Origin of the sequence: Pseudomonas sp. GV085, assembly GCF_003050925.1 — a bacterium.
Taxonomy (GTDB): Bacteria; Pseudomonadota; Gammaproteobacteria; order Pseudomonadales; family Pseudomonadaceae; genus Aquipseudomonas.
Map to the genome: position 1 here is coordinate 113,250 of NZ_QAOV01000008.1, position 111,755 is coordinate 225,004.

A 111,755-nucleotide genomic window follows, 5' to 3' on the forward strand; every position below is an offset into this window, starting at 1 on the left:
TTCGCGAGCAAGCCCGCTCCCACAGGGAAATGCAGTGGATTCACTGGCCGTTTTTGACCTTGCTCCAGATCCGCGTGCGCATGCGCTCGGTGGCTGGCGGCAGGGGCTGGAGGGTGAACAAAGTGGCCATGGCTTCGGCTGGCGGGTAGACGGCCGGATTGCTACGGGTCGCTTCGGCCACCAACGTGGTTGCGCGGCGGTTGCCGTTGGGGTAGTTGAGGTGGTCGCTGACCGAGGCAATCACTTCAGGGCGCATCAGGTAGTCGATGAAGGCCATCCCTTGTTCCGGGTGCGGTGCGTCCTTGAGCAGTACCAGCGTATCGAACCACACCGGCGCGCCTTCCTTCGGCAGGCTGTAGGCGATCTTCACGCCGTTGCCGGCCTGCTCGGCGGTGTTCTTGGCTACGAGCATCGCGCCGGACCAGCCGACCGCCACGCAGATGTTGCCGTTGGACAGGTCGCTGATGAACTTCGACGAATTGAAGTAGGCGATGTGCGGGCGCAGCTTGAGCAGCAGCGCTTCGGCCTTCTTGTAGTCCTCGGGGTTGGTGCTGTTGGGTGGCAGGCCGAGGTAGTGCAGGGCGACCGGCAGCATCTCCGACGGCGAGTCGAGCATGGCCACGCCGCATTCGCCGAGTTTGGCCAGGTTCTCCTCCTTGAACACCAGGTCCCAGGAATCCACCGGCGCCTTGTCACCCAACGCAGCGCGCACTTTGTCGACGTTGTAGCCGATGCCGTTGGTGCCCCACAGGTAGGGCACGGCGTACTGGTTGCCCGGATCGTTGTTGGCCAGTTTCGCTAGCAGTTCGGTGTCCATGTTCTTGAAGTCCGGCATCTGCGCCCGGGGCAATGGCGCCAGGGCACCGGCCTTGATCAGCGTGGGCAAGCTGAAGTTGCTGGCAACCACCACGTCATAGCCGCTGCGGCTGGTGAGCAGTTTGCCTTCGAGCACTTCGGCGCTGTCGAAGGTGTCGTAGACCGGCGCAATCCCGGTGTCACGCTTGAAATCCTGCAGGGTAGTGGGGCCGATATAGTCGTACCAGTTGTACACGTGCACGGTCGGGGCTTCGACGGCAAAGGCCGGCAGCGACACCGCCAGGCAGGCACCAAACCCCAGATTGAAATACAAGCGGTGACGACTCATGATGCGGCACTCCTGGCCTGTTGCGGCCGGTGGTAATCAGGAGTTTGCAGCGTATCGACCGGGGTGGCCTTCACCCATTCCCATCATGGGTTACTCGAAAGGGGTAGTGCGTGGACGCGTTGTTGAAAGAGTTGCCGGTGCACCAGGGGCTGGCACGGGTTTTCACGGCAGTGGGGCAGGACGGCTTCTGGCGTGCGCTGGTCGATACCCTGCGCTTGCTGGTGCCGCTGGACAACGCGCTGGTAGCGCTGATGCGCCCGGGGCATGTGCCGCGCCTGCTGATTGACTTCGATGCCAAGGGCAGTACCGACGAGCATGAAGAACTGGCGGACTACAGCGCTGGCATGTACCTGCTCGATCCATTCTATCAAGCTGCCTGCGCCGGCATCGCCGACGGCTTGCACAGCCTCGAATCGGTGGCCCCCGACCAGTTCCAGCACAGCGAGTACTACCTGAGTTACTTCAGCACCGTGGTCGGTGGGGACGAGTTGCAGTTCATGGTCAACGTCGACGGCGCCGTGCTTGGCCTGTCCCTTGGGCGTTCGACGCGCTTCAGCCTCGAGGAGCAGGGCCGCTTGCTGTGCGTGCGTGACTGGGTGCTGGCAGCAATGCGCCGACACCTGGATTTGCAGCCGCCGCAAGGGCCGGTCGCCGAACCACCGGCCGGCGATTTGGCGACCTTGCTCGATCGCTTCGACGCGCGCCTGACAGTGCGCGAGATCGAAACCGCGCGCCTGATTCTCCAGGGCTTCTCCAGCAAGGCCATCGCCCAGCAAATGGGCATCTCTCCAGAGACGGTGAAAGTGCACCGGCGCAACCTTTATCACAAGCTCAACGTGAACGGGCATGGCGAGTTGTTTGCGCTGGTGTTGCAGCCGCGTTGAGCCGTCAGCCGCGGCCCTAGCTATCGCGAGCAGGCTCGCGATGGCGATAACACTGATAACCGATTGCTCAGCCCTGCTTCATTCCCAGACATTCAATAGACCGATCCACCATCGCCTTGGCAATCTCCAGCAAATGCCAGATCGAGTACACCATCGCCCGGTCGGCGCCCTCGAGTTGATCGCCACACTGATACGCCGTGACCGAAGCACAGCGCAGCAGGTCGGCGACATAGAGCTGGGTGTCTTCAAAGCTCACGTCTTTGCTGACGTTGTAGAAGCGCATTTCATCGGTTGGTGCGGGTTGTTTGCCGGTGAGGTGGAAATCGATGGCGCGGTAGAGCGCAGAACGATCCCTGAGCAAATCGTCGGTGACGGTTTCGTTGGTAGGGTTTTCGGGAGGTGGATCGGGTACGGATTTTTTCATGAGTGTTACTCCTATTTCTGCATGGGAGCCATCACTTATCGCCTACTAAACGATTGGGTGGCGGCTGTACGCAGGTTAGTAGGCCGGTCAATAGGAAAAACCGGTGCACCCGAAGGTGCCCCACGCACAGCCACCATATTCTGCATGCGGCAAAAATTACCGGACATGAGCATGGAATCGCTATGCGCCTATTGTTCCGGGCTACTAAACCCGATCACTGATGAGCAGTGACGGACCGAGACTAGCCACTAGAATTCACAGGCGCAAGCGAGCGAAATGATCTAGGAAATGTCCTGCAAAAGAAAGGGAACGGGCCTGCAAAACCGCTGATTTTCCTGTAAGAAATATCATCAAAATCGCCACTTGTGTAGGAGCGAGCTTGCTCGCGAAAAACCTGAGGGCGCCACGGGGAATCTGGTTTCCCGCGTTATCGTTGACCTCCATCGCGAGCAGGCTCGCTCCTACAGGGCTAGCGCTTGTTCAACCCCCGCGCCAACCGGTCCCCGCCCAACTGAATCACCGCCACCAGCAACATGGCCACCGTCAACATGATCTGACTGACAAACCACTGATATCCATTCGGCACGATTCATTGTGGGAGCTTGCTCCGGGCGGCGTTTCGATGATGGCGAATTCACAGGCGTCGATCTGTAACTTCTTACAGTATCGGCCCAGCCAAAAAGGGCTCAGTCTGTCCTCCATCAAAGCAAAGGACCGCCAATGCAATGAACCCCCACGCCGCGACCCCGACGCTGTCGGTCATCGATCCGCGCGCCTTGACGGTTCGCAGCGTCGACTATTGCCGCCATCCCGACAGCCCGGAGATTGACCCACGCATCACTCGACAACGCTTCGACGCGGAGCGGCGGTTGATCGAGTCGTGGGACCCGCGTTTGTGGGACTCGGTGCTGAAGCCGAACTTGACCACGCTCTATGGTTTGAGCGGCCAACCGTTGCTGACGGACAGCGTCGATGCCGGATGGCAGTTGAACTTGCTGGATCGGGCGGGTTTGTCCTGTTCATACTGGGATGCACGAGGCAATAAGCGTCACATCGACTATGACGCCCTGCTGCGTCCGGTCGCTGTGACGGAGCACGCCACTAGAGAGGCGCCACGTGTAGTGGAGCGACTGAACTACGGAGATCCCGGTCCTGCGTTCGCCGAGCACAACCAGTGTGGACAGTTGATCCGCCATGACCATCCGGCAGGCACTCAATGGGTGGCCGACTACGGGCTCGCCGGTTCAGCGCTGGTTGAAGAACAACGCTTGCTCCTCGACCTTGAAACACCCGACTGGCCGCCCGCATTCGATGCCAGAGATGAGTATCTGGAAGCTCAATCATTCATCACCCGCCACCGTTTCAATCCCACTGGCGAGCTTCAGCGACAAACCGATGCCATGGGCAACGTCAGGACATTTGCCTACGACGTGGCCGGCAAGTTGAGTGAGGCCTGGCTGCAATTGGCCGGCGAGGGCAAGCGAGCGCAACGCCTGGTCAGCGACATCCATTACAACGCGCTGGATCAGGTCGAACGGGAAACCGCCGGCAATGGCGTGCTGACCCGCGCCGAGTACGCTGCCGATGACGGACGGCTGATCCGGCTGGCGGCGGCAGTCGGCAACCAGAAACCCTTGCAGGACCTGCACTACGTCTACGACGCGGGGGGCAACATCGTCGAGCTGCACGACCTGTCCCAGCCCGCGACCCATTTCAACAACCAGCGCATCGAGCCGATCAATCGCTACCGCTACGACAGCCTGTATCAACTGGTCGAAGCCCAGGGTTGGGAGGTCAGCCAGCCGAGCCATGGCCCGGCCCTGCCAACACTGTTGCCCACGCCGCTGGACCCCAACCAACGGCGCAATTACACCCAGCGCTTCGAATACGACCGGGCCGGGAATTTGATCAGCCGCCAGCACAGCGGTGCGCCGGGCTTCTCGATGTTCACCTCGGCACGAAGCAACCGCAGCCTGGCGCAACGGGACGACGGCTCGCTGCCGGGCGAGCCCGATATCGACTCGGGGTTTGATGCCGGTGGCAATCAACAGGAACTGCAACGCGGGCAGGCCATGCTCTGGGACAGTCGCAATCAATTGAGTTGCGTGACGTTGGTCAAACGCGAAACCGAGCCCGACGACTACGAGTGCTACCGCTACGACCGCCCCGGCCATCGCGTGCGCAAAACGGGATTCGCCCACAGCAGCGGCCGCACCCTGCGCACGGAAGTCCGCTACCTCCCGGGTCTGGAAATCCACCGCCAGGCCGATGGCGAAGAACACCACGTCATCAGCGTCGAGGCCGGGCGCAGCACCGTGCGGGCGCTGCATTGGCCTCAAGGTGCGCACAGCGACCAGCTGCGCTATAGCCTCAGTGATCACCTCGACTCCAGTACCCTGGAACTGGACGACGAGGCGGGCGTGCTGACCCAGGAACACTATTACCCGTTTGGCGGTACGGCGTGCTGGGCGGGGAAAAGTGCGTTGGTGGCGCAGTACAAAACCATCCGCTATTCGGGTAAAGAGCGAGATGCGACCGGGCTTTATTACTATGGCTACCGGTATTACGCGCCGTGGTTACAGCGCTGGATTTGTCCGGATCCCGCCGGGGAAATGGAGGGCCCCAATCGTTATGCGATGGTGGGCAACAACCCGATCAACTTTGTTGATCGATTTGGACTGAACGGGGAACAGGTTTCGGGCACCCAGATTTTGGGAGGGGTCATTCTCGTGTTCTTGCTGACCTTGATCGGGGCCGGGTTGGGTTGGTTGGCGGGCAATGCCATGACAGGTGCTTCAGTTGGCGCCCTGTTGGGTGGGACGCTGTTCGGGATTGTGCGAACGCACGAGTATCTACAGTTACGACCAGAGGCTGTGGCCGCCAATACCGACAGAGTGGAACGGCAGTTTGGTCAGGACATTAGAAATCTGGCTAGCAGTCTTGCAGAACACGAAAAGCTGACGCGGGAGGAAGCAGCGAGGTTTTCGAACTTTGCTTTTGACCATCGTAATATTTCAGGGAGCGATGGGGTAATGCTTAGACTTTTCCGTGCGCAAACAGGAAGAATCTCTGGGTATACGGGCCCCGAAAGCAACGCTGATAAAGCATGGCGTGTCCTTAGTACGGAAAAAAATCCAGTTCAAGGGCTCAAACGGCTGGGCTACAACATGCTGTTAATTCGAGAGACGCCAAGTGAGCAATCATCTACTGAGCAGTCTCCCTACGTTGAATCATTTGATGTAGCAGGTGCCAACTCTGTCGCGAGCGTGCGCAAGACCGGAAAAAAATCACACTCCAGTTTGGGCTCGGCCACATCGTCAGCGGCGCCAGCATCCATCCAGCACTGGGAAATTGATACCCGAGCGGTGGATTCGATCCTGGATGATCCGACTGACCCTGACCACAAAAGCGTTTCCTCAACGATTAACAGTCTGCGTGAAGGTCGTACTGGAGCAATCAATTGGCATCGCCATCGGGACGGTTTGTGGTCTGCGGATCTGCGGGGTTTTCCTGGAAGTACCAAACGGGGAGCCCACCGACTTATGTTGAGTCACCAGGGTGGTGTCCACTACAGGGTCGAAGGGATACGGAATCCGCATTAGTAGTGTCCGGGTTGCGATCTTTAGCCTTCCAGCCTGAACACCAACGCCTTCAACCCACACTCCATATCCGCATCCGGAAACTCCGGCGGATTCTCCAGCCGTTGCTCAAACTTCAGGCTTGGCGCCTCGCGGGTCACGCCGTCGATCAGGAAGTCGGCACCAAACGCCGGGTCGTTCATGCAGGCCAGTACGGTGCCTTGAGGGCTGAGCAATTCCGGCAACCGGCGCAGCACACGCTGGTAATCCTTGGTCAGCAGGAAGCTGCCTTTCTGGAACGACGGCGGGTCGATGATCACCAGGTCGTACGGCCCCTTGCCGATCACCTTGCCCCAGGATTTGAACAGGTCGTGACCCAGGAAGCTCACCTTGCTCATGTCGTGGCCATTGAGCCGGTGGTTGTCGCGGCCACGGTTCAAGGCGGGGCTCGACATGTCGAGGTTGACCACGTGGCTCGCGCCGCCTTCGATGGCCGCCACCGAGAAACCGCAGGTGTAGGCGAACAGGTTCAATACCCGTTTGCCCTCGGCATTGGCGCGGACCCACTCGCGGCCGTAGCGCATGTCGAGGAACAGCCCGGTGTTTTGCTTGCGGCCCAGGTCGACCCGGTACTTCAGCCCGCCCTCAGTGATCGTCAGTTCGTCGATTTCTTCCCCCAGCAACCATTCTGTGGTGCTTTGCAGCAGGTAGCGATGTTGCAGCAACAGCGTGTGGGCGCCGGATTTTGCCCATTGCTCAGACCGGGTGACTGTCATCAGCACCTGCTTCACGTCTTCCAGTTGCGCCGCATCCGGCTCCTTGAACAGCGCCACCAGCACCACGCCCTGCAACCAGTCCACGGTGACTTGCTCCAGCCCCGGCCAGCAGCGGCCACGGCCGTGGAACAGGCGGCGGGTTTCGGCGGGGGCGGCCGCCAGGGCGGTCAGCAGGTGCTGCTTGAGGGTGGCGAGGGCTTCAGGGTTCATCGGGTCGGGTCGGTCATTTGTGGGGGGCGGCATTTAACCATAATTGCGCAACCGGCGGACCACCACAGAACCCTGTAGGAGTGAGCCTGCTCGCGATAGCGGTCTGTCATTCAACATTGATGTCGACTGATGAACCGTCATCGCGAGCAGGCTCACTCCTACAGGGTTTTGGTCGGTAGTGAATGAGCAGTTATCACGATTAATTTAACTTTACGTGAGGATTTGGCGATCTTCCGGCTCCCATACTCGGCTCCAACGAACAACAACAATCCGGAGCCGGACATGTCGCAGTCAACTGCTTCACCCAAGTCCACTCATCCACGCTGGCTACGCCTGACCCATTGGCTCAACGCCCTGGCGGTGCTGGTGATGGTCACCAGCGGCTGGCGCATCTACAACGCCTCGCCGATCTACGAATTCAGTTTTCCCAAGTCGATCACCCTCGGCGGCTGGCTCGGTGGTGCGCTGCAATGGCATTTCGCGGCGATGTGGTTTCTGGCGATCAACGGCCTGGTCTACCTGGCCTTCAACCTGTTCAGCGGACGCCTGAAGCGGCGTTTTTTCCCGGTCTCGCCCAAAGGCGTGCTGCATGACCTGTGGGCCGCCGTGCGCGGAAAACTCGGGCATGCCGACCTCAGTCATTACAACCAGGTGCAACGGCTGGCTTACCTGTTCGTGATGGTCGACATCACGCTGCTGGTGCTCTCCGGGCTGGTGTTGTGGAAGTCGGTGCAGTTCCCGCTGTTGCGTGAATTGCTGTTTGGTTATGAAGGCGCGCGCCGTGTGCACTTTTTCGCCATGGCGCTGTTGGTGGCCTTCGTCGCAGTGCATCTGCTGATGGTCGCGCTGGTGCCGAAAACGCTGTTGGCCATGATTGTCGGCCGCAAGGAGCAGGTATGAAAAAGCGTATTCAGGTGCCCGGGCTGGACGAGGCTTCGATCCTCACCGATGCCCGCAAGATCCTCGCCCCGCAAATCGAAGACCGCTCGCGCCGCTCGTTCCTGTTGCGTGGTCTGACCCTCGGCGGCGTGGCCATGCTGTCCGGCTGCAACATCACCGACAACGAAAGCATCGAGACTGCGTTGTCGTCCATGTCGCGCTTCAACGATCGGGTACAGGGCTGGCTGTTCAACCCCAATGCGATGGCGCCAACCTATCCGGCGTCGATGATTACCCGGCCGTTTCCCTTCAATGCCTTTTACGGCATCGACGAGGCGCCGACAGTGGAGGAGGAGGGCTATCGCCTGGAAGTCACCGGCCTGGTCGCCGACAAACGCAGCTGGCGCCTCGAAGGGCTGCGCGCCATGGCCCAGACCGAGCAGATCACCCGGCACATTTGCGTCGAAGGCTGGAGCGCCATCGGGCGTTGGGGCGGCGTGCGCTTCAGTGACTTCCTCAAGCGCATCGGCGCCGACACCGATGCCAAATACGTCGGTTTCAAATGCGCCGACGACTACTACACCAGCATCGACATGGCCACCGCACTGCACGCGCAAACCCTGCTGACGCTGACGTATGACGGCGCGGTGCTACCGCGCGAATACGGCTTCCCGATGAAGCTGCGCATGCCCACCAAGCTTGGCTACAAGAACCCCAAACACATTCAGGCGATTTTCGTCAGCAACACCTACAGCGGCGGCTACTGGGAAGACCAGGGCTACAACTGGTTCGGTGGCAGCTGATGGATGCCTGGCCATTTCGCACGTCCACAACCCACGCTCCAAGGAGTTTCACCATGAAAAAGTTGACCACTGTAGTTCTGTCCATGTGCCTGGCCGTTGGCGCTGCCTCTGTGTTCGCAGCTGACACGATGAGCAACGACAGCATGAGCAAGGATTCGATGACCAAGGACGCCATGTCCAAGGATGCGATGAAAAAAGACGCGATGAAGAAGACCGATTCGATGTCCAAGGACGCCATGTCCAAAGACAGCATGTCCAAGGATGCAATGTCCAAGGACGCTATGAAAAAAGATGCCATGTCCAAGGATGCGATGAAGAAAGGCGAAATGTCGCAATAAGTCCAAGCACCACAGACCCTGTGGGAGCGAGCTTGCTCGCGATGGACTCAAGAACGCCGCGTTTAGCCAGTAAGTACGCGTTATCGTTAACGACCATCGCGAGCAAGCTCGCTCCTACACGGATTTTGCAAACGCCACAGATCTCCGTAGGAGCTGGCTTGCCAGCGAAAGCGCCCTCAAGGTCACTACAAAACCCGGATCGGTCACCTGGTTGCATCAAAAATGAATTTCCGCCGAGTCCGCTGCTCATACCTTTTAGGTAGCGGGTCAGAGCCCGCGAAATCATTGAGGCTATCAGGGGGCGGCACAGTCATGAGTCGAGTACCGACGGCGGGTGGTGATCTTCCTGGCGGGTTGATTCTGGTGGTTGAAGACGACCCGCTGATCCTGGATTTTCTCTGTGAGATTCTTCAGGAGGAAGGTTTTGTCGTCGAGCCGAAAACCAGTGCGGACGCGGCAGTGATGTATCTGGAGCAGCATGCGCCGGAGGTAGGCATGCTGCTGACGGACATCACCATGCCCGGCACGCTCAATGGCGCGGACCTGGCGAACCAGTTCGGCGATCGCTGGCCGGACAAGCCGATCATGATCATGTCCGGTTTCGAAACCCCTGAAAGCGCAGGCGTGCGACACGAGGTGTCCTTCATCAAGAAACCCTGGATGATTGGCGGGCTGCTCGATTGTGTGGGCCAGACCTTCAAGTCCAAACGACTCAACTGACCTGCGCGCAGGTGTTACATTGCCGGGCAAATCCGTCCGGCACCTGCGAGGTTCTTTTTCTTGTCCGATCACTCTGTATTCAACTCGACTTACCGTGCCTTTCTGTTCGACATGGATGGCACCGTGCTGACGTCCATTGCCGCCGCCGAGCGGGTCTGGACAACCTGGGCGGTGCGCCATGGCGTCGATGTCGACACCTTCCTGCCCTCCATTCACGGCGCCCGCGCCGTCGACACCATCAGGCGCCTGGGCTTGCCCGGGGTGGATGCCGAGGCCGAAGCCGCGTGGATTACCGAAGCGGAAATCGACGATGTCGGCGGGGTATTCGAAGTGGCTGGCGCGGCGAAGTTCTTGCGGTCGCTGCCTGCCAGCCAATGGGCCATCGTCACTTCCGCCCCGCGGGAACTGGCGCTGCGGCGGATAGCGGCGGCGGGGATTCCCGAGCCTGCCGTCATGATCACCGCCGAGGATGTGACTGCCGGCAAGCCGGACCCCGCCGGTTACCGCCTCGCGGCCCGGCGCCTGGGGGTCGAGCCCGGGCAGTGCCTGGTTTTTGAAGACGCCACGGTGGGGATTCTGGCGGCCGAGGCGGCGGGGGCGGATTTGATGATCGTGACGGCGACTCATGAACAGCCGGTCGAGACGCCGCATGCGACGTTGGCAAGTTATGAATCGGTTCGGGTTCAGGTGGATGTCGATGGTTCGGTTCGATTGAAGTCTGTATAAACAACAGCAATCCCTGTAGGAAGGGCCGGGCGACGTTCGCTTGCCCGCGAAGGCGTCGACACATCCAGTATCGATGTGACTGAAGAATCGCTTTCGCGGGCAAGCCCGCTCCTACAGGGGATGTATGTCAGTAGAGCCCGGGGATCAGCCGCCAGGAGCGGGCGCAATAGGCCTCGTATTCGCTGCCGAACTGCGCCCGGAGCAAGGCTTCTTCCGAGTGAATGCGCGCGATCAGCGGGATCAGCGTCAGCGCCACCAGTATCAGCCCGACACCAGAACGAAAGGCCAATGCCCAACCTATGCCGATGACCATCATCCCCAGGTAACTGGGGTTGCGCAGGTTGCGGTAAATCCCGTCGGTGACCAGCCGATGCCCCGGCTGAATGGCCACCAGCCCGCTGAAGCGCTTGCCCAGCACAAACACCGGCCACAACCGCAGCGCGCCGCCGACGACGAACAAGAGTGCGCCGAGCCAGCGCATGCCTTCACCGCCAAAAGTCCAGAAATCGATGCGGTCGGTATAAGCCGGCAGAAAGCCGCTCAGTAAACCGATCACGCCGAAGGCCGGAATGACCCAGCGGTTGGCCCGGTCTTCGCGTTCCCCCGAACTCAGGTTGACCTCGGTGAACAGAGAAACGACAGCCATGATCAGAGTGGCCAGGGCAACGACGACCAGTGAACCGTGGCTGAAATAGGCTGCGAAACCACCCAGTCCCCAGATCGCCAGGGCGAGGTAGGCGAGGGTGCTGACGACGGCGAAAAATGCCAGTTTGGCCGAAATTTTCATGGTGCCTCCGCGAACAGGCTTACGCAGGAGCTGCCGTAGGCTGCGATCTTTTGATCGTTCTTTGGCCTTCGAGTTTCCATGGGTAAAAGATCGCAACCTGCGCCGGACCGCCGGGACGGTCGCCCCGAGGGCGGGTGAACTAAGCTTGGGAGAGTGGACCGTTCACCGCCGGCTCGCACGAGTTCGACGAGCCGGTGGCGTGAAACAGGAGCCTGTATGCTTCACATCCGCACGCCTTTGATCCTGCACCCTGGCCTGTCGACTCCGACCCGCCGTATCTGGCTGAAACTGGAAAACCTGCAACCTGGCGGCTCGTTCAAAATACGCGGCATTGGCTTGCTGTGCAGCCGGGCGGCGCAGCAGGGCAAGCGCAAGGTGGTCTGCCCCTCCGGCGGTAACGCGGGACTGGCCACGGCCATGGCCGCTGCATGCCTGGGGCTCAAGGCATGCATCGTGGTGCCGCACACCACCCCGCAAAGCACCCGGGCGCGGATCAGCAATACCGGCGCCGAGGTGATCGTGCACGGCAAGGTCTGGGACGAAGCCAATCAACGGGCACGGGAACTCGCCCAGGACCCACGCAGTGAATTCGTGCCGGCCTTCGACCACCCGGTGTTGTGGGAAGGGCACAGCACCATGGTCGATGAAATTCTTGAAGACTGCCCGCCAGTGGATGTGCTGGTGACATCGGTGGGCGGTGGTGGCTTGCTGGCGGGGCTGCTCACCGGCCTGATTCGTCATCGGCACACCGATTGCCGCATCGTAGCCTGTGAAACCGAAGGCGCGGCGTCGTTCGCCGCGGCGGTGGCGGCCGGGCACCCGGTCAAACTGCCGAAAATCGACACCGTCGCCACGTCTCTGGGCGCCGCGCAAGTGGCCGCCTGGCCGGTCAGGCACATCGGCGATTTCTCCCATGAGTGCGTGGTGCTCAGTGATGATGAGGCGATCATGGGCGTGGTGCGTTACGCCAATGATTTGCGTCAGCTGGTCGAACCGGCATGCGGGGTTTCATTGGCGATTGCCTACCTGGATCACCCGGCGATTGCCGACGCCAATGACGTGGTGATCGTGGTGTGCGGCGGGGTGAGTATCAACGCGCAACTCGTGGCCGGATGGGCACGCATGTCCACTGGCACGCACGCAAGGTAGGGCCGCAAACGCTATCCCGGTGTCACAAGCCCCACCGCTGGCGATGACGATCTTCAGTGACCGGTGACAACGCCTTCCTGGACGAGAATGGCGCGCGCCAGGTCTTCGTCGCTTGCGTTGTTGAGGGCGGGATTGTCCTGACGGACTTTTTTCAACAGTGCCTCCAGATAAGCACCACGAATCGCACCGCCACTGGCGACGAAGCTGGACGCGTCATCCCGGGCGGGAATCATGAGTTTGTCGTCTTTGAACGTCGAATAAAGCGAGGCGGAAACCCCGGCCGAGGTGGCGACATCTTCGGCATCCACTTTAGCCAGAGCGGAACCGACGGGCAAACAAAGCAGCAGGGAAGAAAGGATAAACATGCGGCGCATGATGGTGTCCTCCAACAGCATGGAGCATAAGGGAAATACCACATAGTTTAGGATGCATGGCAATCGCCGAGAGTTCCCCGGCACTGCCGACTGTGTATATGGACGGGGGACTTCATGGCCTTGTCACTGGCGATTTTCTCAAGCCTGATCGACTATCGACAGCCAGAACGGGTGTGAGAGGGCAGGATCGTTGAACGTCGATATTCAAAGCGTGGTGATCGGGGCTGGCGTCGTCGGATTGGCAGTGGCCAGGGCCTTGGCCATGAGCGGGCGCGACGTGTTGGTGGTCGAGGCCGGTGAGGGCATCGGCATGGGCATCAGCTCGCGTAACTCGCAAGTGATTCACGCCGGTATCTATTACCCGGGCGGCAGCCTCAAGGCGCGGTTGTGCGTGGAGGGTAAGCAGCGTCTCTATGCTTATTGCGATGAGCACGGTGTTGATTACCGGCGCGTCGGCAAGCTGATCGTGGCCACCGATGAGCCGCAGCGCACGGCTTTGCAGCGTCTGTTGGCGCAGGGGCGTCTTAACGGCGTCGATGACCTGCAATGGCTGGATGGCGCACAGGCCCGGGCGCTTGAACCGGCGTTGTCCTGCGTCGCGGCGCTGTGGTCGCCGTCTACCGGCATCGTCGACTCCCACGCCCTGATGCTGGCGCTTCAGGGCGATGCCGAGCGGTTCGCCGCGACGCTGGCCTTGCGCACACCGCTGCTGTCGGCCCGTTGCATGGAGCAGGGCTTCGAGCTGCGCATGGGCGGCAGTGAGCCCATGACCCTGTGCTGCCGCGAATTGATCAACTGCGCGGGGCTGTCCGCACCCGAGGTGGCGCGCGCTATTGTCGGTCTGCCTGGGCAATTCATTCCCCGGGCGCATTTGTGCAAGGGCAGTTATTTCAGTTTCAGCGGCCGGGCGCCGTTTCGCCACTTGGTGTATCCGGCCCCGGAGAGCGCGGGACTGGGTGTGCACATGACGCTCGACCTGGGCGGGCAGGCGCGCTTCGGGCCGGATGTCGAATGGGTCGAGCACATCGATTACCGCGTCGAACCCCGCCGGGCCGAAGGGTTCTATCAGGCGATCCGCCGTTATTGGCCGGGTTTGCCGGACAACAGCCTGCAACCGGCCTACAGCGGCATTCGCCCGAAAATCAGCGGGCCGACCGAGCCGGCCGCCGATTTTCTCATCAGCGGATGCGCCGTACATGGCGTGCCGGGGCTGGTGAATCTGTTCGGCATCGAATCACCGGGGCTGACCAGTTGCCTGGCGCTGGCCGAACAGGTAGTAAAACGCCTGGACGACCGATGATCAGGGCTGGTACTGCCTTGCGGGCATTGGGTCTATGCTAGGGAGTGCGCTTACTGCCATCGGAGAACTCTGATGATCACCGTACGCACTGCCTGTCTGCTGGCTGATTACAAACGCTGGGCCAATCAGCGCCTCTTTGACAGCCTCGCAGCGCTCCCTCCGGGGGAAGTCAAAAAAGAACGGGTGTCGGTGTTCAAAAACATGATCGGCACCCTCAATCACGTCTACGTGGTCGATTGCATCTGGCAGGCGCACCTCGAAGGCCGGGGGCATGGCTTCAAGACCTCACACGACCTGCTGCATGCCGATCTGTCCGAACTGCGCATGGCGCAAAAAGAGATCGATCGCTGGTATTGCGACTGGAGCGCCCGGCAAACCGATGCCTCCCTGGACAAGCCCCTGGAATTCACTTTTGTCTCTGGCGAAAGCGGCACCATGAGCGCCGGCGCGATGCTGATGCACGTGGTCAACCACGCCAGCTATCACCGTGGCTGGGTGGTGCAGATGTACTTCGAGATTCCGGCCATGCCACCGGTGACCGACATGCCGGTGTATTTGCGCGAGTCCGAGCCGTTAGTCCTGCAGTCGATCAATGCCCCGATAGTGGCGCCGCCATGTGCTGTGCAATTTTCGAGCGCAACCAGCGTTCTGCCGGATCGTTATCGTTGACCCCGTTCCAGACCATCGACAGTTCGGACAGCTTGATATCGAACGGCGCGTCGTCTGCCCGCAGCTGACTGCTGCCTTCGATCAACGCACTGGCCGCGTAATCCGGCACGGTGGCGAGCATGTCTGTACCCGCCAGCAAGGCCCGCAACCCCGCGAACTGTGGCACCGCCAGCACCACCCGGCGCGAACGGCCGATCCGTGCCAGGTCGTTGTCGATGGCACCGCTCAAGTCCCCGGAGAACGACACCAGCGCGTGAGGGCGTTCGCAGAACTCGTCCAGGGTCAACGGACCCGGACGATCATCGCCGCGCAGGATCTTCACACTCAAGTCGCGCAACTTCTTGCGCTTGGCATTGGCCGGCAATTCGGTGGTGTAGCTGATGCCGACGGAAATCTCGCCGCTGGCCAGCATCGATGGCATCAGCAGGAAATTCACCCGGCGCACCACCACCACAACGTTCTGCGCCTCTTCACGAATCTGCTTGAGCAGCGGTGGAAACAGCCCGAACTCGGCGTCGTCGGACAGACCGATGCGAAACACATCGCGGCTGGTGGAGGGCTCGAAATCCTTGGCCCGGCTGACTGCCCCGGAAATGGTGTCCATCGCCGGCTGCAATTCCTTGAGAATCTGCAACGCCCGCAGGGTCGGCTCCAGGGTGCGTCCGTTGCGCACCAGCAACGGGTCGTCGAATAGATCGCGCAACCTTGCCAGCGCCGCGCTGACAGCGGGCTGGCCGAGGAACAGTTTTTCCCCGGCCCGGGTCAGGTTCTTTTCGAACATCAGGGTTTCGAAAATCACCAGCAGGTTCATGTCCACGCGGCGCAGGTCGTTGCGGTTCATGGTGGTGGCTCGCTGGGGGTTGGGGTCTTTTCAGTAAAGCAGCAAACCCTGCGGAATCTGGAATTCGCTGATGACCTGTAGGAGCGAGCCTGCTCCGGGCGGCGTTCCGACGATAGCGGTGGGTCAGCCACATGGATGCTGGATGTGCCGCCGCCATCGCGAGCAGGCTCGCTCCCACACGGGATCTCCAGCGAGCACAAATGCTGCGTACGACACCAATCAACTGGGGCGGGCTTGCTCGCGAAAGCGGTGGGTCAGCCACATGGATGCTGGATGTGCCGCCGCCATCGCGAGCAGGCTCGCTTGTATGGTAGGACTTGAAGGGGGGGCGTGAACAAGGTTGAGCCATGTGAGCTGACCCTTGATCTGAGCGAAGCGCAGCCGGACGGTTTTCTGCTGGCGGGTCGCTACACTCTTCTCGATCATGATCGCGCCTTGCAGCGCTTGATGGACGCCGCCCTGGCGCAGAACGTCGAGATCGTGGTCGGCGGCCCGTACAGCTCGGGCATTCTGGCCGGTGGCGCACACATCGAATACCAGAAGGCCAGCCCGGCGATTATCAGCAAGGTCGAGCAGATCAAACGCATCGCGGCGGCCCATGGTGTTGATATCAAGGCTGCGGTGTTGCAATTTTCGTTGGCGAACCCGGCAATGGCGGCGGTGATTCCCGCTGCGTTCTGGCAGGCGATGCGTGAGGCGAAGCTGGTTTCCGAGCGCGCACCCTTGCCCCCTCATTGGAGCTTGAGCATGAAAATTGATTTGAGCGAAAAACTCGCGATCGTCAGCGGCAGTACCGCCGGCATTGGCCTGGGCATCAGCCAGGCACTGGCCGAGGCCGGCGCCACGGTGGTGGTGATCGGCCGCGACACGGCCAAGGTCGAACAGGCGTTGGCGAGCATTCGCCAACGCGTACCCGGCGCGCAATTGCGCGGCGTGACCGCCGACCTCGGTACCGCCGAAGGCGCCGAAAGATTGTTCGACGCCGAACCTCGGGCGGACATCCTGGTGAACAACCTCGGGATCTTCAACACAGTGGATTTCTTCGACGCCCCGGACAGTGAGTGGACACGCTTCTACGAGGTCAACGTGATCTCCGGCGTGCGTCTGTCGCGGCATTACACGCCGCAAATGGTCAAGCAGGGCTGGGGCCGGGTGATCTTCCTGTCTTCGGAGTCCGGCGTGGCGACCCCGGCGGACATGATCAACTACGGCGTGACCAAAAGCGCCAACCTGGCGGTGTCCCATGGCCTGGCCAAACGCCTGGCCGGCACCGGCGTGACGGTCAACGCGATCCTGCCCGGCCCGACCTTTACCGATGGCCTGGAAGACATGCTCAAGGACGCCACCGCCGAATCCGGGCGCAGCGCCCGGGACGAAGCCGATGCGTTCGTGCGCAAGGCCCGGCCGACGTCGATCATCCAGCGCGTGGCGGATGTCGAGGAAGTCGCCAATCTGGTGGCCTACATCGCCTCGCCGTTATCCTCGGCCACCACAGGCGCGGCCAGGCTGTCGACGGCGGTGTCGTCGACAGCCTGGCCATCTGAACCTTATTGATTGGAGAAAGTATTTCATGGCAACTGCATCAGCCTTCATCGACATCCCGGCTTCGGCCGAACAGGACTGGCAATTGATTGGCGGTTTCAACTCGCTGCCGGACTGGCTGCCGTTCATTCCCAGGAGCGAACTCAGCGAAGGCGGGCGCGTGCGCAGTCTGCAAACGGCGGACGGTGCGGTGGTAATCGAACGCCTGCAAGCCTTCGACAATGCAGGTCAGACCTACAGCTACTCGATTTTGCAGGCACCCTTTCCAGCGACTGATTATCTGGCGACGATCAAGGTTCAAGCCCAAGGCGAGGGCGCGCGGGTGACCTGGTCCGGGCGGTTTGAACCGGTGGGGGTGAGCAACGAGGAAGTGGAGGCGTTGTTTAACGGTATCTATCAGGGTGGGCTTGAGGCGTTGCGGGCCAATTACCCGGCTTGATAAACACCAGCAATCCCTTGTAGGAGCGAGCCTGCTCGCGATGGACGCAAGGTCGACGTGTCGAATCAGACTGCACGCGTTATCGTTGACGTCCATCGCGAGCAGGCTCGCTCCTACAGGGGATCAATTTCAGGCTTGAGGAATCAGACTCTCCCGACAATCGAGCACCAGCCGTGCGCCGCCCAGTTCGCTGGTGCCCACCTCCAGGGTAAACCCGTGCAGGCTGACAATCGCCGCGACGATGGACAGCCCCAGCCCGAAGCCGCTCTTTTGATTGCCCGCCTCGGCACGGTAGAAACGCTGGAACACCGCTTCACGTTCCGCCTCGGGAATGCCCGGGCCGGAGTCGAGCACTTCGATCCGCGTGTGCCCGCCAGCATTGATCCCGCGCAAGATCACCGCGCCACCGGGCGGAGTGAATTTGATCGAGTTGCTGAGCAGGTTCGCCACGGCTTCGAACAGCAGTGCGCGGTCGCCATTGAGGGGGGGCAATGACGCGGGCAGGTGCAGTTGGAACACCAGGCCGTCGTCTTCCGCCAGGGGCAGATAGAACTCATGCAGCTCTTGCAACAGCGACACCGGGTCCAGTTGCACGAAACCGGAACGACGCTGGCGATCTTCCAGTTCGGAAATCCGCAACAAGCCACGGAAACGCGCCATCAACGTGTCGGCCTCGGCCAGCACCAGGTCCAGTTGCATGGCCTGCGGCGAGCCTTCGCCGGCTTGCTGCTGCATGCGGTAAAGCTGCGCGCGCAGACGGGTCAGGGGCGTGCGCAGGTCATGGGCGATGTTGTCGCACACACCCTTGACCTCGTTCATCAAGCGCTCTATGCGTTCGAGCATGGCGTTGACGATGGCGGCGAGCATGTCCAGTTCGTCACGCCGGTTGGACAGTGGCAAACGCCGGCTCAGGTCGCCAGCGACGATGGCTTCGGCACTGGCCTGGATCCCGCGAATGCGTCGTAACGGCCGGCGCCGCAGCAGATACCAGCCGACGATGCCCGGCACGATGGTCAGGGTCACACCCCAGAACAGGGCGTGAAGGATGATCCGGGTGACGGCGAACAGCGAGCCGTTGTCGCGAACCAGAATCAGCCACCAACCATCGCGGGTCTGGGTCGCCACGGCGTCGCAGCTGTCGTTGGGCAGGGTCGGGTCGTCGGACTCGGCGCAGTCGCTGAGCGTGTGGATCTTGCCATCGAGCGGCAAGCCGTCCGGAATGTAGCGCAGGGCGCCGCTGAGGTAACGCTGCCGGGCATCGAACAGGCCGTAGGCGTCGATGCCGCGGATATCGAAGGTCATGCTGACGGCGAGGGCGTCCACCAGTTGCTCGCCCGAGAAGCGCGAAAACAGGTGCTGGCGTTGCATCAACGAATGCTTGGCCAGGTTGTCCAGGTAAGCGGAAACCTCGTAGTACATGACCCCCATGAGAATCCCGCTCCAGATCACGAACAGCGAACTGTAGAGCGCCAGCAGACGGCTGCTGGAAGAGCGCCAGCCTTTAGACGGGTTCGGCAATGACATAACCCGAGCCTCGCACAGTCCGAATCAGTGGGACATTGCCAGGCGGGTCGATCTTCTTGCGCAGACGGCCGATGTGGACGTCGATCAGATTGGTGCCGGGGTCGAAGTGGTAACCCCAGACTTCTTCGAAAATCATCATCCGCGAGAGGATTTGCCCGGTATTGCGCATCAGGAATTCCAGCAGTTTGTATTCGGTGGGCAACAGCGTCAGCAGTTGACCGTCGCGGCTGGCTTCGTGGCTGATCAGGTTCAGCTCCAGATCCGCCACCCGCAGCGTGGTGGCCTGGGCGGTCACGGTGTTCTGCCGACGCAACAGGACTTCGACCCGGGCGGCCATTTCATCGGTGGCGAAGGGTTTGGTCAGGTAGTCGTCGCCGCCGGCGCGCAAGCCGCGCACGCGCTCATCGACGTCGGACAGTGCGCTGATCATCAGGATCGGCGTGGCCACGCCCATGGTCCGCAGCGTGGTGACGATCGCCAGGCCATCGAGCTCGGGCAACATGCGGTCGAGGGTGATCAGGTCATAGTTGCCGCTGACCGCACGCTCGAGCCCTTCGCGACCATTGTCGACCCAGTCGACGTCGAGGCCGTGGCTACTCAGTTCGGCGACAATTTCCCGGGCGGTCACGGCGTCGTCTTCGATGGTCAAGATGCGGGTCATAGGGCTGGCCTGATAAGCAGTTCAATACGAAGTAGCAAGCATTTTGCCAAGAATTGTCCGCGACTTAATAAATTAACTTTCATCTGACTGGGGTCGCAGTTCGCAACATTGATATCATTGGGCCACAACTTCAGTAGGGGGCTGCATTGTGCGCAACTCGATCCGCTATCGCTGGATGCCGATTTGTCTGTTGTTGTTCAGTGTTTTCATTTCATCGGCCTGGGCTGGCAATACACCCTGCTCCGGCAAGAAGGGTGGAATCGATCGATGCGACGGCGATTTGTTCCTGTGTAATGACGGCTCCATCAGCGGGTCGAAAAAAAGTTGCTCGACAATGTTCGGCGGTCAGACCCAGGCGCGTCCACAAGCGTTTATCCAGGACACACAGGGCTGCTCCTGTGGCACCGGCTCGTTTTGTACCGGGCCCAGAGGTGGCGTTTACTGCCTGACCCCCAGTGGCAATAAAAGCTATAAGCGCAAATAACCCATGCATAAAATCCGTCGGAGCAACCTCCCACAATGGCATGAGGTCGAGCATAAATTCCACGTACGACGCAGACTACTGTGGGAGCGAGCCTGCTCCGGGCGGCGTTCCGACGATAGCGGCAGATCAGGCAAAACGAATCGGTCAGTCAATCGGTGTACTGATAAACACTTCAAGCCCTTCGGCATACGCAGTGAACGCAGCAACCCGCGGAAACTGCGCCGCACTCACCTGATCCGGCACTACCAGATTGGTAAAGCTCCAGGCTACGGCGAGGGTAATGCCATCCTGCTCAAGCGAACCGTCAGTCTTCAGCGACTGTTTTTCCAGCTCCCGCTCCAGCGCCGTATAGGCCGCCGTCAGCTGTCCTTCGACCCGCTGCACCCAGGGTTCGAATTGAATCTCCGCCGGCCGCAAGTTGCGCTCGTAGTAAAGCTGCACGGATTTTTCGCTGGCGGCCAGCGCCAGGCCGATCAGGCGCAACGCGCGCAGACGCCGGCCCGGTTCGACGGGCATCAGGCTGTTATCGGTCAGGGTTTCCAGGTAGTCGATGATCAGCGTCGAATCCATCAACACCTCACCGTCATCCAGCACCAGCGTGGGCGCCTTGACCACCGGGTTGATCTGCTGGAATTGTTCGAAGTGGCGGAACACCGAGACCGATTGATGTTCCAGGGTGATTCCCAGGCATTTGGCAGAAATGGCGGCGCGCCTTACATAGGGCGAATCCAGCATACCGATCAGCTTCATGGTCCTTTCCTTTATATGGCCATTTCGGGAGGGACAACCTTAGCTGAGGTTCGCAGCCCTGCAAATGACTGTGAATAATGCCCGGTGCAGGCCGTTTGTCATCTATATACAGCCGCTCGGTTGAATTTCTTGCTATAAACGCACTCCGATTACCACCTCAAAGCCTGCGGTAGAGCATTTTCCGGGCTTTGTCGGACAAATTCGCTGTCTTTTCAGTTGCTGAGGCCTCAAGTCGGCCGTAGACTGCCGCCCCTCGTAAATTGAGTGCCGGGTGGCGCTTGGAACAAACGGCGCCTTTCCGATGACCTGCCCAGGTCTGCCGGAACGCTCCCTATTTCGCCTTAATGCACGTTTTTTTATAGAGATATCAATGACAAAGGACAAGTTGCTGGCCATGCCGGCGGATGACTACATGAATGCCGAGCAACATGCTTTTTTCTCCGAGCTGTTGCAGAACATGAAAGTCGAAACCCATGAGCGCATCGAACAGAACCGCATCGCCATCGAAAGCCTGGACACCCCGGCCGATCCGGCAGACGCGGCTTCGGTCGAAGAAGAGCGCACCTGGCTGGTGAACGCGATCGATCGCGACCAGCGCATGCTGCCTCAGTTGGAACAAGCCCTTGAGCGCATCAAGGAAGACAGCTTTGGCTGGTGCGACGACAGCGGCGAGGCGATTGGCCTCAAGCGCCTGCTGATCAGCCCGACCACCAAGTACTGCATCGAAGCTCAGGAACGTCACGAGCAAATCGACAAGCACCAGCGTCAGGCCTGATTCTGCAAGGCAGTCCATCAAGATGGACTGCCTTTGAAAAGATCGCAGCCTGCGGCAGCTCCTACGCAATTGAAGTAGGGCGCTGTTGCAGGCTGCGATCTTCGTTTTCTGCCGTCTTCGATTTCCCGGTTGTTCTCTTGATCTGCTGCAACGCTCACGACTAAAGGCTCATGGATAATGGCTTTATAGTGGCGTTTAATGCGAAGACAACAATTAGAAGCTTTCCGGGGTAACGATGATGACGAGAGACGGGTCTCTGGTTGCGGCAGTGCCTGCACCAGTGCTGTTGCCGAAAAACCGCTGGCTGACACCGACGCTGCAAAGCATCGCCCTGATGCTGTTGTTAAGTGGCATGACGCTGGGCGGATGGTCGCTCTACCTTGGGCTGCCCCTGGCCGTATTGATTGTCTGGCTGCCTCGCCTGCGTTCGCGCGCGACCCCGGTGGCTGCTTCCTCCGACAACCCCGATGCCATCAGCGAGTTGACTCGCGATCTTTCCTACACCACCAGCCATAACGCGCTGTCAGCCGCCGGTGTGGCGTTCTCGGTTCGGCAACTGGCGGACAAACTGCAATCGCAGCTCGCGGCGGCGGCACAGATCGTCAGCAACGCCGAGGTCATGATCACCACCGAACAGGCCACCTCGACGCTCAGTCGCCAGGCGCTCAGTGCTGCCAGCGAGGCTCATCAAAGTGGCGCGGTGGGGCGTACGCAACTGATCGAGTCCATTGCGCGCATGCATCAGCTCAGCCAGCGCGCCAGCAACAGCCGTGAACTGATCGAAGCCTTGAGCCTGCGCAGCGATGATATCCAGCGCGTGACCCTGGTGATTCAGTCCATCGCCAGCCAGACCAACCTGTTGGCGTTGAACGCAGCGATAGAAGCGGCGCGGGCGGGGGAGCACGGTCGCGGGTTTGCAGTGGTGGCCGACGAGGTGCGTGGGCTCGCCGCACGCACGGCGACTGCCACGGGCGAAGTGGGCGAAATGGTGGCCGACATCCAGCAACGCACCGCGCAGGTGGTGGAGCAGATCCGCCAACTGTCCAGCGACCTCGATACCGGCGTCGAGCAGGTCGAACAGACGGGGCAGCACCTGGAGAACATTGCCCTTCTGGCGGCGAGTGTCGAGTCCCAGGTCGGGGAAATCGCCCAGGGGGCAGACACCAACCGTGAACAACTCGACAGCCTGTTCCACGCCATTGAACAGATGCGCAGCGACCTGGCGGTCAGCGACCAGCAGACTCAACGCCTGGCCCATGCGGCAGTGCAAATGGAAGGGCAGGCCGAAACCATCAGCGAGCGTCTTGCCGAGGTGGGGCTGGATGACTATCACCAGCGGATCTATGACCTGGCGCGGGAAGGCGCTACGCAGATTGCCGCGCGATTCGAGGCGGATATCGATGCCGGTCGAATCAGTCTCGACGATCTGTTCGACCGCAATTACCAGACTATTCCCAATACCAGCCCGGCCAAGTACCAGACGCGTTTCGACCGCTACACCGATCAGGTGCTGCCAACGATCCAGGAACCGTTGTTAGCGCGTCACGAAGGATTGGTGTTCGCCATCGCCTGCACCCAGCAGGGTTATGTGCCGACCCATAACAAGGCGTTCAGCCAGCCGTTGACGGGGGACGCGCAGGTCGATGCCTTGCAGAACCGGACCAAACGCAAGTTCGCTGACCGCACCGGGATCCGCTGTGGCAGCCATCAGAAGGCCGTGTTGCTGCAAACCTATACGCGCGACACCGGCGAGTTGATGCACGATCTCTCGGTGCCGATCATGCTCAAGGGCCGGCATTGGGGTGGTTTGCGCCTGGGCTACAAACCGGAAAAACCGCGTTAGAAAACCCGGGCTGTCGGGCGACTGTTGCAATTTCTGCAATTAACCTGTGCAGGGTTTTACTGTTTCCTCGCCGGAAAATTAATTAGCATGCCTATTAATTAGGTTGCTAATTAAGTTGGGAGGGTCAGCATGCAAGGCAAAGTTGATGTCGCGGTCATGATTGGCAGCGGAGTACCTGCCAATCTGCGTCGTCGCGCACCGCCAACCCGACAATCAGGCTTTCAGCGCGCCTGCGTCGACCGCCGCCTTCAACTCCCTGGCCGATTCCTGGGCCGCAATGGCGGCGACATCCGGGGTTTTGAACCAGCGATCTTTTTCGACCTGGTAATACGTCACGGTCTTTAGCGGTGGTTTGGCTCGCATGACAATCACGGCCTGGAATTCACCGTCGATTTCTCTGGCTTCCCCCCGGATAAAAAACTCGCCGATATCAAATTCCGTCACGTTGCAGACTTCCCCTGGAAATACAATGTTGTTGTCAACGCAACCCGATTTTTTGCGGATCCGTTTTATTGGGCTGGCAGTATGGCAGTAGTTGCCCGTCGACGGCTGAGATAAGTCGGCGGGCAGACGAAACGTCGATAGCGATGAGTGCGGCGGGCATGTCAACAATGTGATTCAAGAAACCGGGCGAGGGCACAGGCTTCATTATGATCCGCTCGGAAACCTCTTACGCAGCCTGTCGAAATATCCTTGATATGAAAGAAGGCAATGCCTGCCATCACCACCTGAAATCGCGGGCGGGCCGGGACATCGTGAAGCGGTTCGTGGTGGCGAAACCGTATGGGGTGCGGGATCGGCGCTGTTTCTGAGTCAGGCGCCAAGGGATAAGCAAAGTGAGTCAGCGTGCACATATGAAGTCCTTTTCATGGTTTTATCGACGTATGTACGTCGTTTTGGCTAGTCTCCAAGAGCATCGCTGCTCTAGAATCACCCTCACTGGCGGGGAATCGATGTTTATCTAAAGCAATTTTTTGCGGACGATATGTAGGAAAAGATTTTTTCTTGATGAGATTTTTCCCCGAAGTTGATAGTCCATAATTTTCTGGCAGCAGGAAGGGTGTTTTCCTTCAGCCTGTGACGAACGCCGGGCAGGACGACACGAGTGACGTTCCAGTAGTCTTCTCAAGCTTCGTGATGAGTGAGCGCACTGCTCATTCAGGATTTCAATCCGGGTTCTTTGGCGACACCTTCGGCATTGCCGCTTTTTTGGCTGTGCGTTTATTTCTCGCGTACGGCACCATTTTTCAGATGTGGGGATGTTTCCTTGGCAGTAAGTAATCTCGATATGCATGCTTTGTTCGTACTGGGTGATTTGCGCGCAAAGCTGGTCAAGCTGTTTCAGTCACGTTTCGTTTACATCACCGAACAGAACGCTGAAGGCATCTACATTGCCGAAATCGACACCGAATCAGCCCTGGTGGTGGATGACAAGCCGGGACTCAAACTCAAGGTCGGCGATCATTTCAGCGCGTCCGTGCTGCCCAGTCGTGAAGGCGGCAAGCTGGACATCAAGTTCCGCGACATCAAACTGACGGTTTACGGAATTGGCGATTACGCTTTCGTGACCACGGCCGACGGTCAGGGGATAGTGTTCAAGGAAGGTCACAGCGTGGTGATGGTGTTTGCCGCCCATCAACAGCTGCAGGAAGGCCTGACCAAGACCCTCAAAGCCGTGACCGCCAAAGCGGCCAAGTGGCGCAAGGGCGAGCTGGTGACCTTCAAGGCCAGCGAGTGATGACCCTGACCCGCGCCGATTTCCACGAACAGAACCTGGCCAGCGCTCAAGACGAAGCGCGGCGGCTGTTCGGGCAGAAGATCATTCTGCAAGGAGCCTGGCTGAATTGGGTGGCGTCACAGCTTTACCAACTGCAACCGGCGGCATACGCCAGCATGGTCAGGCGCGAGCTGATGCGTTTGCAGCAAACCTGCGAAAACTGATCCACGCACCTCGAAAGCAGGAACCTCTACTACAGTCATTGGACTGAGTATTCAGAGGCTTTGCGGTCTACTGCCAGGCCATCCTGCTATTGCTGTGAACAGCACGAGGTGCAAAAGCATGAACGGATTTCGACGGTTGCTGGCTGCTGTCCTGGCCGCTTTCGGTTTACTGGCGACACCCGCCCCGGTGTTTGCCGCCCAGGCGCCGATCCACTTCGCCGACCTGAACTGGGAAAGCGGCAGCCTGATTACCGATGTCCTGCGCATCATTGTCGAGAAGGGCTACGGGCTGCCGACCGACACCTTGCCGGGCACCACCATCACCCTGGAAACCGCGCTGGCCAACAATGACATCCAGGTCATTGGCGAAGAGTGGGCCGGTCGCAGCCCGGTCTGGGTCAAAGCGGAAGCCGAAGGCAAAGTCGTCAGCCTCGGCGACACGGTCAAGGGCGCTACCGAAGGCTGGTGGGTGCCGGAATATGTGATCAAGGGCGACCCGGCCAAGGGCATCAAGCCGCTGGCGCCGGACCTGCGCAGCGTCAGCGACCTGCCGCGTTACAAAGACGTGTTCAAGGACCCGGAAGCCCCGACCAAGGGGCGTTTCCTCAACAGCCCCATCGGTTGGACCTCGGAAGTGGTCAACAAGCAGAAGCTCAAGGCGTATGGGCTGGACGACAGCTACGTGAACTTCCGTAGCGGTTCGGGTGCGGCACTGGATGCCGAGATCAGTTCGTCCATTCATCGTGGCAAGCCGGTACTGTTTTACTACTGGTCGCCCACGCCGTTGCTCGGCCGCTTCAAGCTGATTCAACTCGAAGAGCCACCGTTCGACGCGCAAGCCTGGAAGACCTTGACCGACGCCGATAACCCCAACCCACAGCCGACCCGTTCCCTGGCCTCCAAACTGTCCATCGGTGTGTCCACACCCTTCCAGAAGCAGTATCCGCAGATTGCCGAGTTCTTCGCCAAGGTCGACTTCCCGATAGACCCGCTGAACAAAGCGCTGGCCGAGATGAGCGAGAAACATACACCGCCGCGTCAGGCGGCGCAGGCGTTCATGAAGGCTCATCCGGACGTCTGGCGGGCCTGGCTGCCCAAGGAGGTGGCGGATAAAGTCTCCGCCGCCCTGTAGGCGCTGCCGCAGGCTGCGATCTTTTGATCTTGTCTAAAAAAAGCAAAATCAAAAGATCGCAGCCTGCGGCAGCTCCTACAATGTTCTGTTCATATCCCTTTCAAGGACCTTTGAACCATGACCTTGCTGTTGGCTCAATGGCTGGTGACGATCTTTGCAATGATCAGTCTGGTACATGTGTATTGGGCGTTGGGTGGTGAGTGGGCGGCGGTGGCGGCGATCCCGCAAGTGCCGCAGGTGGGCAGCGCGCAACTGCGACCGGCGTTCAAGCCACGAGGCTGGATCACGCTGGTGGTGGCCGCGCTGTTGCTGTTGATTGCCGCGCTGGTGTGCTTGCGGGTGGGTTGGTGGCTGCCACCCTTGCATCACTGGTCGTTGCAGTGGGTGATCAGCGCGATTGCGATTTTGCTGTTTGCCCGGGCGATTGGCGATTCGGAGCTGGTGGGTTTTTTCAAAGAGGTCAAAGGCTCGAAATTTGCCCGGCTGGATACCTGGGTTTACTCGCCGTTGTGCGTGGTGCTGGGGGCGGGGTTGTTGGCGGTGGCTTGGGTCTAACTACCGCTCTCAGTCCGACGACTGCTCACTTCAGCCGGCACATCATCCCCGGCCATACGCTTGCGAAACAGTGCCGCCCGGGCCAGCAGCAAGGTGGTCACCGGCACGGTAATCGCCAGCAGGATCGGAATCAGCCAGGCGTGCAATACCGGCGCGGACTTGAGCGCCGAAAAGTAGATGATCGAAGCCAGCGCCACGCACCAGGCCCCGAGCGTCGAGGCCAGGGCCGGTGGGTGCATGCGCTGGAAGTAATCCTTCATGCACAACAGGCCCGTGGCGCTGATCAATGCAAACAGACTGCCGAGCACCAGCAGGATCGCCACCGGGATTTCCACCCATAACGACAATGGCGTATTCATTCGATCACCTCACCACGCAGCAGGAATTTCGCCAGGGCGAACGAGCCGACGAAACCGAACAGTGCTATCAGCAGCGCCGCCTCGAAGTACGTGTCACTGGCATAGCGAATACCCAGCGCCAGCATCATCAGCATCGCGACGATGTACAGGTAGTCCAGCGCCAGGACCCGGTCCTGGGCCGACGGCCCCTTGAACAGGCGGATCAGGGTCAGGATCATCGCTAATGAAAAGAAGAACAGGCTCAGCAGGATCGCGCTCGACAGCAACGGGCTCATTCGAAGATCTCCATCAACGGACGTTCGTAGGTCGCCTTGAAGTGCTGGATGAACAGCGCCTCATCGTCCAGGTCGAAGACGTGCAACAGCAGAATGCTGCGGTCCAGCGCCAGCTCCGACCAGACCGTACCGGGCACCACCGTGGTGATCATCGACAGCGCGGCCAGGCCGTTGGCATCGCGCAAATCCAGCGGCACCTTGATGAATCGCGAGCGGGGCGGGCGGCGACCGGCATTGAGTACGCTCCAGGCCACCGCGAGGTTGGACACCAGCACATCACGCCCGACCAGCAGGACCAGGCGCAGGATCACCCCGGGACGACGGATGCGTACCGGCAGCGGACGCAGCCTGCGCATCATCAATGGCGCACAGAACCCCAGCACCGCACCCAGCAGCAGATTGCCGGGGCTGGTCGACAGGTTCAGCAGCAACCACAGCAACCACAAGGCCAGCGACAACAGCGGTGCCGGAAACAGGCGCTTCATGGCTGCACCTCCAGCGTGGTCGCATGAGCCGGCGGGTTCGGTACGACGCGCGTGCCGAGCACCGCCATCACGTATTGCTGGGGGTTGTACAAGGCATCGGCGGCGGCCTGGGTGTAGCGCAGCAGCGGATCGGCCTTGAAGGTCAGCGCAATGCTCAAGCCCAGCAGGGCGAAGATCGGCACGCATTCCAGGCGTCGCAGCAGGGGCGATGGTCGTTCCGCAGGCGTCCAGAAGCGCTGGATACCCAAACGCGAGAACGCGATCAGCGACGCCAGCCCGGACAAAATCAACAACACCAACAGGCCCCACGCGGCGTTGGAAACCGGTGTGTCGCCGCTGTTCCCCAGGCCCAGCGGATTGAGTAGGGCACCGATCAACCCGAGTTTGCCGATAAAGCCGGAGAGTGGCGGCATGCCGATGATCAGCAAGGCGCAGGCGATGAAACTCAGGCCAAGAAACGCCATGGTCCATGGAATCACCTGGCCGACCACGGCTTTTTGCTCGTCGTCGAGGTTGATGCCTTTGGGTGGATGCAGGGATTCCAGAGGACGGGGCAGCAGTTCGGCTTCATCGTCGAGCGACACTTCGTTGGCCGAGCGCGAGCGCTCGATCAGTTCGGCCAGCAGGAACAGTGCGCTCAACGCCAGGGTCGAGCTGAACAGGTAGAACAGCGCCGCGCCGACCAGGTTCGGCTGGGCGAAACCGATGGTCGACAACAGAATGCCCGCCGACACCAGAATGCTCAGGCTGGCCATGCGCTCCAGGCGTTGCGCGGCGAGGATCGCCATGGCGGCGCAGACGATGGTCGCCATGCCGCCGTAGATCAGCCACTCACCGCCATAGAACGCCGATGCCCCGGCCTGGGCGGAGAACAGCAGCGTCCACAGGCGCAGCAAGGTGTAGACGCCGACCTTGGTCATGATCGCGAACATCGCCGCCACCGGCGCGCTGGCCGACGAATAGGCCGGCACCAGCCAGAAGTTCAGTGGCCACATGCCGGCCTTGGCCAGAAACGCGATGGCCAGAATCCCCGCGCCGGCGTGCAGCAAGCCGCGATCAGCTGCGGACACCAGCGGGATTTTTACCGCCAGGTCAGCCATGTTCAACGTGCCGGTGACGCCATAGATCAGCGCCGCGCCAATCAGGAACAGCGAGGAGGCCAGCAGGTTGATCGAGATGTAGTGCAGCCCCGACGACACCCGCGCCCGGCCCGAACCGTGGAGCATCAACCCGTAGGACGCTGCCAGCAACACTTCGAAGAATACGAACAGGTTGAACAGGTCAGCGGTGAGGAACGCGCCGTAAAGGCCCATCATCTGGATCTGGAACAGCGCGTGAAAACTCGAACCGGCGCCGTCCCAGCGGGCCATGGCAAACAGCAGCGCACAGACGCCGATGATGCCGGTCAGCACCAGCATCAGCGCCGACAGGCGATCGACCACCAGCACCAGGCCGAACGGTACTTGCCAGTTGCTCGGCAGGTACACGCCGATGGAGCCGGGCACGCCGGTGGTCTGTGTCCATTGCCATAACGCCACGGCAATGCCCAGCCCGAGCAGGCTGGAGAGCAGATTGATCCTGGCCTTGAGCGGCCGGTGCTTCTCGCCGAGCATCAGCATGATCGCGGCAGTCAGCAACGGCAGCAGGATGGGCGCGACGATCAGGTGAGTCATTGCCATCATTCCCTGGGCTCCCGGCCATCCACATGGTCAGTGCCGGTCAGGCCCCGGGAGGCCAGCAGCACCACCAGGAACAACGCGGTCATGGCGAAGCTGATGACGATCGCCGTCAGCACCAGTGCTTGCGGCAACGGGTCGGTGTAATGCAACAGGTCCTGAGGGATGCCGTCCTTGATGATCGGTTCCTTGCCGATGAACAGGCTGCCCATGCTGAAAATGAACAGATTGACGCCGTAGGACAGCAGGCACAGGCCCATGACCACCTGGAACGTCCGTGGGCGCAGGATCAGCCAGACGCCGGACGCGGCCAGTACGCCGATGGCGATTGCGATGACTTCTTCCATCAGACGACCTCCTTCATGGCAACGGGTTTAGGCTGGGCAGCGGTTTTGTGACCCCGCACCGATTGGTGGGCGAGGGCGGTGAGGATCAGCAGGGTCGAGCCGACCACCACGCCGTACACGCCGATGTCGAAGAACAGCGCGCTGGCCAGGTGAATGTCACCCAGCAGTGGCAACGAGAAATGCCAGGTGTGGGTGGTCAGGAACGGATAGCCGACCAGCATCGCTCCCAGCCCGGTGGCCGTGGCAATCATCAGTCCGGTGCCCATCCAGCGCAGCGGTCGCAGGCTCATTTGCGCCTCGACCCACTGCGTGCCGGCGACCATGTATTGCAGGATGAACGCCACCGACATCACCAGCCCCGCAACAAAGCCGCCGCCCGGTTGATTGTGCCCACGCATGAACAGGTAGAACGACACCACCAGCGCCACCGGCAACAGCAGACGCACCAGCACCGCCGGCACCATCATGAAGCCGAGTGCGGTGTCGCTGGCGTGACGCGGGTTGACCAGGTCGGTGACCACGTCCGGTGCGAGCAAGCGTTGCTGGGCCGGCAGTTGCAGGCTTTCTTTCGGTGGGCGGAAGCGGCGCAGCAGGGCGAACACAGTCAGGGCCACCGCCACCAGCACGGTGATTTCACCGAGGGTGTCGAAACCACGGAAGTCCACCAGCATCACGTTGACCACGTTGCTGCCGCCGCCCTCGGGCAAGGCGCGACTGAGGTAGAACGAGGAAATATCGTTGGGGGTCTGGCGCGTCAGCATGGCATAGGCCAGCAATGCCATGCCGATACCGACGGAGGTCGACAGCAGCAAGTCGCGGATCCGCCGTACCCGCGCCCGGCGCAGACTGCCGGGCAACGGCGAAACTTCCTCGATCCGGCGTGGCAACCAGCGCAGGCCCAGCAGGATCAGCACCGTGGTCACCACTTCGACCGCCAGTTGGGTCAGGGCCAGGTCCGGCGCCGAAAACCAGACGAAGGTGATGCAGGTCATCAGGCCGCAGACGCTGACCATGGTCAGGGCCGCGAGCCGGTGATACTTGGCTTGATAGGCCGCGCCAAGGGCGCAGGCGATGGCCAGCAACCACAAGGTGACGAACACGATCGACCCGGGGATTTTCGGCCGGTCGCCCCAGTGCAGGCTGCTGTGCAGCATAGGGATCAACCCGGCCAGCACGGCGGCGAACACCACCAGGAACAACTGCATTTGCAGGCGCCGGGTGCCAATCCGCGGCTCCATCCGACGGGCCAGGCGCAGGATGGCGACCAGTGCGTATTCGAACAGGTGCTTGCCGTCCAGGCGACCTATGACAGGCGGACGGTCGAAGCGCCCGCGCTTGAATTGATTGCGCAGCAGCAGATAGAGCACGGTGCCGCAGGACAAGGCGATCAGGCTCATGATCATTGGCGCGTTCAGGCCATGCCAGATCGCCAGGCTGTACCCGGGCAGCGGTCCGCCGACCACCGGTTGCGCCGCCGCCGCGAGCAGCGGGCCGACTATCTGGGCCGGGAAAATCCCCACCAGCAGGCAAGTGAATACCAGCAATTCCACCGGCGCGCGCATCCAGCGCGGTGGCTCGTGGGGCGTGTGGGGCAAGTCGGTCGCGGTCGGGCCGAAGAACACATCCACGGTGAAACGCAGGGAGTAGGCCACGCTGAAGGTACCGGCAATGGTTGCCACGATCGGCAAGCTCAGTTCGACCCAGCGCGTGGCATTGATGAACACGGTTTCGGCGAAGAACATTTCCTTGGACAGGAAGCCGTTGAGCAGCGGTACGCCGGCCATTGAGGCGCTGGCGACCATGGCCAGGGTGGCGGTAAACGGCATCAGCTTGTACAGGCCACTGAGTTTGCGGATGTCGCGGGTGCCGCTTTCGTGGTCGATGATGCCCGCGGCCATGAACAACGAGGCCTTGAACGTCGCATGGTTGAGGATGTGGAACACCGCGGCGACAGCGGCCAGCGGGCTGTTCAAACCGAGCAGCAGGGTGATCAGGCCGAGGTGGCTGATGGTCGAATAGGCCAGCAAGCCCTTGAGGTCGTTCTGGAACATTGCGCAGTACGCCCCGAGCAACAGGGTGCAGGCGCCGGCGCCGCTGACGATGTAGAACCATTCTTCACTGCCCGAGAGCGATGGCCATAGCCGCGCGAGCAGAAACACCCCGGCCTTGACCATGGTCGCCGAATGCAGGTACGCCGAAACAGGGGTCGGCGCGGCCATGGCGTGGGGCAGCCAGAAATGGAAGGGAAATTGCGCACTTTTGCTCAGGGCGCCGATCAGGATCAGGGGCAATAGAATCGGGTAGAGGGCATGGGCGCGAATCAGGTCGCCGGCGGCCAGGACCTTGTCCAGGTCATAGCTGCCGACCACATGGCCGAGCAGCATGACCCCCGCCAGCAGGCACAAGCCGCCCGCACCGGTCACCATCAGCGCCATGTAGGCCCCGCGCCGGGCATCGGCGCGATGGTGCCAGTAGCCGATCAACAGGAACGAGAAGAGGCTGGTCAGCTCCCAGAAAAACACGATCTGGATCAGGTTGCCGGAAATCACCAGCCCGAGCATGGCGCCCATGAAGGCCAGGAAAAACGCGAAGAATCGCGGCACCGGATCGTTCGGCGACATGTAGTAGCGGGCGTACAGAGAAACCAGGGTGCCGATGCCCAGCACCAGCATGGAGAACAGCCAGGCGAAACCGTCCATGCGCAGGACGAAGTTCAGGCCCAGGCTGGGCAACCAGAGAAACTCTTCGCGAATGACGCCGCCATGGGCGATTTGCGGGTACATGAACGCGACCTGAAGGGTGCCGATCAGGGCGATCAGGCCAGCCAGCAGGGATTCGGCGTTACGGGCATTGTGCGGCAACACGGCCGCCAAACAGCTGCCTATGAAAGGCAGAAGCAGTAGAACTATCAGGGACATAGGCTTCTAATCTGCGGAAGTTTGTGAAGCATCATACGTGCCAGCTCCCGGATCACCAAACGCCAAGCTGTCGCAGAATCCTACACGGTAGACGGAAAAGCCCTGATTCACATTGTTTCCGGAAGAGGGGTTTCGCCTGTGCCGGCGCCTTCGCGAGCAGGCTCGCTCCCACAGGGTATGAAGGTGTACACAATCTTGTGTTCAACTCAAAACACTGTGGGAGCGAGCCTGCTCGCGAAGGCGGTCTAACCGGCGGCACAGAATCCGCAGTTTATCGCTGTGTTTCCTGCTCCAGCTCCTGCTCAGCCGCAGCCTTGCCCTTGGTCTTCAACTCACTGACTATCACCGCCGCCACAATCAATCCGGCCCCGAGCAGGGCAATCGCCGGCAGGCGTTCCCCGGCGATGCGCCCGACAATCCCGGCCCATACCGGCTCGCCGGCATAGATCAGCGTGGCGCGGGTCGGTGACACGCTTTTCTGTGCCCAATTCATCGCCACCTGAATCGCCGCGCTTGCCGCCCCAAGGCCCAGCGCGCTGCACAGCAACAGCCATGAGAAATCCGGAATCGCCTCGTTGGTCGGCACCACCATCAGGAACGACAGCACGGAAGTGACCGCCAGTTGCACCACTGTCACCCGGCGTACATCGACCTGGCCGGCATAGGTGCTGATCAGGATGATCTCGGCCGCAATGGCCACGGCGCTGATCAAGGTGGCGATTTCACCGGGGCTGAAGTTGAACGCCGCACCGGACGGCCCGGACAACAGCATCAACCCGGTAAAGGCCAGCATGATGCCGATGCTGGGCATCAATCCCGGTCGCCGCCCCATCACCAGCCATTGCAGCAACGGCACGAAAGGGACGTACAGCGCGGTAATGAATGCCGACTGGCTGCTGGGAATGCTTTGCAGCCCGACCGTCTGCAAGCCGTAGCCGAGCATGATCGCCACGCCGATGAACGACCCGGCCTTGAGTTCGAACAAGGTCAGGTCGCGCAGTTGACGCCAGGAAAACAGGGCGACGATGCCCGCGGCGGCGGCAAAGCGCAGGCCGACGAAAAGCATCGGGCCGCTGACGGTCATCGCGTGCTGTACCAACAGGAAGGTACCGCCCCAGACCATCGTGATCAGCACCAGCACGCATTCGGCCTTGCTGAACCGTGTGAAACGGGAGGAAGTCTTTGGGGAATTCACCGACGTCATGACCTTGCACGCTACTGGAGGGAGACGCACAATGCGCCGAATGTTGCGCAGTATACTGCCCAACCCCACCCAGTGAGCAATATAGTGCACAAAGATTCTACCCAACGGGCTTCGGTCCTCCAGCACGTCAGTCAAAATGTCCGTCGTTTGCGTCATGCCGCCGGCCTGAGCCAGAGTGCGCTGGCGGATAAGTCCGGTGTCAGCCGTCGAATGCTGGTGGCAATCGAGGCGGGGGAAAAGAACGTCAGCCTGACCACCCTCGACCGAGTGGCCGAAGCCCTCGACGTTGCCTTCAGTGATTTGATCCAGGCCCCCGACGCCCGGGATCCAAGCCGTATCAATGAACTGGCCTGGACCGGCACGATCCCCGGCAGCAAAGCGGTGTTGCTCTCCAAGGCCCAGGCCAGCCGCGAAGTCGAGCAGTGGGAGTGGTGCCTGCAACCGGGCGAGGTGTATCCGTCGGAGCCGGATGCCGATGGCTGGAGCGAGCAGATTTATGTCTTCGAAGGCTGCCTGACCGTTATGCTCGGCGACCAGGCGCAGAATATCGCCGCAGGTGAGTTCTTCATGTTCGCCAGCAACCAGCCGCACTGTTATCGCAACGACGGGGCGGTGGCGGCGCGGTTTGTGCGTAATGTGGTGATCTGAACAGGGAGAGCACGATGGACCAGACCTTGACCCATGACGCCGACGTCCTGATTGTCGGCGGCGGCCTCAGTGGCGCGATGCTGGCGGCGCAACTGATGCGTTTGCCGGGCCGGCGCCGGGTGCTGGTGATCGAGCCCCGGGCCGAGTTGGGGCGGGGCGAAGCCTACAGCGCGGTGGAGTTGGGCCATACACTCAACGGCAATGCGGCGCGGATGAGTGTCGACCCGGACAACGCCGATGACCTGACCCAATGGCTGACCGGGTACATCGAGGCGGGCGGCTGGCCGGAATCGGATCAGCAGGATGTGCCGATCAGCGAACTGTTTCCACCACGGGGCGTATTCGGCCTGTACGCCCGACAGCGCCTGGCGCAAGCACAGGCGGTGGGTGCACTGAACGGTTCGACGGTCGAGCATGTGCAGGCCGAGGCGGTCGATTTGCAAACCGATGCCGACGCCGTGCGGTTGACCTTGAGCGATGGCCGATGCGTGCAGGGCGCGTTTGCGGTGCTGGCCACCGGAATGTTTCCCGCCGCGCGCACGCCACAAACCGAATCCAGCGGCTTGAATGCGGCCGCCCTCGATCCGTGGGACGTGGCGGCCATGCAGCGGCTCGATCCGCAATCGACGGTCATGATCATCGGCTCGGGCCTGACCATGGTCGACGCCGTGGTGTCCCTGGATCAGGCCGGGCATCGCGGGCCGATCGAAGTGTTTTCCCGCCATGGCCTGCTGCCCCATGTGCGTCGCCAGCCACCGGCCTGGGTGGATTTTCTCGCTGAGGACCTGAGCATCCGTACACCTCGCCAGCTGATGCGCGAACTGCGTCGACACTGCCGGGACGCCATCGCCCAGGGTATCGACTGGCAAGCGCCACTGGACACGGTGCGGGCACATATCGGCCGCTTGTGGCATCAGGCGACGGACGTGCAGCGTCGGCAGTTCGTGCGGCATGTGCGGCCGTGGTGGGAAAGCCATCACCACCGCTCGCCACCCTTGAGCGCCGAACGGGTGGAGCGCTTATATAAAGAAGGGCGGTTGCGTATTCACGCCGCCTCATACAAAGGGCTTGAGCCTTCAAGGGATGGCGAGGTGAGTATCCGCCTTCAACGGCGCGGCGAGGCGCAGGCCTGTGTGGTCAGCGGTGCCGCCCTGATCAACTCCAGCGGTATCGAATACGACTGGCGCCGGGTCGCGCGACCGTTGCCCCGGCAATTGCTCGCCCGCGGTCTGGTACGGCCGGGGCCGCTGGCCTTGGGCATCGCGGCAGAGGTCGATGGCGCGGTCCTGAACGCCGAGGGTCAGCCCGCCCGCCGCCTGTTTGCCATGGGCCCGCCGTTGCGCGGAATGTGGTGGGAAAGTACCGCCGTCACCGATGTGGCGAGCCAGGCCAAGGCGTTGGCCGAGCGGCTGGTGCGCTAGCTGTCCATTCAGCTCACCGCGCAGTCAGCGCGGTGTGTTGGCGCTCAGCCAGCGCCTCTTGCCAGTGTGAGTGGTGAAGAGCGTACGCGGTGGTGTACGCCGCTCTGTCTTTGCTCTGTAGGAGCGAGCTTGCTCGCGAAGGCGGCCTGATAGCCGACCAATTTCTTTCGAATGTACCCAGCCCAACTGTAGGAGCTGCCGAAGGCTGCGATCTTTTGACCTTGTTTGTCAGTAATACAGCCAAAAGATCGCAGCCTCGTTGCACTCGACAGCTCCTACCAGCTCCTACCAGCTCCTACGGGGAATGCACCCGGCAAAAAAACCGCGCCGCCCCACCCGAGACCGCGGTTTTCCATAGGGTTGAAGCCGGCCCCATCAACCAACGTGGCTAATGGGGCGCGGGCTCAGTTGGCGATCACCGGCACCGTTCGCACGGAGCCTTGGGACGAGGTGATCGTGGCGGTCGGGTTCGCCGACGGAACGATCGTGGTGGTGTTGTTCACCGTCAACCGCCAGCGACCGTTCCCCGGTACGGTGGTGGTGCCCAGGGTGACCAGTCCGGTCGGCGTGGTGACCTTGATGGTGATGATGTTGCCGGTGGTCACCGATGATGTGCCGGCAAAGTTCCAGGTGAAGCGGTTATTGGCGCGGGCGCTCACCGTTGCGGTGGTCACTGCGAAGGTTTCCGCAACAGGCCGTGGCGAGACCTGCACCGTGACCGTGGCTGGCGATGTCGACAGGGCGCCGAAGCTGTCCCGGGCGATGTAGGTGAAGGTCGTGGTGAAGGCCGTGGTCACGGTAGCCGGCGGGGTGTAGGTAAGCACTGTGCCGTTACTGCTGACGGTGCCGCGACCTGCCGCGGGTTGAGTGAAGCTGGCGACCGCTAGCGGCACGTTGCCTTCCGGATCGGTGTCGTTGGCCAGCACGTTGATTGGAATCGCCACACCCAGTGTCGTGACGGCATCGGCGACGGCCACCGGAGGCTGGTTAGGCGCCACGGTAATGGTCACGGTTGCCGCTGTCGTCGAGGCCAGGCCTTTGGCGTCCTGGGCCTTGTAGGTGAAGGTCGTGGTCAGCGGCGCGTTGACGACAGCGGGAGGGGTGTAGACCACCGCCGTAGTGCCGCTCAAGGCCACGGTGCCCTGGCCGGCGGCCGGTTGGGTCAACGCGGTAATGCTCAGCGGCGTATTGCCGTCCGGGTCCCTGTCGTTAACCAGCAGATTGAGGGTGATCGGCACGCCGAAGCTGGTGCTGGCAGTATCGGCGACAGAGATCGGAGCCTGGTTCGCGCCGGTGTCCGGTGCCGTGCCGACGACTACGACCGGCTCGGTATCACTGCCGCCGGCGGCGGACTTGACCGTCACGGTTGCAGGGGGTTGGCTCAGGTCAGCCACCGTCAGGCGTTGCAGGGTGCCGGTTTTCGACAGCCGTCCGTAACCCTGGGCGACCATGTCCGGTACCACCACTTCGTCGGTGGAGGTGGCCTCGATCAGCAGGCTGTGGTTGTTCCAGTCGTAACGAGCGGTCTGGATTTTCACCACGTCCGAGAGCTTGCCCGATACCGCAGTCGGGCGGGTGGTCCCGGCGGGGTCGGTGGCGGTGACCACCACGACCGCAGGCACGGTGCCGTTAGTCAGCAGATGCTGGCCAAAGAACACGCCGTTGTTATCGCTCAGCATGTTGGTCAGGCAAGGCGACACAGGCGGGCCGGGCACCAGGGCTATGCTTTCGCGAAAGCAGAGGCTTGAGCCGTTGGCGGCTTGGGCAAACACTTCGACCCGGGTGTTGTTACCGCCCGTGCCGGCTGTACGGCGGTAGGTGGCTCGGGTCATGTCCACCGCGGTTTGCGCGCGGTTGTCGAGCACCTTGCCGGACAGGGTGAAGAGGTTGGTCTGGAGGGTCCCGGCCGGACCCTGGATGCGTACGAAGTTGGTGTTGTTGGGGCTGCCGGTCACGGCTTCGGTGAGGTTCGGGTCGCCGACGAAGGTTTCGACGGTGCCGGTGTCCGGGTTCACCTCGGTGTAGGGGCCGTTGACGCTGCGCAGGAACGGTCCGATCGCACCGTTGACTGCACCCGTGAAAACCCCCGTTGCGCCGATGCCGACGTCTCTGGTGATGTTGATCGCACGACGGCCAGGGGTGGTGACATTGACCGTTTCCACGCCATAGGGATGGGTAATGGTGTAGGTCCCGGCAGTGGGAATGTTCACCCGCATACGGATCCGCGCGAAGCTGATCTGGTCGCCGTCGACCGGGTTGCCGCCGGCAAATGCCGCCTCGATCCCGGCGACATAGGCGTCCATGCCATAGCCCGCGGCGTTGTCGGGGATGCTGGTTTCGGCGAGGAACCAGAAGGCTTCGTCCGGCCAGTTGTCCGGGAACACCATCGGCAGGGTGTCGTCGAAAATGCCGGGTGTCGGCAGCAGGGTGCACATGTAGGCCGGTGGCACACTGGCTGGCACCCGCGAGCTGGTGGCGCGGGACTGGCACAGCTCCATCGACAGTAGATTGTTGTCCTGATACCAGATCGGGAATTTCCCGGTGGCAAAGGTGTAAGGGCCGGGATCGACGGCGGCGAGTTGCGCGAAGGCACTGCCGGACAGCGACAGAGTCAGTCCCAGGGCGTTGAGCGCCAGGCGTGGCCATTTGTTCATGATGCCTCCTGATGAGGATCTGGGCATGTGAGCGTTCATTGCACGATGACCACTTCTTCGGTATCGCTGCCGCCATTGGATGACGTCACGCGAACCTGGGCTGGCGGTATCGGCGAGATGCCGGTGGCCAGGCTTTTCACGGCGCCGTCGCCACTCAGGGCGCCGATGGCGATACCGGTGCCGGAGGTGGCGGTGAGCACCGGTGGCGATGTTTCATCGCTGGTCGAGGCCACGATGGTGATTTGCCCGGTGCTCAGGCTGTATTCGGCACGTGAGATCGTCACCAGGTCGGTCAGCGGCATGAGCAAGGTGGTCGGCGTGCTGCTGGCGATGGCCAGGTGGTTGTCGGCGGTCACCTGCAAGGTGCCTGGCAGCGTCGGATTGTTCGGCGACTGCGCATACCAGTGGCCGGTGGTGTTCGCTTCGGTGAAGTTCAGGACCGGGTTGTTGCTGGCCAGGGTCACGGTGGCCGGTGGCGGCGGGGCCATCACGAACACATCTTGCTGGGCCACCGGGGCGCTGGCGCCGGCCTGTCGCGAGTAGGTGCTGCGCTCGGCGATCACCGGGGTTGGCCGGACCACCGTCGACAACTTGCCGGATACGGCGAAGAGGTTGGTGCGCAAGTCCAGGCCATTGGGGCCTTCAATGCGCACGTAGTTGGTGTTGAACGGGCTGCCGGTGACGGCTTCGGTGAGGTTCGGATCGCCGACGAATTGTTCGGTCTGGCCAGTGGTCGGGTTGGTCTCGGTGTAGGGGCCGTTGACGCTGCGCAGGAACGGCCCGACGTCGCCCTTGAGCGCGCCGTCATAGGTTTTCGGCGCACCGATACCGATGTCCCGGGTCATGTTGATCGCCCGTCGGCCGGGGGTGTCGACGTTGAACACTTCGACGCCGTAAGGGTGGGTGATGACATAAGTACCGGCGACGGGTACGTCGATGCGAATACGGATACGGGCGAAGCTGATCTGGTCGCCCTCCAGCGGATCACCGCCACTGAAGGCGGCTTCAAGCGCCGAGACATAGGTCAGGTCAATGCCCCGGGCGGCATCGACGATGGTGGTTTCGCCGGTGGCCCAGAACGCTTCGTCGGGGAAGTTGGTCGGGAAGACCAACGGTTGGGTGTCGTCGAAAATGCCGGGATTAGGGATCAACGAGCACATGTAAGTCGGGGCGCCCGGCGTGCTGGCAACCCTGGAACTGACAGCCTTGGATAAACACAGGTCAAGGGTTCGGCCGTGGGTGTCCTGATACCAGGCGGCGAAATTGCCGTTGGCTGGCAGGTAGGGGCCGGGGTCTACGGCAAACAGCGCTGCCTGGGCAATACCTTGGGCTAGAGCGGTCACGACCAGGGCGGTCGCGGTTTTGCACAGTAAAGGGTGCATGAGTATTCCCTCTATCGAAGTACCTGCCCCTTGGGGACGGGTCAGTTGGCAGGGAGTTTGGCAACTTCCATACCAATCAGCGAAAACGCCCGTGAGACGCCCGCAGTAAAGGTGTTGGCGCCGTCACGGGTGATAGACCGGGAAGTTCGGGAGCGGGCAGCTGTCCCCAACTTTGGGGGTGGATGGGACAGTGGGGCGGGGGGGTATCGCAGTCCCCAGGTTCGGGCAAACGGCCATGAGTGGGCTATAAACCTATAGGGGGTTTCCGGGAACCGTGTCCATGAACTCGATGACCAAAGTGCTTGTGACCGAAAGCGAAGCCCGTTGGAACACGCGCAAGCGGCCGTTCGATCTGCTGCGCTGGTTTTCGCTGGTCAGCATGGTGGTGATCGGCATGGTGGCGGTGGCGCTGGGGGCGGTGACCTCGCGGTTCGTGATTACCGAAAGCGTGCAGCGCGATGCGCTATTGACCTCGCAATTCATTCAGTCGATTGCCTTGACCGAGTTGCGCCATGTGTCGATTCCCAACTCCCCGAGCATGGGTGAGTTGCTCGACCCACGAAATGACAAGGACTTTCCTGACGTCGACCCGCTGTCACGTGCCGATTTCCGTGATGATTTCATCGACCATGTCGAACATTTACCGGACGTGATCCTGGCCAGCATCTATGCCCCCGACCGCAGGGTGATCTGGTCGACCAACCCGGCCTTGATGGGTATCACGATTTATGGCGATGAAGACCTCGACCGGGCGTTCAGCTCCAGGCTTCCCGTGTCGAGCAGTTACCACGATGTGGACAAATCCCGCATGGAACAGAAGTTCCTGGAACCACCCAAATTCATCTTCATCGAAAACTACGTTCCCTTGTTCGACGCCGATGGTCGCAACGTCACGGCGATGGTCGAGATTTACAAGGAACCGCAGGACCTGATCAACCGCATGCAGCGCGGCCTGGTGCTGATCTGGCTGGCGACCGCCCTGGGCGGCGGTCTGATTTACCTGGGCCTGTACTGGATTGTGCGGCAGGCGGCGATCCTGCTGGCGACGCAGCAGAAGCAATTGATCACCAACGAAACCTTTGTGGCGCTGGGGGAAGTGTCCTCGGCGGTCGCCCACAGTCTGCGCAATCCGTTGGCGAATATCCGTTCAAGCGCCGAGCTGGCGATAGAGGTCGACAGCGGTCCGGCACACGGGAACATCAACGACATCATTTGTCAGGTCGATCGCATGTCGAAATGGGTACGGGAGTTGCTCCAGTCTCTGCGACCGCTCACTGACGAGGCTGAACCGGTGAACCTGGTGGCGGCCCTGCATGACAGCCTGATGGCTTACGAACAGCAGATCAGCAAGGCCAGGATCAACGTGGTGTTCGAGCCGGACCAGACGCCCATGGTCCTGAGTCAGGAGGTGCAACTGACCCAGATCCTCAACAGCCTGCTGTCCAACGCGGTGGATGCCATGGACGGCGGCGGTACGCTGACCATCCAGATCGAACCGCGCGATACCCAGCGCGTCAGCGTGAAGGTGAGCGATACCGGCAAAGGCATGAGCGAGGAGCAGCGCAGATTGGCCTTCCGGCCATTCTTTACCACCAAGCAGGGCGGGCTGGGCGTCGGGCTGGTGCTGGTCAAGCGGATCATGGAGCGATTCGGCGGTGCGGTGACCCTGGACAGCCGTGAAGGCGAGGGCACCACTGTCCGTCTGACATTTAAATTGGCCTCCTGAAAATGGGGATGAGCCGTCCCCCGTTAGTGGGGATTCAATCCCCGGTCATTTTCACGGTCATGGCACATGAGTTTTGATAAGTAATTGTTTTGTCTAGTGTTAATGCTTTTGTATAAAAAAATCACATAATTGGCGAGGTCCTTGCAAAACCACCATCACCCCCCTTCACGACATCGAGGCGGCTGGTGATGGAAAAAAAGCGCAGTGCAACGAAGATTCTTTCGATTTGCCTGATGGAGCCAAAGGCTCACGCAACACCACGTGGATGGAAAACACTCTGCCGTCTTGCCGTGCAGGCCAGTTTCAATCCCCCCACCAACCTTCCTCACTGGCGACGGCTTCGGCCCTGAAGTGACCGTCAAGCAATGAACCGGGAGGGTGTCGACATGAACATGAAAATGCGTTCACCACGCTCACGAGCCCCGGGCATGCACCTGGTGTTGATGGTGGTGGCCGGTTTGCTGGCCAGTCAGTTGCTGGTCGCCAGCCAGCCGACGTCGACGCCCGCACCTGCTCCTGTATCTACTGCCGAACCCGCTGTCGTTGAAGACAACACCCCGTGGGGTGGCGACTATTTCCCCAACACCCTGCTGACCGACCAGGACGGTCAACAGATGCGTTTTTTCGATGACATGATCAAAGGCAAGGTGGTGGTGATCAACTTCATCTTCACCTCGTGCAGCGACTCCTGCCCCCTGGAAACCGCGCGCCTGCGCCAGGTGCAGAAACTGCTGGGGGATCGGGTCGGCAAGGACATCTTCTTCTATTCCATCAGCATCGACCCCTTGAGTGATACGCCCGAGGTGCTAAAGGCCTATGCACAACGCTTCCAGGTCGGGCCGGGCTGGAAATTCCTCACCGGGGAGTTCGCCGATATCACGGACCTGCGCAAGAAACTGGGGCTATTCATCGAAGGCGTCGATAACGGGCGCAACAAGGACCACAACCTGAGCCTGATCATCGGCAACCAGGCAACGGGCCGCTGGATGAAATCCTCGCCGTTCGAAAATCCGTGGATTCTGGCCGATCAACTGGCCAATACCCTGCATAACTGGAAACAGCCCAGTGTGGAAGAAAGCTACGTCAACGCACCGCAAATCCGCCCGCCGAGCAATGGCGAAGAGCTGTTTCGCACCCGCTGCGCGTCTTGCCACAGCCTCGGTCCGCTGGACGGGCAGGGCATCGGCATGCACAGCATCGGCCCGGACCTGATCGGCGTGACCCGACAGCGCGATCCGGCCTGGCTCAATCGCTGGATCCGCGAACCGGATCGCATGCTCGCGGAAAAGGACCCGATTGCGATGGAGCTGTTCGATCGCTACAACAAGATCCCGATGCCCAACTTGCGGCTGGATGAGCATTCCGTCCACTCCATCATCGATTTCCTGCAAGAAGAAACCGACCGTCAGCATCCGCCAGAGGTCAGTGGTAATGAGGAACCTGAGCATCATCATTCGGTCGCGCAACCCGACATGACCCAGGTGCAATAGCGTTGAAATAGTTACGCGGGCCAGCCAATTGCTATCAATGTTACCTACACTGACTCGATACCCGGCTGGAAAGGCTCGATTTCAAAGACTCAGGACACAGCCATGCAGATACTGGAACAACAAAAAGTAGCTGCGCCACAGGCCCCGGCAGTACCGCGCAAGGGCTGGCGGCCGCAGTTCAACTTGCTGCGCTGGTTCTCCCTGGCAAGCTTTTTCATCATCGCCGTGGTGGCACTGGGGCTGGGTTACATCTCCACGCGCTTTGTGGTCGATGAAAGCATCGAGCGCGATTCGATGCTGACGGCGCAGTTCATTCAAGCCATTGGCGAGGCCGAAACCCGTCATGCCAGGATTTCGCCGGACAGAACCATCGGCGAAATGCTCGACCCGCGTCTGGACCATGCCGATTCCGACATCAACCCCGAAGCCCGGGCCGCCGCGCGCTTTGAGTTTCTCGACCATGTGGAGCATCTGCCGGACATTCTGCTGGCGACGGTGTACGCCCAGGACCGCACCGTGGTCTGGTCGACGAACTCCGAGTTGATTGGCATACGCATCGAAGACGACGAGGAGCTGGATAAATCCTTCGAAATGAAATCGCCGGTGTCCACCAACTACCACGAGATCGATGAGGAGCGCCCCGAGCAGCGCCTGCTGCGCGAACCGCAATACCTGTTCGTCGAGAACTACATTCCGATGTTCAACGCCGACAGAAGCAAAGTGATTGCCATGGTGGAGATCTACAAGGAACCGGTGGACCTGGTGGAGCGCATCCAGCGTGGCTTCAAGGCGATCTGGCTGGCCACCCTGATCGGCGGGGCGGTCATTTACCTGGGGCTGTTCTGGATCGTGCGGCGTGCGGCGACTCAGCTGCAGAACCAGCAGAACCAGCTGATCGCCAACGAAACCTTTGTCGCCTTGGGGGAAATGTCCTCGGCGGTCGCCCACAGCCTGCGCAATCCACTGGCGAACATCCGTTCCAGCGCCGAACTGGCCCAGGAAATCGCCAACCAGACCGCACAGAAAAACATTGGCGACATCATCAATCAGGTCGACCGCATGTCGCGCTGGGTCCGTGAATTGCTGGTGTCGTTGCGGCCGATGAATGACGACTGTGAAACGGTCGACCTGGTGCTGGCCCTCGATGACACCTTGAGTGCCTTCGAGTCCCTGATCAAACGTTCGAACGTCGAAGTGCGTTTCTCGCCTGTCAGCGTGCCACAGGTCGTCAGCCAACAGGTGTTGCTCACGCAGATACTCAATAGCCTTTTTGCCAACGCACTGGAAGCCATGCCCAAGGGGGGCGTATTGACGATCGAGATCGATTCTTCTGCACCCGGCGACTTGAGAATGACCCTGACCGACACCGGCAAGGGCATATCCAAACAACAGCAACAAATGGTCTTCAAGCCGTTTTTCACCACCAAGCAAGGCGGTTTGGGCGTGGGTCTGGCCCTGGTCAAGAGAATAATGGAGCGATTTGACGGCTCGGTCGAACTGACAAGTCGGGAACAGGAAGGAACCCGTGTTTGTCTCAATTTCAAAGTGGCAACGGGAGGAGCATATGGAGCACAGCATTCTGCTGGTCGAGGATGACGAAATTCTCGCCGAGAATATTCAGAACTATCTGGAGCGCAAGGGCTTCGAGGTGACCGTTTGCCACTCGGCCGAAGATGCACTGGAGCAATTGGGCTCCTTCGCTCCTGACGTGGTACTGACCGACAACTCGTTGCCGGGCATGAGTGGTCACGACCTGATCCAGAAGCTGCGCGTCAGCGCGCCGGATCTGAAAGTGATCATGATGACCGGCTACGGCAACGTCGAAGACGCCGTGGCGGCGATGAAAGAGGGCGCCTTTCACTACGTCACCAAACCGGTGGCCCTGCCGGAGCTCAAGCAGCTGCTGGACAAGGCCCTGGCTACCGACCGCATGGAGCGCACGCTGTCGTTTTACCAGGAGCGCGAAGCCCAGAAGTCGGGGTTGCAGGCGCTGATTGGCGAGTCGGCACCGATGATGTACCTCAAGAGCACCATCAGCCAGTTGCTCGACGCCGAACGGCGGATGGCCAACAGCGATCTGCCGCCGGTCCTGGTGGAAGGCGAGACCGGCACCGGCAAGGAACTGGTGGCCCGAGCCTTGCACTTCGACGGCTCGCGCGCCAAAGGCCCGTTCATTGAATTCAACTGCGCTTCGATCCCGTCCAATCTGGTGGAATCGGAACTGTTCGGCCACGAGAAGGGCGCCTTCACCGACGCCAAGGAGCGTCGCATGGGGCTGGTGGAAGCGGCCGATGGCGGCACGCTGTTCCTCGATGAAATCGGTGAAATGGATCTGCTGTTGCAAGCCAAGCTGCTGAAACTGCTGGAAGACCGGACCATTCGCCGGGTCGGCTCGGTGAAGGAGCGCAAGGTCGATCTACGGGTGATCAGCGCCACCAACTGTAATCTCGAGCAAATGGTCCAGCAAGGCAAATTCCGCCGCGACCTGTTTTTCCGCCTGCGCATCATTTCGATCAAGGTGCCGCGCCTGTATGCCCGTGGCAACGATATCCTGCTGCTGGCCCGGCACTTCCTGGGGCTGCATGGCAAACGCTACGGCAAGCCGAACCTGCATTTCAGCAATCAGGCTGAAGATTTGCTGCTCAACTACAGCTGGCCGGGCAACGTGCGGGAATTGCGCAACATGCTGGAGCAAACCGTGTTGCTGGCGCAAAGCGACACCATCGCCGCCCATCAGTTGAACGTCTGCCTGAGCCTGGTGGATGATCCACCGATGTTTCATCCCGAGCCGCAACATTTCAGCGAGCCACGTCCGACCAACGGTAACGGTAACGGTAACGGTAACGGTAGCGAATCCATGAACCTGCCGGAAGTGGAGCGTGACATGGTGCGCAAGATGCTCGACAAGACCGACTGGAACGTCACCAAATCGGCACGCCTGCTGGGTCTTAGCCGGGACATGTTGCGCTACCGGATAGAAAAGCTCGGCCTCGCCCGCCCGGACAAACGCCAGTGCTAGGGGGCGTTCTCACTGTAGCACCGGGCCCTGCCTCATGCAGGACAGCACGCAACCGGAGTCCTGGACTTCCTGGTTCACGTAGACGCCATGCTCCGGATCGTAGGTGCGGACGAACACGCGAACCGTGGCGTCGGCCACCGTCGGCAGGCGCGAGTCGTAAAACACATGCTCGCCTGAAACCGGAGTGAATTCCGCGGGCGCGGTCGGGATGTACGAACCCGGCGGCACGGTGCTCATGGACGGTGGTACGGGGTGGGCGAAGGGTTGGTCGGCGCCGTAGTAGTTGAATTCACTGCTGTAGTTGGTGGTGGGCATATCGTCGGCGTGGGCGACAGCGGTCGCGCTCAGGCAGACGGCGAGCAACAGCGTCAGATTGGTTTTGTTCATGGCAACACCTGCGCAATCGGTTTAATCACATGTCCCCAAGGTCATTAACTATAGCTGCCGCCGTGGGCAGCCGTTGGCGTGGTGCGGATTACAAGTTCGCAACACCTGCCAGGATGAGGTTGAACTAGACTCCGGCCGGTCAAATCGACGACCCGAACCCTGGAGCGTGCAATGGAACTGCCGACAAAAGAACAAGCCATCGCCAGCAACCGCGAGGCCTGGAATGACTCCGCCCGTCACCACAAAGACTCAAGCGAATGGCAAGCCTTGCTGAAGAACGTGGCCCATGCGGATTTCTCTTGCCTGGATGACACCTTGACCACCTTGCTGACCCAGACAGGTGTCGACGGCAAGGAGGTGGTGCAACTGGGCTGCAACAACGGCCGCGAAAGTCTGTCGCTGTTTGCCCTGGGCGCGCGCAGCGTGGTGGGCGTCGACCAGTCTGAAGCATTTCTCGAACAGGCACGGGAGCTGGCGTCCCGCTCGCCCCATGCGCCGCAATTCATCGAAGCGGACATTCACTACTTGCCTGCGCAACTGCAGGAGCGCTTTGACCTGGCGCTGATCACCATCGGCGTCCTGAACTGGATGCCGGACATCGGCGAATTCTTCCGCCATGTGGCGTGCACGCTGAAGCCGGGTGGGGCGCTGGTGGTGTACGAAACCCACCCGTTCCTGGAAATGTTCGACCCCGAGGCAATCGATCCTTTTCGCCTGGCCAGCTCATACTTCCGTCGCGAACCGTTCGTGCAGCACGAACCGATCGTCTACGAAGGCAAGGTCGAACAGCCGTCGGCGGCGTCCTACTGGTTCGTCCACACCCTGGGTGACCTCTTCAGCGCCGCCATTGCGGCAGGGCTGCAGATCCGTCACTTCAAGGAGTACCCGCACTCCAATCGCGAAGAACTCTATGACCGCTATCAGCAGCAGGAGGCGCAGTTGCCGTTGTGTTTTACGTGGGTGGTGGTGAAGGGCTGAGTGATGTGTAGCTCGGACTGACGCTATCGCGAGCAGGCTCGCTCCCACATTGATGATGTCATACACAAATCCTGTGTACGACAAAGATTCAGTGTGGGAGCGAGCCTGCTCGCGATGGCGGCGACGCGGTTTCAGGTGGACCCGGTTAGAACTGTATAGGCCTCGGTTATGTAGTCGATAGCTCGAATAATCTCTTCGACATCTCCGTATTCCATTACCTGGGAGAAGTACTCAGTGATGGCCTCGTTGCTATCGAGTATTGCTGCCATGTCGAAGTCTTTTAATTTCTCTTTCATTGGCTCTGACTCCCGAATCCAGTTCGAAAGTACTCGCAGATGCTGGTCCAGGGCGAGTCAGGCTGCTCCTTACTTATGTACGCTTTTTCCTAGAAGTATGTGAGACGTTTAACCTCATCGCGAGCAGGCTCGCTCCACAAGCGCGGGGTGAGCTATTCCAGAACCGCCCGCGCACGGTGAGGCGCAGCATCGCCCGCAGCGGTATAGGCCACCCTCGGCACACCCGGCAAGCGCTGTTCCAGCAGTGCACTCAAGGACTCTCCCGGCTCCAGGTAGGCATCGCCGAAGTCGGCGCCGAGCTGGTTCGGGTGGGCGACGATTTCCAGCAGTCCATCGGCTGGCGGCTCGGCGTTGCGCAGATCCACCGGGGTGCACACGTAGTCGGCGGTGGCGCCGGCCAGGTTGCTCAGGCGACGGTTGAGCAGGTCCTTGAACACGCGCTTGGGCAAGCTGAGGTTTTGCCCCAGGTTGCGCGCCAGACGCACCGGCACCCCCTGGCGGGCGGCGAAGCGCGCGACGATCTCGCCGATCGGCCAGATGTTGTGCACGTGCTGATGGGAGTCCAGGTGGCTGGGGCGCAGGCCGTTGTCCAGGCAGCGCTGCCACTGGGCTTCGAGTTCTTCCAGTACGGCGTGGCGGTCCCGGCGCCCGAGCCAGAGACGGGTGCGGGACAGGTTGAGATCGAACACACCGGCACCGTCGCAAAACGTCGGGCGTTGCACAATGCTCTGGCTCAATGGACGGCCGTAGGTCAGGTTGAAGTGCAGGCCGATGCGGCCTTCGAGCAACGGATGCCGGGCCATGGCACAGGCCGCTTCGAACGCCGGCATGTTGGCCATGGCGGTGGCGGAGCTGATGAGCCCGGCCTGGAACGCGCCCAGGATCACCGCGTTTTCACAGGCACTGAGGCCGAAATCGTCAGCGTTGACTATCACTTGCCGAGGCATGTTTACCCTCCTTGAGGTTTTCCGTAGGCGCAGGCGTTTTGACGACCGGTGTTGCGCCGGGTGTAGGGGTGGCGACTGCGGCCGCCGCGCGCCGGGCGCGCCATTGCTGCAATCGGGGTTTGAAGCGTTGCCAGACCCGCAAGGCCAGCCCCAGCACCAGACCGCCTGGACGCCAGGAGTAAAAACTCCAGCGCCAGTGTTCCAGTTGCCCGGTCATGCGTTCGTGCAATTGATGGCTGGAATTATCCAGGCTGACCCGTGACGCATCGATCCACTGCCAGTTGTCTTCCAGGCCCCAGCGAATCCACTCTTCGAGCAGCACCCGGCCGCTGCCCAGGTCGGCATATTGCGGCAGGAACGCCAGGTTGTAGTCGTACAGTCGGCCCTGTTCCAGCAAGCCGAGGCGATAGCTGATGCAGCGCCCCTCCAGCTCCAGCACCACCACGCGCACCAGGCCCCGGGCCGCGAGGGCGGTAAAGGCGCGGTCCATCCACTGGCGATGGCGTGCATCGGAAAAGATCCCGACCCCTTCATCGCCTTTCCAGCTCACCGCTTCGACTTCACTGATGTCCTGCAACAGCGGCCCCATGGTCAGGGCGTCGGGGGTAATCCGCCGCACCTGGGCCCCGCACGCGGCGATGCGTTTGCGTGCGCGGCGCAGTTTGTAGCGCGGGTCGCCGGAGACTTCCTGATGGTCGGCCTCGCTGATCAGGTGCACCGGCACCCGACAACTGAGGCGTTGTTCGGCGGTCGAACTCAGTGCCTGCCACGGTGCCAGGGCCTGCGCCGTGGAGCCGGCCAGTTCGTTGAGTTGCAGCACGGCATGGGGCAGGTGTTGACGGATCTGCATCAACGCATTGCGCATAGCGTCGTCGTCCAGCCTCGTCAGCAGCGCGAGGCGGTCGGCGAGGGGATAGCCCAAATGATGCAGGACCCGAAACGGCAAACGCGCAAAGCGTTCCACGGACGCCACCAGCGGCAGGCACAGCGCCAGTTCGTCACCCTGCCAGCCGAGCAGCACATGCAATTGCTCGCCGGGCTTGAGTGCCAGTTCCGACGCGTATAGCCAGGCCAGTTTGTTGAACGGCGTGTGGTCCGTTACGCGCTGGCGCAACGCTTCGTAAGCCGCTATCGGAAAGTCGTCGGTGCACAGCGAAGCGCGCCATTCGAATCGTGCAGACATAAGGTCAGCTCGCCTCGGCGGGAACGGGAGAGGGTGCCGGTTTGCGCAAGGCATCCAGGCGTGAACCGCTGTAGCGGGTTTCGCGGAAGAAGCGCCAGCCGAACAGGTGGTAGATGTTCATGATCCTTCCTTGCTCGTGATACCCCATGCGGATGTGCAGCTTGAGCGCGGGAATGTTATGGGACTCGCAGATATCCACCACTTTGTTGCAGCCCTGATCAGCCATGGCTTTCCACAGGTTCAGCTGGAAATCTACCGACAGCGTGGTGCCCCGGTAGGCAGGGATCTGCTCGAGAGCGAACTCGAAAAACTCGCCTGGCTGCACCGGGAACATGCAGCCGTAGTAATGACGGTCGAAATAATCGCGAGTGCTGCCCCAGATAAAGGCCACGGCATCGCCGTTTTCATCCAGGTACATATGCCCGGTGTACCCATCGGACGCCAACTCGGCCATGGTGCCCACGCGATCGCCGAAGTGTTTGGCGAACGCCACGGCGTTTTGTGGGGTGATGGTTTCCAGTCGCAGCGGTGTATAGGGCCGAAGGTTGTGTGGCGGTACCGGGCTCACCAGATCGCGCTCCATCCACAACAGTTCTTCGTGGAAAAATACGTAGTGTTTCCACAACTTGCCGACGGTGGCGCGCAGGCCTTTTTGTTTGATGTGATCGCTGAGTTTTTTCAGAACATTCATGTTTTTGACTCCTGACGGTGTTGGCCGTGAGTGGAGTGAGTCAATGCGCGGCGAATCGTCCACGGGCAAAAATAAATGACGTTCATGAGGCGCTCCAGCTGAGGGCAAACAGGGTTTCTCCCGGTAAATCGAAGCTGATGCGACCCTCCAGGCATTTGAAAGATGCGTCGCGGCTGCGGTTGTCGGCGCCGAAATAGCGCAATGATCCCAGGGGCAATGGACATTCCGTGCCGGCCAGGCTCACACGCTGCAAGCGTGAGCCTTTGTTGACGCCCAGCAGGCTGCGTTGGTGCCCGGCAGACATGGCCAGCACGTCAACCTCGAAGGCGTCGTTCTCCAGGCGCATGACATCGCGTAGCCAATGCTGGCGGATGAATTGCTGCGCCAGGCCTACGGGCTTGAGCTCGTATTCATCCTTGCCGAGCACGCGCAACATGCCCTTGGGATACTCAGGTTCGTCGGCGGCCTGGAACCAGCCGAGCATGTCGAGCAAGCCGTCCTGGGAAGCATTGATGATGACCGAGGCCCACCATAACGAGGCGTAGTGGGTTTCCTGATCGTAAGGGCTGAGGCTGGCCCCGCTGGACATGTTGGTCTGGTCCAGCAACAAGGCTTTGCGCGGTCGTCCCTGGGCGTCGAGCCCCACCAGCTCTGCCGCTTTGCGTACGCTATCGCGGTAGACACGGGTCGCCAGCAGGTCGCGGACCATCCATTCGTGCCATGCCAGTGCATCGATCTTGTCGCCGGACTCGGCCAGCAAGCGTCGGGCCCAGTCGATGCCGCGCTTGTCGGCGGCATTGTCGACGAGCGGGCCATTGACGAACCGGGAGCTGGCCGGCATGGCGATGCGTACGCCGGCTTTGGCGTTGTCTGGATTACTGCGCACTTGCCAGGCCATGCTCTTGAAGATGCGCTGGTAGGTGGCGTAGTCCGGGTAGTTGAGGTTCGGTTCGTCGGCAAAGCCGATGTAGTGCGTGCCCTTGCCGCCAAGTGCGCGCGTGGCGGCGAGCCAGGCATCGAGGCCGGCGTTGCTGGTGGTATCGGCGCGCAGGTCGGCCTTGCGCTGACGGCCGGCCAGCAGGGTGATGTCCTGAGTGATGCCCAAGCGATCCTGATACAACCGGCGGAACACGTCTTCGTAATGCGGCCGCGTCGCCATGATGTCGACCAGGCTGTAATAGGATCCGGCCTGTGGTTGCAGGGCATCGAGCACGGCGAAACTGGAATCCGGCGGTCGCGCATAGGGCAGGGCGATACCCAGGTTCGGGGTCTTGCCGAGCACGTCGTTGTGCAGCGTCAGTCGGGTCTGGCCTTCGTCTTCGCGCAAGGGTTTGAGCTGTTGCGGGTTCTGGGCGAACAGGTTGGCCGTGCCGTCGAGCCAGAATGCGACCTTGCCGCTGCCGCGCAGGTGCAGGCGCCAGACTTGATCGGTGGTTGCAACGGGCAACTCGACTTTGTCGAACTGCCAATAGGCGGGGTAAGGCTCCAGAGACAGTGAAAGCTGTTGGCCGTCACTCACGCGCTGCGCTTGCAACGCGCCGACGCCGCCGTGGAATTTACCGGCCAGCACCGCGTGCTCACCGGCCGCGACCTTGAAATACAACTCGTCACCGTCCTGGGATTCGGCGCTGAAATGCACCTTGGCCGGGGCGAACAGTGCGACGGTGTGGTCGTCGTGCTCAACCGTATAACGGCGGAAGCTGTAGCCAGGAATTTCCAGTCGATAACTGGCGGCGCCCGGCGCCAGGTCCCAGCGTTGACTACCGCTGGGCTCATTGGCGGCTATCAGTCGTTCGCTCTGGAGTTTGCCCTGGCCGTCGAGCAAGTAGAGGTGTTCTTCGTTGGCTTGCGCCTGCCACACCGGGGCCCAGAGCACGGTCAGGGTGTCGGGGCGGTCCGTTTGCAGGTACAGGCTGCCGTCGCGGATATCGGCCCAACGCATGGTTGCGGCTTCGGCGTTCAGCCCGAGGCCAAGACTCACCAGCAATAACAGGTGCTTCATGCCGATTTCCGTTGCAGCATCAGCAACATCGGCGCGATGTCGCCGGGCAGGACGATGAGCGTTTGCCAGACCGGCACGTGGCTCAACCGGCAATACACCACCAGCAGCGCCAGGGTCACGGCCAGGTACGCGATAGAGGATGCGGCTGCTGCGCCGACGATGCCGTAGGTCGGGATCAGCAGCACATTGAGCGCCAGGTTGAGCAGGGCGCTGAGGCCCATCAACAACGAAATCGTGCCGGGCCGGTTTTTGCCCAGCAGGTCCAGGCGCAGAATGCTCATGTAGCACAGACCGAACAGGCCTGGCAGCAGCGCCAGCAACGCAGGGTAGGCAGGCTGATAGGCCTCGCCAAACAGCGTCACGATCAACCATTCACCGACCACGGCCATGCTCAGGCAAGCGCCGAGCATCACCGTAGCGGTCAGGCGCAAGGCCAGTGGCGTGATTTTTTCGATGCCTTCTTCCTGTTGCAGCAGGCGCTTCATCAGCGGCGTGGTCACCGCTTCCGGAACGATCAGCAGCAACTCGGCGGCCGCGCTGGCCATGGCGTAATGACCCAGCGCCGTGGTGCCGAGCAGGGCGCCGATGAACAGGTAGTCGGAGCGCAGAATCACTTGCTGGAACAGCAGGTCCGGATGGCTGCGGGCGCTGTAGCGCAGCAGTTCGTTTTGACTGGCGCGGTCCCATTGCAGGCTCAGCGGATGCCCGCGCTTGAGCCAGACCCACCCGGCCAGCACCACCAGGCTGATCCCCGCCAGCCAACTGATCAGCGCCGCTTCCAGGGCCGCGCTTTTCCACATCCAGAACAGGGCAAGGAATACCAGCAGCGGCGCCAGCGACTCGATCAGGCGCAAGGCATTGAAGGCGACCACCCCGCCCGAGGCGTTGTGCAAAGTCAGCAAGCCGCTTTTGAGCACGGTCAGCGGCACCGCCAGCAGCAAGAGCCAGGCGAGCAGGCCCAATTGCGTGGTGATGTCCAGTTCACTGCCGAACTCGCGGGTCAGCGCCACCACCAGCAAGGTCAGCAATGCCGCCAGCAGACAACCGAACAGCAGCACCTGGCTGAGCAGCAAGCCCATCGGTCGTTGCTTGGCCGCCTGATAGCCCACCGCTGAATTCAAGCCGCCGCTGGTGGCGGCGCTGATCAGGTCGGGCAGGGTGTTGAGCAAGGCAAACAAGCCGCGTTCGCTGGGGCCGAGAATCCGCGCCAGCAATATGTTACGCAGCAAGCGCAGGGCGATCATCGCCAGCTTGGTGCCCATGCTCAGGGCCAGGTGCCTGAGGTAGTTGCTGCGGCTCATGGACGTGCCCCACGGTAGATGCGCCAGGACAGCAACCCGGGATCGCGCGCGGTACGCTGGCTCACGCCGAAGCGTGGCAGGGCCAGAGGATCTTCGGTCCCTCGATAAATGCCGGTGCCGGTACCCAGGGCAAACGGGAAGTCATGCCTGGCCACCTGTTGGCGCACCCGCGCATCGTTGTCGCCATTGGGGTAGCAGTAAACCGGCAATGGCCGGTTGCAGCCGTGGAGCAGCGCGTCGCGACTGCGGCTCAGTTCTTCGTCCAGGCGTTGATCGTCGAGGCCGGTGAGGATGGCGTGGCTGGCACCGTGGGGGCCGAAGCGCACCAGGCCGGACGCTTCCAGGTGGCGCACTTGCTGCCAGTCCAGCGCCTGGGGCAACGACTCCTGGGGGCAGGCGTCGGTCAGGCGATTGAGGTCCAGCGGCGACAGGGTTTTCAGACTCTGCAAAAAATTCAGCAGCGCGAGGCTGCGGCGTTGTTCATCCGGGTTTTCGCACAGTACCGGCAACGGACGCCCAAGTTGCTGCAGGCATTCGATCAGATGCCGGCGTGCCGGTTCGCCATGGCTGTTCCACAGGGTTTCGCCGATGCTTTCCCACCAGAACCGTTGGCGGCTGCCGATGAAGTCGGTGGACAGAAAGATGCTCGCCGGCACCTGGTGTTTTTGCAGCAACGGGAAGGCATTCAGCGCGTTGTCGCGCCAGCCGTCGTCGAAGGTCAGCGCTACTTTCGGCCGCTCCGAGCGCGGCGTGCCGGGTTGCAGAATGTCCATCAGCGGCACACAGTCGAAGTGTTTTTTCAACCACACCAGCAAGTGTTCAAAGGCCTTTGGCCCGACGCACAGTTCATTGCGATGGGGCAGTTCGGCGGCCTGGTCGCTGGCCAGCACCCGGTGCAGCATCAGGATCACACCGGCGCCGTGCAGTTGATTGCGCCCGACCGGGGAGTTCAGGTACAGCCAGCCACTGGTGCGTTTTAACAGTTGTTTGATCGCCACGGCACGCACCTCTCATCGATTTTGCTCGGGGTTCCATTGGGCGTAACGCTGCCCGCGCAGGAACTGCCACAGGCCGATGCTCATCCCGGCAAGGGTCACCAGGAGGAACGCGGCCAGGCGAAAGGGTTTGGGCAAGCGGTGTTGCGAATCCAGCAGGCCGGCAATGGCCATCGTGTAACCGAGCAATTGTGCGATCAGGCTCAGGCGATAAAAGCCGTGGTCTTCCCACAGCCAGAAATTGCTCAGCAGCAACGGCAGCAACAGGATCGGCGCCAGCCGCCGGATCAGCTTGTGGCTGATCAAGGCAATCGCATACAGGCCGTGGGTCAGCGGATTCATCAGCTCCCGGCGCTGGGCCAGGCTTTGCAAGCCACCCACAGTGACCCGCTGACGACGGCGAAATTGCTTGTCGGCTTCGTCCACGCCCTGATCGATCACCCGGGCCTGGGGCACGTAGACAATCCGCTTGAACGCGACGGGTGCGCAGGTGCTGATAAAGAAGTCGTCGTTGACCTCCGCCGGCACGTTCTGGAACAACTCGCGGCGCAGGGCGAGCAATGCACCGTCGGCGGAGACCATGCAGCCGGTGCGATTTTCCACGTAGCGCAGCCAGCCTTCGTAATGCCGATACAGGCTGTCCCCCACGCTCAAGCCCTTGCCGGTCACCGGGATCATCATGTGCCCGGCGCAGCCACCGACCTGCGGGTCGTTGAGCGGTGCGAGCAAATGGCCGAGGGTGTCGGTGGACCATTGGTTGTCGGCGTCGGTGAACACCAGGATCGTGCCGCTGCTGATCGCGACCCCGGCATTGAGCGTCGCCGCCTTGCCCTGGCGGGGCAGGTCGAGCACGGTGATGCGCGGGTCGTTGACCCTGTGTGCGCAGGCCACGGTGTCGTCGGTCGAGCCGTCACTGGCCAGGATAATGTGCAGTGAGCGGGCCTGATAATCCTGGGCCAGCACGGTGCGCAGTTTTTCTTCGATATGCCGCGCTTCGTTGTGCGCGGCAATCACGATGCTCACGTCCATCGGTTGGGCCGGTCCATGGCGCGGTGCCGGGTAAAACGGTGCCAGCAATGTCAGCAACAGGGGATAACCGAGGTAGGCGTAAACCGGTAGCAACAGGCACAACCAGTAAATGAATTCAGCCACGGGCGGGCCTCCTGGCATTCCAATGACAAAGGCTGAGGATGAACCCGGCGCCCGCCAGGTGCAGGCGCACCCAGTGCAGGCCCCAGAGTTGCAGGGTCAGGAGCGGGTCGCGGTGCCTGGCACTCTGACGCAGGCTCAGTGCCAGGGCGGGCAGGACGGTCAGCAGCAGCATCAGCATCGAATGCTGGGGGAAACCGTCGAACAGGGCGGAAATGGCCATGAAATCGATGATCCAGGCGGCTATCGACAGCAGTGGAAAGCGCAGCAAGCGCAGGCTCGGGCCATGGGTGCGCAGCAGTTGCAGATGACTGCCCTGGCGCCACAATTCCTTGCCCATCCATTCCCGCCAACTGCATTCGTAACCCCAATGCAGCGCCACGCTTTGGTTGACCGAGCGCAGCTTGGCACCGGCGTCGACCAGGCGCATGGTCAGTTCCTTGTCCTCGCCGGTGCGCAGTTGTTCATTGAAACCACCGACCTTGTCGAACCAGCGACGGCGCATCAGCAGGTTGCAAGTGGGCAGCCATTGCGCGACATGCAGCGGCTGCGTATCGGGGCGCAAGGTGCGGCGCTGCCAGGCGTCGGCGTACCACGGCGCTTCGGCCGGGGTGTGCAGGTCCAGGCCGATGACATCGCCCTGGCCGCCGGACTCGAGGTCGAACAACAGCTTGAGCCAGTTCTCGGGCATCTCGACGTCGGCATCGATAAAGGCCAGCCATTCACCGCTGGCGATCGCCGCTCCGCGATTACGCAATGCGCCGATGAGCAGGCCGGGCAGGACCAGAACCTGGGCACCAAGCTGCCGGGCAATGTCCGGGCCCTGGTCGTCGGAGCCGTTGTCGAGCACGATCAACTCGCATTCGACGTTGGCTGCCTCGGCGGCATGTCGTGCCGCGAGCAGGGTCCGGGCGATGTGCTGTTCCTCGTTGTACATCGGGATGATGATACTGATGCGGTTCATGCCTTGACCTCTTTCAGCGGGGCTTCTTCGGCTTTCGTGCGCAGCACGCCGGTCAACGCGAGCATGATCCACAGGTACTTGTGGTTCGGTGCGCTGAGGAACATCAGGAATAACGTCAACGACAGAAAGCTCATGCCCAGGTGGGTCATCAGATCGGCCTGATGAGCGTCTCCTCGCAACAGCCAGGTGTGGCGGGCGCGGATCAGGTTGTACAACCCCAGGGCCAGCATGCCGACGAACATCAGGCCGGCGGGTATCCCCAGTTCACTGAAGATCTCCAGGTAGGTGTTGTGGGCGCGGCGGTACAGATCGTCGGTCTTGCCGCTGACGGAAAAGGTCTTGGCATAACCGGTGGTGGCATAGTGCAGCGGGAACGTGCCGGGGCCGGTGCCGAGCAAGGGGTTCTCGGCGATCATGGCGCTGCCGACCACAATGTAGGAGGCGCGACGGCCCAGGGACGCGTCCTGACTCTTGGCCCCGGAGCTGAGGATGCTCAGCGACTGGATGCGCGCCACGTAACTGGCCGGCATCGCATACAGCCCAAGCGCAATCACAATCGTCAGGCCGAGCATGGCAAAGCCCAGGTGGCGTGGACGAATATGTGGCAACTGTGCGCGGTAGTGCCACGTGCCGATCAACAGGCTGAGGAGCAACACCACCAGCCCCGAACGGGATTCAGTCTTGGTCATGCCGGCCAGCAGCACGAGGGCACAGCCCCCCCAGAACAACCGGTGCAACCGGTTCGGGCTGCGCACCACCAGTAACAGTGCCATGGGCACGGCGAAGGCGATCATCAGGGCAAATTCGTTCGGGTCATTGAGCATGCCGGACGCACGGCCTTCGTCCTGGTATTTGGCCGAGAACATCGCCATGGCGCAGGTCACCGCGACACTGACGGCAACCAGTCTGGCGAACATGTCGAGGTTCAACTCACGCCCGACCAGCAGGGCGATGACAAACAGAATCAGGCCGACGCTCAATTCGCGCAGGTGGCCCAGGGACATGTCCATGTTGTCGGTGTTCAACAGACTGAGCAGGTACAGCACCATGAACCCGATCAGGAAACGCCAGATATTGCTGCGCAGGCGCTCCGACGACAGTTGGTGAATCGCCAGTTGCAGCATCAGGATCAGCGCCAGCGAAGCCCCGAGGAACTTGGAGCCCGACAACGCGCTGTCCTTGAACAGGCCCTCGAAAGGCAGGATGGCGACAATGCCCAGCAGGCCCCAGGTTGGCTTGCGGTACAGCACCGCGACACCCACCAGGCCCAGCACCGCGCCCGGCGCCAGATACGGATAAGGGCTGGCCAGCAATCCGAGGCAGACCAGGCCGAGCAAGCTGACGATCGAGAGCGGAACAATCACACGCGTGCCTCCCGTGCAGTCCGGATGTAAAGCTGCGACCAGCGTTCCGCCAGGACCTTGAGGTCGTAGTGATCCCGTTGCGTACGTTTAGCGTTGTCGATCAACTCGCCGGCCAGGGCCGGGTCATCCAGCAGCGCGCCGATCTGGCGGGCGAGGGCGGTGCTGTCGGTGGGCGCGGCCAGCAGGCCGTTGTGGCGGTCCTGCAAGACATCGGGAATTCCGCCGACGCCGAAGGCCACCACCGGCACCCCGGCCTGCATCGCTTCGAGCAGAATCATCGGCGTGCCTTCGGTGCGCGAGCTGATCACCAACGCATCGAGTTGCCGCCACCAGGCGCGCATGTCGGTCTGGTAGCCCGGCAGCGTGATGCGCGCCTGCAAGCCTGCCTCGTCGATCCGTGCCTGCAGGCTGTCGCGCTCCGGCCCGTCGCCGAGCATCACCGCGTCCAGTTGCGGGTACTGCTGACACAGCGGGATCAGCGCATCGAGAAACAGGTCAGGGCCCTTTTCGCTACTCAGGCGCCCGACGTAACCGGCCAGCCAGCGTTGACGTGCGCCGCTGTGCGGCGGCAAGTCGTCCGCCGCCGGCAGGCCGTTGGGGATTACCTGCAACTTGTCCGTGCGCACATTGGCCTGACGGTGCAGCGCCGCAATGCTTTCGGCGACACACACCACTCGGTTCACCGAGGCTGTGCGGCACAATTGCAGGCTCAGCCAGGTGTAGAACTTCTGCTTGCGACTGCGCGGAGTGAAGCCGTGCTGGGTGATCACCAGTGGCAGGCGCAACAGCGTGGCGCCGAGCCAGCCGAACAACAGGCCCTTGAAGTTGTGCGTATTGATCAGTGGCCGCTGGTCCCGTCGCTGGCGCAAATGCCCCAGCAATGCGCCCAGGCCTGCACAGCCGAGGCAATCGACACCGGCCTGGCGAAATCGCGTGATCAGCTCTGGCGGCGCATCGAGAAACAGCACCTGGTGCTGCCCCGGCGTCGCCAGGCAATGATCCAGCAGCATCCGCTCGGCGCCATAGAAGCCGCCGCTGCTGAGCAAATGAATGATCGGCAGGTCGTGGGTGGTGCCGAGCGGCGCGTTCAATTGCGCACCCAATGCACGAGGGCCGGTACGCTCCAGTTCTTGTGCGGGTTGTTCGGCTGGGTACTGTGATCATTGATCACCAGCAGCACCGGCAAGCCCAGTTCATGGGTGATTTGCGCAGGGTGCTTGAAGCGGTGGTCGAAGAACTCACGCACATAGACCAGGGCAATCGCCAACAGCAAACCGGTGAACAGCCCGAACGGAATGATCAGCATCGGCTTGGGGAACGCCGCTTCGGTCGGTTCGAACGGCGGGCTGAGTATCCGTGCGTTGGACAGGTCGTTGTCCAGTGCGCGCGCGGTGCTGCTTTCAGCGAAGCGCTGGGCATAGGTGGCGAACGCCTTGTGCAGCGCGTTGATCTCGGTGTCCATCTGCCGCAGTTTGCTGCGGGTTTCCTGCAACTGATGGATGCGATTCTGGAACTCGGCAATGCGCGCGGTTTTCTGGTCGATGACCGAGCTGATCGTCATCAGGTCGCTGGTGCGCTCCTGAATCCGGTTGCTGACAATCTTCAGGAATTGCCCACGGGCCCGGATGATTTGCTCGCGGGCCATTTGCATCGGCTCACTGCCGGGCTGCAAGACCGCCAGGTCGTCCATGTAGCGGCTGACCAGGGTCGTCAGTCGCTCACCCAGTTGCTTGATCTCGCGGTCTTCGAACGCGACGCTGTCGACTGTGGTGGTGAAGGTGTAGGGGAAGGTGTAGTCGTTGAACCTGGCATTGTTGGCGGTCGCCAGGCTGGTTTTCAGGTAATCGAGCCAGCGCTGGCTTTGCAGCAGTCGGTCCTGATACAGGTTGAGCGCCTGTTCCTCGGTGTTGATCGCGTTGAGGCGGAACGTGATTTCTTCCTTGGGGTCGGACGAACCGACGCTTTCGAGCAAGGCCAGGCGATTGGCTTCCAGGCCATCGAGACGCACCTGGTACTGCAATTTCTTGGTCTCGTAGAAACTCTGCGGCAGGTCGATCGATTGCATTTCCTGGCGGGTGACCAGGTAGTTTTGCAGCAGGGCAGTGACGAATCGGGTGCCCTGGGCCGGGTCAGGGAAGTGGTAGACGATCGAGATCACGTTGGAGCCCGGCATGGTTTCAACCTTGAGGGCAGCGGACGCTTGTTGCGTGAGGGCATCGAGCAGGGTGTCGCGTACCGGATCGGTCTGCAGCCCGAGCAGGCTGCGAACGGGGTTGATCACGTGTTCGCGAACGGGATTGATCACAAACCGTTTGAGCGGCTGCACCAGCAGTTTGTTGAAGGCGCTCACGGGCTGCGTGTACTCACCCTTTTCGCGCAACTGGCCGATGGTCTGGCGGATCAAGGCCGGCGAACGCAGGATATTGCTCTCGGTCTCCATGTCGGCCAGCGACGGCGGAATGAAGGAAGCGTTTTCCTGATTGAGGGTGCTGGTGGCATCCCCCTGGGAAATTTTCTTGGATTGCACGATCACCTGGGCGGTGATATCGAAACTCTGCTTGAGCAACAGTGGCAAGACCACGGCGATCACGGCAAAGACCAGGAAGACTCGCTTCACCAACTGCTTGTTGGCGAAGAAGATCCTGAAGAACTCATGCAGGTAGTTTTCCTTTGGATTCATGTGGGTACCTGAGAGTTAGTTGCTGCTGTCGTCTTTGTTGTCGACGCGGTAGCTGAAGCTGAGGCCCATGCCCTGGAACAACACGACGTCCGCCAGTTGCCGCACGAGCTCACCGGTGCTGGCCAGTTTGGTCTTGGGCACGTACAGCATGTCGTCCGCTTGCAGGTAGGCGATCTGGGTGGCGTCGCCGGACAAGGCTTTTTCCACGTCGTAACGATGCGCGACCACCTGGTTGCCGTTGCGCCGCATGATCATCACCGAGTCCAGACGTGCCTTGGCGTTGGAACCGCGGGCCATGGTCAGGGCTTCGAGCACCGACACCGGACGGCGGATCGGATAGGAGCCCGGCTGGCCGACTTCACCCAGTACATAGATTTCGTTGCCGGCGGTGGACTTGAGCAGCACGTCCACGGTCATGCGCCCCGGCAGGGTGGCATAGCGATTATTGAGGTAGGCCTGCAGTTGGTTGAGGGTCATGCCTTGCAGCGGCACGGCACCGATTTCCGGGAAGCTGGCATAGCCGTCGGTGCCCACGGTGATTTCCCGGCTCATACCGGTGGCGGGGTGGTTGAGCACGGACTTGAGGTTCCATTCACCGGCCAGCGGGTTCACCACCGTCACTGACAGCTGATTGCGGTTGGGCTGGAACAGCTGTTTGCGATCGTAGGCGCGCTGAATGGCGTCCCGTGCTTCATCGCGGGTCAGGCCCTCGATTTTCACCGTGGTGTGGGCCCCGGGCAGTTCGATGGTGCCATCGGGCAGCACCAACTGGTTGCCGTTGAACTGGCTGGCGGCGGTGAAATTCAGCGCGATCGTGTCCCCGGACTGCACGCGATAGGCGGCCGAGCCACTGGTGCTGATGTGGAAGATCACGTCCAGCACGTCCTGTGGGCGCAGGGTCTGCTCGACCTTGGGCACGTCGGTGGCCTGGGCATTGGCCGGTGGGGCCGTGAGGATTTGCACCGGCATGCTTTGTGATTCGTCGGAGGAAATGCTGGAGCAACCTGCAAGGGGTAGCAGCAGCAGGACAAGCATCTTGGCGTTCATGGCGTCATCCTTGTCTGACTGCTCACAGGTTTTTGTACAGCCATTCGGGCATGTAGTACTTGCGTCGGTTGAACACGCTGCCGACCAGCTTCGCTCCCGCCTGGCTCAAGCGCTTGGCCGCGGCCTGGGCCACTTCCCAGCGGGTGTCTTCCGCGGGGACGACCAGGACCACACCGTCCACCTGGGTGCTGATGACCAGGGTGTCGGAGGCCGAATACACCGCGTCGCCGTCGATCACCACGAAGCGGTAGCGGATGCCGAGTTGATCGAGCAGCGGGCTCAGGCACTCGGGTGTCAGGTGCTCGTTGCCACGGAAGTATCGGCCCAATGGCAGAACGTGAAAGGGCAGGCTGGAGACGTCCACCACGCAGTCCTGCAACAAGGGCGGGCTCTGGGTGTTGAACATCAAGTCGCGAAACCCTCGTTCCTTGCTCAGCCCCAACTGTTGCGTGAGGTTGGTCGCCGAATGGCTGGCATCCACCAGCAACACCAGGCCGCTGCTCATCTTCGCCAGTTGACTGGCCAGCGCCAGGGCGCTGGTGGTGGTGCCTGCGCCGGGGTTGGCGGCGGTCAGGTACAGGATCCGCAGGTTCTGGTCGAGTACGGTCGATGTCAGGTTGGACTCGCTCGGGCTGGCAATGCTGAGGCTTTTAGCCGATGAACCGTCCATTCAACTCGCTCCGTGACCGCTGAACACTTTGAAAGGGGTTTTCAGCAGAATCTTCAAATCAAGCAGCAGGCTCTGCTGGGCGATGTAAGCGAGGTCCAACTCAACGCGCTGGTCGAAATCGATATTGCTGCGCCCGGAGATTTGCCACAGGCCGGTCATGCCGGGGTAGATGCTCAGGCGCGCAAGATGCTTGTCCTCGTAGCGGTAGGCGTTGAACGAAGTCGGCCTGGGGCCTACCAGGCGCATGTCGCCGGTCACCACGTTTAACAGGTTCGGCAGCTCATCGAGACTGGTGCGTCGCAGGAAACTGCCGATACCGGTGATGCGCGGGTCCTTGTCGATCTTGAAATCGATGGCGTCGGCGCCGTGCTTGTTCAGGTGCCGCAGGGAGTCCTTGAGCTCCTCGGCGTTGACGACCATGGTGCGGAATTTGTACATGCCGAACAGGCGGCCGCGGTAGCCGGTGCGTTTCTGCACGAACATCACCGGCCCCGGGCTGGTCAGTTTGATGGCCAGCGCCAGCCCCAGCAGCACCGGGGAAATCAGCACCAGGACCAGCGCTGCGCCGAAGCCGGCCAGGACGCGGTTGGTGCGCGACAGGGTCCACGGCCGGCCACCTTCGCGACCGGTTATTCAGCCACAACCCTGCATGTGGATGGCGGCATCCATGCGCTTGCGTTGCTCGGGGTCCAGGCGCTTGTCCCTATGCATTTTGTTAAGGGGCACACTTTTTTCGTGTTCAGACATAGATTCTCCGCAGAGTTAAGCCGTGTGCGGCATGGCCGACGCAGTCAGTCGTAAGTGCGAGACCAGGCAACGACGCGCCCCGGTCCCTCATCGGACACCCATAAACCGGCTGCTGCGGTGACGAGAGTCTTCATGGATGGACGGCCTCGGGCACGATGTGGCGCAAGCCAATGCCGCAGTAATGCAGGCCGGCGGCCGCCACCTGTTCCGGGCTGTACAGGTTGCGCCCGTCCACGATCACCCGTTCACGCAGTTTGCTCGCCAGCATGTCGAAGTCGACCACGCGGAAGTTTTTCCACTCGGTGCAGATCACCAGGGCATCGGCGTCTTCGAGTGTGTCATCGCGGGTGGCGCACAGATGCAGGTCGTTGCGGTAGCCGTAAAGGCGCCGGCATTCGGACATGGCTTCCGGGTCGTAGGCCTGCACGCTCGCGCCTTCGGCCCAGAGTGCTTCCATCAGGTAGCGGCTGGGTGCTTCGCGCATGTCATCGGTGTTGGGTTTGAACGCCAGGCCCCACACGGCGATGGATTTGCCGGCCAGTCCACCGGGAAATTGCGCCTTGAGTTTGCTGAACAGGATATGCCGCTGGTGGTCGTTGACGTCGGTCACGCTACGCAGCAACTTGAGGGGCATTCCGGCATGTTCGGCGGTGTGCAACAGGGCGCGCAGGTCCTTGGGGAAGCACGAACCGCCGAAGCCGCAACCGGGGTAGATGAAGTGGTAACCGATGCGCGGGTCCGAGCCGATGCCTTTGCGCACGGCTTCGATATCTGCTCCCAGCAACTCGGTGAGGTTGGCCAGTTCGTTCATGAAGCTGATGCGCGTGGCCAGCATCGCGTTCGCCGCGTACTTGGTCAGCTCGGCGCTGCGGTTGTCCATGAACATCAATTTGTCGTGGTTGCGGCAGAACGGCGCGTAGAGCTCGCTCATCTGGCTGCGGGCTTGATCGTCAGTGGTGCCGACGATGATCCGGTCCGGGCGCATGCAATCGGCCAGGGCACTGCCTTCCTTGAGGAATTCCGGGTTGGACACCACCCGTACCTTCAGCGAACTTTTGCCGCGGTGCTGCAACTCTTCAACGGCAGTCGCGCTGACCTGATCCGCCGTGCCGACCGGTACCGTGGACTTGATGATCAGGGTGCGGTCGGCCTCCATGAAACTGGCGATCTGCCGGGCCACGTTCAGCACATGGCTGAGGTCGGCCGAGCCGTCTTCGTCGGCGGGCGTACCGACGGCGATGAAAATCAGCTCGGCATGCTCCACCGCATCGCTGGCCTGGGTGGTGAAGAGCAGGCGACCGGCCTTGATGTTTTCTTCAAGGGTGCCGGACAGCCCCGGCTCACTGATCGGTGGCACGGCCTGTTGCAGTTGCCGGATCTTGTTCGGATCGATGTCGACACACAGGACGCGATGTCCGACATCGGCCAGTGCCGCTGCTTGAATCAGGCCAACATAGCCCGTACCAAATACGCTTACGTCCATATTAGCGTGCCTCGCAAGACGTGGAGAGTTGCAAAACAAGACTGTCAAAAGGGGTATAGACCAGCCTCGGTAAACCGTGTCAGCAAACCGGCATGTAATAGGGGCAAGACACTCCCAAATGTGGGGGCGATCGCCATCAAGGTCGCAGCACTATTGGCTTTTCCCCCGATTTTGGCTGTTCAGCGAAAATCTCAAGAAAACGACAGGCGGTCGTAAGCCTTGAAGTACAAGGGTTGTAGCTGCTAAGTGTGTCAGGTTTGAGTCGCCGGCTTGATGACCATTTTTAACAAAGGTCGCCAGTTCTCACGCACGGATGGCGTAAAGCCAGTGTTAAAAAATGTCCAACAACCTGCTGGTCAAGTGCCTGATACACCGCGGGCATTTCGGCGGTGTAGCCGAGGATCGGTGGACAGGAGTCCACGGTGCAGTCCATGAGCATGATGTTGCTGGGCCTGGATCAGCAAGGCGGCGCACTTGCGTGGTTTTTCATTGACCTTGCCGGGTTCGCCAGGCGCCCGGTGAGCACCCCAGCCACCGCAGGCAGGCACGGTTGAAGCTTTGCACGTCGCTGTAGCCCAGGCGGTCGGAAATCTCCACCAGCTCCAGGTCTGTCCCCTGCAAAAAATCTTCGGTCCGGTAGCGGCGGTATTCGTCGAGCAACTCTGAAAAACTCCAGCCCAACGCCTTCAAGCGTCGGGCGGCGGTGCGCTCGAGCAAATGCCGGGTGGTACAGAATCGCTGCCAGTTGGCCTCGGCGAGGTCGGTGATCAAATAGTCGCAGACTTGCTCCAGCAAGGTCGGTTCGCTGTTGCGTCGGGTCTGCTCCACCAGTTCGACCAGCATGAGTTCCAGTTCATGATTACCCGGCGTCAACGGGATCACGAACAGCTGTGGATCGAGGCGGATCGAGTGCTGCGCCTGCCCCCATTGCACCGGTGCGCGAAAGGCTTGTTCATGTTCCTGCAGATTGGCCGTGCAGGCACCGGCCAGCCCGATGCCCAGAACCGGATCACGCTGCAGGCCGCTGGCGAGGAATTTGCGCCGCAACATGCTGCACAGGCTGATGAGGATGTAATCGGCGGTTGACGCGCTGGTTTTCACGCTGCCATGGTCGAGCAGGTGCAATTCGACGCGGTCGTCGCCGCGCACGATCCGGGCCTGGAAGTGTCCGTTGAAAAACGGAAAGAAACGCACGAAATACTGGCAGGCGCTGTCCAGTGAGTCGGCCACGTCGAACAGGTACGTCAGGCCGTTGGTGGCGGTGGAAACGAATCGCCGACCGGCCGCCAGGCCGATCAGCGGGTCGCCGGTCTGTTCCAGGGCAAATGCCCAGAAGCGCCGCGACATGAACAGCGGAATGCGCATGAATGGCGTACGCAACTCGAACAGGCTGCGTCGCAACAGGCCTTCGATGCGTTCCCGGTCCACACCCCGGGCCAGCAACTCTTCGATGGCCGGCAACAGGGTCGGCGCGTAGAACGCGTTGGGTATTGATTGATCGTGCAGCGGCCGGTCGCTTTTTGTCATGCAGGGCTCACAGCTTGTTGCGGAACACGGGTCAGGCTGGCCGACGTTAAGCGATTTGCCGGAGCAAGACCATGCTTGATTTACGCCAGCTCGATGCCTTGCTCGAATCGCCCCGCGCCGATTGGCAGGTGCGTTATTTCGATGTGACACCAAACCCTGTGGGAGCGAGCCTGCTCGCGATTGGGCCGTGTCAGTCGACATTATTGTTGAATGACACACCGCTATCGCGAGCAGGCTCGCTCCCACAGGGATTTATGTAACTTCTTGAGGGGCATAGTTCGACGCCAGCAAGCGCCGGTCGACCGTCAACACCGCATCGACCATCGCCAGCGCGGCGGGTGTCAGGGAGTGGCCGGCGCGGCTGACGATGCCGTAGTGCAATTGCAGGCCGGGATCCTCCTTGGGTACATCGGCAAATTCCAGCAGGCGGACCAGGCCCTGGTCGACCAGTTCGGCCAAGGCCTCCACGGTGGCGATGCCCACCGCGTCGGAGCGCATCACCACGCGGCGGATGGCGTCGAACTGCGCGCATTCCACGCTCGGATTGAAGTCCGCCTCGCCCTGCACGTCGGCGAGGATCTTGCGGATCATCGGCGGTATTCGCGTGCCGACCACCGCGTAGTCGAGCAGGGCGCGCAGGGACAGATTCCGCTGCTGCGCCAGGGGATGGCCGACACGGCAAAAGAACCACCCGCGCCGGGGGCGCAACAGCTGTACCTGGTATCGCGGGTCGCCGGTGAAGTACCGCGCGTCGGCCACGAGGAATTCGATCTGCTGTTCACGAAGCCAGACCGCCAGTTGTTCCCAGTCGCCCTGGTGGAGACTGATGCGGATCGCCGGATGGGCCTGAATGAATTCCGCCAGCGCCTCGGGCACCAGCACCTGGGCCGGATACGGGCCGCAGCCGAAGCGCAGCTCGCCACCGGTCAGACCGTTGTATTGCGTCAGTTCGTTGTGCAGGGCCTGGCTGCCGGCGAGCAGGCGCCGGGCATGTTGCAGCACCAGTTCGCCTTGACCGGTCAGGCGCAATTCGCGGCTGCTGCGCTCCACCAGCACGCAGTCGAGGTCGCGCTCCAGGGTCTGGATGCTGCGACTGAAGGCCGGTTGGCTGAGATTGATCGCCTCAGCGGCGCGCCCGAAGTTGCGGTAATCGGCCAGGGCGACAAGGTGGCGGAGCTGTCGTAGATCCATCATGCGTCTCCTGCATTCGGCGGATACTTTTAATGCATTGGATCGATAGCACAGAGGCTGGCATAAGTACACGCCTGTCCTCTCGCCGTAACCTGCCATGACCAGCCAACCGTTCATTTCCAGTGCCTTCACCCGCACCATTCTCAGCCATGCCCGGCAGTCCGGCCTGTGCCAGGACCAACTGCTGCAACGGGCCGGCATCTGCCTGTCGTTGCTCGAAGGTCAGGACCTGCAGGTGCCTGCGCATCTGGTCGAACGCCTGTGGAATGAATGCGAGCGTGCGGGTGCGGGCGCATCGTTTGGCTGCGAACTGGTCAACGGTATGGCGACCACCACGCTGCGAGGTCTGAACATTCTGTTGGACTCCGCAGCGACCCTGCGTGCGAGCCTGGCGTGCTTCATCGATTTCCTGCCACGGGTGACCAACTACCTGGTGGCGGAACTGGAGGAGGGTGACGGGCAGGCCCACCTGCACTTGCGCGGTGCCGGTCAACAGCCGCATTTTTTCGGCCTCGATGCGGCGACCCTGACGTTGGTGCGCAACATCGCCCGACGCCTGGGACGAGCACCGGCGCAGGTGTTTGTGGCCGTTCGCGTGACGCCGCAACAGGCTGCCGGGCAGTGGTTGCGTAGCGTTGGTATCGAGGTGCTGGAGGGGGCGCATCCGTGTTTGAGCCTGTCAGCGGCCAGTCTCGATGAGCCGTTGCCGGGGGCCAACGGGTTTTTGCATCAGAGCATGTTGCGGCACTGGCAGACTGCTGCTGCGCAACATACCCGCAGTGACAGTCTGGAGTTGGCGCGGCACTGGTTGACGGCAGGTGATCAGCCGATTGAGCGGATCGCCGAGCGGTTGGGGTATCGGCAGCCGAGTAATTTCATTCGGGCGTTTCGCAAGCAGTTCGGGATTACGCCCAAGCAGTTTCGCCTCTGTGATGTATCCGGTCGGCCGGCAGGTCGCCTTCGTCGGAACGCCGCCCGGACCAGGCTCGCTCCGTGATCAACGATTTTGCAACCAGCTCAAAAAACCACCTTTCTTGACCGCCACCGGTTTGGCCATCAAGGCCATCCGGCTGTTCTGCTGGCGCACCGCTTGCAGCTTGTTCAACGCCCGGTCGACTTCGCGGCGTTGCTCCATGCAACTGCGGGTCAGGGATTTGTCGAGGCGGTAAATGATGCTTGAGGTCAGAGCGGTGAACCGTGCCTGGGACGGCGTGTCGGCAAGAATGCTCTGTTCACCCATGACTTCACTCGGCCCCATGCGTCCGGCTTCGATCTGCGTGCTGCCGTCGGGGACAGTGGCGCTGACCACACCGGTGGCGATGACGAATAAACTGTCCGGCACTTCCTCCAGATCCAGCACCACCTCACCAGCCGCATATTGCTGTGCCACCATGTTCCGGGCCAGACGATCACGTTCCTCGGCGCTCAGGGAACGGAAGATTTTCACTTCATCGAGCAAGGCCCGTGCGCGGGTCGACGGCTCGATCACGCCATCGGGCTGCCGGGAAATGCCGGCTGCTTCGAGGTGCCGATGGGCCAGGTCGAACAGTTGATTGCGCACTTCGCCCTTTTTGCCCAGTTCGGCGATGAAGCCGCTGGCCACGTATTCGGACATGGTTTCGCCGGCCTCCTTGAGCACGGCTTTGGGCGGTGGGTTGAGCAGCAGACTGCTGCTGCCCTGAAGGGTGCGGTCCAGGGCATCGAGTACCCGACGCGGGCGGATGTGGTTGGGCACCTGAATGCTGATCGACACGCCGTGCAGGTTGGTCGGGCGGCTGAGGTTGACGATCTTCGCCTTGGCCGCCACCGAGTTCGGCACCACAGCGGTGCTGCCGGCACTGGTCAGCAGGTGGGTGGCGCGCCAGTCGATGTCCAGCACCTTGCCTTCGACACCGTCGATGGAGACCCAGTCATCGACCTGATAGGGCTTGGTGGTGTTGAGCACGATACCGGAGAACACGTCGCTCAAAGTGCTCTGCAATGCCAGACCCACCACGATGGCGACGACGCCAGAGGTCGCCAGCAAACCTTTCACTGGCAGCTCCAGCACGTAGCCGGCGGCGGCGACGACGGCAACCAGGAACACCAGTGCGCCGATGACATCCTGCAACAGCCGGCCGCTGTGGCCGATGCGTCGCATCAGGACCAGACCGATCACTTCGGTCAGCACCCGCGCGGCGTACAACCACCACAGGATTCCCAGTGCCGTAGCCCCGAGCTGCGCTACGCGATCATCGGCAAACAGTGGCGCCTGCAACGGGCTGACGCCGGCGTTGATGATCACCGCGCTGAACAGCACAAACAGCGCCAGACGCACACCGACCCGGCTGACGCGATGCTTGAATGGCGCGAGGTGCCAGAGCAGGGCGTCGATGGCCAGCAGCAGGGTGCTCAGGGAGAGCAGGTGGGCATAGACAAAGGACATGGGGATGCTCCGGAAATGAGGTAGCGCAGATCAAGAGTGCTGTTGTGGGAGCGAGCCTGCTCGCGATAGCGGTTCAACATTCAATGAAGATGTCGACTGATATTCCGCATCGTCGGAACGCCGCCCGGAGCCGGCTCGCTCCCACAGAAAAGCCCTTCACCACACAACCAGTGTGCGATGAAGGGCAGGGTCTCACTGCAAATGAACCTTGAGCTCCAGCGCAGCCTGGCGTACCGCTGCTTTCACTTCGGGAATCTGGCTCAGCGGGTTGAGCAGGCCGAAGTCGTGGATCATGCCGTTGTAGCGGACCGAGGTCACCGGCACGCCCGCCGCATCGAGGTGGCGGCGCTTTTTGCTCCTTGGCCATCAAGGCCACGACCGCCGCCATGTTGCCGCCGACGCTGTTGCCGGCCACTGCCAGGCGCTTGCCGTCGAGCAGGGACGCAGTCAGGGTTTTCTGGACGAGGTTCATGGTCAATTCCATTTTGATCGTGGGTGTACGCGGTTAGGCAGGAGCTGCCGAAGGCTGCGATCTTTCTGGCCGTTTCGAAACGCTGGATCAAAAGATCGTCCGAACGCGGCCCGAGCCTTCGGCAGCTCCTGCATGCAAGGGTGGGTTCAACACCGTGAACACAGATTAATAGGGTGCCTGGAAGAGAAAAATCGGCTATAAAGTGTTTGACTGTCAACCGGGACGTGACAATGAACCCCTTCGAAGATATGCGTATTTTTTGCCAGGTGATGGACTCCGGCAGTTTCACGGCTGCCGCCGATCAACTGGGCCTGTCCAAGCAGTTTGTCAGCCGCCGCTTGATGCAACTCGAAGAGCGCCTGGGCGTGCGCTTGCTCAATCGCTCGACCCGGCGACTGGATGTCACGCCGCTGGGGCAAAGCTATTACGAGTCAGCCTTGCGCCTGCTCAGCGAAGTCGAACAAGTGGAGCAGGGCATCGCCGGCCAGACCACCGAACCACGGGGGACCATTCGTGTGAGTGCGCCGCTGTCGTTCGCACTGGCGCATCTGGGGTGTCTGTTGCCGGTGTTTTTGCAGCGCTATCGCGATGTGACGGTGGAGATGGATTTGAGTGATCGCCCTGTGGACTTGCTGGGTGAAGGTTACGACCTGGCATTGCGCATTGGCACACTGGAAGACTCGACGCTGATCGCCCGACGCATTGCCTCCATTGAACGGGTGTACTGCGCAAGCCCCGCGTACCTGGTCGAACGCGGCACGCCGCTCAAGCCTGAAGATTTGCACGGACACGACTGCCTGCCGTACGGCCATGGTCGTCAGGTGCAATGGCGTTTTGCGGGGCAGGGCAAGCCATTGAGCGTCAATGTCAGCGGACGGATGCGGGTCAACAACGGCGAATTGCTCAAGGACGCAGCGATCGCCGGGCTGGGGATCACCTATTTGCCGACGTTCATTGTCGGTACGGCGCTGAAAGATGGAAGGCTGGTGGAAGTGCTGGAGGATTTCAGGCCGGAGCCGCTGACGTTGTCTGCGGTCTATCCGCAACACCGGCAGAGTTCACGGCCGGTGCAGGCGCTGGTTGAGTTCTTGCGCGAACGGCTGGATCAGTCTGAGGGTAGGCTGTAGAGCGGTTGATTGTCTGACTCACATTGACCACTGTAGGAGCCGGCTTGCCGGCGAAGGCGTTTTTGATGGCGCTGCACGTCCCAAGGCCGCCTTCGCTGCGATGCGGCGACCCGACAAGCCGGCTCCTACAAAAACGGGTACACACCGTCATTTTTTGTGTCCACACATTCCCTGTAGGAGCAAGCCCGCTCCCACAGGGTTTTGTGTTGTATGGGAGTCAGTGGGAATCAGATCCTTTTGTCATCGCCGGGCTCGGCATGGACACCACGGTCATCTCCGGGCTCGCCATTGGCATGGACACCACGGTCATCGCCGGGCTCGCCATTGGCATGGACGCCACGGTCATCGCCGGGCTCGCCATTGGCATGGACACCACGGTCATCGCCGGGCTCGCCATTGGCATGGACGCCACGATCATCGCCGGGTTCGCCATTGGCATGGACGCCGCGATCATCCCCAGGTTCATCATGGGTACCGCTGCGTCCTGAGGACGAGGCCGTTCCGGAGTGGCTCGAACCGCTGTTGGCACTGCCATGACCGCTGTTGCTGCCATGGTCGCCACTATGGCCGCTGCCGCTGTTGCTGCCATGGTCGCCGCTATGGCCGCTTCCACCGTGACTGCCGCCACCGCCGCCACCGCCGCCACTACCGCCGCCACCACCACCACTACCGCCGCCGCCACTACCTCCACCACCACCACCACTTCCGCCACCGCCACCGCCACTACCCCCATCCTTGGCCTGAGCACTGGATACCCCGGACAGGCTGTCCGGAATCAATACAGTAGACGCCGACAGAACCGCGCCAATAGCTACTGCCAGTAAAAGCTTATTGATGAGCATGTCGTTCTCCGTCTTCTAATTCAGATTGGAACGTGGATGAACATTGCAAGTGCTGCTTTTTTCCCCATGGGAACTTGTTAAACACTTCGACGGACTGGTTTATTCAATGGGAGGTTGAAAAGATGCAACGGGCAGCGCGGCCCTGTTCCATCAGGTCAGTGAATGCTCGAGGCCAGTTCAAAAATCGGGATGTACATCAGGATCACGATCACCCCGATCAACAGGCCGATGAAGGTCATGAGCAGGGGTTCGAACAGCCGTACGAACCATTCGATCCAGCGGCCGATTTCTTCGTCGTAGAAGTCGGCACTGCGCTCCATCATCTGCCCGAGGTTGCCGGACTGTTCGCCGGCGCGCAGCAGGCGCAGGGATACCGGAGTCACCAGGTGATTGAGTTCCAGCGCGGTAGAAAGCGAGTGCCCCTCGCGCACCCGGTCGCAGGCCTGGTCCAGGCGCGCGCGGGAGGCGACGCTGAGCAAGCCACGGACCATGCCCATGGCGGTGACCAGGGGAATGCCGCCTTGCAGCAGTATGCCTAGCGAACGGTAGAAGCGCGCCAGTTCATACATGAAAATGCGCTGGTGCACCGCGGGGAGTTTTTCGATCAGGCGGTCCAGCCCCCGACGAAAGGCCGGTTGGCGCTGGAGCAGGGCGAGGGCGACGATGATGGCCAGCAAGCCACCGAAGAATTCGCCCTGGTGGGTGTGCAGGAACATGCCGCTGCTCATCAGGATCTGCGACATCCACGGCAGGTTCGACCCCAGCCCTTCGAATACCAGGCTGAAGCGCGGTACGACGTAGCCCATCAAAAACAACACCACGCCACCTCCCACCACCAGCAACAGCATGGGGTAGATCGATGCGCTGACGATCTTCTGGCGAACCTCGTCCATGCGCTGGCGATAGCTGACATACCGGCCCAGGGCATCGCCCACGGCGCCGGTCTTCTCACTGGACTGCACCAGCGCCACGTACAAAGGCGGGAAAACCGCCGATAGCTGCCCCAAGGCCTGGGAAAACGATTTGCCCTCGTACAGCAAGCGCACCAGCTCGCTCAGGGTCTTGCGGGCTTGTGGCGCGTTTTCCTTTTCCGCCAGGCTTTCCAGCGCATCGATCAACGGCAGGCCGGCGTTGAGCAACGTGGTCAGTTCCTGGCTGAACAATACCAGGTTGAAGGTCTCGCGCTTGTGCAGGCGCAGGGCCCGCCAATGTCGCTCGGCGTGCAGGCTGACGACTCGCAGGCCCTGGTCTTCGGCGATGCGCCTGGCTTCGCTGTGCCCCGGCGCCTCGATGGTCATTGAGACGACACCGGCCTTGCCAACGGCTTTGAGATGAAAGCGCATGGTCGCCTTTCCCGTCAGTTCCAGTTGGTGACTTCGGCGTTCTCGCCTTCGCCGCCGGGCTGTCCGTCCTTGCCCAGGGACAACAGGTCGTACTCGCTGTTTTCACCGGGATAGCGATAGCTGTAGTTATGGCCCCAGGGGTCTTGCGGGAGTTTTTTCTGCAGGTACGGGCCGGTCCAGCGCGGTTCATCGGCAGGGGCAGTGACCAGCGCCTGCAAACCCTGTTCGGTCGACGGGTAGTGGCCGACCTCCAGGCGGTAAAGGTCCAGGGCTTTGCTCAAGCCTTCTATTTGCGCCTTGGCCACTTTCACTTCGGAACGGCCCAGTTGGGCGAAGTACTTCGGCGCCACGATGCCGGCCAACAGTCCCAGCACTACCAGTACCACCAACAGTTCGAGCAGGGTGAACCCGCTTTGGTTGCGCCGGGCATAGCCCAGATGCTGATTCATGATGACCTCCCACAGTCGACAGCAGAGTCTCTATACAGGCGCATGCAATTGCCATGCTCATGACTGGACATCCTTCTGCACCCCCTGTGCTACGGGCCTTTCACTTACGGCACGGTGCTTGCGTATAGCTATTTTACTACCGGCCATTGGGGCAATACCCCCATTTTTCGGGGCCAGGCAGGGGAGGCAAAACAATGAAAGCCATCACCGCAGGATTGCTCGGATTACTCGCGCTCGCTGGTGCCGCACAGGCTGATGTGTTCGTTTCCCTGGACGCCAAGGGCAACTATGTCCTGTCCAATGTCCACCGCCCCGGACGCCACTATGAACGGGTGATCCATGAACCCGATGCGGCGCTCGTCAGTCTCGATCAGCAGCCGCAGATGATCGCCGCGCAACCCTACGCCGAGCTGGTGTCGGCGGCGGCAACAGCCAACGAACTACCGGCGGCGCTGCTGCACGCAGTGATCAAGACCGAGTCCGGCTACAACGCTCGCGCTACCTCACCCAAGGGCGCTCGCGGACTGATGCAGTTGATGCCCAGAATCGCCCGCGAAATGGGTGTGACCAACGCCTACGACCCCAAGGCGAACATTCAGGGTGGCGCCCGCTATCTCAAGCGCCTGATGACGATGTTCGACAACGATATCCGCCTCGCCGTGGCCGCCTACAACGCCGGTCCGCAAGCGGTGCTCAGCCGGGGCAACAGGATCCCGCCGTTCGCCGAAACCCTGCGTTATGTGCCCAATGTGCTGAACCACTATCGGCGTTTACAGGGGTTGTCCGCGGATGCGCCGCTGTGATCGAAACCCCGTGGATGGTTTTCCCCAATAGTGGGGAATGGTGGCCCTGGCGAGAAAATGGGGGATTGGGTGGGGAATATCCCCCCCGGCTTATCAAATCGTGATCGTAACCAACTGATTAGTAATGTGATTTTTTGTGGCACGCGGATTGCTCCGGACAATTTATCGAGAAGAGTTCCCCGATAACCCGCAGGGAGGCCCGAGTCCAGGATCGGCATATCCCACGCTTCATCCTTGATCAATTTGCTGCGGGCGGCTGCCGGCGATTGCCTGACCATCAATCTGCAGAACCCGCAGACCTCCCACAAGGGTTGGGCAAGGCAGGAACAGATCGATAAAGAGGATTGTTGTTATGGACAGGACCACCACATTCGCTGGCAGCGCGGTGATTCTCGGGATGGCCTTGATCGGGTTCGGGGTATGGCGGACCGCGCCCCCGACTGCGCTCAACGAAATCACCTTGCCCGATACCTGGAGCGACCGGACGCTGGAACGTGACGGGATTTCGGTGGCCCTCGATGTAAAGCCACTGGCCAAGGACGGCGTACTGCGTGAGGGCGGCATTGCCGACGTGCAATTTCGAGTGACGGACAAAGCCTCCGGTCAACCCTTGTCTGGCGTCGCGCCGGGTGTTCGGGGCATTCCCGGCGATACCCACTGAGAGGAAGCTGACATGAACCGATTCGCGCATCGCGGCCTGCTGACGTTCGGCCTGTTGGCCTTCGGTATCGGCCAGGCGCTGGCTCACTCGTCGGACGAGCACACCGGGCAGGACATGGCGGCCAAAAAGGCCAGCCCGGAGACCGCCCGGATCAAGTTTGCCGACGTGACCCTGCTGGACCAGAACGGCAATGTCGTCAGCCTGGAAAAAGACCTGGTGAGCAACAAGATCGTGGTCATGGGCTTCATCTACACCAGCTGCACTACGGTCTGCCCGGTGGTGTCCTCGATCATGGGCAAGGTGCAGAAACAGTTGGGCGCGCGGGTTGGCACCGAGGTGCAACTGGTGTCGATCAGCATCGACCCGCAGCGTGATGATCCCCAACGCCTGAACGACTACGCCCGCACCTTCCAGCAGGGGCCGGGCTGGAGCTGGCTGACCGGTTCGCCGCAGTCGGTCACTGTCACCCTCATGGGCCTGGGCGCTTATAGCGGTGACATCGAGAACCACTCGCCGCTGATTCTGGTAGGGGATGGCAACAACCGTTTCTGGACCCGCTACTACGGTTACACCGACCCGACGGAGCTGGCCCGGGCCGTCGAGAAACTCAGTGGTGAACGCAACGCCCACGCCAAGCACACCGCCATCGCCATGGAGCATCAGCCATGAGAGGCATCACCTTTATTTCCCTTACCAGTGATCCGCTGCGGGACACCCCGGCGGAACTCAAGGCTTACACCTTGAAACAGGGCGTCGATGAGCCCCACTGGTTTTTTCTTACCGGCGACGAGGCGCAAATGGACCTTGTCTTGGGTCGCATCGGCCAGATCGTGCCGACCCCTGAGCAACACTCCACCCAGTCGATCGTCGGTGACGTGGCGAACAAGCGCTGGAGTAAAATCCGTCTCGATGCTCCGGCAGCCGCCATTGCCCAACGCTTGCAGTGGCTGACAATGCCCGTGGCCGGTCGCTGAGCCACGGCCATGAATACTGCCCTCGTCCTTGGCCTGCTGCTTTTGGGCAGCATCGCGCTCGGTGCCCAGGCGCTGCCGCTGAGTCTCAGCGAAAGTGCCGGCAAGCGGTTGTACCGCGAAGGCGTGTCCGCCAGCGGTGAGCCGAACATGGCCCGGGTCGGCGCATCGAACAGGGTGCTGCCGGCCAAGCGCCTGGCCGAAGACCGCGATCCGGGCCTGACCCCCGACAGTCTGTACCTGGGCACGTTGTTGCCGGCCACCGGGCCATTGAGCGAGGAGGGCGCCACGGTGGCGGCGGTGCTTAAGGGCTGCGTGGCGCGTATCAACGAGGCGGGCGGAATTCATGGCCGGCAGTTGCGCCTGACCATCCTCGACCCCGGTACCGACCGCGCCAGTGCTGAAAAGGCGCTGGACCGGCTGATCGACGAAGAACAGGTATTTGCCCTGATCGCACCGCTGGCACCGGCATTGGACGTGGACCTTGCCGTGCGTCTGGAGCGGGCCGGCATCCCCCTGATCGGGCCGCTGTCCTTGCAGGGCACGCCCCACACCAGCCGGCAGATATTCGAACCGCTGCCGGGGCTTCGCGAGCAATTGATCGCCCTGGCCGAGTACGCCGGTGCCAGCCTGCGGGTGCTGCAGGGGCCGACGCTGATCGCCTATCCGGACGACTCCGGCCAACGGCTGGCGGCGCAGGAGCTCAGCCAGTACTTGCAGGGGCACGCCTGGCAACAGGTGCGGCTGCAAGCCTACGACCCGACCAGGGATGATTTGCCCTTGGGCTCGCGCTCGGTATTTTACCTGGGCAGCGGCAGCGACTTCAGTCGTCTGGCCGAGCGCTTGCAAACGGCGGGGCAGGTGCCTTACCTGTTCGCCGCCTCGAACCAGGTGGCGGGCAATCTGATGCAGGTGCCTGAGGGATTTTCCCGGCGGGTGTTCCTGGCCTATCCGTTCGTGCCCAGCGACTGGACCCTGGCCGGGCGCCAGGCCCTGACCCGGTTACGCGAACACCAGGGCCTCGGCGGCCAGCACACAGTGCTGCAAGTGGGCGCGTTCAGCTCGATGATGCTGCTCAGCGAAGGCATGAAGCAGGCCGGGCGGGATGCCAGCCGCGAGAAACTGGTCAGTGCCCTGGAGGGCCTGCATGACTTCGATACCGGGCTGACGCCACTGATCAGCTTTGGTCCTGGCCGACGCCAGGGCTTGAGCGGTGCCCATATCGTCACGGTGGATCTGCCGGGCCAGCGTTTCTATCTGGTCGCCCCCTATAAACCCGTTGCTGCAACGCCCTGACCGGAGGCCGATCATGAAGTACAACAGTTTGCTGGTCCTGCTGCCGCTGTGGCTGCCCGGTGCAGACACTTCCACTGTCGAAGCCGCGCGACTACGCTTAACCGGGACGAATTCATTGGCGCCATTGCGCTCGCGCAATCGAATCGAGCGAATTGACGATGAATAGGGGATTTCCCCAACATTGGGGAAAAAACGACAATGCCAATCCGGTCGCTTTCCCCATTTTTGGGGGATGGAATGGCTGTACAAGAAGGCATTGTCTTTGAATTCAAGGGCATGAAGACCTGAAATAACCGGTGTCCAGCCTGGCGTGAAGTGTGCATAAGCCCTGTCAAGGCGTGCACTCAGCCAGGTTCAAACCCGGACCTGAGGTTTCAAGGAGTCCACCTTGTTAAACAAAGTACTGGTTGTTGATGACGAACAGTTGCTGGCGGAAAACCTCCAGGGTTACCTGCAGGCGCAGGCACTGGAAGTCCGGATTGCCCACGACGGTGCGCAAGGAATCGCTGAAGCCGACGATTTCGCACCCGATGTGATGGTGTTCGATTACCGCTTGCCTGACATGGAAGGTTTTCAGGTGCTCGATTCCGTTCGCCAGAACAGGATATGTCATTTTGTGCTGATCACAGGGCATCCCACCGCAGAAGTCTGCGAGCGGGCCCGGCTAATGGGAGTCAGCCATATCCTGTTCAAACCCTTTCCATTGGTGGAATTGGCCCGTGCAGTGCTTGATCTTCTGGGCAGGCGGCGCGACCCCAAATCGGGTGTGAGCACTTGCAAAGGATTCGTCGAACGACGCCAGAGCAAGACCGAAAGTTTCCCGCTGCAGTTGTACGACGGTAGTTGGGTGCTTGCAGATCGCCGAAAAAGTGCATCGGCCTCCATGGCACCAGACGACGAACAATTGCTCACCGGGGAGTAGTGGCGCGACAGGACGTTCCGGCCCCCGCCGAAATGGCTCGCCGCGCCGACAGGGCTCAAAGCCCCGGGCGTTGGAGAGCAGCCATGGACCGTCTATCCCTTGCAGTAGAACCGGCGCAACCGGAATGCGTACCGACTCGCTTCACCAGTGAACAACTGGCCCAGGCCCGGGCCCTGGCGACCAGTTCCGGCGAGCGCATGCTCGATGCCCTCGCCGCGTTGAGTGAACTGGCTCCCATGCCCTTCATCCAGTGCCTGGGCATCACCTTGCATTATCCGGTGCTCGACACCGACAGCCTGTTCAAATCCACGCCGGTGTTCGACCGGGTGACCCTGGCCCAATGCCTCAAGCGCGAATTCATCCTGCTGCGTCATAACGATGCGGTCATCGGTGTGTTCGCCGACCCCTTCGACAGTGCGCGTCTGGCCTGGATCGATGAATGCCTGCAAGGCGCGCCGCTGTACCTGGTGCATGCCGATGACCTGAAGGCCTACCTGGCGCGTCACGAAGAAAGCTTCCATGCGGTGGAGTCGCTCAACGCCCAGAGCGACGTCGGCGCAGAAATCGATAACCTGCAAAGCCTGTCCCTGACCAGCATCAGCGAAGATTCCAGCGTGGTGGTCAAACTGGTCAACTCGACCCTGTACGACGCGCTGAAAATGCACGCCAGCGACATCCACCTCGGCACCACCGGCAGCGGTCTGGTCATCAAGTACCGGATCGACGGCGTGCTCAACAACATCAGCAAGATCCAGGGCAACGAGTTCGCCGAGCAGGTGATTTCCCGGGTCAAGATCATGGCCGAACTGGACATCGGCGAAAAACGCGTGCCTCAGGATGGCCGCTTCAAGATCGGCATCAGTGGCCGGCAGATCGACTTCCGGGTGTCGATCATGCCGAGCATTTTCGGCGAAGACGCAGTGCTGCGGGTGCTCGACAAACAAGACCTCGCCGACAAGGTCTGTGGCGTGCAATTGCAGGCCCTGGGTTTTGAAGAAGAAACCCTGCGCCAGCTGCGCCGGCTGGCCGCCGAACCCTATGGCATGGTGCTGGTGACCGGGCCTACCGGTAGCGGCAAGACCACCACCCTGTACGCGATGATCACCGAGATCAACCACGGCGTGGACAAGATCATCACCATCGAAGACCCGGTGGAGTATCAACTGCCGGGCGTGCTGCAAATCCCCGTCAACGAGAAGAAAGGCCTGACGTTCGCCCGGGGTCTGCGCTCGATCCTGCGCCATGACCCGGACAAGATCATGGTCGGTGAAATCCGTGACCCGGATACCGCACAGATCGCTGTGCAATCGGCGCTCACCGGTCACCTGGTGTTCACCACCATCCACGCCAACAACGTGTTCGACGTGATCGGCCGTTTCACCCAGATGGAAATCGATCCCTACAGCCTGGTCTCGGCACTCAATGCCGTGCTGGCCCAGCGGTTGATCCGCCTGGTCTGCACCAGTTGCAGCAGCCCTTACAGCCCGACAGAAGAAGAGCTGGAGGTCTCGGGGCTTGATCGACAAAAGGTCGCTCATTACCGGTTCGTCCACGGCAAGGGCTGCGGGCATTGCCGGGGCACCGGTTATCGCGGGCGTAGCGCGATTGCCGAGCTGCTGCACCTGGACGACGAACTGCGGCAAATGATCGTCGAGCGCCAACCCATTTCGAAAATCAAGGCCCATGCCTGTAAACGTGGCTTGCGCCTGTTGCGCGAGTCGGCGCTGGAGATGGTGGAACAAGGCCGAACCACGCTCGAGGAGATCAATCGTGTCACTTTTGTCTCGTGAGCGATTCGTCGCCGTGCTCGGCGCCAGCGGTGTTGGCCTGGGGCAACGGCAAGGCAGTGCAATCCGTTGGCTGGGCAGCGTCGGCTACATCGACGAAGGCTTCCAGGCCTGGACGGTGGCGCTCGACACCCTCGACCATTTGCTGGCCGATCACACCGTTGCCAGGGCGGAACTGACCGTGCTGATCTCCGGGCACTTCAGCCGCTATTGCCTGGTGCCCTGGAGTGAGCAGATCAGCAGCCCGGCCGAATTGCTCGGCTTCGCCCAACTGTGTTTCGAAGACCTCTACGGTGCCCCGACGCAACCCTGGAGCCTGGTGCTCTCGCCTGAGCCCGCCGGTTACGACCGCATCGCCACCGCGCTGCCCCAGGACTTGCTCGAACGCCTGCGCACCCTGGTCAGCGCGCGCGGATTGCGCCTGCGTTCGGTGCAGCCGTACCTGATGGCGGCGTTCAACCATTTCGATAAAAGCTTTGAGGCCGGTGACTTCCTGTTCGTGGTCGCCGAACCGGTACGCAGCGTGTTGCTGCTGGCCCGGGAAGGGCGCTGGACCTCGGTGCGTTCGGTGGGCAGCAGCGACAGCGATGCCGCGCTGACTGCGCTGATCGGCCGTGAAAACCAGTTGCAGGCTTGCTCGAGCGAACGACCGTTGAATGTCTACCTGCATGCACCGGCGCGCATCGATTCGCCTCCCTACGTGCCCGGTGTGCATCTGCGCAACCTCGAAGAAGACCGGACAGCCGTACGCGATTGCCTGTACGTCATGTCTCGGGCGGTGGCCTGACATGCGCCCCCTGATGCTCGACTTCCAGCCGCGGCGCCGTTCAGGTCCCTTGGGCTGGAGCCTGCTGGCCGGTGGCGTGGTGCTGACCCTGACTTGCGCCTTGGTGCAACAGCATCTGAGCAACGAGGCCGAACAACAGCAAGGCCACCTGCAAACCACACAGCGGGTGCTCACCGGCGATACCGGCAGCAAGCTCAGCCTGACCCCGGCGCAAATCCGCGAGCAGGCGCAGAACCTGGCCGAAATGCGCAAGGTCTCCCAGCAGTTGCGCCGTCCCTGGGAACGTTTGTTCGCCACCCTAGAAGCCATGCCGCGGGACAACATTGCCCTGCTGACCCTGACCCCGGACGCCCGCAAAGGCCAGGTACGGATAAGCGCCGAGGCGCTGGACCTGGACGCCATGCTCGATTTCCACCGCCGTCTCGAAGCCAGCGACGAGTTGTCAGACGTGTCGCTGCTGAGCCACGAAATTGTCGCCAACGTGCCGGAACACCCGGTGCAGTTCAACCTGTCGGCTACCTGGGAGATCGGCGATGCAAATCCATAAATTGATCGTCCACGAATACCTGCAAGGCCTGGGCGTTCCGGGGCTGGCAGGGCTGGCCATGCTGGTGTTGGCGCTGAGCTATGGCCTGGTCGGGTTGCTGCCGGACTGGGAGTCGCTGCAAAGCCTCAGCCAGCAGACTCGCGAGGCTACCGAGTATCTGGCCAAGGTCGAAGACGGCACCGTGGCGGCACCGGTGGTGCCGCAGCGTCAGCTCGACGATTTCCGCAGCAAGTTGCCGTCCCAGCCTCAGGCCACCGTGGCCATCGACAAGATCTATGCCCTGGCTGCCCAGGAACGCATCACCTTGTCCCGGGGTGAATATTCCCTGGGCGTGGACCCCAAGACACACCTGGCCCGTTATCAGATTCTGCTGCCGGTACGTGGCAGCTATCCGCAACTGCGGCGTTTCCTGCATGCCTTGCTCGGCCAGCTGCCGGCGGTGGTACTGGAGGATGTGGAGTTTCAGCGCAAGAAAATCGCCGATACCGAACTGACCGGGCGGATCCGCATGACCCTTTACCTGTCGAGGTCATGATGAATACCAAGCGAGTGGTGGGTTGGGTGGCGTTCTTCGCTGTAGCGGCAGCGCTGGCCTGGTTCCCCGAATACTTCAAACAGGCTGACGACAGTGACCCTGTGGTGACCACCGTGGCCACGCCAGCCAAGGACAAGGCCCCTGGCGCATCGGCGGCTGCATCGAGCGCCGCGGCACAAGTGCCGATCAAGGACCTGAGCCCGGCAGGCGATTTGTTCGCCGCCCGCAGCTGGAAAGCGGAGCCGGCCCCTGGCACCGTCACTGAACAACCGGCCGTCGTGGCTCCGGTGGTGCAAAGCCCCACTGCACCGCCGTTGCCCTTCCAGTTTGTCGGCAGGCTGGATGACCGTTCCGATCTGCAGGTTTTTTTGCAGAACGGCGAAAAAATCTACGTCGTGCGCAAAGGGGATGTGATCGACAAAACCTGGCGGATCGAGCGGATTTCCGATGTGGAACTGAGCCTGGTTTACCTGCCTCTGCATGTATCGCAGACCTTGCCTGTGGGGAGTACGGAATGAACAAATCCCGTTTGCTGATGAGCCTGTGTCTCTGTGCAGGGCTGGCCGCGTGCAGTTCGGCAGAGATTGCCAAGGACGAAGCTTCCACCCTGATGGAATCCGGCCAATACGAAGCCGGTCTGGCTCGCATCGAACAGGGATTGCGTGAAAACCCTCGCGATACCGATTTGCACATGGCTCTCAACAGCGGACGGGCCCTCGCCGTGAAGGCGTTGCTGGCCCAGGCCGACATGGACCGCGCCCAGCGTAATTTCGCCGGGGCCCGCATGACTTACAGTCGGGTCTTGAACATTGAACCGAACAACCGCCGTGCCCAGGACTCCCTGCGCCAACTCGACTACCTGCGCAGCATGGACGAGAAACTCGAACTGGCCCGTGGCGACCTGCGTCGCGGTGACATCTACGGTGCCGACCGCCAGGTCAAACAGATTCTCGAACTGGACCCGAAGAACGACGGAGCCCTGGAACTGCAAGACAGCATCCGCCTGGTGCAGAGCCGCAACGTGGTGCAGTACCCGCAGCTGCGCACGCGTCTGGACCGGCCGGTGACCCTGGAATTTCGCGACGCCAACCTCAAAACCATTTTCGAAGTGCTGTCCCAGGTCGCCGGCCTGAACTTCATCTTCGACAAGGACCTGCGCCCGGACATGAAAGCCACGATCTTCGTGCGTGAGGTCCGTATCGAAGACGCCGTGGAGCTGTTGCTGCAACAGAACCAGCTGCATCAGAAAGTGGTGAATGAAAACACCTTGCTGATCTACCCGGACTCGCCACAGAAGATCAAGGATTATCAGGAGTTGGTGATGCGCACCTTCTACCTGACCAGCATCGATGCCAACACGGCGTTGAACATGATCAAGACCATGCTCAAGACCCGCGACGTGTTCGTTGACGAGCGCCTCAACACCCTGACCATGCGCGATACCGGTGACGCGGTGCGCATGGCGGAAAAGCTCCTGCAATCCCAGGATCAGTCCAATCCGGAAGTGGTGCTGGAAGTGGAAGTGATGGAAGTCGCCCGCCAACGCATTCTCGACCTTGGCCTGCAATGGCCCAACACCTTCGGTGTGGTCAACACCGACGGCTCGCCAGTGACCATTCTCGATCAACTCAAAGGCATCAACTCCGGCCGGATTACCATCTCGCCGTCGCCGCAGGCCCAGATCAACGCCCAGGACAAAGACGTCAACACCCTCGCCAGCCCGGTGATCCGGGTGAGTAACCGCGAGCAGGCGCGTATCCATATCGGTCAGCGCGTGCCAATCATCAGCGCCACCTCGGTGCCTTCGACCCAGGGTCCGGTGATCACCGAAAGCGTGACTTACCTCGACGTCGGTCTCAAGCTCGAAGTGCAACCCATCGTGCACCTGAACAACGAAGTGGCGATCAAGATCGCGCTGGAAGTCAGTAACGCCACGCCGCTGACGCCGACCGCTCAGGGCACCGTTCCGGTCCAGGTCGATACCCGCAACGCCCAGACCACCTTGCGTCTGCATGACGGCGAAACCCAGATCCTCGCCGGGCTGGTGCGCAACGACCACGGCGCCACCGGCAACAAGATCCCAGGCCTGGGCGACATTCCCGGCCTGGGTCGCCTGTTCGGCAGCAACAAGGACGATGTCAGCAAGTCCGAACTGGTGCTGTCGATCACCCCGCGGATCGTGCGCAACCTGCCGTACCAGAGCCCATCGGACATGGAATTCCCGACCGGTACCGAAACCAGCATGCACATCCAGGCACCGGACCGTTCGATGAGCACGACGGTTCAGACCGGCCCGATGAGCCCACCGATCGCCACCACCGTTACTGTTGGGAAGCCTTGATCATGAACGCCTCACATCGCGGTTTCAGCCTGATCGAAGTCGTGGTGACGCTCGCCCTGGTCAGCCTGCTGGCCGGCATGGCCGCACCGCTGACCGAGACGGTGGTGCGCCGGGGCAAAGAGCAGGAACTGCGGACTGCGCTGTACCAGATCCGCGATGGCATCGATGCTTACAAACGCGCCTTCGACGCCGGCTACATTGAGAAGTCGCTCGACAGCAACGGCTACCCGCCGAACCTGAAAGTGCTAGTCGAGGGTGTGCGTGACGTGCGCAGCGCCAAGGGTGCCAAGTTCTACTTCCTGCGGCGTATCCCCCATGACCCGCTGGCACCCGTCAAGCGTGACGACGAGGGCGGCTGGGGCCTGCGTTCCTATGACAGTTCCGCTGAGAACCCGCGGGAGGGCCAGGACGTCTTTGACGTTTACTCCAAGGTCCGGGGCAAGGGTCTCAACGGTATCGCCTACCGAGAGTGGTGAGCCTATGCGTCGGCCAAAGGGTTTTACCCTCATTGAACTGATGGTGGTCTTGGCAATCATCGCGACCCTGATGACGATCGCCTTGCCACGCTACTTCAACAGCCTGGAGACCTCCAAAGAGACCACCTTGCACCAGAGTCTGTCGACCATGCGCGAGGCGCTGGATCACTACTATGGAGACACCGGGCATTATCCCGATTCCATCGAACAGCTGGTCGAACTGCGCTACCTGCGAAGCCAGCCGCTGGACCCGATTTCCGAGCGCAAGGACACCTGGGTCATCGTCGCGCCACCGGATGGCGTGGCGGGCGGGGTTGCCGATATCAAGAGTGGGGCCAGCGGGAGGGCGCGAGATGGCAGCCTTTATTCCGAGTGGTAGGCCATCGGGTCAGGATGGCTTTACCTACCTGGGTGTGCTGTTTCTGATCGTCGTGATGGGCCTGGGCCTGGCCAGTGCCGGCGAGTTGTGGGCTACCGCTGCGCGCCGCGATCGCGAAAACCAGTTGCTCTGGGTCGGTACGCAATATGCCCAGGCGCTACGCAGCTATTACCGCAGTTCGCCCGGTGTGGCCCAGTACCCGAAAGAACTGGCGGACCTGTTGCAGGACGAGCGTTTTCCGGAGGCCAGGCACCATATCCGGCGGTTGTACCCGGAGCCGATGACAGGTGGCGAATGGGAGCTGATACGCGGTATCGACGGACGGATCAGCGGTGTGTACTGCCCGTCCACAGAGAAGCCGCTCAAGCAGGTGAATTTTCCCAGCGAGTGGTCGGACTTCAACGGCATGGCCAGCTACAAGGACTGGCAGTTCGTGGCCGAGAAAGTCTCCCTCGAAGATACCGCCGGGCCGCCGAAAGACCCGTCCACCTCGCCTCAGGCATTGCAGCCTTGAACCGCCTTCGCGAGCGTGCTCGCGAAGGCGGCCTGGCAGCCGACACATTTCCGCCAGATGTACCTGGTCCAATTGTAGGAGCGAGCCTGCTCGCGATGACGGCCTGACAGCCGACGAATAGTCCTCTGGCTCACACCACCAATGTGGCGAGGGAGCTTGCTCCCGCTCGGCTGCGCAGCAGTCGCAAATCCATTCAACGAGGTCTGTCTGACAAACCGCATTGTCTGATTTCGGGGCCGCTTCGCAGCCCAGCGGGAGCAAGCTCCCTCGCCACATTGGTGGATGACAGATAGGGCTGTAGGACCAGGAGTGAGGCTACACCGCCTTGCGTCGTTGCCTACAACTACGCCAGAATCCGCCGGCTTGTGGGCCTTGGACCCTGACTCTATCGTTGCCGGGTCGCTGCAAATTCAGCGATCGGGTTTCGCAGCCCAGGTTAATCAAGGCGCTCAGCGCCACCGTTTCCTTGCAGTTGGCGCTTTTTGTTCGCCCACTGCTTTGTGTTATGGCGGCTGTGCGCGGGAGGCTTTCGGGTCTGCCGGGTTCCTTGATTCCCGGTCTGCGAACCTGCGTATGGCTGCCACCTTCTTCGTTTCGCAGCGAATCGTGGCGGCTCCATCAATCAAGGAGTTTCGTCATGGTCAAACCCACACCCAATCCCCCCGAATCAGAAGCCGAAAGCACGACCCACCGCACTTCCAGACTCCATCTAAACCCCGCCATCCTGAAAAACAACGCACCGCACAATCCCAGCACGATGTTCACCATCGCACCCGGTATCGATACCGAAAGTTTATTGGCCCACGCCTGCGAATCGCTGGCCTCAGCAAGCGTCATGGCCAGCGATTTCGCAACATTCCTGGACGGCCCGCAGCGCAGCATGTTGTTGGGTATCCAGCAGGTGATCATGCTGGCCGACCTGGCAGTCAACCGCGCACTGGATAACGTTGCCCCACTGGATTAACCGCTGAGCTTTTGTGGCGAGGGGGCTTGTCGGACCGCCGCACCGCCACAGGAATTCGTGTTTGTCAGGATGTGGTGATCCATTGTGGTGAGAGGGCAAGCTCCCCTCACCACAGCGTGTGGACCAGATTGGCTACGCCACCACCCGATAACACGGCACATACGCCGCCCCACCCGGCAGTTTCATGCGGTGCTGGGCGACGAAGGCTTTGAGCAGCAGGTCCAGCGGCTGCATGATCGCCGCGTCGCCACGGATCTGGTACGGCCCGTGCTCTTCGATCAGGCGGATACCCTTGTCCTTGACGTTGCCGGCGACGATGCCGGAGAACGCGCGGCGCAGGTTGGCCGCCAGTTCGTGGGACGGCAGGTCGAGGCTCAGCTTCAGGTTGGCCATGTTTTCGTGGGTCGGGTCGAACGGGCGCTGGAAGCCTTCGTCGATTTTCAACAGCCAGTTGAAGTGAAACGCGTCGTTGCGCTCGCGGCGGAACTGTTTGACCGCCTTGAGGCCCTGGGTCATCTGGCGCGCCACTTCGGCCGGGTCATCGATGATGATCTGGTAGAGCCGCTTGGCGGCGTCGCCCAGGGTCGCACCGACGAACGCGTCCAGTTGTTCCAGGTACGGTGCGGCGTGTTTCGGCCCGGTGAGGATGACCGGGAAAGGCAGGCCTTCATTGCCCGGGTGCATCAGGATACCCAGCAGGTACAGGAACTCTTCGGCCGTACCGGCGCCGCCCGGGAAGATGATGATGCCGTGGCCGACGCGGACGAAGGCTTCCAGGCGTTTTTCGATGTCCGGCAGGATCACCAGCTCGTTGACGATCGGGTTCGGCGCTTCGGCGGCGATGATTCCGGGTTCGGTCAGGCCCAGATAGCGGCCGCCGTGGATGCGTTGCTTGGCGTGGGCGATGGTCGCGCCTTTCATCGGGCCTTTCATCACGCCGGGGCCGCAACCGGTGCAGATGTCCAGGCTGCGCAGGCCCAGTTCATGGCCGACTTTCTTGGTGTATTTGTATTCTTCGGTGTTGATCGAGTGCCCGCCCCAGCACACCACGATCTTCGGCTCGACGCCGGGACGCAGGGTGCGGGCGTTGCGCAGCAGGTGGAAGACGTAGTCACTGATGCCCTGGGAGTTGCTCAAGTCGATGCGTTGGCTGTCGAGTTCGTTTTCGGTGTAGACGATGTCACGCAGGGCGCTGAACAGCATTTCCCGGGTGCTGGCGATCATTTCGCCGTCAACGAAGGCGTCGGCCGGAGCGTTCAGCAGTTCCAGGCGTACGCCGCGGTCCTGCTGGTGAATGCGGATCTCAAAATCTTTATAGGCTTCAAGAATGGTCTTGGCGTTGTCGACATGGGCGCCAGTGTTGAGGATGGCCAGGGCGCACTGGCGGAAGAGGGTGTAGGTGCTGCCGGAACCGGCTTCGCTCAATTGCTGGACTTCCCGTTGCGAGAGCGTTTCCAGGCTGCCTTTGGGGCTGACGGAGGCGTCGATAACTTGGCGTTGGGTCATTCAATGATCCTTAAAACGATGTCATTCACACAGCAACCACGAATGGCATCCGAATGATGTGTATTCATGAAAGAAGATGGCACGAACTGCATGGTCTCGCCATGTCCCCCCGCTTGACGATGAAAAGATGAAAAGGAGCCCCAGCATAGCTAAATCCCTCGCAGAGGCGATAATGGCTCGCAGTCTTTTTGCCTCAGCCCCCTTTTTACCATTGAAGTTCAGGAAACCCGACGCAATGTTCGAAATCCAGTCGATGAACGCCGACACCTACCGGCAACAGACGCGGCGCAGCACGGTCATCCTTGCCCTGATCTTCCTGGCGCTGGCGATGGTGCTGTCCACAGCGACGGTGGCTCTGTTCGGCACACCGGGGGGCGACAATCTGCGCTTCAACGTCGGTGGCCTGTTTGTGGCCGTGCTGGCGATGGCGGTGCTGATACGCAAAGTGTTCTGGCGCCAGGCGTGGATGGCGCCGGCGGTCTACAGTTGGCAGCTCAAGCGCAGCCTGATGAGCATCACCAATGTCATGCATCATGTAACGGCGGCCGTGGAACAGGGTGATCCGGTTGCCATGAAGCTGTTGCGTTTCTACCATCTGGGGTTGAACCAGATGCATCAGCTCGATGGTAATTCAAGCGACCATGACCAGTTGATCCGTGAAATGGACCAACATAAGGCGCGGATGCAAGCGCTGGGCATCGATACCGGGCAGACGTGGCTTGATCCGGCGTGGCTGGAGGCGGTAAAGCAGGGGACGCGCTAACATCATTGCGAGCCTGTAGCAGGCATAGTGAGCAAAAGCGGCGATCAGGAAGACTCGCCCTGTCACAGACAATCAGGGAGCACCATGCGACATCCGTCGATCAACGATCCTATTGAAATGCTCCGGCCAGCCGTGCCCCGACTCAAACTCCGTTCGGCGGTGATCCTGCTGGCGGCGGTGTGCCTGTCGATGATGGCGATCGTGATCTGGGAGGTCTGGAGTTCGCGCCAGTACCTGCTGCATGACAAGGAAGTGGCGATGTCCAACCTTGCGCAGACCCTGGCCTCGCAAGCGCAGGCAACGATCAAGCAGGCCGACACGCTGCTGTTCACCCTGGTCGATCGGCTGGAGCACGAAGGTGTGGATCAATCCCGGCTGCCACAACTGCTCAACGTCCAGCGCCGTGAGTTGAGCCAGCTCCACGGCCTGTTCGTTTACGATGAAAAAGGGCAGTGGATCGCCAACTCCAATGGCGCCGGCCAGACCGGCGTCAACAATTCCGACCGCGAATACTTCATCTTCCATCGCGATAATCCCAGCCGTGGACCGCACATCGGGCCGTCGATCAAGAGCCGTTCGAGCGGTGAATGGATCATGACGGTTTCGCGCCGGGTCAATCATCCCGATGGCAGCTTTGCCGGGGTGGCGCTGGCGACGATTTACCTCAGCCATTTCCTGCAACTCTACGACAGCATCGACATGGGCAGTAACGGCGTGATCAACCTGATCACCGACAATGCCAGCATTGTCATCCGCAGACCCTTCAAGGAGACGGATATCGGCGCAAGCCTCGCCAAGAGCCCATTGTTCACTCAGTTGTTGCCCAAGGGCGACGCTGGTACGGCCACGATCAGGTCGATTGTCGATGGTGTCGAGCGGGTGATAGGGTACCGCCGGGTCGAGGGTTATCCGCTGATCGTTTTTACCGCGCTGAACAAGGATGAAGTGCTTGCCAGCTGGCGCAAGGAAACGCTGCTCAGCGTCTGCATCGTCACGCTGTTGCTGAGTTTTCTCGGGGTACTGGGGTTGCGGCTTATCAAACTGATGAAGCAACAGAATCTGGTGCAGGTCGAGTTGCTGGACACCCAGGACAAGCTCCTGGAGGTCAATCGCAACCTCGAGGGCCTGGCCCTCAAGGACGCACTGACGGGGCTGGCCAACCGGCGCCAGCTCGACGCTTTCATCGATGCCGAGATGGGGCGCGCCCGACGCAGCCAGGCCGGGTTGGCGCTGCTGATGATCGATGTCGATCATTTCAAACCGTTCAACGACCGCTACGGCCACCTGGCCGGTGATGAGTGTTTGCGCAAGGTCAGCGCGATCATCACGGACAACATCAAGCGCCCCGGTGACCTGGCCGCCCGTTATGGTGGCGAAGAGTTCGCCGTGGTGCTGCCCGGCAACGACTATGTGGGAGCATTTCTGGTGGCGGAGAAAATCCGCCGCGCGGTGCTACAGGCCGACATTGCCCACAGTGACAGCCCGCAAGGTGCCGTGACCGTCAGCGTCGGCGTGTGTGCCAGCAATGCCGATTCCCAGGTCCGCCCCGAAGACCTGATCGGTGCGGCCGACAAGGCGCTGTACGTGGCCAAGGCCAGTGGGCGGAACATGAGCGTGATTGCCAACTGAGGGTCTTGCATCAGCCGCGCCGCGCCGCTTCGCTGACCAGCAGTTCACCCGCTGGGGGCAGTTGTAACGGTAGCGGCGGCGATCGAACAGCAACGCATCGAAGCGCTCCTCCAGTTGCCGGACAACCTCGCAGCGACCACTGAATTTCACTGTCTTCTCTACAAGCTCAGGCAGCTCATCTAAATGCAGAAGTAACGATGTATCGCTGTTTTCAGGTGTTTCAGTGAGTTGACCGATCACAATGATCGCCTCCTGTAAAGAGTGTGCCTTAACACTGCACCACTACTTGCAATTACTTTCCGATGGCAAGTAACTCGTCCAATGCCTGCTTGAAGCTGACCAGCAGGCTTTGCACACAATCTTCAGGAATGGCGTCACGGTAGTAGGAAAGACTACCGATCAATCCGCTTTCGGTACGCAGTGTGTTAAGCGAAACATCGGTCTTGATCCCGCTGGACGGAACCCCGATACCGTGGAGCTGTGATGTACCTAATTGGCGCTGCCGCGAGGGATAGTTATGGTGGTTATACCAATAGGGAAATCGGGAGCCGTAAGCGACAGCGCGGGGCGAGCAGTTGGCCTCAAAAATATGCGGCGGCAGCAAGGCGTGGCCATAGGCATCCAACACACAATGGTTGACCTGCTCCAGCAGCTGCAGAGAAGGCGACCATTCACAAAGCCGGGGGCGAATCACCATGGGGTGAACAAAATACCCCACTACCGGTTCCAGGGCCGCGTTGGTCCGGTTGGCTACTGGAGAGCGTACGTAGAGGTCGGCCGTGCCTGTGTTTCTGGCGAGAGAAACCAGGAACGCAGTGAGGATAACGGTATAAAGGCTCAAGCCCGTTCGGCTGCATAATTGCGCGATTGCGGGGTATTGCACATCCAGATTGAGCGGTAGAACGGCACTGCGATAAGTAAATTGCCGAGGCCGCTCAACAGCGCCGCGCAGTGGAAAGGGTTCGGGTAATTGTTTAAGTGTCTCTTGCCAAAAATCGCTATGTTTATCCAGCAGGTTTTCAGCCAGACGTTGATGTTGGGCATCGGTATAGTCTGCGTATTGCAGGCAGTATTTGGCTTTGTCTGGCACGCCGGTAGCGAGTAATGACTGATAGTGCGCGCAAAGCTGGTCCATCAGTACCGCACCTGACCAGCCATCGAATGCTATGTGATGGGCGGTGATGATCAGCACGTCATCCGTCCCTTGGCATTCAAGGTAGGTTGCCCGAATCAACGGTGGATGTCCCAGGTCAAAAGCGGTCAATGTTTCTTCAGCGATCAGATCGGTCACGGTTCGACTGATATCGCTTTCAAGCGCCAGGTTTATCAGGTGAAAAGGCAACGGGAACTTATCAAGGGCGTGTTGTGAGCGACGCCACTGGCCTTGTGAGTTGAACTCGAAACTGCAACGTAACGCCGGTTGCTGTTCAAGTACGGCGCCGAAGGCTTCGCGAACCCTGGCCACTGAACACTCGCCTCGAATGTAAAACGCCATCACCACATTTTCCAGATAGGCCGGGGTTTCGGGGGGCTTTTCAAGGACCTCGCGTTGAGCCAGTCCGGGCGTATCTTCACCTTCTCGCTTGCGCCAGGCATGGGCGTCCAGCAATAGGTTGTTTTCACTACCTTCGCGGGCGCTGCCGTTGAGCAAGCCCGTCTGCTGAGCCAGTGTCGGATGGTCGAAAATATCTTTGGGTGTCAGGTCAACATTGAACAGGTTGGCAATTCTGCCAAGCAGCATCGTGACCGACAGGGAAGTCGCGCCGCATTCAAAAAAATCGCTGTCGGCCGAGATGTCCTGGTGGCCGAGGATTTCTTTCCAGACAGCTCGTAATCGATCGAATGTCGAAGCGTCGCCAGTGACTGACGGTGTGGTGCGATTCATGATGCCCCCTTTGCAGTTTAAATTTTCCGTAATAGGGGGGGTACTATTGACGGTTGTAGATAGATTGTTAAGTCGGACTGTTCCTGCGTTTTCAGCTCCTTTTCCATTTATCGAGTAAGTCAGTTCCTACAGATTACTCACCCGATTCAACTCTTTGCTCTGGAAAAGGAGCTGCCGCGGGCTGCGATCTTTCAGGGGCACTTCCACTTTCTGATCACTCGAAGATAAACCAGTACGTTGAGTACCAGTACCACAGCGCCCAATCCCAACTGAATGCCGGGTGTCAGCCCGGCCGGGTAAATCACCGGCCAAATGTAATGCTCGATGAATCCACCGCCATAGCCAGATTGCCCGGCCCCATGACGCATGTGGTTTTCCCAGTCGGTCAGCGGGCAGGGCAAGTGGAAGAGTTCCACCGCCATACCCCACAGCGCAGCGGGCGGATGCCACCAGATCAGGTGGCGCCATTTGAGTACCAGCAACCCGCCGAATAACACAAACACTATGAACAGCAAGTGCAACAGCATCAGCCCGTCGGCGGCGATTCGGTACAGCATGTCGGTGCCTCTGAAGGCTGAACGAATCGCTCCATGGTACTCGGGCCGGCGGCGAGCGCTCTATCGATTGTCGCGGCCCAATGCGCTGAGTACGCCTTTCAAACGCTCGGTCATCGAGTCACTGCTGCGTTGCATCGGTGCGCGCAGTTCGTCACCGATCAAGCCTTGCAGGGCCAACGCGGTTTTCACCGGGGCCGGGTTGGGCTCCAGGAACAGGCTGTTGATCAGCGGCAGCAACCGGAAAAACGTGGCGCGGCCGTCCGCCAATTGGTTGTCGCGGATCTGCCGGTGCAATTGCACGAACAGTTCGGGATGGACATGCGCCGACGCGGCAATCGCACCTTTGGCGCCCAGGCACAGGGCGTTGAAGATCTGGTTGTCTTCGCCGCACAGCACGTCGACATGGCCGCTGTTGAGCAAGGCGAGGGTGTTCGAAAAATTACCGCCGCAATCCTTGATGGCGACGATGCGTTCGTGGGCGACGATGTTGAGCAGGGTCGCCTGTTCGAAGGCCACGCCGGTCCGGTAAGGGATATCGTAGAGAATCAGCGGAACGCTGGAGGCATCGGCGACCGTGCGGAAAAACGCTTCGAGGCCGGCCTGGGACGGGCGGATGTAATACGGCGCCGGCACCAGCAGACCAGCCACCGGGCGCTTGAGGATCTCGCTCTGGAACTGCAACAACTCGGTCAGATTATTCCCGGCCAGGCCCATGACCACCCGTTGCGCCGGCACCAGCTCCAGCACCGTATCGAGCACCGCCAGTTGCTCATGTTTGCCCATCGCCGCCGGTTCGCCGGTGGTGCCGCAAACGATGAGGCCGTCGACGCCTTTTTCCAGCAGATGGCTGACCAGCCGGCGCAAGCCGACGAAATCGATGGCGCCGTTGTGGAAGGGTGTGACCAGTGGAACCCAGATACCTTGAAACGCTGACATGCACTTTCTCCTGATGGTTGACCGATTTCGTCACCGTCAGGGGCATGGAAGGAGAGTAAGCAAGGGGAGGGTGGTCCGTCGCGCTCAATGTCCTGTCAGCTCATCTGACGGGACAGCGCGCCCCGGTCACATGAGCGACTGTTTCTTCGATTTGAGGGCGTGCGCAACGCAACCTTGCGCCTTGGCAATCAAGCCAATGACGGAAGTGTTGAGGTTGAAGGTTGCGGACATACTTGTTTACACCCTGAGTGAGGCGCCCAGTTTTAAAAGCTGGAGCGCCGTTTGTCAATCACGAAAATCAGCGAACTCGGCGCGCATCCGGCCATTGTGCTTGGCCTTGTAGAGCAACAGATCGACCTGTTCGACGAACTCCAGTGCCGTCGCATGCACCGAAACGCCGGTGGTGCCAACACCGAGGCTGACGCTCAGCAGGTTCGACACCCCGGAGAACTCATGGGGAATCTGCTGCTGGCGAATCAGGTGCAGGCATTTATGTGCCACCAGCCGGGCGGATTCGGCATCGGTTTCCGGGAGTAGCCAGACGAATTCTTCACCACCGATCCGCGCGATGAAATCCCGTGGCCGATTGGCCGCCAGCGACAGGGTTTGCGCGACGCGGCGCAGGCATTCGTCGCCCTTGATGTGGCCGTAATGGTCGTTGTACTGCTTGAAGTAATCGATATCCAGCACGATCACCGACAATGGCAAACCGGTGCGCTGGGCGTGGTTCCACTCGCGCTCCAGCACGGTGTCGAACATGCGCCGGTTGGCGATGCCGGTCAGGCCGTCCTGGAAGGAATATTCTTCGAGCTGCTTTTGCAGGCGGATCAGGTGTTCTTCGGTTTTCTTGCGCTCGCTGATGTCGAACATGAAACCCACCAGCGCCTCGACTTCACCGTTCGTGCGCACCACGTGCACCACATCGCGGATCCACACGTACCCGCCGCTTTCGGTGAGTGCGCGATAGTCGGCTTCGTGATCGATACCGGCGCGCGATTGCGAGACGCAGAAGTCCATCACGTAGTCGCGATCATCCGGGTGCATGCGCTCGATCCAGTCATTGACCGAAAGCCAGCTGTCCTGTTTCCAGCCGAGCAATTGCTCGATCTGCGGCCCGATGTAGCTGAAGGTCATGGTTTTCCAGTCGATGCGCCAGGGAATCGCCCGGGTCGACTCAAGCAGGGTTTTATAAACATCGCTGTCGGTTTCGACTGAACTCATGAAGGGCCTGCCTCGATGAAAGTGCTGCGCCATCATGTTGTTACCACTTTGGTGAATCAAGCGGGCAGCCGATGAATGGCACGTTGTCTATGAGTGAGCAAGATTGTTCAAGCCTTCGGTCGCGACAGCTGGCACAGTCCGGGGTCTTTCCCTGTCTGTAGAGCGTTATGTCCAACTCAATCATGCCGCGCAGTGCTTTTTTGCGCGGCGCTGCGGCGATCATGCCGTTGTCCCTGGCCACCGCGCCCTGGGGCTTGCTGGCCGGTTCCATGGCCATCGAGGCCAACCTCACGCCCCTGCAAGGTCAGGGCTTGTCGGGCATTGTGTTTGCCGGTGCCGCGCAACTGGTGGCCATCGGCATGCTCAAGGGTGGTGCCGGGATTTTTTCGATCTTGCTCACCACGCTGCTGCTGACCTCTCAGCATCTGCTCTACGGGATGAGCATGCGCTCGGTGATTTCGCCATTGCCGGGGCGCTGGCGTGCAGGGCTGGGGTTCTTGCTCACCGATGAGCTGTTCGCCTTGACCAGCCAGCACGACAAACAGCAGTTCAACCGCTGGTACGCCCTGGGCGTGGGCCTGACGTTCTACATCGCCTGGAACCTGTTCACCCTGGCAGGCATCGTCCTTGGCAGCAGCATTCCGGGCCTGGAACACCTGGGCCTGGACTTCTCCATCGCGGCCACCTTCATTGCCCTGATCACCCCGGTGGTACGCAACGTGCCGACGGTGGTGTGCGTGGCGGTGTCGCTGTTCTGCTCGGTGTTGTTCAGTTACTGGCAATGGGGCTCGGCGCTGGTGCTGTCAGGGCTGGCGGGCATGGCCGCCGGGTTTGTCTGCAATAAATTCTACGGTGGACGCACATGATGGTCTGGGCAGTGATTGTCGGAATGGGCGTGTTGGTGTTCCTCAACCGCTACGTTTTTCTGGAACCGCGACTGCCGGTGCGCTTGAGCAGCAATGCCCGGCAATTCCTCGGGTTTGCCGTGCCGGGCATGTTGACCGCGATCTGTGGGCCGATTGTGTTCATGCCGGAAAAACAGCTGAACCTGCACTGGGACAATCCCTATCTGATCAGCTCACTGGTGGCGGTCGCTCTGGTGCTTTACACGCGCAATACGTTGCTCAGCATGCTGTTGAGCATGGGCTTCTTCTTTTTGTTGCGCTGGTGGTTTTGAGCGGGGCAAGGGAACTGATCTAAACTTGAAATTGATGACCGATCCCTTCAGGAAGCGAGGTGAACATGGCCAATGAACCCAAGCAACCGGACCTGGAAGAAGACGAGGACGAACCCACGGAGGAAGAGATTGAGCAGCAGAAGCGTTCGGTACCGGACTGGAAGCATCCCGACGACGGTAAGGAACTGTCAGAGCCTGACCGCAAGTTCTGACCGGCACGCGAATACATAAAAACCCCGCTCAATGGCGTAATGCTGATTCTCTGTAGGAGCGAGCTTGCTCGCGATGGTCGTTAACGATAACGCGTATTTACTGGCTATACGCGGCGCTCTTGAGACCATCGCGAGCAAGCTCGCTCCTACAGAGAATCAGCATTGCGCCATTGAGTGGGGCTTTGTCGTCATTGACAGGTTCATGGAATTTCTTTGATCAGCGCGGCGCCCTGGTTCCTGACATTGCCAACGGCCTTGTCGACCTTGTACCACTCAAATACGTTACTGGCCTCGCCCTGGGATAACGCCATTTCCTCGGCTCGTTCCTTGGGCGTGGCCGGGTCCAGCCATTCCCGCGCCAGTTCGGGCGAGAACACCACCGGTCGCCGGTCATGCACATCGAGCATGCCACCGGCGCTGTCGGCCGTCAGGATGACGAAACCGTCGTGCTCCCTGTGGGGGGCTCCGCCGATGGGGTATTGACCGATCGCCGCGCAGAAAACCGGCGCCCGATTGCGTCGCCGGATCAACCACGGTTGTTTGTTGCCGTCACCGGCGTCGACCCATTCGAACCAGTTATCAATCGGGCAGATCGCGCGATGGGGCCAGATCGCCCGAAAGTACGGGCCATGGGCGACTTTCTCGACCCGGGCATTGACCGGTTCCGTGCGATCCGTCGCCCAGTGCGGTCGCCAACCCCAGCGCACCAGGTCGGCGTGCAGCCGCTCGTTCTCCAGATGCAGCAGGGCGAGTGGCGTGGTGGGCGCGGCGTTGTAGTGCGCCAGGGGCTCGTTACCGACGCGGTTGATCAGCGCGTCGGGGATGCTCAGCACCGCCACGAAGTCGTGGATTCCGCGGTATTGCGACAGTCGTCCGCACATGGCCTGACACCCAGGTTGAGCATTTTTTTCAGTTTAGTTGGTGGCGACGAAACGGGCCTGGCAAGCACTGGAACCAAACTCTGTGTACCTTATCCAACTTCGGCCCGCCGTCTCGATGCGGGCCAACGACGGATGAACGGGCGAAGGATTCCTGCCAGTTGAAGTATCGACCGTGATGGTCTGGCCCAAGGCAAAAGATGAAACAATTGTTCAAGTGTTTAACGGTGTGCGCCTTGGCAGTGGGTCTGCTGGGGTGCATCGCAGCACCGATCGAAATGACTGCGCAGACTGAACAGCGTTTGCACGAGCAACCCCCCATCCGCTTTCTGCTGACCTTCGATGACGGTCCCAGTGCATCGAGCTGGTGGAATCCGACCGTGACGGTGCTCGAGAGCCTGGCGCAAAACCCGCTGCAACCGGGCATCAAAGCCGTGTTCTTCGTGCAAACCCGCGCACCGCGGGCTGGCGGCAGCGAGCTGGGCCGGGACATCATGCGCCGCGAACACGCCGAAGGTCATATCCTGGGTTTCCACACCGCCACGCCCTGGCACACCAATCATCGCTCGCTGGAGCCCCAGGAGCTGGAGCAGTCCCTGACCGATGGCAGCGCCGACATCGCGGCGATCACCGGCGCCCCCCCAACCTTGCTGCGCCCGCCATTCTGGAACTACGACAAACGCACCTTCGCCGCTTATCAGCGGCATGGCCTGCATGTGCTGTTGACGGACTTGAGCGCCAATGACGGCAAGATCTGGGGCTTCAACGCCAGCCCCCGACGCCGGTCGCACATGCTGCGTTCGATGTCCGAAGTCCGCGAACGCATTGCCCGCGGCGAACTGCCGGTGGTCGATGGGGTGATTCCGGTGGTGGTGACCTTCCACGACCTCAACCGTTATACCGCCCGGCATACCCGTGAGTACCTGCAGATTCTGCTCGACAGCGCCCGGCAGACCGGGGTGAAAACCGCGGACAAGCCGTTTTACGAGGATCAGGCCGCGTTACTGCGGGCGGCCATGGCGCGAACCGTGCGCGACGATTCGCAGCCGGTCGAGTTGCCGGGGTTCTGGAACTGGATCTGGGGCGGGAACGCCCGTTAGGCGCTTGCAGAAATGAGAACTGGATTGCACTCATTGCGAATGTCACCGGGCGGGTTGCGGGCTGACCCAGGTTTCCAGTGAACACCGATCTGTGGCGAGGGGGCTTGCCCCCGTTGGGGCGCGAAGCGGCCCTGAAAGCTATCGCCCGGTTTTTTTGAATGAAAGCTGAAGTTTATAGGGCCGCTACGCAGCCCAACGGGGGCAAGCCCCCTCGCCACAGGTGATCATCGTCTTACGCTGCTGGCGGCAGCAGTTCATCTATCATCCGCAAACAATGGTTCAACCCCGGCGACACATCGCCCACCCGTCGACTGAGAATGATCGGCGAGGTGGCGTTGTCTTCCAGCAGCGGGGTGAAGCCGATGTCGTCGCGGTGCAGCAACTGCACCGAGGCGGGCACCAGCGTGACCCCGATGCCTGCCCCCACCAGGCCGATCGCCGTTTGCAGCTCGTTGGTCCATTGCGCGACGTGGATGCGCACGCCATAGGACTCGAACAGGGCAATCACATGGTCGGCGTAACTCGGCCGTGGGTTGCCGGGGTACAGCACAAAGGGTTCCTTTGCCAGCTCCCGCAGGCTGATGGGACCGGCGAGCAGCGGGTGCCCGGCGGGCAGGGCGGCAACCAGGCGGTCTTCGGTGAGCACGGTCTGGACGATGGCCGGGTCGTCGATGCGGATCCGGCCGAAACCGATGTCGATGCGTCCGGCCTTGAGCGCCTGCACCTGTTGCAACGTGGTCATTTCCGACAGCCCCAGCTCCAGCTCCAGCGGCTCGCCACTGCGTAACCGCCGGATCAGTTCCGGCAGCACGCCGTACAGTGTCGACGGCGCAAAGCCGATCCCCAGCCAGGTCTTTTCACCCAACCCGATACGCCGCGTGTTGTCGCAGACCTTGTTCAGTTGTTCGAGCAGGGCGGTGGAGTGCTCATGGAAAAACCGCCCGGCGTCGGTCAACTTCAGCGGTCGGCCGCGCTCCAGCAGCATCACCCCCAGTTCGTCCTCCAGTTGCTGGATCTGCCGGCTCAGGGGCGGTTGGGCGATGTGCAACAGCTCTGCGGCGCGGGTGAAGTTGAGGGTTTGAGCCAATACCTGGAAATAACGCAGGTGACGCAGTTCCATGGAGCCTCCAGACGCGGATCGGTTGCATACCTTTAAGGTATCAAGCCAGACCAATTCTATATTGGCTTCAGGAAAAAAGCCGTACGAGAATCGATTCCAGAACTCCAAGAACCTGATGGGTATCGAAATGCTAGCAACCGCCATTGAGTCGATCGAGACGATCATCGTCGATCTGCCGACCATCCGCCCGCACAAGCTGGCGATGCACACCATGCAGAACCAGACCCTGGTGATCATTCGCGTGCGTTGCGCCGACGGCATCGAAGGCATCGGCGAATCCACCACCATCGGTGGCCTGGCCTACGGCAATGAAAGCCCGGACAGCATCAAGACCAACATCGACACGCACTTCGCACCGTTGTTGATCGGCCAGGACAGCGGCAATGTCAATGCCGCCATGTTGCGTCTGGAGCGCAGCATCCGTGGCAACACCTTCGCCAAATCCGGTATCGAAACCGCGCTGCTCGACGCCCAGGGCAAACGTCTCGGCCTGCCAGTGAGCGAATTGCTAGGCGGCCGGGTTCGCGACGCGCTGCCCGTGGCCTGGACCCTGGCCAGCGGCGACACCGCAAAAGACATCGCCGAAGCGGAAAAAATGCTCGACCTGCGCCGCCACCGCATTTTCAAACTGAAGATCGGTGCCGGCGAGGTCAATCGCGATCTGGCCCACGTCATCGCCATCAAAAAAGCCCTGGGCGATCGTGCCAGTGTGCGGGTCGACGTCAACCAGGCGTGGGACGAAGCCGTCGCAATACGTGCCTGCCGAATCCTCGGTACCAACGGTATCGACCTGATCGAGCAACCGATCTCGCGCAACAACCGCGCCGGCATGGCCCGCCTCAACGCCATGAGCCCGGCGCCGATCATGGCCGACGAATCCATCGAATGCGTGGAAGATGCGTTCAACCTGGCCCGCGAAGGTGCGGCCTCGGTGTTCGCCCTGAAAATCGCCAAGAACGGTGGCCCACGCGCTGTATTGCGCACCGCCGCCATCGCCGAAGCAGCCGGCATCGCCCTGTACGGCGGCACCATGCTTGAAGGTGGCTTGGGCACCATGGCCTCGGCCCATGCCTTCGTCACCCTGAACAAACTGGCGTGGGACACCGAGCTGTTCGGCCCGTTGCTGCTGACCGAAGACATTCTCAGCGAACCGCTGGTGTATCGCGATTTTGAACTGCACGTACCGAAAACACCGGGTCTGGGCCTGAGCCTGGATGAAGAACGCCTGGCGTTCTTCCGCCGCGACAAGACATCGACTGCCATTCATCAAGCCTGAGGAGAGCATTATGCTGTTCCACGTAAAAATGACCGTGAACCTGCCGGTCGACATGAACCCGCAGGCAGCCGCCAAACTCAAGGCTGACGAAAAAGCCCTGGCCCAGCGCCTGCAGGAGCTGGGCAAGTGGCGCCACCTGTGGCGCATCGCCGGTCACTACGCCAACTACAGCGTGTTCGATGTCGACAGCGTTCAGGAACTGCATGACCTGCTGATGCAATTGCCACTGTTTCCGTACATGGCCATCGAGATCGACGCGATGTGCCGTCATCCTTCTTCCATCCGTGACGATGACCGCTGAGCCCAGCCTGTTCAGCGCGCTACGCTAATAATTACAAGATGAGGAACCCTTCAAAATGAACGTCAAGATTTCCCACACTGCCGAAGTCCAGAAATTTCTCGAAGAAGCCAGCGGCCTGCTCAACGACGCCGGCAACCCACGAACCAAGGCGCTGGTGTACCGCATCCTGCGTGATTCGGTGAACATCATCGAAGACCTGGCCGTGACCCCGGAAGAATTCTGGAAAGCCGTCAACTACCTCAACGTGCTGGGCGCGCGCCAGGAAGCCGGGCTGCTGGTGGCCGGTGTCGGGCTGGAGCATTACCTCGACCTGTTGATGGACGCCGAAGACGAACAGGCCGGTAAGTCCGGCGGCACGCCCCGCACCATCGAAGGCCCGCTGTACGTGGCCGGTGCGCCGCTGTCGCAAGGCGAAGCGCGACTCGACGATGGCGTCGATCCGGGCGTGACCCTGTTCATGCAAGGCCGCGTGTTCAACACAGCTGGCGAACCTTTGGCTGGCGCCGTGGTCGACGTCTGGCACGCCAATACCGGTGGCACCTACTCGTACTTCGATACCACGCAATCGGAGTTCAACCTGCGCCGCCGCATCGTGACCGACGCCGAAGGCCGCTATCGTTTGCGTAGCATCGTGCCGTCGGGCTACGGCTGCCCACCGGACGGTCCGACCCAGCAACTGCTCGATCAACTGGGCCGTCATGGCCAGCGCCCGGCGCACATTCACTTCTTCATTTCCGCGCCGGATCATCGCCACCTGACCACCCAGATCAACCTCGACGGCGATCAGTACCTGCACGACGATTTCGCCTACGCCACCCGTGACGAGCTGATCGCCAAGATCACCTTCAGCGATGATCAGCAGCGCGCGGCGGCCCATGGTGTGAGCGGTCGCTTTGCCGAAATCGAGTTCGATTTCACCCTGCAGTCGACCGCCCAGCCTGAAGAGCAACAGCGCCACGAGCGGGTTCGCGCGCTCGAGGACTGACAGCACAACCCTTTGTAGGAGCGAGCTTGCTCGCGATGGTCGTTAACGATAACGCGTGTTTGCTGGCTAAACGCGGCGTTCTTAAGTCCATCGCGAGCAGGCTCGCTCCTACAAGTGTTTCGGTTCTAGAATGGCCCGACGCAACCTATAACAACAATGAGAGTGACCCGATGATGCAAGCGCAACTGTTGAGTCAGCGCAGCAGAGTATTCGACCATGCCGACCCTTATGCGGTGTCGGGCTACGTCAATCAGCATGTCGGCAACCACTGCATTCTCATGCCCCGCGCCGGCAGTCCACTGGCCAGTCTCGACCATCGCAAGTTCGCCAGCCTCGACCTGTGCCGCATCAGCTACGGCGCCAGTGTGCGGGTGACGTCGGGCGCACTGGAGAACATCTATCACCTGCAGGTGCTGCTGCGCGGCAATTGCCTGTGGCGTGGCCACGGCCAGGAACATTACTTCGCCCCTGGCGAATTGCTGCTGATCAATCCTGACGATCCGGTGGACCTGACGTATTCCGCCGATTGCGAAAAATTCATCCTCAAAGTCCCGACCCGCTTGTTTGAATCGGTCTGCGATGAGCAGCGCTGGCGCTATCCGGGGCAGGGCGTGCGGTTTCTGGAAAACCGTTATCAGCTCAATGAACTGGAAGGTTTCGTCAACCTGTTGGCGATGATCTGCCAAGAGGCCGAATCCACCGAGCAGATCCCCAGAGTGCAGGAGCATTACACGCAGATCATCGTCAACAAGATGCTCAGCCTGATGAAAACCAACGTCTGTCGCCTCGACTTGGGCTCGCAGACGGCCACGTTCGAGGCGATTGCCGACTATATCGCGAGCAATCTCAAGCGGGACATCGACAGCGAGGAACTGGCGCGCCAGGCGCACATGAGCTTGCGTTCGTTGTATGGCCTGTTCGAACGCAATGCCGGCCTTACGCCGAAAAACTACCTGCGCCAGAAACGCCTGGAACGCATCAACGCCTGCCTGAACGACCCGACCTGCAACGTGCGCAACATCACAGAAGTGGCGATGGACTACGGCTTCCTGCACCTGGGCCGGTTTTCCGACAGCTACCGCAAGCAGTTCGGCGAGTTGCCGTCCGATACCCTCAAGCGTCGGCATTGAGCTGAGCTAGTGCTGCATAACTTGTGGCGAGGGAGCTTGTCGGATCGCCGCACCGTCCCGCTCGGCTGCGCAGCAGTCGCAAATCCTACCGACGCGGGGTACCTGACCGAATGCTGAGGGCCGCTGCGCGACCCAGCGGGAGCAAGCTCCCTCGCCACAGGATTAACGTCGCGCCCCCAACTGCACAAAACGGATAAAGGTCTGCACCCCGCGGATACTCCAGCCTGCCCCCCCGTCCTAGCATAGCCCTGCCTGAACAATAACAATGGAGGCGGCGGCCATGTCCCTGCGACCCGAATATTTGCTTTCCCTGCTTGAAGACGATCCCGAGCAGGGCCTCTATCGCTGCAAGCGCGAAATGTTCACCGACCCCCGGTTGTTCGACCTGGAGATGCAGCACATCTTCGAGGGCAACTGGCTCTACCTGGCACATGAAAGCCAGATCCCCAACATCAACGATTTCTACACCACCACCATGGGGCGCCAGTCGATCTTCATTGCGCGCAACAAGGACGGTGTACTCAACGCCTTCATCAATGCCTGCAGCCACCGCGGCGCGACCCTGTGCCGACACAAGTCCGGCAACAAGAGCTCCTACACCTGCCCGTTCCACGGCTGGACCTTCAACAACTCCGGCAAGCTGCTCAAGGTCAAGGATCCGGCCAACGCCGGCTACCCGGCGAGCTTCAACTGCGAAGGCTCCCACGACCTGACCCGCGTCGCGCGTTTCGAGTCCTATCGTGGCTTCCTGTTCGGCAGCCTGAAAGCCGACGTTTTGCCACTGGTTGAACACCTGGGCGAGTCGGCGAAGATTATCGACATGATCGTCGACCAGTCGCCTGATGGCCTGGAAGTGCTGCGGGGTTCTTCGAGCTACATCTACGAAGGCAACTGGAAACTCACCGCCGAAAACGGCGCCGACGGCTACCACGTCAGCTCCGTGCACTGGAACTACGCGGCCACCCAGAACCAGCGCAAGCAGCGCGAGGCCGGCGACAGCAATCCGACCATGAGCGCCGGCAGCTGGGCCAAGCAGGGTGGTGGTTTCTATTCCTTCGACAAGGGCCACATGCTGCTCTGGACCCGTTGGGCCAACCCCGAGGACCGTCCGCTGTACGAGCGCCGCGATGAGCTGGCGCAAGACTTCGGCAAGGCCCGCGCCGACTGGATGATCGAGAATTCGCGCAATCTGTGCCTGTACCCCAACGTGTACCTGATGGACCAGTTCAGCTCGCAGATCCGCATCGCCCGGCCGATCTCGGTCAACCGCACGGAAATCACCATCTACTGCATCGCCCCCAAGGGCGAGAGCGACCACGCCCGTTCGAGTCGCATTCGCCAGTACGAAGATTTTTTCAACGTCAGCGGCATGGCCACGCCGGACGACCTGGAGGAATTCCGTTCCTGCCAGACCAGCTATCAGGGCAGCGTCACCACCTGGAACGACATGTCCCGTGGCGCCGAGCACTGGATCGAAGGTGCAGACGAAGCCGCCAAAGAGATCGATCTGCACCCGCTGCTCAGCGGCGTACGCACCGAGGACGAAGGCCTGTTCGTGCTGCAACACAAGTATTGGCAGCAGACCATGCTCAAGGCCCTGGCTGATGAGCAGTCGAAACTGATCGCCGTGGAGGACGTGCAATGACCATCACCTACGACAGCGTGCGCGATTTCCTCTACCGCGAAGCACGCTACCTCGACGACCGGCAGTGGGACGAATGGCTGGAGCTGTACGCCCCGGACGCGACGTACTGGATGCCGTCCTGGGACGACAACGATGAATTGACCGAGGACCCGCAGCGGGAAATCTCGCTGATCTGGTACGGCAATCGCACCGGCCTTGAAGACCGCATCTTTCGCATCAAGACCGAGCGCTCCAGCGCCAGCGTGCCGGACACCCGCACCTCCCACAACATCAGCAACATCGAGCTGCTCGAACAGGCCGACGGACTGTGCAAGGTGCGCTTCAACTGGCACACCCTGAGTTTTCGCTACAAGACCGTCGACAGCTATTTCGGCAGCAGTTTCTACACCCTCGACGTGCGCGGTGAAAACCCGTTGATCAAGGCCAAGAAAGTGATCCTGAAGAACGACTACGTTCGTCAGGTCATCGATGTTTACCACCTGTGAGGCGGCCGTCATGACTCATTCGATTGCATTCAACTTTGAAGACGGCGTCACCCGATTCATCGACGCTAATGTCGGCGAAACCGTGGCCGATGCCGCGTACCGCCAGGGCATCAACATTCCGCTGGACTGCCGCGACGGTGCCTGTGGCACCTGCAAGTGTTTTGCCGAAGCCGGCACCTACGATCTGGGTGAGGAATACATCGAAGACGCCCTCAGCCCTGCAGAGGCCGAGCAGGGTTTTGTCCTGACCTGCCAGATGCGCGCCCAAAGCGATTGCGTGGTACGGGTGCCGACATCCTCCGAAGTCTGCCGCACCCGTCAGGCCAGCTTTGAGGCCACCATCAGCGCCGTGCGCCAGTTGTCCGACAGCACCATCGCGCTGTCGATCAAGGGCGATTCCTTGAGCAAGCTGGCGTTCCTGCCGGGGCAGTACGTGAACCTGGGGATTCCCGGCAGCGAACAGACCCGCGCCTATTCGTTCAGCTCGTTGCAGCGCGACGGTGAGGTCAGTTTCCTGATCCGCAACGTGCCCGGCGGCTTGATGAGCAGCTTCCTGACCGGCATGGCCAAGGCCGGTGACAGCATGAGCCTGGCCGGTCCCTTGGGCAGCTTTTACCTGCGGGACATCCGTCGGCCGCTGTTGCTGCTGGCCGGTGGCACCGGGCTGGCGCCGTTCACCGCGATGCTGGAGAAGATCGCCGAGCAGGGCAGCGATCATCCGCTGCATCTGATCTACGGCGTGACCCACGATTTCGACCTGGTGGAAATCGACCGCCTCGAAGCCTTCGCCGCGCGCATTCCCAACTTCACCTTCAGCGCCTGCGTCGCCAGCCCCGAGAGCCAGCACCCGCTCAAGGGCTACGTGACCCAGCACATCGAGCCGAAGCATTTGAACGATGGCGACGTCGACGTCTACCTGTGCGGCCCGCCGCCGATGGTCGAGGCCGTCAGCCAGTTCATTCGCGAGCAAGGCATCGCGCCTGCCAACTTTTACTACGAAAAATTTGCTGCCAGCGCGGCATAAATCGCGAAGTGATAGCGAGGGTGTACTCGAATACCGCCCTCGGCAAAAAATTCCCTGTAGGAGCGAGCTTGCTCGCGAAGTTCTTCTGAGCGCCGCGTCTATTCAGAAAACACGCGTTATCGTTAACGACCATCGTCGGAACGCCGCCCGGAGACAAGCTCGCTCCTACAGGTTTATGGGCATCCGTCGTCATGAGGTACACATGAACAGATTTCACGAAAAAGTCGCACTGATCACCGGCGCTGCCCAAGGCATCGGGCGGCGGGTGGCTGAGCGCATGGCCGCGGAAGGGGCGAAGCTGATCCTGGTGGACCGCTCCGACCTGGTGTTCGAAGTCCAGCAACAACTGGCCGCGACCACCCAGGTGCTGGCCCTGACCGCTGATCTTGAACAATACGAGGAATGCTGTCGGGTGATGCATACCGCCGTCGAGCGCTTCGATCGCCTCGACGTGCTGGTCAATAACGTCGGCGGGACAATCTGGGCCAAGCCGTTCGAGCACTATGAAGCGTCGCAGATCGAGGCCGAGGTTCGCCGTTCGCTGTTCCCGACCTTGTGGTGCTGCCATGCGGCGCTGCCGTACATGCTGGAGCAGGGCAGCGGGGCGATCGTCAACGTATCCTCCATCGCCACCCGCAGCCTCAACCGCGTGCCCTACGGTGCGGCAAAGGGTGGGGTCAATGCATTGACCGCTTGTCTGGCATTCGAAACCGCCGGTCGTGGCGTGCGGGTCAACGCCACTGCACCTGGCGGCACCGAAGCACCGCCGCGACGCATACCCCGCAACGGTGCCGAGCAGAGCGAGCAGGAAAAGCTCTGGTACCAGCAGATCGTCGACCAGACCCTCGACAGCAGTTTGATGAAACGCTACGGCACCCTGGATGAGCAGGCGGGGGCTATTCTGTTTCTGGCCAGCGACGAAGCGTCCTATATCACCGGCATGGTCATGCCCGTGGGCGGCGGCGATCAGGGCTGAGGCGAACGACAGACAACCCCATCGGCAAACAACGGAGTCTTGGTGATGAGTGACAAACCCACGATCGTGCTGGTCCATGGTTTTTGGGGCGGCGCTGCCCACTGGAACAAGGTCATCGTCAAATTGCTCAGCCGGGGTGACACGCACATTCGTGCCGTCGAGTTACCGCTGACTTCGCTGGCCGAGGATGCCGAGCGTACGCGCAAGATGGTCGCCCAGGTGCCGGGGCCGGTGTTGCTGGTGGGGCATTCCTATGGCGGTGCGGTAATCACTGAAGCGGGTGATTTGCCGAATGTGGTTGGCCTGGTGTATATCGCCGCGTTCGCGCCGGATGCCGGTGAAAGCCCCGGTGGCATCACGCAACGGCATCTGCCAGCGGCGGCGGCCAACCTGGCGCCCGATAGCGACGGTTACCTGTGGGTCAAGCCAGAGCTCTATCACGAAAGCTTCTGTCAGGACCTGCCGGCGACCGAAGGGTTGGTCATGGGCCTCACCCAGAAAGCGCCGCTGGCGAGTACCTTCGGTGACACTGTTGGCACGGTGGCCTGGAAGAAAAAACCATCGTGGTATCAGATTTCGACCGGGGACCGGATGATCGCTCCACAAAACCAGCAATGGATGGCCGAGCGGCTGAACGCCCGGGAGATTCTGACCTTGACTGCCAGCCATGCGTCCCTGGCGTCGATGCCCGCCGAAGTGGCGGCATTGATCGACAGGGCGGCGACGGCGTTGGCCAAGGGTTAGGATCCAGGTTCAACCGGATTCGGGAATCTTCATGGCGATATCTGGTCGGTATTTTGGAGAAGGGCGGGTGTAAGGTAAGCAAGCCAACCTGATATCACTGCCCAGGAGGAGGTGACTATGAGCGTTCCGATTCTGAACAAAATGCACATGAACGGCTATGACGTACTCAGAGTGAGCAATGGGCCTTGGCGGGTATGTACCCAGGGTGACCGACTGGGTTCATTTGACAGTCGGGAAGAAGCACTGGCGTTTGCCGCGTCACTGCCCGGCTACAGGGCTCGTGCCGGCAGGCCTGCGAAAAGCCATCAAGCAAAGTGAAGTCAAGCCCGAAGCCCCGGTGCTCCGGTAATCTCCTGTAGGAGCGAGCTTGCTCGCGATGGTCGTTAACGATAACGCGTATTTACTGGCTAAACGCGGCGCGCTGGAGTCCATCGCGAGCAAGCTCGCTCCTACAAAAAAGCCCTTAAGGGCGCTAGTAGCCACCGCCTCCGCTGGGGCGGGAGGGTTCCCGGGCCTTTTGCTGCATGTGGCTCCATTCCGCGCACGTCATAAAGCTTTTGTGGTCGACGATGCCCCGGCCGTCAAAGCTGACATTGTAAGCTTGTTGATGGCCGGACTGAGTCAGTTTGTAGTCAAAGCACGTACCGGGTTCGACGGTACGATCAGTGACCGACAAGGGCTGGCCGCCGATTTGCCGGACTTGCTCCTGGCTCATGCCGGTGTTGACTTTCGCGACCAGCGGCTGGTCCTGGTAGATCGAGTTGGTGCTGCAGCCTGCCAACGCGGTCAGTGCGACAACCAGCGTGAATAGAGGCCTGTTCATGGCAGCGCTCCCGCTATTGAGCCTTGTTGCGGCTAATGACCTTGGCTTTCACTTCCTCGGCATAGCCGGACAGTTTTTCTTCATCACCCTGAAATAAAGAACACAGTCTTTGCACGGCTTGCGCGTCGGCTTCGCTCCCGAGCAGGCGCAATTGCTCCTCGATGCGCAATAGTTCCACTGCCGACCAGCGCAAATCTGACGCAAGCCCTTGCAGATCACGCCGAAGTTCCTGTTCCGATTCGTTAAGCCACATGATGACCTCCTGAACTCTGCACACCGAAATTTTAGACCTGTTTACCGCGACGGATGTTGTATTCGTCTGAATCCGCGGGGTTTCCTTTGGTCGGGAATTAAAAGTGAACGAGAAAGTACGCTGTCCTGCCCAAGAAAGATGGATGGTTTATCCGAACCCAAGGAACTAAACGAGGGAAGCGATATCAATGACTGTCGCTGAATCGTTGGGGTGGATGTAAGGACGACGGCAAGCTACATTTTCTTATTTGGAATTAAAGGAAGCAGCATGCGGATGTTGATGGGGGGAGTCGCGCTGGCATTGCTGGCCGGGTGTTCATTGCCAGCATCGCTGGTACCGGGCGAGCCGAATGTCAGCAAGCACAGCACGAAGGCGCCAAAAGAGTATGCGGCGTGCGTGTTGCCGGCCTGGCAAAAGGAAGTCTCCAATACCACCCAGGTTTCGATATCCAACGGATACCGCATCACCGCGCCCAGCGTGATCACGGCCGACGAAGTGCTGGATATCGTGAAGTACAAGGACGGCAGCCGGATATCGCTGTATCAGGGGCCACCTTGGGCCAAATCCGGCGACCTGCGCAAAATCGTGCATGATTGCTTGTAAGCGCGAGAGAGTGAAGGAAGAAAAAGACCGGATGCCTGACGTGCATCCGGTTTTTTTTTGTGAATCAGTCTGAAAGGTTGGTGGTCGGGATGATGTGCTCGTCCGCCTGGGCGGCACTTTTGCGTTCCCGACGCTCGTTCATCCAGCTTTCCACTTTTACGCCGAATTCCGGCGGGGCTTTGCGCCCGAATTTCCTGGCGATGTCGAGGATGGTCTGTTGGGCCAAGGCCTCTTCCATACGTTTTTGCGCAACCATCATCGCGCCATGGATCGCGCACAGTCCTTCCAATGCCCATTCAGGCGGGGTGCCGTCAAACACGGCGCAACGGCCGCGGATCTCCCGACAATCGAAGATCGACTTGCGACCGTCGATGGCGTTGACGATATCCAGCAACGTGATTTCGTCAGCGGGCCGGGCCAGCTTGAAGCCA

General features: G+C 61.0%; 111 protein-coding genes and 8 pseudogenes (1 of these 119 only partly in view). 64 read left to right on the forward strand and 55 right to left on the reverse strand.

Translation table 11 applies throughout. The annotated features are described in order from the left end of the window. Positions 1-40 precede the first annotated feature (40 nt). Positions 41-1,144, reverse strand: coding sequence for an extracellular solute-binding protein (locus tag C8K63_RS18000; protein WP_108217934.1), 1,104 nt, complete (start codon positions 1,142-1,144; stop codon positions 41-43). Between the two features lie 110 nt (positions 1,145-1,254). On the opposite strand from C8K63_RS18000, the gene C8K63_RS18005 reads away from it, so the two are divergent. Further along, positions 1,255-2,028 (forward strand): helix-turn-helix transcriptional regulator, encoded by a 774-nt coding sequence (locus C8K63_RS18005; RefSeq protein WP_108217935.1) that lies wholly within the window; start codon positions 1,255-1,257, stop codon positions 2,026-2,028. A gap of 67 nt (positions 2,029-2,095) precedes the next feature. Here C8K63_RS18005 and C8K63_RS18010 read toward each other — a convergent pair whose 3' ends face one another. Both C8K63_RS18010 and C8K63_RS30910 read right to left on the reverse strand, forming a co-directional pair. Further along, positions 2,096-2,452 (reverse strand): DUF6124 family protein, encoded by a 357-nt coding sequence (locus C8K63_RS18010; protein WP_108217936.1) that lies wholly within the window; start codon positions 2,450-2,452, stop codon positions 2,096-2,098. 469 nt (positions 2,453-2,921) lie between these two features. Continuing rightward, positions 2,922-3,029: pseudogene (locus tag C8K63_RS30910) on the reverse strand (ABC transporter permease); the annotation flags it as partial. 148 nt (positions 3,030-3,177) lie between these two features. Between C8K63_RS30910 and C8K63_RS18025 the strand changes: the two are divergent. Beyond that, a complete protein-coding gene (locus C8K63_RS18025) occupies positions 3,178-6,054 on the forward strand; it encodes an RHS repeat domain-containing protein (protein ID WP_256594969.1) in 2,877 nt (958 codons plus the stop codon). A 20-nt stretch (positions 6,055-6,074) separates the two neighbouring features. Here the strand turns inward: C8K63_RS18025 and C8K63_RS18030 are convergent, their stop codons facing one another. Beyond that, positions 6,075-7,016: a class I SAM-dependent methyltransferase gene (locus tag C8K63_RS18030; RefSeq protein ID WP_108217938.1), complete on the reverse strand. Its 942-nt coding sequence runs from the start codon at positions 7,014-7,016 to the stop codon at positions 6,075-6,077. 282 nt (positions 7,017-7,298) lie between these two features. Here C8K63_RS18030 and C8K63_RS18040 point away from each other — a divergent pair, with 282 nt between their 5' ends. The 5 genes from C8K63_RS18040 (at position 7,299) to C8K63_RS18065 (ending at position 10,482) form a co-directional block, all read left to right on the forward strand. Continuing rightward, a complete protein-coding gene (locus C8K63_RS18040; RefSeq protein ID WP_108217939.1) occupies positions 7,299-7,916 on the forward strand; it encodes a cytochrome b/b6 domain-containing protein in 618 nt (205 codons plus the stop codon). Continuing rightward, positions 7,913-8,698, forward strand: coding sequence for a molybdopterin-dependent oxidoreductase (locus C8K63_RS18045; protein WP_108217940.1), 786 nt, complete (start codon positions 7,913-7,915; stop codon positions 8,696-8,698). The genes C8K63_RS18040 and C8K63_RS18045 overlap by 4 nt, the downstream gene beginning before the upstream one ends. Before the next feature lie 53 nt (positions 8,699-8,751). Beyond that, the gene (locus C8K63_RS18050) at positions 8,752-9,036 is read left to right on the forward strand and encodes a pentapeptide MXKDX repeat protein (RefSeq protein ID WP_108217941.1); all 285 of its coding nucleotides are present in this window, start codon (positions 8,752-8,754) and stop codon (positions 9,034-9,036) included. Positions 9,037-9,348: 312 nt separating this feature from the next. After that, positions 9,349-9,756: a response regulator gene (locus C8K63_RS18060; protein ID WP_108217942.1), complete on the forward strand. Its 408-nt coding sequence runs from the start codon at positions 9,349-9,351 to the stop codon at positions 9,754-9,756. Between the two features lie 60 nt (positions 9,757-9,816). Continuing rightward, positions 9,817-10,482 carry an HAD-IA family hydrolase gene (locus C8K63_RS18065; protein ID WP_108217943.1) on the forward strand — a complete coding sequence of 222 codons (666 nt, stop codon included), beginning with the start codon at positions 9,817-9,819 and terminating at the stop codon, positions 10,480-10,482. A 127-nt stretch (positions 10,483-10,609) separates the two neighbouring features. Here C8K63_RS18065 and C8K63_RS18070 read toward each other — a convergent pair whose 3' ends face one another. Further along, on the reverse strand, positions 10,610-11,269 hold the full coding sequence (locus C8K63_RS18070; RefSeq protein ID WP_108217944.1) for an isoprenylcysteine carboxylmethyltransferase family protein: 660 nt from the start codon (positions 11,267-11,269) through the stop codon (positions 10,610-10,612). A 216-nt stretch (positions 11,270-11,485) separates the two neighbouring features. Between C8K63_RS18070 and C8K63_RS18075 the strand changes: the two genes are divergently transcribed. After that, a complete protein-coding gene (locus C8K63_RS18075) occupies positions 11,486-12,418 on the forward strand; it encodes a pyridoxal-phosphate dependent enzyme (RefSeq protein WP_108217945.1) in 933 nt (310 codons plus the stop codon). A 53-nt stretch (positions 12,419-12,471) separates the two neighbouring features. On the opposite strand, the gene C8K63_RS18080 is transcribed toward C8K63_RS18075, so the two are convergent. Continuing rightward, positions 12,472-12,792 (reverse strand): DUF2388 domain-containing protein, encoded by a 321-nt coding sequence (locus C8K63_RS18080; protein ID WP_108218118.1) that lies wholly within the window; start codon positions 12,790-12,792, stop codon positions 12,472-12,474. A 190-nt stretch (positions 12,793-12,982) separates the two neighbouring features. Here C8K63_RS18080 and C8K63_RS18085 point away from each other — a divergent pair, with 190 nt between their 5' ends. Together C8K63_RS18085 and C8K63_RS18090 are read left to right on the forward strand one after the other, a co-directional pair. After that, entirely contained in the window at positions 12,983-14,092 is a 1,110-nt protein-coding gene (locus C8K63_RS18085; RefSeq protein ID WP_108217946.1) for an NAD(P)/FAD-dependent oxidoreductase, read from the forward strand. Positions 14,093-14,164: 72 nt separating this feature from the next. Further along, positions 14,165-14,761 (forward strand): DinB family protein, encoded by a 597-nt coding sequence (locus C8K63_RS18090; RefSeq protein WP_108217947.1) that lies wholly within the window; start codon positions 14,165-14,167, stop codon positions 14,759-14,761. Here C8K63_RS18090 and C8K63_RS18095 read toward each other — a convergent pair. Next, positions 14,682-15,602 carry a LysR substrate-binding domain-containing protein gene (locus tag C8K63_RS18095; protein ID WP_108217948.1) on the reverse strand — a complete coding sequence of 307 codons (921 nt, stop codon included), beginning with the start codon at positions 15,600-15,602 and terminating at the stop codon, positions 14,682-14,684. The genes C8K63_RS18090 and C8K63_RS18095 overlap by 80 nt on opposite strands. Positions 15,603-15,929: 327 nt before the next feature. Here C8K63_RS18095 and C8K63_RS30630 point away from each other — a divergent pair. The 3 genes and pseudogenes from C8K63_RS30630 to C8K63_RS18110 form a co-directional block, all read left to right on the forward strand. Then, positions 15,930-16,331 (forward strand): annotated as a pseudogene (locus C8K63_RS30630) (aldo/keto reductase); the annotation flags it as partial. Between the two features lie 18 nt (positions 16,332-16,349). Then, a pseudogene (locus C8K63_RS18105) lies at positions 16,350-17,146 on the forward strand (SDR family NAD(P)-dependent oxidoreductase). 26 nt (positions 17,147-17,172) lie between these two features. Further along, positions 17,173-17,583, forward strand: coding sequence for an SRPBCC family protein (locus C8K63_RS18110; RefSeq protein WP_108217949.1), 411 nt, complete (start codon positions 17,173-17,175; stop codon positions 17,581-17,583). A gap of 129 nt (positions 17,584-17,712) precedes the next feature. On the opposite strand, the gene C8K63_RS18115 is transcribed toward C8K63_RS18110, so the two are convergent. Together C8K63_RS18115 and C8K63_RS18120 are read right to left on the reverse strand one after the other, a co-directional pair. Next, a complete protein-coding gene (locus C8K63_RS18115) occupies positions 17,713-19,107 on the reverse strand; it encodes a HAMP domain-containing sensor histidine kinase (protein WP_108217950.1) in 1,395 nt (464 codons plus the stop codon). Continuing rightward, positions 19,085-19,768, reverse strand: coding sequence for a response regulator transcription factor (locus C8K63_RS18120; RefSeq protein WP_020796732.1), 684 nt, complete (start codon positions 19,766-19,768; stop codon positions 19,085-19,087). Before C8K63_RS18120 ends, C8K63_RS18115 begins: the two co-directional genes overlap by 23 nt. Before the next feature lie 175 nt (positions 19,769-19,943). On the opposite strand from C8K63_RS18120, the gene C8K63_RS30915 reads away from it, so the two are divergent. Beyond that, positions 19,944-20,252, forward strand: coding sequence for a hypothetical protein (locus C8K63_RS30915; protein ID WP_108218119.1), 309 nt, complete (start codon positions 19,944-19,946; stop codon positions 20,250-20,252). A gap of 144 nt (positions 20,253-20,396) precedes the next feature. Here the strand turns inward: C8K63_RS30915 and C8K63_RS18130 are convergent, their stop codons facing one another. Beyond that, positions 20,397-21,002 (reverse strand): glutathione S-transferase N-terminal domain-containing protein, encoded by a 606-nt coding sequence (locus C8K63_RS18130; RefSeq protein ID WP_108217951.1) that lies wholly within the window; start codon positions 21,000-21,002, stop codon positions 20,397-20,399. Between the two features lie 370 nt (positions 21,003-21,372). On the opposite strand from C8K63_RS18130, the gene C8K63_RS18135 reads away from it, so the two are divergent. Then, positions 21,373-21,777: a TraR/DksA family transcriptional regulator gene (locus tag C8K63_RS18135; protein WP_007907888.1), complete on the forward strand. Its 405-nt coding sequence runs from the start codon at positions 21,373-21,375 to the stop codon at positions 21,775-21,777. Positions 21,778-22,396: 619 nt separating this feature from the next. Beyond that, positions 22,397-23,620, forward strand: a complete 1,224-nt coding sequence (locus C8K63_RS18140; protein WP_371920778.1) for a methyl-accepting chemotaxis protein — start codon at positions 22,397-22,399, stop codon at positions 23,618-23,620. A 213-nt stretch (positions 23,621-23,833) separates the two neighbouring features. On the opposite strand, the gene C8K63_RS18145 is transcribed toward C8K63_RS18140, so the two are convergent. Both C8K63_RS18145 and C8K63_RS30920 read right to left on the reverse strand, forming a co-directional pair. Then, positions 23,834-24,064 (reverse strand): hypothetical protein, encoded by a 231-nt coding sequence (locus C8K63_RS18145; protein ID WP_108217952.1) that lies wholly within the window; start codon positions 24,062-24,064, stop codon positions 23,834-23,836. A gap of 161 nt (positions 24,065-24,225) precedes the next feature. After that, on the reverse strand, positions 24,226-24,474 hold the full coding sequence (locus tag C8K63_RS30920) for a hypothetical protein (RefSeq protein WP_108217953.1): 249 nt from the start codon (positions 24,472-24,474) through the stop codon (positions 24,226-24,228). A 434-nt stretch (positions 24,475-24,908) separates the two neighbouring features. Between C8K63_RS30920 and C8K63_RS18160 the strand changes: the two genes are divergently transcribed. From C8K63_RS18160 to C8K63_RS18175, 4 genes are all read left to right on the forward strand, one after another. Further along, entirely contained in the window at positions 24,909-25,358 is a 450-nt protein-coding gene (locus C8K63_RS18160) for a hypothetical protein (RefSeq protein ID WP_177413236.1), read from the forward strand. Further along, positions 25,358-25,561, forward strand: a complete 204-nt coding sequence (locus C8K63_RS18165) for a hypothetical protein (RefSeq protein ID WP_108217956.1) — start codon at positions 25,358-25,360, stop codon at positions 25,559-25,561. The genes C8K63_RS18160 and C8K63_RS18165 overlap by 1 nt, the downstream gene beginning before the upstream one ends. Before the next feature lie 118 nt (positions 25,562-25,679). Continuing rightward, entirely contained in the window at positions 25,680-26,693 is a 1,014-nt protein-coding gene (locus C8K63_RS18170) for an ABC transporter substrate-binding protein (RefSeq protein ID WP_108217957.1), read from the forward strand. Positions 26,694-26,810: 117 nt separating this feature from the next. After that, positions 26,811-27,248, forward strand: a complete 438-nt coding sequence (locus tag C8K63_RS18175; RefSeq protein WP_108217958.1) for a DUF3995 domain-containing protein — start codon at positions 26,811-26,813, stop codon at positions 27,246-27,248. Here the strand turns inward: C8K63_RS18175 and C8K63_RS18180 are convergent. The 7 genes from C8K63_RS18180 to C8K63_RS18210 all read right to left on the reverse strand — a co-directional run bounded on the left by C8K63_RS18180 (position 27,245) and on the right by C8K63_RS18210 (position 34,602). Beyond that, positions 27,245-27,607, reverse strand: coding sequence for a Na+/H+ antiporter subunit G (locus C8K63_RS18180; RefSeq protein ID WP_108217959.1), 363 nt, complete (start codon positions 27,605-27,607; stop codon positions 27,245-27,247). The genes C8K63_RS18175 and C8K63_RS18180 overlap by 4 nt on opposite strands. Further along, complete coding sequence (locus C8K63_RS18185; RefSeq protein WP_108217960.1) at positions 27,604-27,882, reverse strand: K+/H+ antiporter subunit F; 279 nt, start codon at positions 27,880-27,882, stop codon at positions 27,604-27,606. Before C8K63_RS18185 ends, C8K63_RS18180 begins: the two co-directional genes overlap by 4 nt. After that, positions 27,879-28,367: a Na+/H+ antiporter subunit E gene (locus C8K63_RS18190; RefSeq protein ID WP_108217961.1), complete on the reverse strand. Its 489-nt coding sequence runs from the start codon at positions 28,365-28,367 to the stop codon at positions 27,879-27,881. The genes C8K63_RS18185 and C8K63_RS18190 overlap by 4 nt, the downstream gene beginning before the upstream one ends. Beyond that, positions 28,364-30,049 (reverse strand): monovalent cation/H+ antiporter subunit D, encoded by a 1,686-nt coding sequence (locus C8K63_RS18195; RefSeq protein ID WP_108217962.1) that lies wholly within the window; start codon positions 30,047-30,049, stop codon positions 28,364-28,366. Before C8K63_RS18195 ends, C8K63_RS18190 begins: the two co-directional genes overlap by 4 nt. Continuing rightward, positions 30,046-30,390: a Na+/H+ antiporter subunit C gene (locus tag C8K63_RS18200; protein ID WP_008020558.1), complete on the reverse strand. Its 345-nt coding sequence runs from the start codon at positions 30,388-30,390 to the stop codon at positions 30,046-30,048. Before C8K63_RS18200 ends, C8K63_RS18195 begins: the two co-directional genes overlap by 4 nt. Next, entirely contained in the window at positions 30,390-33,308 is a 2,919-nt protein-coding gene (locus C8K63_RS18205) for a monovalent cation/H+ antiporter subunit A (protein ID WP_108217963.1), read from the reverse strand. The genes C8K63_RS18200 and C8K63_RS18205 overlap by 1 nt, the downstream gene beginning before the upstream one ends. A gap of 271 nt (positions 33,309-33,579) precedes the next feature. Continuing rightward, the gene (locus C8K63_RS18210; protein WP_108217964.1) at positions 33,580-34,602 is read right to left on the reverse strand and encodes a DMT family transporter; all 1,023 of its coding nucleotides are present in this window, start codon (positions 34,600-34,602) and stop codon (positions 33,580-33,582) included. Here C8K63_RS18210 and C8K63_RS18215 point away from each other — a divergent pair. Further along, on the forward strand, positions 34,597-35,160 hold the full coding sequence (locus C8K63_RS18215) for a helix-turn-helix domain-containing protein (RefSeq protein WP_108217965.1): 564 nt from the start codon (positions 34,597-34,599) through the stop codon (positions 35,158-35,160). The genes C8K63_RS18210 and C8K63_RS18215 overlap by 6 nt on opposite strands. A gap of 14 nt (positions 35,161-35,174) precedes the next feature. Beyond that, positions 35,175-36,581 carry an FAD/NAD(P)-binding protein gene (locus tag C8K63_RS18220; protein ID WP_108217966.1) on the forward strand — a complete coding sequence of 469 codons (1,407 nt, stop codon included), beginning with the start codon at positions 35,175-35,177 and terminating at the stop codon, positions 36,579-36,581. Positions 36,582-36,985: 404 nt separating this feature from the next. Here the strand turns inward: C8K63_RS18220 and C8K63_RS18225 are convergent, their stop codons facing one another. Both C8K63_RS18225 and C8K63_RS18230 read right to left on the reverse strand, forming a co-directional pair. Next, the gene (locus C8K63_RS18225; RefSeq protein WP_108217967.1) at positions 36,986-39,235 is read right to left on the reverse strand and encodes an Ig-like domain-containing protein; all 2,250 of its coding nucleotides are present in this window, start codon (positions 39,233-39,235) and stop codon (positions 36,986-36,988) included. A gap of 35 nt (positions 39,236-39,270) precedes the next feature. Beyond that, a complete protein-coding gene (locus tag C8K63_RS18230; protein ID WP_108217968.1) occupies positions 39,271-40,617 on the reverse strand; it encodes a hypothetical protein in 1,347 nt (448 codons plus the stop codon). Positions 40,618-40,897: 280 nt separating this feature from the next. On the opposite strand from C8K63_RS18230, the gene C8K63_RS18235 reads away from it, so the two are divergent. The 4 genes from C8K63_RS18235 (at position 40,898) to C8K63_RS18250 (ending at position 46,852) form a co-directional block, all read left to right on the forward strand. Then, positions 40,898-42,343 carry a sensor histidine kinase gene (locus C8K63_RS18235; RefSeq protein ID WP_108217969.1) on the forward strand — a complete coding sequence of 482 codons (1,446 nt, stop codon included), beginning with the start codon at positions 40,898-40,900 and terminating at the stop codon, positions 42,341-42,343. 386 nt (positions 42,344-42,729) lie between these two features. Beyond that, positions 42,730-43,833 carry an SCO family protein gene (locus C8K63_RS18240; RefSeq protein WP_108217970.1) on the forward strand — a complete coding sequence of 368 codons (1,104 nt, stop codon included), beginning with the start codon at positions 42,730-42,732 and terminating at the stop codon, positions 43,831-43,833. A gap of 102 nt (positions 43,834-43,935) precedes the next feature. Next, complete coding sequence (locus C8K63_RS18245) at positions 43,936-45,429, forward strand: HAMP domain-containing sensor histidine kinase (RefSeq protein ID WP_108217971.1); 1,494 nt, start codon at positions 43,936-43,938, stop codon at positions 45,427-45,429. Further along, positions 45,398-46,852 (forward strand): sigma-54 dependent transcriptional regulator, encoded by a 1,455-nt coding sequence (locus C8K63_RS18250; protein WP_108217972.1) that lies wholly within the window; start codon positions 45,398-45,400, stop codon positions 46,850-46,852. The genes C8K63_RS18245 and C8K63_RS18250 overlap by 32 nt, the downstream gene beginning before the upstream one ends. A gap of 9 nt (positions 46,853-46,861) precedes the next feature. Here C8K63_RS18250 and C8K63_RS18255 read toward each other — a convergent pair whose 3' ends face one another. Beyond that, complete coding sequence (locus tag C8K63_RS18255) at positions 46,862-47,239, reverse strand: hypothetical protein (protein ID WP_108217973.1); 378 nt, start codon at positions 47,237-47,239, stop codon at positions 46,862-46,864. 171 nt (positions 47,240-47,410) lie between these two features. Between C8K63_RS18255 and C8K63_RS18260 the strand changes: the two genes are divergently transcribed. Continuing rightward, positions 47,411-48,217 carry a class I SAM-dependent methyltransferase gene (locus tag C8K63_RS18260; RefSeq protein WP_108217974.1) on the forward strand — a complete coding sequence of 269 codons (807 nt, stop codon included), beginning with the start codon at positions 47,411-47,413 and terminating at the stop codon, positions 48,215-48,217. Between the two features lie 158 nt (positions 48,218-48,375). Here C8K63_RS18260 and C8K63_RS18265 read toward each other — a convergent pair. From C8K63_RS18265 to C8K63_RS18345, 17 genes and pseudogenes are all read right to left on the reverse strand, one after another. After that, positions 48,376-48,513, reverse strand: a pseudogene (locus C8K63_RS18265) (transcriptional regulator); the annotation flags it as partial. 152 nt (positions 48,514-48,665) lie between these two features. Continuing rightward, positions 48,666-49,460: a ChbG/HpnK family deacetylase gene (locus C8K63_RS18270; protein WP_108217976.1), complete on the reverse strand. Its 795-nt coding sequence runs from the start codon at positions 49,458-49,460 to the stop codon at positions 48,666-48,668. Beyond that, a complete protein-coding gene (locus C8K63_RS18275) occupies positions 49,432-50,643 on the reverse strand; it encodes a GNAT family N-acetyltransferase (protein WP_108217977.1) in 1,212 nt (403 codons plus the stop codon). Before C8K63_RS18275 ends, C8K63_RS18270 begins: the two co-directional genes overlap by 29 nt. A 4-nt stretch (positions 50,644-50,647) precedes the next feature. Then, positions 50,648-51,334 carry an N-acetyltransferase gene (locus C8K63_RS18280; protein WP_108217978.1) on the reverse strand — a complete coding sequence of 229 codons (687 nt, stop codon included), beginning with the start codon at positions 51,332-51,334 and terminating at the stop codon, positions 50,648-50,650. A gap of 82 nt (positions 51,335-51,416) precedes the next feature. Continuing rightward, positions 51,417-53,336 carry a hypothetical protein gene (locus C8K63_RS18285; RefSeq protein ID WP_108217979.1) on the reverse strand — a complete coding sequence of 640 codons (1,920 nt, stop codon included), beginning with the start codon at positions 53,334-53,336 and terminating at the stop codon, positions 51,417-51,419. After that, complete coding sequence (locus C8K63_RS18290; RefSeq protein WP_108217980.1) at positions 53,333-54,637, reverse strand: lipopolysaccharide biosynthesis protein; 1,305 nt, start codon at positions 54,635-54,637, stop codon at positions 53,333-53,335. Before C8K63_RS18290 ends, C8K63_RS18285 begins: the two co-directional genes overlap by 4 nt. Then, positions 54,634-55,635: a polysaccharide deacetylase family protein gene (locus C8K63_RS18295; protein ID WP_108218121.1), complete on the reverse strand. Its 1,002-nt coding sequence runs from the start codon at positions 55,633-55,635 to the stop codon at positions 54,634-54,636. Before C8K63_RS18295 ends, C8K63_RS18290 begins: the two co-directional genes overlap by 4 nt. A gap of 12 nt (positions 55,636-55,647) precedes the next feature. Further along, complete coding sequence (locus C8K63_RS18300; protein WP_108217981.1) at positions 55,648-56,784, reverse strand: glycosyltransferase; 1,137 nt, start codon at positions 56,782-56,784, stop codon at positions 55,648-55,650. Continuing rightward, a complete protein-coding gene (locus tag C8K63_RS18305) occupies positions 56,777-57,745 on the reverse strand; it encodes a glycosyltransferase family 2 protein (RefSeq protein WP_108217982.1) in 969 nt (322 codons plus the stop codon). The genes C8K63_RS18300 and C8K63_RS18305 overlap by 8 nt, the downstream gene beginning before the upstream one ends. Continuing rightward, entirely contained in the window at positions 57,742-59,109 is a 1,368-nt protein-coding gene (locus C8K63_RS18310; RefSeq protein ID WP_108217983.1) for an O-antigen ligase, read from the reverse strand. Before C8K63_RS18310 ends, C8K63_RS18305 begins: the two co-directional genes overlap by 4 nt. Then, positions 59,106-60,200, reverse strand: coding sequence for a glycosyltransferase family 4 protein (locus tag C8K63_RS18315; RefSeq protein ID WP_108218122.1), 1,095 nt, complete (start codon positions 60,198-60,200; stop codon positions 59,106-59,108). Before C8K63_RS18315 ends, C8K63_RS18310 begins: the two co-directional genes overlap by 4 nt. Continuing rightward, the gene (locus C8K63_RS18320; RefSeq protein WP_108217984.1) at positions 60,197-61,789 is read right to left on the reverse strand and encodes a Wzz/FepE/Etk N-terminal domain-containing protein; all 1,593 of its coding nucleotides are present in this window, start codon (positions 61,787-61,789) and stop codon (positions 60,197-60,199) included. The genes C8K63_RS18315 and C8K63_RS18320 overlap by 4 nt, the downstream gene beginning before the upstream one ends. 15 nt (positions 61,790-61,804) lie before the next feature. After that, positions 61,805-62,836 carry a polysaccharide biosynthesis/export family protein gene (locus tag C8K63_RS18325; protein ID WP_108217985.1) on the reverse strand — a complete coding sequence of 344 codons (1,032 nt, stop codon included), beginning with the start codon at positions 62,834-62,836 and terminating at the stop codon, positions 61,805-61,807. A 22-nt stretch (positions 62,837-62,858) separates the two neighbouring features. Continuing rightward, positions 62,859-63,506 carry a CpsD/CapB family tyrosine-protein kinase gene (locus tag C8K63_RS18330; RefSeq protein WP_108217986.1) on the reverse strand — a complete coding sequence of 216 codons (648 nt, stop codon included), beginning with the start codon at positions 63,504-63,506 and terminating at the stop codon, positions 62,859-62,861. Next, positions 63,507-64,253, reverse strand: a pseudogene (locus C8K63_RS18335) (sugar transferase). Between the two features lie 130 nt (positions 64,254-64,383). Beyond that, positions 64,384-65,736 (reverse strand): UDP-glucose/GDP-mannose dehydrogenase family protein, encoded by a 1,353-nt coding sequence (locus tag C8K63_RS18340; protein WP_108217987.1) that lies wholly within the window; start codon positions 65,734-65,736, stop codon positions 64,384-64,386. Between the two features lie 486 nt (positions 65,737-66,222). Continuing rightward, on the reverse strand, positions 66,223-67,263 hold the full coding sequence (locus tag C8K63_RS18345; protein ID WP_108217988.1) for an AraC family transcriptional regulator: 1,041 nt from the start codon (positions 67,261-67,263) through the stop codon (positions 66,223-66,225). A gap of 71 nt (positions 67,264-67,334) precedes the next feature. Between C8K63_RS18345 and C8K63_RS18350 the strand changes: the two genes are divergently transcribed. Beyond that, positions 67,335-67,523: a hypothetical protein gene (locus C8K63_RS18350; RefSeq protein WP_108217989.1), complete on the forward strand. Its 189-nt coding sequence runs from the start codon at positions 67,335-67,337 to the stop codon at positions 67,521-67,523. Here C8K63_RS18350 and C8K63_RS18355 read toward each other — a convergent pair. Further along, complete coding sequence (locus tag C8K63_RS18355; RefSeq protein WP_256594972.1) at positions 67,516-68,457, reverse strand: LysR family transcriptional regulator; 942 nt, start codon at positions 68,455-68,457, stop codon at positions 67,516-67,518. The genes C8K63_RS18350 and C8K63_RS18355 overlap by 8 nt on opposite strands. Positions 68,458-68,551: 94 nt before the next feature. On the opposite strand from C8K63_RS18355, the gene C8K63_RS18360 reads away from it, so the two are divergent. Then, complete coding sequence (locus C8K63_RS18360; RefSeq protein ID WP_256594973.1) at positions 68,552-69,451, forward strand: AraC family transcriptional regulator; 900 nt, start codon at positions 68,552-68,554, stop codon at positions 69,449-69,451. On the opposite strand, the gene C8K63_RS18365 is transcribed toward C8K63_RS18360, so the two are convergent. Together C8K63_RS18365 and C8K63_RS30635 are read right to left on the reverse strand one after the other, a co-directional pair. Next, positions 69,452-70,879 carry a mechanosensitive ion channel family protein gene (locus C8K63_RS18365; protein ID WP_108217991.1) on the reverse strand — a complete coding sequence of 476 codons (1,428 nt, stop codon included), beginning with the start codon at positions 70,877-70,879 and terminating at the stop codon, positions 69,452-69,454. 192 nt (positions 70,880-71,071) lie between these two features. Beyond that, a pseudogene (locus C8K63_RS30635) lies at positions 71,072-71,315 on the reverse strand (alpha/beta hydrolase); the annotation flags it as partial. A gap of 266 nt (positions 71,316-71,581) precedes the next feature. Between C8K63_RS30635 and C8K63_RS18375 the strand changes: the two are divergent. Then, entirely contained in the window at positions 71,582-72,478 is an 897-nt protein-coding gene (locus tag C8K63_RS18375) for a LysR family transcriptional regulator (protein ID WP_108217993.1), read from the forward strand. 227 nt (positions 72,479-72,705) lie between these two features. Here C8K63_RS18375 and C8K63_RS31115 read toward each other — a convergent pair whose 3' ends face one another. The 3 genes from C8K63_RS31115 to gspG all read right to left on the reverse strand — a co-directional run bounded on the left by C8K63_RS31115 (position 72,706) and on the right by gspG (position 75,112). Next, the gene (locus tag C8K63_RS31115; RefSeq protein ID WP_177413233.1) at positions 72,706-73,320 is read right to left on the reverse strand and encodes a hypothetical protein; all 615 of its coding nucleotides are present in this window, start codon (positions 73,318-73,320) and stop codon (positions 72,706-72,708) included. Positions 73,321-73,475: 155 nt separating this feature from the next. Further along, a complete protein-coding gene (locus tag C8K63_RS18390) occupies positions 73,476-74,663 on the reverse strand; it encodes a type II secretion system F family protein (RefSeq protein WP_108217995.1) in 1,188 nt (395 codons plus the stop codon). Positions 74,664-74,677: 14 nt separating this feature from the next. Next, a complete protein-coding gene (gspG, locus tag C8K63_RS18395; protein ID WP_108217996.1) occupies positions 74,678-75,112 on the reverse strand; it encodes a type II secretion system major pseudopilin GspG in 435 nt (144 codons plus the stop codon). Positions 75,113-75,306: 194 nt separating this feature from the next. Here gspG and C8K63_RS18400 point away from each other — a divergent pair, with 194 nt between their 5' ends. The 17 genes and pseudogenes from C8K63_RS18400 (at position 75,307) to C8K63_RS18480 (ending at position 88,095) form a co-directional block, all read left to right on the forward strand. Next, positions 75,307-75,915 carry a lytic transglycosylase domain-containing protein gene (locus C8K63_RS18400; RefSeq protein ID WP_108217997.1) on the forward strand — a complete coding sequence of 203 codons (609 nt, stop codon included), beginning with the start codon at positions 75,307-75,309 and terminating at the stop codon, positions 75,913-75,915. Between the two features lie 352 nt (positions 75,916-76,267). Then, positions 76,268-76,546 (forward strand): annotated as a pseudogene (locus tag C8K63_RS18405) (hypothetical protein); the annotation flags it as partial. A 42-nt stretch (positions 76,547-76,588) separates the two neighbouring features. Then, positions 76,589-77,245, forward strand: coding sequence for an SCO family protein (locus C8K63_RS18410; protein WP_108217999.1), 657 nt, complete (start codon positions 76,589-76,591; stop codon positions 77,243-77,245). 2 nt (positions 77,246-77,247) lie between these two features. Then, positions 77,248-77,550: pseudogene (locus tag C8K63_RS18415) on the forward strand (SCO family protein); the annotation flags it as partial. Positions 77,551-77,559: 9 nt separating this feature from the next. After that, positions 77,560-78,843, forward strand: a complete 1,284-nt coding sequence (locus tag C8K63_RS18420) for an ABC transporter substrate-binding protein (protein WP_108218000.1) — start codon at positions 77,560-77,562, stop codon at positions 78,841-78,843. A gap of 13 nt (positions 78,844-78,856) precedes the next feature. Then, positions 78,857-79,009, forward strand: a complete 153-nt coding sequence (locus C8K63_RS30370; RefSeq protein WP_158273956.1) for a hypothetical protein — start codon at positions 78,857-78,859, stop codon at positions 79,007-79,009. Positions 79,010-79,231: 222 nt separating this feature from the next. Next, positions 79,232-79,765, forward strand: a complete 534-nt coding sequence (locus C8K63_RS18425) for a response regulator (protein WP_108218001.1) — start codon at positions 79,232-79,234, stop codon at positions 79,763-79,765. Between the two features lie 83 nt (positions 79,766-79,848). Continuing rightward, positions 79,849-81,555, forward strand: a complete 1,707-nt coding sequence (locus C8K63_RS18430) for a GspE/PulE family protein (protein ID WP_108218002.1) — start codon at positions 79,849-79,851, stop codon at positions 81,553-81,555. After that, positions 81,536-82,339 carry a hypothetical protein gene (locus C8K63_RS18435; protein WP_108218003.1) on the forward strand — a complete coding sequence of 268 codons (804 nt, stop codon included), beginning with the start codon at positions 81,536-81,538 and terminating at the stop codon, positions 82,337-82,339. Before C8K63_RS18430 ends, C8K63_RS18435 begins: the two co-directional genes overlap by 20 nt. Position 82,340: 1 nt before the next feature. Beyond that, positions 82,341-82,886, forward strand: coding sequence for a PilN domain-containing protein (locus C8K63_RS18440; RefSeq protein ID WP_108218004.1), 546 nt, complete (start codon positions 82,341-82,343; stop codon positions 82,884-82,886). After that, positions 82,873-83,421, forward strand: coding sequence for a pilus assembly protein PilO (locus C8K63_RS18445; protein ID WP_108218005.1), 549 nt, complete (start codon positions 82,873-82,875; stop codon positions 83,419-83,421). The genes C8K63_RS18440 and C8K63_RS18445 overlap by 14 nt, the downstream gene beginning before the upstream one ends. Continuing rightward, the gene (locus C8K63_RS18450) at positions 83,421-83,939 is read left to right on the forward strand and encodes a hypothetical protein (RefSeq protein WP_108218006.1); all 519 of its coding nucleotides are present in this window, start codon (positions 83,421-83,423) and stop codon (positions 83,937-83,939) included. Before C8K63_RS18445 ends, C8K63_RS18450 begins: the two co-directional genes overlap by 1 nt. Further along, on the forward strand, positions 83,936-85,762 hold the full coding sequence (locus tag C8K63_RS18455; protein ID WP_108218007.1) for a secretin N-terminal domain-containing protein: 1,827 nt from the start codon (positions 83,936-83,938) through the stop codon (positions 85,760-85,762). The genes C8K63_RS18450 and C8K63_RS18455 overlap by 4 nt, the downstream gene beginning before the upstream one ends. Before the next feature lie 2 nt (positions 85,763-85,764). Continuing rightward, positions 85,765-86,238, forward strand: coding sequence for a type II secretion system protein (locus tag C8K63_RS18460; protein WP_108218008.1), 474 nt, complete (start codon positions 85,765-85,767; stop codon positions 86,236-86,238). Between the two features lie 4 nt (positions 86,239-86,242). After that, entirely contained in the window at positions 86,243-86,617 is a 375-nt protein-coding gene (locus C8K63_RS18465) for a type II secretion system protein (RefSeq protein WP_108218009.1), read from the forward strand. Then, positions 86,592-87,131, forward strand: coding sequence for a type II secretion system protein (locus tag C8K63_RS18470; RefSeq protein ID WP_108218010.1), 540 nt, complete (start codon positions 86,592-86,594; stop codon positions 87,129-87,131). The genes C8K63_RS18465 and C8K63_RS18470 overlap by 26 nt, the downstream gene beginning before the upstream one ends. A gap of 637 nt (positions 87,132-87,768) precedes the next feature. Then, positions 87,769-88,095 carry a DUF6124 family protein gene (locus tag C8K63_RS18480; protein ID WP_108218011.1) on the forward strand — a complete coding sequence of 109 codons (327 nt, stop codon included), beginning with the start codon at positions 87,769-87,771 and terminating at the stop codon, positions 88,093-88,095. Positions 88,096-88,227: 132 nt separating this feature from the next. Here C8K63_RS18480 and ppnN read toward each other — a convergent pair whose 3' ends face one another. Further along, entirely contained in the window at positions 88,228-89,601 is a 1,374-nt protein-coding gene (gene ppnN, locus C8K63_RS18485) for a nucleotide 5'-monophosphate nucleosidase PpnN (protein ID WP_108218012.1), read from the reverse strand. A 235-nt stretch (positions 89,602-89,836) separates the two neighbouring features. On the opposite strand from ppnN, the gene C8K63_RS18490 reads away from it, so the two are divergent. Continuing rightward, positions 89,837-90,364, forward strand: a complete 528-nt coding sequence (locus tag C8K63_RS18490) for a DUF3087 family protein (protein ID WP_256594974.1) — start codon at positions 89,837-89,839, stop codon at positions 90,362-90,364. An 84-nt stretch (positions 90,365-90,448) separates the two neighbouring features. Beyond that, positions 90,449-91,993 carry a sensor domain-containing diguanylate cyclase gene (locus tag C8K63_RS18495; RefSeq protein ID WP_108218014.1) on the forward strand — a complete coding sequence of 515 codons (1,545 nt, stop codon included), beginning with the start codon at positions 90,449-90,451 and terminating at the stop codon, positions 91,991-91,993. Positions 91,994-92,285: 292 nt separating this feature from the next. On the opposite strand, the gene C8K63_RS18505 is transcribed toward C8K63_RS18495, so the two are convergent. The 4 genes from C8K63_RS18505 to C8K63_RS18520 all read right to left on the reverse strand — a co-directional run bounded on the left by C8K63_RS18505 (position 92,286) and on the right by C8K63_RS18520 (position 96,592). Further along, the gene (locus C8K63_RS18505) at positions 92,286-93,878 is read right to left on the reverse strand and encodes a condensation domain-containing protein (protein ID WP_108218015.1); all 1,593 of its coding nucleotides are present in this window, start codon (positions 93,876-93,878) and stop codon (positions 92,286-92,288) included. 191 nt (positions 93,879-94,069) lie between these two features. Continuing rightward, complete coding sequence (locus C8K63_RS18510; protein WP_108218016.1) at positions 94,070-94,435, reverse strand: DUF2784 domain-containing protein; 366 nt, start codon at positions 94,433-94,435, stop codon at positions 94,070-94,072. Positions 94,436-94,495: 60 nt separating this feature from the next. Further along, positions 94,496-95,371 (reverse strand): 4-hydroxy-tetrahydrodipicolinate synthase, encoded by an 876-nt coding sequence (dapA, locus tag C8K63_RS18515; protein WP_108218017.1) that lies wholly within the window; start codon positions 95,369-95,371, stop codon positions 94,496-94,498. Between the two features lie 285 nt (positions 95,372-95,656). After that, positions 95,657-96,592: a sensor domain-containing diguanylate cyclase gene (locus C8K63_RS18520; protein WP_108218018.1), complete on the reverse strand. Its 936-nt coding sequence runs from the start codon at positions 96,590-96,592 to the stop codon at positions 95,657-95,659. A 167-nt stretch (positions 96,593-96,759) separates the two neighbouring features. On the opposite strand from C8K63_RS18520, the gene C8K63_RS18525 reads away from it, so the two are divergent. The 3 genes from C8K63_RS18525 to C8K63_RS30375 are packed head-to-tail and all read left to right on the forward strand — an operon-like array spanning position 96,760 to position 97,981. Beyond that, on the forward strand, positions 96,760-97,458 hold the full coding sequence (locus C8K63_RS18525; RefSeq protein WP_108218019.1) for an AzlC family ABC transporter permease: 699 nt from the start codon (positions 96,760-96,762) through the stop codon (positions 97,456-97,458). Next, positions 97,458-97,769 carry an AzlD domain-containing protein gene (locus C8K63_RS18530; RefSeq protein ID WP_177413237.1) on the forward strand — a complete coding sequence of 104 codons (312 nt, stop codon included), beginning with the start codon at positions 97,458-97,460 and terminating at the stop codon, positions 97,767-97,769. The genes C8K63_RS18525 and C8K63_RS18530 overlap by 1 nt, the downstream gene beginning before the upstream one ends. 59 nt (positions 97,770-97,828) lie before the next feature. Further along, on the forward strand, positions 97,829-97,981 hold the full coding sequence (locus tag C8K63_RS30375) for a hypothetical protein (RefSeq protein WP_158273957.1): 153 nt from the start codon (positions 97,829-97,831) through the stop codon (positions 97,979-97,981). A gap of 200 nt (positions 97,982-98,181) precedes the next feature. Here the strand turns inward: C8K63_RS30375 and C8K63_RS18535 are convergent, their stop codons facing one another. Then, positions 98,182-98,862: an SOS response-associated peptidase family protein gene (locus C8K63_RS18535; protein ID WP_108218021.1), complete on the reverse strand. Its 681-nt coding sequence runs from the start codon at positions 98,860-98,862 to the stop codon at positions 98,182-98,184. Between the two features lie 197 nt (positions 98,863-99,059). On the opposite strand from C8K63_RS18535, the gene C8K63_RS18540 reads away from it, so the two are divergent. Beyond that, positions 99,060-99,959 (forward strand): polysaccharide deacetylase family protein, encoded by a 900-nt coding sequence (locus tag C8K63_RS18540; RefSeq protein ID WP_108218022.1) that lies wholly within the window; start codon positions 99,060-99,062, stop codon positions 99,957-99,959. Between the two features lie 232 nt (positions 99,960-100,191). On the opposite strand, the gene C8K63_RS18545 is transcribed toward C8K63_RS18540, so the two are convergent. Next, on the reverse strand, positions 100,192-101,079 hold the full coding sequence (locus tag C8K63_RS18545; protein WP_108218023.1) for a LysR family transcriptional regulator: 888 nt from the start codon (positions 101,077-101,079) through the stop codon (positions 100,192-100,194). A 127-nt stretch (positions 101,080-101,206) separates the two neighbouring features. Between C8K63_RS18545 and C8K63_RS18550 the strand changes: the two genes are divergently transcribed. The 10 genes from C8K63_RS18550 (at position 101,207) to C8K63_RS30935 (ending at position 109,963) form a co-directional block, all read left to right on the forward strand. Beyond that, positions 101,207-102,355 (forward strand): muconate cycloisomerase family protein, encoded by a 1,149-nt coding sequence (locus tag C8K63_RS18550; RefSeq protein ID WP_177413234.1) that lies wholly within the window; start codon positions 101,207-101,209, stop codon positions 102,353-102,355. Positions 102,356-102,365: 10 nt separating this feature from the next. Next, positions 102,366-102,656 (forward strand): muconolactone Delta-isomerase, encoded by a 291-nt coding sequence (gene catC / locus C8K63_RS18555; RefSeq protein ID WP_108218024.1) that lies wholly within the window; start codon positions 102,366-102,368, stop codon positions 102,654-102,656. A gap of 55 nt (positions 102,657-102,711) precedes the next feature. After that, the gene (catA, locus tag C8K63_RS18560) at positions 102,712-103,641 is read left to right on the forward strand and encodes a catechol 1,2-dioxygenase (protein WP_108218025.1); all 930 of its coding nucleotides are present in this window, start codon (positions 102,712-102,714) and stop codon (positions 103,639-103,641) included. A gap of 170 nt (positions 103,642-103,811) precedes the next feature. Then, a complete protein-coding gene (locus C8K63_RS18570; protein WP_108218026.1) occupies positions 103,812-104,771 on the forward strand; it encodes an AraC family transcriptional regulator in 960 nt (319 codons plus the stop codon). Positions 104,772-105,051: 280 nt separating this feature from the next. Continuing rightward, positions 105,052-106,416, forward strand: coding sequence for a benzoate 1,2-dioxygenase large subunit (gene benA, locus C8K63_RS18575; protein WP_108218027.1), 1,365 nt, complete (start codon positions 105,052-105,054; stop codon positions 106,414-106,416). Next, positions 106,413-106,901 carry a benzoate 1,2-dioxygenase small subunit gene (gene benB, locus C8K63_RS18580; RefSeq protein ID WP_108218028.1) on the forward strand — a complete coding sequence of 163 codons (489 nt, stop codon included), beginning with the start codon at positions 106,413-106,415 and terminating at the stop codon, positions 106,899-106,901. Before benA ends, benB begins: the two co-directional genes overlap by 4 nt. Positions 106,902-106,911: 10 nt before the next feature. Continuing rightward, entirely contained in the window at positions 106,912-107,925 is a 1,014-nt protein-coding gene (benC, locus tag C8K63_RS18585) for a benzoate 1,2-dioxygenase electron transfer component BenC (protein WP_108218029.1), read from the forward strand. 202 nt (positions 107,926-108,127) lie between these two features. Then, positions 108,128-108,901 carry a 1,6-dihydroxycyclohexa-2,4-diene-1-carboxylate dehydrogenase gene (locus tag C8K63_RS18595; protein ID WP_108218030.1) on the forward strand — a complete coding sequence of 258 codons (774 nt, stop codon included), beginning with the start codon at positions 108,128-108,130 and terminating at the stop codon, positions 108,899-108,901. A gap of 45 nt (positions 108,902-108,946) precedes the next feature. Continuing rightward, positions 108,947-109,645 carry an alpha/beta hydrolase gene (locus C8K63_RS18600; RefSeq protein WP_108218031.1) on the forward strand — a complete coding sequence of 233 codons (699 nt, stop codon included), beginning with the start codon at positions 108,947-108,949 and terminating at the stop codon, positions 109,643-109,645. A 117-nt stretch (positions 109,646-109,762) separates the two neighbouring features. Further along, on the forward strand, positions 109,763-109,963 hold the full coding sequence (locus C8K63_RS30935) for a DUF2188 domain-containing protein (protein WP_108218032.1): 201 nt from the start codon (positions 109,763-109,765) through the stop codon (positions 109,961-109,963). A 154-nt stretch (positions 109,964-110,117) separates the two neighbouring features. Here C8K63_RS30935 and osmE read toward each other — a convergent pair whose 3' ends face one another. Together osmE and C8K63_RS18615 are read right to left on the reverse strand one after the other, a co-directional pair. Further along, positions 110,118-110,468: an osmotically-inducible lipoprotein OsmE gene (gene osmE / locus C8K63_RS18610; RefSeq protein ID WP_108218033.1), complete on the reverse strand. Its 351-nt coding sequence runs from the start codon at positions 110,466-110,468 to the stop codon at positions 110,118-110,120. 13 nt (positions 110,469-110,481) lie between these two features. Beyond that, positions 110,482-110,721 (reverse strand): hypothetical protein, encoded by a 240-nt coding sequence (locus tag C8K63_RS18615; protein WP_108218034.1) that lies wholly within the window; start codon positions 110,719-110,721, stop codon positions 110,482-110,484. A gap of 267 nt (positions 110,722-110,988) precedes the next feature. On the opposite strand from C8K63_RS18615, the gene C8K63_RS18620 reads away from it, so the two are divergent. Next, entirely contained in the window at positions 110,989-111,324 is a 336-nt protein-coding gene (locus tag C8K63_RS18620) for a hypothetical protein (protein WP_108218035.1), read from the forward strand. A gap of 64 nt (positions 111,325-111,388) precedes the next feature. On the opposite strand, the gene C8K63_RS18625 is transcribed toward C8K63_RS18620, so the two are convergent. After that, on the reverse strand, positions 111,389-111,755 hold the 3' portion of the coding sequence (locus C8K63_RS18625; RefSeq protein WP_108218036.1) for an Rrf2 family transcriptional regulator. Its footprint extends 194 nt past the window's final position; the window shows 367 of its 561 coding nt (coding positions 195-561); its start codon lies off the right edge, out of view; it ends in the stop codon at positions 111,389-111,391.

Excerpts from the sequence above, each read along its gene's own strand:
- C8K63_RS18505 (WP_108218015.1), bottom strand. The coding sequence starts at position 93,878 with ATGAATCGCACCACACCGTCAGTCACTGGCGACGCTTCGACATTCGAT.
- C8K63_RS18130 (WP_108217951.1), bottom strand. The coding sequence starts at position 21,002 with ATGAAGCTGATCGGTATGCTGGATTCGCCCTATGTAAGGCGCGCCGCC.
- C8K63_RS18540 (WP_108218022.1), top strand. The coding sequence starts at position 99,060 with ATGAAACAATTGTTCAAGTGTTTAACGGTGTGCGCCTTGGCAGTGGGT.
- benA (WP_108218027.1), top strand. The coding sequence starts at position 105,052 with ATGTCCCTGCGACCCGAATATTTGCTTTCCCTGCTTGAAGACGATCCC.
- C8K63_RS18600 (WP_108218031.1), top strand. The coding sequence starts at position 108,947 with ATGAGTGACAAACCCACGATCGTGCTGGTCCATGGTTTTTGGGGCGGC.
- C8K63_RS18175 (WP_108217958.1), top strand. The coding sequence starts at position 26,811 with ATGACCTTGCTGTTGGCTCAATGGCTGGTGACGATCTTTGCAATGATC.
- C8K63_RS18550 (WP_177413234.1), top strand. The coding sequence starts at position 101,207 with ATGCTAGCAACCGCCATTGAGTCGATCGAGACGATCATCGTCGATCTG.
- C8K63_RS18400 (WP_108217997.1), top strand. The coding sequence starts at position 75,307 with ATGAAAGCCATCACCGCAGGATTGCTCGGATTACTCGCGCTCGCTGGT.
- C8K63_RS18235 (WP_108217969.1), top strand. The coding sequence starts at position 40,898 with ATGAACTCGATGACCAAAGTGCTTGTGACCGAAAGCGAAGCCCGTTGG.
- C8K63_RS18595 (WP_108218030.1), top strand. The coding sequence starts at position 108,128 with ATGAACAGATTTCACGAAAAAGTCGCACTGATCACCGGCGCTGCCCAA.
- C8K63_RS18075 (WP_108217945.1), top strand. The coding sequence starts at position 11,486 with ATGCTTCACATCCGCACGCCTTTGATCCTGCACCCTGGCCTGTCGACT.
- C8K63_RS18340 (WP_108217987.1), bottom strand. The coding sequence starts at position 65,736 with ATGGACGTAAGCGTATTTGGTACGGGCTATGTTGGCCTGATTCAAGCA.
- benB (WP_108218028.1), top strand. The coding sequence starts at position 106,413 with ATGACCATCACCTACGACAGCGTGCGCGATTTCCTCTACCGCGAAGCA.
- C8K63_RS18290 (WP_108217980.1), bottom strand. The coding sequence starts at position 54,637 with ATGAGCCGCAGCAACTACCTCAGGCACCTGGCCCTGAGCATGGGCACC.
- C8K63_RS18120 (WP_020796732.1), bottom strand. The coding sequence starts at position 19,768 with ATGACCCGCATCTTGACCATCGAAGACGACGCCGTGACCGCCCGGGAA.
- C8K63_RS30920 (WP_108217953.1), bottom strand. The coding sequence starts at position 24,474 with ATGTGCACGCTGACTCACTTTGCTTATCCCTTGGCGCCTGACTCAGAA.
- C8K63_RS18410 (WP_108217999.1), top strand. The coding sequence starts at position 76,589 with ATGAACCGATTCGCGCATCGCGGCCTGCTGACGTTCGGCCTGTTGGCC.
- C8K63_RS18245 (WP_108217971.1), top strand. The coding sequence starts at position 43,936 with ATGCAGATACTGGAACAACAAAAAGTAGCTGCGCCACAGGCCCCGGCA.
- C8K63_RS18140 (WP_371920778.1), top strand. The coding sequence starts at position 22,397 with ATGATCACCACCGAACAGGCCACCTCGACGCTCAGTCGCCAGGCGCTC.
- C8K63_RS18225 (WP_108217967.1), bottom strand. The coding sequence starts at position 39,235 with ATGAACAAATGGCCACGCCTGGCGCTCAACGCCCTGGGACTGACTCTG.
- C8K63_RS18010 (WP_108217936.1), bottom strand. The coding sequence starts at position 2,452 with ATGAAAAAATCCGTACCCGATCCACCTCCCGAAAACCCTACCAACGAA.
- C8K63_RS18350 (WP_108217989.1), top strand. The coding sequence starts at position 67,335 with ATGCTTGATTTACGCCAGCTCGATGCCTTGCTCGAATCGCCCCGCGCC.
- C8K63_RS18025 (WP_256594969.1), top strand. The coding sequence starts at position 3,178 with ATGAACCCCCACGCCGCGACCCCGACGCTGTCGGTCATCGATCCGCGC.
- C8K63_RS18430 (WP_108218002.1), top strand. The coding sequence starts at position 79,849 with ATGGACCGTCTATCCCTTGCAGTAGAACCGGCGCAACCGGAATGCGTA.
- C8K63_RS18280 (WP_108217978.1), bottom strand. The coding sequence starts at position 51,334 with ATGAATGTTCTGAAAAAACTCAGCGATCACATCAAACAAAAAGGCCTG.
- C8K63_RS18080 (WP_108218118.1), bottom strand. The coding sequence starts at position 12,792 with ATGCGCCGCATGTTTATCCTTTCTTCCCTGCTGCTTTGTTTGCCCGTC.
- C8K63_RS18260 (WP_108217974.1), top strand. The coding sequence starts at position 47,411 with ATGGAACTGCCGACAAAAGAACAAGCCATCGCCAGCAACCGCGAGGCC.
- C8K63_RS18365 (WP_108217991.1), bottom strand. The coding sequence starts at position 70,879 with ATGTCCTTTGTCTATGCCCACCTGCTCTCCCTGAGCACCCTGCTGCTG.
- C8K63_RS18535 (WP_108218021.1), bottom strand. The coding sequence starts at position 98,862 with ATGTGCGGACGACTGTCGCAATACCGCGGAATCCACGACTTCGTGGCG.
- benC (WP_108218029.1), top strand. The coding sequence starts at position 106,912 with ATGACTCATTCGATTGCATTCAACTTTGAAGACGGCGTCACCCGATTC.
- C8K63_RS18165 (WP_108217956.1), top strand. The coding sequence starts at position 25,358 with ATGACCCTGACCCGCGCCGATTTCCACGAACAGAACCTGGCCAGCGCT.
- C8K63_RS18160 (WP_177413236.1), top strand. The coding sequence starts at position 24,909 with ATGCATGCTTTGTTCGTACTGGGTGATTTGCGCGCAAAGCTGGTCAAG.
- C8K63_RS18115 (WP_108217950.1), bottom strand. The coding sequence starts at position 19,107 with ATGTCATTGCCGAACCCGTCTAAAGGCTGGCGCTCTTCCAGCAGCCGT.
- dapA (WP_108218017.1), bottom strand. The coding sequence starts at position 95,371 with ATGTCAGCGTTTCAAGGTATCTGGGTTCCACTGGTCACACCCTTCCAC.
- C8K63_RS18450 (WP_108218006.1), top strand. The coding sequence starts at position 83,421 with ATGAATACCAAGCGAGTGGTGGGTTGGGTGGCGTTCTTCGCTGTAGCG.
- C8K63_RS18275 (WP_108217977.1), bottom strand. The coding sequence starts at position 50,643 with ATGTCTGCACGATTCGAATGGCGCGCTTCGCTGTGCACCGACGACTTT.
- C8K63_RS18490 (WP_256594974.1), top strand. The coding sequence starts at position 89,837 with ATGTTCGAAATCCAGTCGATGAACGCCGACACCTACCGGCAACAGACG.
- C8K63_RS18205 (WP_108217963.1), bottom strand. The coding sequence starts at position 33,308 with ATGTCCCTGATAGTTCTACTGCTTCTGCCTTTCATAGGCAGCTGTTTG.
- C8K63_RS18325 (WP_108217985.1), bottom strand. The coding sequence starts at position 62,836 with ATGAACGCCAAGATGCTTGTCCTGCTGCTGCTACCCCTTGCAGGTTGC.
- gspG (WP_108217996.1), bottom strand. The coding sequence starts at position 75,112 with ATGAATCAGCATCTGGGCTATGCCCGGCGCAACCAAAGCGGGTTCACC.
- C8K63_RS18050 (WP_108217941.1), top strand. The coding sequence starts at position 8,752 with ATGAAAAAGTTGACCACTGTAGTTCTGTCCATGTGCCTGGCCGTTGGC.
- C8K63_RS18545 (WP_108218023.1), bottom strand. The coding sequence starts at position 101,079 with ATGGAACTGCGTCACCTGCGTTATTTCCAGGTATTGGCTCAAACCCTC.
- C8K63_RS18480 (WP_108218011.1), top strand. The coding sequence starts at position 87,769 with ATGGTCAAACCCACACCCAATCCCCCCGAATCAGAAGCCGAAAGCACG.
- C8K63_RS18360 (WP_256594973.1), top strand. The coding sequence starts at position 68,552 with ATGACCAGCCAACCGTTCATTTCCAGTGCCTTCACCCGCACCATTCTC.
- C8K63_RS18000 (WP_108217934.1), bottom strand. The coding sequence starts at position 1,144 with ATGAGTCGTCACCGCTTGTATTTCAATCTGGGGTTTGGTGCCTGCCTG.
- C8K63_RS18570 (WP_108218026.1), top strand. The coding sequence starts at position 103,812 with ATGATGCAAGCGCAACTGTTGAGTCAGCGCAGCAGAGTATTCGACCAT.
- C8K63_RS18530 (WP_177413237.1), top strand. The coding sequence starts at position 97,458 with ATGGTCTGGGCAGTGATTGTCGGAATGGGCGTGTTGGTGTTCCTCAAC.
- C8K63_RS18465 (WP_108218009.1), top strand. The coding sequence starts at position 86,243 with ATGCGTCGGCCAAAGGGTTTTACCCTCATTGAACTGATGGTGGTCTTG.
- catA (WP_108218025.1), top strand. The coding sequence starts at position 102,712 with ATGAACGTCAAGATTTCCCACACTGCCGAAGTCCAGAAATTTCTCGAA.
- C8K63_RS18230 (WP_108217968.1), bottom strand. The coding sequence starts at position 40,617 with ATGCACCCTTTACTGTGCAAAACCGCGACCGCCCTGGTCGTGACCGCT.
- catC (WP_108218024.1), top strand. The coding sequence starts at position 102,366 with ATGCTGTTCCACGTAAAAATGACCGTGAACCTGCCGGTCGACATGAAC.
- C8K63_RS18040 (WP_108217939.1), top strand. The coding sequence starts at position 7,299 with ATGTCGCAGTCAACTGCTTCACCCAAGTCCACTCATCCACGCTGGCTA.
- C8K63_RS18440 (WP_108218004.1), top strand. The coding sequence starts at position 82,341 with ATGCGCCCCCTGATGCTCGACTTCCAGCCGCGGCGCCGTTCAGGTCCC.
- C8K63_RS18190 (WP_108217961.1), bottom strand. The coding sequence starts at position 28,367 with ATGAAGCGCCTGTTTCCGGCACCGCTGTTGTCGCTGGCCTTGTGGTTG.
- C8K63_RS30935 (WP_108218032.1), top strand. The coding sequence starts at position 109,763 with ATGAGCGTTCCGATTCTGAACAAAATGCACATGAACGGCTATGACGTA.
- C8K63_RS18240 (WP_108217970.1), top strand. The coding sequence starts at position 42,730 with ATGAACATGAAAATGCGTTCACCACGCTCACGAGCCCCGGGCATGCAC.
- C8K63_RS18510 (WP_108218016.1), bottom strand. The coding sequence starts at position 94,435 with ATGCTGTACCGAATCGCCGCCGACGGGCTGATGCTGTTGCACTTGCTG.
- ppnN (WP_108218012.1), bottom strand. The coding sequence starts at position 89,601 with ATGACCCAACGCCAAGTTATCGACGCCTCCGTCAGCCCCAAAGGCAGC.
- C8K63_RS18390 (WP_108217995.1), bottom strand. The coding sequence starts at position 74,663 with ATGCGCTTTCATCTCAAAGCCGTTGGCAAGGCCGGTGTCGTCTCAATG.
- C8K63_RS18455 (WP_108218007.1), top strand. The coding sequence starts at position 83,936 with ATGAACAAATCCCGTTTGCTGATGAGCCTGTGTCTCTGTGCAGGGCTG.
- C8K63_RS18495 (WP_108218014.1), top strand. The coding sequence starts at position 90,449 with ATGCGACATCCGTCGATCAACGATCCTATTGAAATGCTCCGGCCAGCC.
- C8K63_RS18470 (WP_108218010.1), top strand. The coding sequence starts at position 86,592 with ATGGCAGCCTTTATTCCGAGTGGTAGGCCATCGGGTCAGGATGGCTTT.
- C8K63_RS18615 (WP_108218034.1), bottom strand. The coding sequence starts at position 110,721 with ATGTGGCTTAACGAATCGGAACAGGAACTTCGGCGTGATCTGCAAGGG.
- C8K63_RS18445 (WP_108218005.1), top strand. The coding sequence starts at position 82,873 with ATGCAAATCCATAAATTGATCGTCCACGAATACCTGCAAGGCCTGGGC.
- osmE (WP_108218033.1), bottom strand. The coding sequence starts at position 110,468 with ATGAACAGGCCTCTATTCACGCTGGTTGTCGCACTGACCGCGTTGGCA.
- C8K63_RS18355 (WP_256594972.1), bottom strand. The coding sequence starts at position 68,457 with ATGATGGATCTACGACAGCTCCGCCACCTTGTCGCCCTGGCCGATTAC.
- C8K63_RS18330 (WP_108217986.1), bottom strand. The coding sequence starts at position 63,506 with ATGGACGGTTCATCGGCTAAAAGCCTCAGCATTGCCAGCCCGAGCGAG.
- C8K63_RS18520 (WP_108218018.1), bottom strand. The coding sequence starts at position 96,592 with ATGAGTTCAGTCGAAACCGACAGCGATGTTTATAAAACCCTGCTTGAG.
- C8K63_RS18285 (WP_108217979.1), bottom strand. The coding sequence starts at position 53,336 with ATGAAGCACCTGTTATTGCTGGTGAGTCTTGGCCTCGGGCTGAACGCC.
- C8K63_RS18110 (WP_108217949.1), top strand. The coding sequence starts at position 17,173 with ATGGCAACTGCATCAGCCTTCATCGACATCCCGGCTTCGGCCGAACAG.
- C8K63_RS18070 (WP_108217944.1), bottom strand. The coding sequence starts at position 11,269 with ATGAAAATTTCGGCCAAACTGGCATTTTTCGCCGTCGTCAGCACCCTC.
- C8K63_RS18220 (WP_108217966.1), top strand. The coding sequence starts at position 35,175 with ATGGACCAGACCTTGACCCATGACGCCGACGTCCTGATTGTCGGCGGC.
- C8K63_RS30370 (WP_158273956.1), top strand. The coding sequence starts at position 78,857 with ATGAAGTACAACAGTTTGCTGGTCCTGCTGCCGCTGTGGCTGCCCGGT.
- C8K63_RS18170 (WP_108217957.1), top strand. The coding sequence starts at position 25,680 with ATGAACGGATTTCGACGGTTGCTGGCTGCTGTCCTGGCCGCTTTCGGT.
- C8K63_RS18345 (WP_108217988.1), bottom strand. The coding sequence starts at position 67,263 with ATGACAAAAAGCGACCGGCCGCTGCACGATCAATCAATACCCAACGCG.
- C8K63_RS18375 (WP_108217993.1), top strand. The coding sequence starts at position 71,582 with ATGAACCCCTTCGAAGATATGCGTATTTTTTGCCAGGTGATGGACTCC.
- C8K63_RS18255 (WP_108217973.1), bottom strand. The coding sequence starts at position 47,239 with ATGAACAAAACCAATCTGACGCTGTTGCTCGCCGTCTGCCTGAGCGCG.
- C8K63_RS18320 (WP_108217984.1), bottom strand. The coding sequence starts at position 61,789 with ATGAATCCAAAGGAAAACTACCTGCATGAGTTCTTCAGGATCTTCTTC.
- C8K63_RS18195 (WP_108217962.1), bottom strand. The coding sequence starts at position 30,049 with ATGATGGCAATGACTCACCTGATCGTCGCGCCCATCCTGCTGCCGTTG.
- C8K63_RS18460 (WP_108218008.1), top strand. The coding sequence starts at position 85,765 with ATGAACGCCTCACATCGCGGTTTCAGCCTGATCGAAGTCGTGGTGACG.
- C8K63_RS18270 (WP_108217976.1), bottom strand. The coding sequence starts at position 49,460 with ATGCCTCGGCAAGTGATAGTCAACGCTGACGATTTCGGCCTCAGTGCC.
- C8K63_RS18420 (WP_108218000.1), top strand. The coding sequence starts at position 77,560 with ATGAATACTGCCCTCGTCCTTGGCCTGCTGCTTTTGGGCAGCATCGCG.
- C8K63_RS18525 (WP_108218019.1), top strand. The coding sequence starts at position 96,760 with ATGTCCAACTCAATCATGCCGCGCAGTGCTTTTTTGCGCGGCGCTGCG.
- C8K63_RS18185 (WP_108217960.1), bottom strand. The coding sequence starts at position 27,882 with ATGAGCCCGTTGCTGTCGAGCGCGATCCTGCTGAGCCTGTTCTTCTTT.
- C8K63_RS18620 (WP_108218035.1), top strand. The coding sequence starts at position 110,989 with ATGCGGATGTTGATGGGGGGAGTCGCGCTGGCATTGCTGGCCGGGTGT.
- C8K63_RS30915 (WP_108218119.1), top strand. The coding sequence starts at position 19,944 with ATGCCGATTTGTCTGTTGTTGTTCAGTGTTTTCATTTCATCGGCCTGG.
- C8K63_RS18180 (WP_108217959.1), bottom strand. The coding sequence starts at position 27,607 with ATGAATACGCCATTGTCGTTATGGGTGGAAATCCCGGTGGCGATCCTG.
- C8K63_RS18250 (WP_108217972.1), top strand. The coding sequence starts at position 45,398 with ATGGAGCACAGCATTCTGCTGGTCGAGGATGACGAAATTCTCGCCGAG.
- C8K63_RS18060 (WP_108217942.1), top strand. The coding sequence starts at position 9,349 with ATGAGTCGAGTACCGACGGCGGGTGGTGATCTTCCTGGCGGGTTGATT.
- C8K63_RS18305 (WP_108217982.1), bottom strand. The coding sequence starts at position 57,745 with ATGAACCGCATCAGTATCATCATCCCGATGTACAACGAGGAACAGCAC.
- C8K63_RS18135 (WP_007907888.1), top strand. The coding sequence starts at position 21,373 with ATGACAAAGGACAAGTTGCTGGCCATGCCGGCGGATGACTACATGAAT.
- C8K63_RS18045 (WP_108217940.1), top strand. The coding sequence starts at position 7,913 with ATGAAAAAGCGTATTCAGGTGCCCGGGCTGGACGAGGCTTCGATCCTC.
- C8K63_RS31115 (WP_177413233.1), bottom strand. The coding sequence starts at position 73,320 with ATGCTCATCAATAAGCTTTTACTGGCAGTAGCTATTGGCGCGGTTCTG.
- C8K63_RS18095 (WP_108217948.1), bottom strand. The coding sequence starts at position 15,602 with ATGAACCGCAACGACCTGCGCCGCGTGGACATGAACCTGCTGGTGATT.
- C8K63_RS18030 (WP_108217938.1), bottom strand. The coding sequence starts at position 7,016 with ATGAACCCTGAAGCCCTCGCCACCCTCAAGCAGCACCTGCTGACCGCC.
- C8K63_RS18200 (WP_008020558.1), bottom strand. The coding sequence starts at position 30,390 with ATGGAAGAAGTCATCGCAATCGCCATCGGCGTACTGGCCGCGTCCGGC.
- C8K63_RS18090 (WP_108217947.1), top strand. The coding sequence starts at position 14,165 with ATGATCACCGTACGCACTGCCTGTCTGCTGGCTGATTACAAACGCTGG.